We start from the raw sequence: 114,520 nt of genomic DNA, 5'->3' as shown, positions 1-114,520 counted from the left end.
ACACCAACCTGGCGCTGTACTCGTACTACGCCTCCTCCTGCTCCACCTCCGGCGCGGGCACCGAGGTGCGCCGGATCACCGGCACCTGGGACTCCCCGACCATCACCTGGGGGGCGCAGCCGGCCACCACGGCCACCGGCGCGGTGGTCAACAAGGCGGCCCTGGGCTACGACTCCACCTGCCCCGGCGGCACGATGAACTTCGACGTCGACGCCATCGTGGCCGCCTGGGCATCCGGCTCGGCCAACTACGGCCTGCGTATCGCCGGCGCTGATGAGCACGACCCGCTGACCTGGCGGCGCTTCCGCTCGACGAACTACATCGCCGGAGACGACTCCGTCGAGCCGCACCTGACGGTGACCTACAACTCCTACCCGAGCGTGCCCACCGCCCAGGCGGTCTCGCCGTCGGCGGTCAACGCCTACAACGGCAAGCGGTATGTCACCTCGCTGACTCCGACGCTCTCCGCCAAGGTGACCGACGCGGACGGCGGGACCGCCAAGGCCCAGTTCGAGGTCACTCCGGACCCGGCCTACGCGGACACCACGTACACCTACACCGCGACCTCGGCGGCCGTGGCCTCGGGTGGGACCGCGCAACTGGTCATCCCGTCCGCCAGCGCCTTCCCGGCAGGCGTGCATCTGCGCTACCGCGTGCGGGGTTACGACAACGCGGACTACGGCACGTGGAGCGGATACTCCGCGTTCGTTCTCAACACGGCGCTGCCCGTCGCGCCCACCGTCTCCTGCGCCACCTACCCGGCGAACACCTGGACCGCCAAGGCGGCCGGGGCGGTGACCTGCACTCTGGACACCACCTCCGCCGACGGCCAGGGCTACCTGTGGGGGCTGGACGACCCGAAGACCCCCAAGCGCGTCGATGACACCACCGACGGCAACGGCGGAGACCCCCTCACCGTGTCGATCACACCGGGCGACGGCTGGCACAGCCTGTACGCCAAGACGATCGACTCAGGCGCCAACGTGTCCACCGCGACCACCAAGTACTCCTTCGGCGTCGGCGCCGACGGCTCCGCGCTCCTGTCGCCCGCCGACGGCGACCGGCCCGCGCGCCGCGTGGCCCTGGCCGCCACCGGCAAGACCTCGTACACCGGTGTGACGTACCAGTACCGCCGAGGCGAGACCGATGCCTGGCAGAACGTGCCGGTGGGAGACGTCACCAAGAACTCCGACGGAACCCCCGTCGCCGCGTGGCCAGTCGCGGCCCCCAGCGGCAACCCTCCCGCGCTGACCTGGAACCTGACCACCACCCTCACCGAGGACGGCCCGGTCGACGTACGGGCCTCCTTCACCGACGGCACCACGACCGGCTACTCGCCGGTCAACACAGTCATCGTCGACCGCGACGCGGGCACCGCCCCGGCCGAGCAGGTGGGCCCCGGCCAGGTGAACCACCTCACGGGCGACTACCTGCTCTCGGCCACCGACGCATCGGCGTTCGGGCTGAGCGTCGGACGGTTCGCGTCATCGCGCCGGCCCACGGCGGGCGCGGACGCCGAAGGACAGGCTCCGATCTTCGGACCGCAGTGGACCTCCGGCACCGCGGCAGAGGCCTCCGAATCGATATGGACCTTCGTCCGCAAGACATCGGCCACCTCGGTCGAGGTCATCGACGCACACGGTGGACTGACCGGCTTCACCGCCACCACCGCGGGAGGCTGGCAGCCCCAGCCCGGAGCCGAGAACCTCACGCTCACCGGCGCCTTCACGGGCTCGTTCACGCTGAAGGAGACCGACGGCACGACCACGACCTTCGCGAAGGTCGACACTGCCGCCACCACCTGGCAGGCGGCCACCACCTACCGTGCGTCCAGCAACACCACGACCACGGTGGTCTCCGAGAAGGTCGTCTCCGGCAGCACCACACTGGCGCGTCCAAAGCTGGTGATCGCGCCGACGTCGGCGGTGTCCGCGGCCACCTGCGCCTCGACCCCGACGACCAAGGGATGCCGGGTCCTGCAGTTCGTCTACGCCACCGCCACCACGGCCACCGCGAGCACCTTCGGCGACTACACAGGCCAGGTGAGCTCGATCCGGCTGTACTCGACCGAGCCCGGTGCGTCCACGGCGTCGTACAAGACGGTCCAGAGCTACACCTACGACACGTCCGGGCGCCTGCGCGAAGCGTGGAACCCGGGGATCTCCCCCGCGCTCAAGACCCAGTACACGTACGACAGCGCGGGCCGGATCACCCAGCTCACCGCGCCCGGCGAGCTGCCGTGGACGTTCGTCTACGGCAAGGCCGGCAACGCGGCCACGGCAGGTGACGGGATGCTGCTCAGCGCCTCCCGGCCCACTCTGACCCCCGGGAGCCGGACGCAGACCAACGGGACCGCGGTTACGACCATCGTCTACGACGTGCCCCTCTCGGGTATCAAGGCGCCGTATGCGATGGCGAGCAGCGATGTGGCGGCCTGGGGGCAGGCGGACATCCCCACGGATGCCACCGCCGTCTTCCCGCCGGACGCCGTTCCCTCGGCCAACGACGGTGCCGCACTGACCGCCGGCAGCTATGCGCGGGCCGGCATCTCGTACGTCGACGCATCGGGCCGACAGGTCAACACCGCTGTGCCCGGCGGGCACATCGGTGTCGCCGAGTTCGACAACCTCGGCAACCTGGTGCGTGAGCTCACCGCGAGCAACCGTGAGCTGGCTCTGGCCACCTCCGGGACGCAGCTCGCCGATCTCACCCGTCTCGGCATCGACGCCCTGCCGTCGGCCGATCGGGCCCAGAAGCTGTCCACCGCGACGGTCTACTCGGCCGACGGGCAGCGGAAACTGGAGGAGTTCGGCCCCCTGCACCTGGTGACCCTCAACCAGGACCTGGCGGCCGGCGCCGGCGGAACCCCGCTCGTCGCAGGCACCGAGGTCCCGGCGCGTGAGCACACGGCCAACACCTTCGACGAGGGCCGTCCCACGGACGGGAGTGCCACCGTCTCCGACCAGATCACCACCAGCCGCGTCGGCGCCTATGTCGCGGGCTACCCCGCGGACGGCGACGCGCTCACCACCGCAACGACCTACGACTGGGCCAAGGGCCTGGAGACCTCGGAGATCCAGGACCCCAGCGGACTGAACATCGCCAAGCGCACCGTCTACGATGCCTCCGGCCGGGTCAGCAAGACGATGACGCCCATGTCCAGCGGTACGGACGCCCGGACCATGGTGACCACCTACTGGTCCGCCACCGGTACGGGCGCGTGCAACGGACGACCGGAGTGGGCCGACCTCGTCTGCTCCGTCGGACCGGCCGCGGCCGTCACCGGCAGCGGCAGCAACCCGCCCCAGCTGCCCACCGACACCACCGAGTACGACTGGTGGGGCAACGCGGCCAAGGTCACCCACACCGCCAACGGGACGACGCGCACCACGACATCGACCTTCGACGATGCGCAGCGCGTGGTGCTGGTGACGGTCTCCGGCGGCGGCGACAGCGTCCCTGACACGACCACCACGTACGACGGACAGACCGGCAAGGTGGCCTCGGTCGGCGCCGGCGGCCACACGGTGACCCACACCTACGACGTCCTCGGGCGCGAGGCCGGGTACGACGACGGCGCGGGGAACACCACCAGCCGCCAGTACGACGCGCTGGACCGGCTCACGCAGCTGTCCGACTCGGCGCCGTCCACCACCACCTACACCTACGACACCACGGCGGAGCCCCGAGGACTCCTCACCCGGATCGACGACTCGGACGTCGGTACGTTCTCCGGCTCCTACGACGCGGAGGGCAACCTCGCCACCGAGAACCTCCCCGGTGGGTATCAGCTCACCACCACCCGGGACACGACCGGAGCCGACACTGCCCGGACGTACACCAACACCGCTGACCAGTCCGTGCCGTTGGCGGACAACGTCGCCTACACCGTGCACGGAAGCATCCGCGAGCACACTGACTCCAGCGGCGTGAGCACCACGTCCACCGTCCTGTTCGACGCGGCAGGCCGCGCCGCCCAGGTCGACGAGGTGACCGACCTGGACTGCACGCGCGCGGTGAACACGTACAACAACGACGGGAGCACGACCCAGCAGACGAAGTCCGAAGCGGATTGCGCGAGCATCGACACGGCTGCCGGCACCACCACGTCGTACACCTACGACAGTGCCGACCGCCCGGTCGACAGCGGCTACGCCTACGACACCCTCGGACGGCTGATCAGCAGTCCGGACGGCACGAGCACCACGTACTTCGCGAATGACGTGACCAGCCAGGAGACGGCGGCCGGACAGCGCAAGACCTGGACACCCGATGCCGAGGGACGGCTTGCCACCCGGGTCATCGAGACCCAGAACCCGGACACCACGTGGACCACGACGTCCACCTCCACCTCGCACTACGGGCAGGAAGGCGGCGAGCCCGCGTGGGCCACGCTCGACGAGTCGGGCTCCACGTCGAAGGTGCGGAACATCCTGGACCTCACGGACCAGGCCACCGTCACCAGCAGCGGCGGCACCATGGCACTGCAGCTGTCGGATCTCTCCGGTGACACCTCCGTCCAGATCCCGATCCAGCGGACCCGGAGCGGGTCGGGCAGTTCGTCACTCTGGACGATCTCCTACGACCTCCACGGCAGCAGCATCCCGATTCCCGCGGGCTGCTACCTCGAGCACTGGATCGTCGGCCACGGGCGGTACATCAACTACGAACTGGCCGATGTGTCCTGCTCCGTCGCGGGGTACATGTTCGCGGTCTTCTGCAACACCCGTATCGACTTCTCCTACTACACCACCACCAACCGGAAGTACCGGCTGAGCAGAGGGGCGACGCACTACACCTGCTATCGGGGCCATGTGCCGAGGCGATACGCCCCCGGCAGCCAGTGGCTGCCGTACCAGGGCAAGGTCTGCGCCCAGTTCTTCGTGAACAGCTACAAGCGCGCGTACCAATGCCTGTACATCCACAACTAGTTCACTGACGTCAGCTCGCTGACGTGGTTCAAGTCGCCTTGCGGCGTCGGGGGTCCGGGGCGACCCGGACCCCCGGATCCGTGTGAGACCAGGAGTAACAGTGCGCAAGTCAACGTTGCTGCTTCTCGTGCCGGCTCTGCTGCTGGCCGCCTGCAGCAGTACGAAACCCACCGCTCATTCCGTGGACGGCTACCACCGGCCGCTCCCCGCGCCCTCTGTCGCCTCCGTCCGTCAGGACATCCCCGAGGCGCAGGCCACGGACACGGTTCTGCCCACCGCCACCGGCCCGTTCGGCGCCCGAGCCGTCATCTCCGTCCCCAAGGCCGCGCCTACGGGCAAGTTCGTGGTCAAGCCCCTGCACACAGGGCACGGCCGCGCGGCACACAACGGTGATGTGGCCATAGCCGCGTACTCGGCGGTGGTGTGGAAGTCCGGCAAGCGGCTGGCCGATTCCTACAAGAAGGACGCCCGGCCACGCGTCTTCCCGGTCGGGCGGGGCGCGATGCTGACCGCACTGGACCGCGCGGTGCAGGGGCAGCGCGCCGGGAGCCGGGTGCTCGTGGTCGCTCCGCCCGCGGCCGCTTACGGTGCCGGCGGCAACGCCGAGTTGGGCGTATCCGGCAAGGACACGCTCGTGTTCGTGGTCGACGTGATACGGGTCATCGCCGCCCGGGCCACCGTCCCCGGCAGCCAGGCCACGGTCGCTGACACCCTGCCCCGGGTACGGATGGACCACGCGCAGGGCACGGCGGCCATCACGGTGCCCGACCGCGACGCGCCCGCGAAGCTCATCGTCGAACCCCTGGTGACCGGGGCGGGGCCGGTGGTGAAGTCCGGCCGGACAGTGGTGCTCCAGCACTCGTCGACGACGTGGAAATCCGGGAGGGGCGAGCTGTTCATGAGCTCGCGCGCCGCCGGCCAACCGCTGATCACGGCCATCGGCCGCGGCAACGTGCTCAGGGGCTGGGACAAGGCCCTGGTCGGCCAACGGGTGGGCAGCCGGGTACTGGTCGTCATCCCCGCAAGCCTGGCCTACGGCGCGCACCCCCCGAAGGGGATACCGGCGAACTCGACCGTGGTCTCCGTACTGGACGTACTGGCCGCTGTCTAGCCCGGTGCGGGCGCCGGGTACCCGTGAAGCGCCCCGTACGCGCCTCTGACCTGCGCGAAGTTACGAGGGCCGCCCGCCCCTACGCGCCGGAGGCGTCCCCGCCCTCGTACGGCAGCAGTTCCGGGCGAGGGCGGATGTGACTGGGGTGGAGTCGGTCGGGGTGGCCGCGCTCGTGGCGGGCGCATCAGCGGGGAGAGCCTGCTGCGTCCTGAGCCTGCAGCGGGCGGCGTCGAGCAGTTGCCTCAGCCCTGAGTCCAGGGCGTCCGGCCGAACACCTCCTTGACCAGCGGGGTGAAGGTGTCCAGGGAGAAGCTCTGGTAGTTCGCGTCGAAGCAGTTCTCGTCGTACCTCTCGCAGAACTCGACGGTGTCGTCGAACCATTGGTGGCCGCGGTACCGCTCCCGGGCGTCGGGATCCCCTCCCGTGTGGGCGGCGTAGTAGTGCATCTGGAAGACGGGGTGGTGGTCCACGATCCAGCTCACTCGCTCCGAGACGTACGGGCGCAACACGGCTGCCGCCAGTGAGCCGTGGCTCAGCGGCGCGAGGGTGTCGCCGATGTCGTGGACGAGTGCCGCGACCACGTACTCGGTCTCCCGGCCGTCGCGCAGGGCCCGGCTTGCTGACTGCAGGGAATGCTCGTAGCGGCTGATCGGGTAGCCGCCGAGCCCGCCCGCCGCGAGTGCTTCCACGGCGCCGAGCACGCGCTCGGGCAGCCCCCGTACGAACTCCGCCTCGGCTCGCTCGATGATCTCGTAGTCCTCGCGGGTGCCGTCCTGCATGCGGGTGAAGGTGGCTTGGTCCTTCATGTGTCCTCCTTGGCCGGCCGGAACCAGGTGCATGGAGCTGTGGAACGCCAGGGATACGTACCCACCGCTTCCGCGGGGATGCGTGTGGGGCCCAAATATGGAATTCGGTCGCTGATCTGCGGGTTCGTAGTGGCGTCAACTGGCGGTTTGGCAGTCGTTGATGAGTCCGCCGAGAACCGCTGTGCGGTGGACTCGGTGCTCGGCGAGGTGGATGGGGGCGGGCGGTTCGCGCGGTGAGGCCGGTGCCCGTTGGGTGCTCCAGGTATCTGGTGAGGGTTCGGCGCGGCCGTACGGAATCTGCCTTGACCAGCCACGACGAGTCTTTGAGCATAGGTATCCGAGGGAGTTGCACGATTAGGGGAGTGGCCCGGAATTCCTGATGGGGTGTCTGCCTCGCCAGGGGAGGGCGTCGGTGTTACCTGCTGTCGCACCCGTCGATCAGTGGCTCGGCGGCCCCGCGCCACCGCGCTCCCGCTGAGTGGGAATCGTGATACGCCACCGTCAGTGGCGTGACCTGCGGTTCAAGCCGTCGGCCACGGACTCCTCGATATCTGCACAACGGGCGTTCTTGCGCCGTTCAACCGTCGCTGGCTGACTGCGATGCATGCGTAATGCATCGTGTGCGAACCAATTCAGAGAGCGGAGCGTCGACCGCCGTACGCTCATCAAGGGGGCGACCGCGGCCGCCGCGGCCGTCAGCGCCCCCGCACTGTGGCAGCAGCCGGCCCAGGCCGGGACCGCTGGACCCGAGCAGTTGCACCTCCAGTTCGGGGCGGACGCGGCCTCTCAGATGGCCGTCTCCTGGACCACCCCCGCCTCGGTCTCCAACCCGCAACTCAGGCTGGGCACACCGACACATGGGTACGGCTCCACGGTGCAGGCCGTCACTCGCACCTACGTGGACCACTCCACCGGCATCGAGGTCTACACCCACCATGTGCCGCTGGACCACCTCCTGCCCTCCCAGGACTACGTCTACGAGGTGTTCCACGACGGGGCCTCGCCGGTGACCGGATCCTTCACCACCGGGCCGCGCGGCCGAGCGCCGTTCCGCTTCACCAGTTTCGGCGACCAGGGGACCGGGGATCCGGCCTACGCCGTCTCCAGCCCGTTCGGCGCCTATGTGGTGGACCAGGTGGAGGCCAAGCAGCCGCTGCTGCACCTGCTCAACGGGGACCTGGCCTACAGCGACGTCCAGCGCAACCCGGCGGCGGCGTGGAACGCCTTCTTCAACAACAACATGCGCTCCGCCCGCAACCGCCCCTGGATGCCCGCGGCGGGCAACCACGAGAACGAGACGGGCAACGGTCCCCAGGGCTTCGCCTCGTACCTCACCCGCTTCTGGCTGCCGGGCAACGGATCCACCGACTTCGCCGGCAACTGGTATGCGTTCACGGTCGGTTCGGTGCGCTTCGTCATCCTCCAGAACGACGACGTGTGCTACCAGGACGCCGGAAACTTCTATGTCCGCGGTTACAGCGGCGGCGCGCAGCGGCAGTGGTTGCAGCAGACGCTGGCCCGGGCCCGCTCGGACAAGTCCATCGACTGGGTCGTGGTCTGCATGCACCAACTGCTGATGTCGTCCGCCACGGGCAACGGCAGCGACCTCGGCATCCGGCAGGAGTTCGGCCCGCTGTTCGACCAGTACGGCGTGGACCTGGTGCTGGCAGGCCATGACCACGATTACGAGCGGACCCACCCGGTGCGCGGCATCGACCGGGACAGCGCCACCCTGCGCCCGCATGTCGTGGCCACCGCCACGGATGTCGTCGACACCAGCAAGGGCACGGTCCACCTGGTCCTCGGCGGTGGCGGCACGGACGCCCCCACCAACGCCTACGCGGGAGGAACCGATGGCGCACCCCCGGTGGCCAAGGTGATCACCGGCCGCTCCGCCACATCCTTCGCCACCGAGACGGCGACCTGGTCGGCGGTACGCGACCCCGCCTGGCCCTACGGCTTCGCGATGGTCGACGTCGACCCCGGCACCGTTCCCGGAGGACCGACCAACCTGAAGGTCACCTACTACCACACCGCGGCGGGCTCGAGCCTGGCGCCGCAGCCCTTCGAGTCCTTCACCCTCACCCGGCCGCGCAGCGACAGCTGACGCGGTCCTTGCCCCTCGGGAGGTTTCCTCTGTGATCCGCAGACCCGTCCGACTCTCCGTCATCGGCAGCCTCGCCCTGCTGGCCGCGGTGCTCGTCGCCTCCATGTCCGGCAGCACGGCCAAGGCGGGCGCCGCTTCGGCCCAGCCATCGATCGGCCACGTCTTCGTCATCAACCTGGAGAACAAGGGCTACGACGAAACATGGGGCGCGGCCTCGAAGGCCCCGTACCTCAGCCAGACGCTGCGCTCGCAGGGCGTCCTGCTCTCGCAGTACCACGGGACCGGGCACTTCAGCCTCGACAACTACATCTCGCAGCTGTCCGGACAGGGCCCCAACGCCGACACCCAGTCCGACTGCCAGACCTTCACGCCCTTCGTCCGGACCGGAACCGCCGCCCCCGGGCAGGCAGTTGGCCAGGGTTGCGTCTACCCCTCCTCGGTGCCGACCCTCGCCGGCCAGCTCACGGCGGCCGGGCGCTCCTGGAAGGGGTACATGGAGGACATGGGCACCCCGTGCCGCCACCCCGAGCTGGGCGCGGTCGACGACACGCAGCGGGCCAAGGTGGGCGACCAGTACGCCGCCCGGCACAACCCGTTCGTCTACTTCTCGTCGATCATCGACTCGCCCGACTGCGCCAAGCAGGTCGTGGACTTCTCGGCCCTCCCCACCGACCTGCAGAAGATCGACACCACCTCGAACCTCACGTACATCACGCCCAACCTCTGCCACGACGGGCACGACTCCCCGTGTGTCGACGGCGAGCCGGGTGGTCTGGTCTCGGCCGACGCATGGCTGAAACGGTGGGTGCCGGTCGTCACGGGGTCTCCGGCGTTCAAGAAGGACGGCGTCCTCGTCATCACCTTCGACGAGTCCGACGGGCCGCAGCAGGACGCGAGTGCGTGCTGCGGCGAGGGCCCCGGGCCCAACGCCGCGCTGCCGGGCATGACCGGTCTCGGCGGCGGCCGGGTCGGCGCCCTGGTGCTCTCCCCGTATGTGCAACCCGGCACCACGAGCGACACCCCGTACAACCACTACTCGCTGCTGGCCAGCATGGAGGATGCGTTCGGGCTGTCCCACCTGGGTTACGCGGCGCTGCCGGGGCTGACCCGGTTCGGGAGCGACGTGTACAACAACGCCAGCCGGTAACGGGTGGGTGGGTCTACCGGGGCGGCTGGCGCTGGTGCTGGCGCTGGTCACGGTGCTGCAGAAGGCGGCGAACCTGACCGACCGGCAGGGCGCGGACTTGAGCGTGTCTGACAAATAATCACATGGTCGGCTCGCAGGGCCAGAGGATGAGGGACGCACAGGACGACTCCGGCGCGGCAGCGGTCAGCGAGTTTGTCGAACTGTGTGGCAGCCGCGCGGAACCGCTTCAGGCGGGCGAAGCATCGCTCGACCACGTTGCGGTCGCGGTAGATCTCCTTGTCGAAGGCGAGTGGTCGGCCGCCGAGGCGCTCGCGGCGTCGGCGGTCAGCCTCCTGGTCGCGGCGCTCGGGGATCGTGGCGGCGATGCCCCGGCGCCGCAGCAGGTGGCGGATCGCCCGGCTCGCATACGCCTTGTCGCCCAGTACTCGATCCGGCGTTGTGCGCGGGCGACCCGCGGCGGCCCGAGGGACGCGGATCCCGTCGAGAACGTCCCCGAAGGCGGTGGCGTCGTTGACGTTGCCGGGCGTGAGCACGATGGACAGCGGCAGGCCCCGGCCGTCCACGGCGAGGTGGATCTTGGTGGTCAGCCCGCCCCGGGACCGGCCGAGGGCTTGGCGCGCCTGCTAGCGGCCCGGATCCAAGTCGCGGCACTCCGGCGCACGATCACGAAGCTCGGGCTCCACGGCAAGGCCACGCGAGAGTAGCTCCTGGGCCTTGCCCCGCAGGCCCGTCAGAGCCGGTTCGAACCGGTGGGCCGGGGCGCGGCCTCGGCGACCTGGGCTGCCATCCGGTCGACGTTCGCCGTGTGGCCGGTGAACAGTTCGAAAGCGAGCGCCGCCTGGTGCACGCACATGTGGATGCCGGACAAGGTGCGCAGCCCGCGCGCCCTGGACGCGACGAGCAGCTCCGTGTCCACCGGCATATAGACGACATCGCTGACCCACAGCGGTGGCCGGAGCAGTTCGACGCTCACCGGAGTGCCCGGGAGATGAGCCATGCCGACGGGGCTGGCGTTGACCAGCCCATCGGCCTCGGCGACGGTGGCGTGCACGTCCGTGACCACGTGGGCGCGTCCGGCGCCGTGGACCTCGCGCAGGTCCGCGACCAGAGCCTCGGCACGGCCGTGATCCACGTCGTACACGCCGATGCGGCCCACCCCGGCGTCCAACTGTGCATGCGCGACGGCCGATCCGGCCCCGCCGGCGCCCGTCTGCACGACCGAGCGCATGGGCACACCGGCGAGGTGGCGGCGGAAGGCGGCGGCGTAACCGGGAGCGTCCGTGTTGTGTCCGACTGCTCCCCGGTCCGTGAAGAGCACGGTGTTCACGGCACCCAACCGCTGCGCCGCCGGGGCCACCTCGTCGAGGAGGTCGATGACCTCTCGCTTGTGCGGGTGAGTGATGTTCGCCCCCGCGTAACCGTGTTCCTTCAGGTCGTCGAGTCGGCGGCTCAGTGGGCGGCCGTCGTCGCGAGTGTCCATCAGTTCGTAACGCAGGGTCAGGCCTTGAGCCGACGCCTCGGATTCGTGCAGGCGGGGCGAGAGCGAAGAGCTGATCCCGTGGCCGAACAGGGCGACGCGGAGCGGAGCGGCGCGGTCGTTCATGGTCATCCCTTTTCAGCCGCCCTGCGCAGGGCGTCAAAGCCATGTGCGTAGCCGTGTATTCCGGCGCCGATGAAGACAGCTTCCGCGATGTCCGAGAAGTAGGAGTGATGGCGGAAGGGCTCCCGCTTGTGCACATTGCTGACATGGACCTCGGCGAGCCGGGTCTGGGTTCCGAGGAAGGCATCACGAAGTGCGACGGCCACATGAGTGAGGCCGCCGGGGTTGATGACGACCCCATCGGTCCGGCCCCGCTCGTCGTGGAGCCGGTCGATCAAGGCACCCTCGTGGTTGGTCTGGAAGAAGTCGACCTGATAGCCGACCTCGTCGGCCCGGGCGCGTACCAGCTTCTCCACGTCGGCGAGGGACTCCGTGCCGTACAGCTCGGGTTCGCGCGTACCGAGGAGATTCAGGTTGGGGCCGTTGAGGACCACAATGCGCCGGTGCGGCTCTGTCATGTGGGAAGTCTCCTGTCGAGGGTCAGTGGTCACGCATGCCTGCACGAGGGGTCGGTGGAACCGCTCAGCCGGGGAGCGGCGCGGTCTGTGCGTCGGATGTCCGCGCGCTCTCGGGGTTGCCGAGCGATTCCAGTGGGATGTGGGCGGTCTCGCGCCCCGCGAAGGCAGCCACCGCCGAGAGCAGGCACAGGCAGGCGATGAGGGCGGCGAGCGGCACCCATCCTGTGGTGCCGGTGCCCATCAGGGCTGCGGCGATGGTGGGGGTGAACCCGAGAGCAAGGTTGGCGAACTGGGTCGACACGGCCATGCCGGTATAGCGGACCCGGGCGTCGAACATCTCCGCGTACATCGTCGGGGCGATGCCGTTGGGGGCGGAGTAGACGACACCGGACATGAGGACCGTGGCCGCGCCGATGAGCCAGATGTTCTGCGTCACGATGGCCGCGAAGAAGCCGGAGACGGTGAGGGCGCAGCCGACGGCTCCGATGGCGAACACCGGGCGGCGGCCGACGCGGTCGGCGAGCCGGGCCCACATCGGGATGGCCGCCACCGCCACCACGTTGGCGACAGCGATCACGATCAGTATCCGGGACTTCGGCACCGACCAGGTCTCCGTCGCGTAGGACAGTCCGAAGACCGTGACCGCCGTCGAGATGACGGCGAACAAGTGGCAGACGACGATGCGCAGGAACGCGCGCCAGTAGTTGCGGACGAACAGGACGACGGGCAGCTTCACCAGCTCTTCGTCCTGCTGCAGTTTTGCGAACTCGGGCGGTTCCGTCAGTCGACTGCGTACCCAGTACGCGCAGGCCACCACGATGGCACTCGCCCAGAACGGCACCCGCCAGCCCCACGTGTACATGGCCTGCTCGTCGAGCGCCGCGACCGGCAGAAACGCCAGCGTGGCCACGACAAGGCCGGCCTGGGTGCCGGCGAGCGTGAAGCTGGTCCAGAAGGCCCGGTGCCCCTCCGGGGAGTGTTCGAGGGTCATGGAGCTGGCACCGCTCTGCTCCCCGGCGGCGGACAGCCCTTGGGCGATCCTGCACACGACAAGGAGTACGGGGGCGGCCACGCCCGCGGTGCCGTAGCTGGGCAGGCAGCCGATGGCGAAGGTGGACATGCCCATCAGCGTGAGGCAGAAGACCAGGACGCGTTTGCGGCCGATGCGGTCGCCGAAGTGTCCGACGAAGAAGGCGCCTATCGGGCGGGCGATGTAGGCGACGGCGAACGTCGCCAATGACGCGAGGGTGGCGGTGGCGGGGTCGGTGTCGGGGAAGAACACGTGGCTGAAGACCAGTGCCGACGCGGAGCCGTAGATGAAGAAGTCGTAGTACTCGACCATGCTGCCGAGGAACGCCGCGAGTGCGGCACGGCGTGGGGTGCGCTCTTCGGACACGGACCGGTCCGGGGTTCTGGACATGGGGATCTCCTTGCGGCTCGGATCCGAGCGGGCTCGGATCGGGTCCTGCGCTTCATCGGGCGAGACCCCAAGACTCTGTGATGCAGGTCATGCCGGAGCCAAAGGATGTGATCCGGTCACCGGATCAGGGAGTGGGTCTGCCGGGACCGATCCGGTCAGCGGGCCATCGTCGTTGGCCGGCACCGGACCGGCGGGGAGGATGGCCTGACGAAGCGAGAGGGGGCCGAATGGCCGGGAACAGTTCGACGTCACCGATCGACGGCGTGGAGACGATAGCGAGCCATGTGACGTTGACCGGGGCGGGGTTCGGGCATCGTCCCCGCCATGACTTCGCCGCTCGCTGCGCCGCGGCGGGAGCGGCCGGGTTCGACGGAGTGGGCTTGCACGCGGCCGACCCGGTCTTCGACGACGGCGACGCGGAAGGCCTGCGTCGCATACGCCAGGCACTCGACACGTCCGGGGTCCGGCTGATGGAGATCGAGTTCCTGATCGGGTGGACCGGCGGGACGCTCGAAGCGGACCATGCCTCCATACGCCGCCTGCTCGCGCTGGCCGAGGCGTTCTCACCCCATCATGTGACGGCCGGGACGCTCGATCCGGGCCCGGTCGACATCGAAGGAGCATCCCGGTCTCTGAGTGAACTCGGCTTCAGATTCGGTGAGTTCGGGACCCGTGTCGCCGTGGAGGGATTCGCCTGGTCCGGGCTCGGCGATCCGCGACGCTGGCGAGAGGTGGTGCACCGCTGTCCCTCGCCGTGGGTGGGCTTCATGATCGACACGTGGCACTTCCGCAACGGTGACGGCGCCGAAGACGGTGCGCTCGATCTGCTGGCCGATCGCATCGCGGCGGTGCAGCTCAACGACGGCCGGGTCGTGGCGTCCGACCACATGCGCCATGCACGGGAGGAGCGTCACCTGCCGGGTGAAGGCGTGCTCCGGCCGCGATCCCTCGCTCACGCGCTCCGTGAGCGTGGTTACGACGGGCCGTGGGCGGTGGAGAGTTGCGATGCATGGCTGCAGAACGCCCCGGTCGAGGAGGCGGCATCGGCCGCGTTCGACGCCCTCACAGCCGCTGTCGGGTAGTCACCGGGCAGGACGGGATCGGTGTGCAGGTGCCGGGGCTTCGGGTTACGCATCGGAAGGACGGTACTCAGGTTCCACAGGCCGGCTCAGCCGCAGGGTGAGTGCGTCGGCGGTGCTGGCCACGAGCGGGCCGATCCGCCCCATCCGCTGACTGATCCTCTCGCGGGGTCCCCAGACCGACACCGCCGCGACCGGTTGCCTCTCGGGGTCGAACACGACGGCGGCACATGACCCGATCGACGGGCTCAGTTCGCCGTCGTCCACCGCCCAGCCCCTGCGCCGAGTCGCCGCCAGCTCGCGTTCGAGCTCCGGCACCGTGGTGATCGTGCTCGGAGTGTACGCACGTAGCCGCAACTCTTCGAGCTTGGCGGCCAGTTGGGGCCCCGGTAGCCCGGACAGCCAGGCCTTCCCGACAGCGGTGCAGTGCAGCGGACGCGCCGTACCCACCTGGGTCATCGCGGGCCTTGCCATCGTCCCGAGCTCACGGTGGACGAAGACCATCACGTCGTGCAGCGGAATGGCCACGCCGCTGGTCTCACGGGTCAGTTCCATGAGGTGCCGGACCAGTTCGGGTGCCACCTGGGCCACCTGCGACCTGCTGAGTACGGACAGGCCGAGCCGGAGCGCCTCCGGTCCGAGCAGCCATCGGCCCGGCTCGTCGGCACGTGCGAGGAAACCCCAGGCGGTGAGGCGCTCGGCCAGACGGTAGGCGGTGCTGCGGCTGGTCCCCGCGGCCTCCGCGATCTCGACAGCGGTCGCATCGTGGGCACCGGCCATGTGCCGAAGCACGGCAAGGGCACGGTCCAGTGGCCCGGTGACGGCGGGAGGTCGGGTGGCGGCGTCGCTCATGGCGCTCAGCCTGCCATGGCCGCCGGACCTCCGGTGCCGGGGACCTGGGCGGTCCGCGCGCCCTGGTGACGTTGCAGCCGCCGGGACACCCGAGGTCCGCACGTCGCAGCGAGCGCGAAGATTCCGTCATGCCCTGGGACGGGCCGCACGGCGGGGCTAGCGTCATGGCCGGACATCGCGGTCCGCATCCGAGGAAGGCCCATTCCCATGTCAGCAGCGATCCTTGCCGAAACCCGCCGGGGCACGGCCGACCCCTCCGTGCCCGACAACGCCGTGGCCCGTATCTCGGCGATCCTCGACTGCTTCGCGGGCCGCACCGGACACCTCGGCGTCTCGGAGCTCTCCCGCCGGTCCGGCCTGCCCAAGTCGACCACTTCACGCCTGGTCGCGGACATGGTCGGGCACGGGTTGCTCGAACGAGAGGGCACAGCACTGCGCCTCGGCTGCCGGATCTTCGAGTTGGGACAGCATGTGCCGCCGCGCCGGGCGCTCCGCGACGTTGCCCTCCCGCTGATGTCCGACCTGCGCGCGACGACCCGGCTGAGTGTCCATCTGGCGGTGCTCGACGGCAGCGACGCCGTCTATGTCGAGATCCTTCGCGGAGACAGCGTGCCGGACATGCCGTCCCGTCCCGGGGGCCGGATCCCGGCCCACGCGGCTGCGGTCGGCAAGGCGATGCTGGCGTTCGCACCGCGTCGTACGTTCGACGAGGTCGTGGCCTGTGGCCTGCGCCGTGTCGGCCCGCGCACGCTCACCACACCCCGGTCCCTGGCCCGGGAACTGGAGCGGATACGCCGGGACGGACTCGCCTTCGAGCACGAGGAGTCGGGACCTGGAATCGCGTGCGTCGCCGGTCCGATTCTCGACCAGGACCGCAGGCCGGTCGCCGCGCTCTCGGTCTCGGGCTGGAGCGCACGCCTCCAACCGAACCGGGTGGCATCCGACGTACGCACCGCCGCGCTCGCGGCGAGCCGGATGCTGAGCTCCACCGCTTGACCAGGCATGACGGTGAGCACGTGTCCCGCTGACCCGAACAGCCCGATGGACCCCAGGAGATGGAGTCCGTGATCGTGGATCCCATCCGCCGAAGAAATCAGAAGAAGTCCGAAGCGATCCGAAGAGATCCGAAGAAAGCAGGGCACCACTATGTGGGACATCGACCGAGTCGCGGATGAACTCACGCACCGCGCCGCCCAGCGCCGCGCCGGGGGACGGATCACGACCGAATGGCCCGACCTCGACCTCGCTCGCGCCTACGCCGCGCAGGACCGCCTCGTCCGACGCCGGGTCGAGGAGCAGGCGGATCACGTCCTCGGTGTGAAGCTGGGCCTCACCTCTGAGGCCAAGCAACGCCGCATGGGCATCTCGGCTCCCCTCACCGCATGGGTGACCCGCGGGATGCAGCTCGCCCCCGGAGCGCCGCTGGAGATCGCCTCCCTGATTCATCCGCGGGTCGAACCGGAAATCGTCTTCGAGATGGGCGAGGACCTGGCAGGACCGGGGGTCACGCTCGAGTCGGCGATGAGCGCGGTCAAGTCCGTCCGGGCCGGCCTGGAGGTGATCGACTCACGCTTCACCGACTTCAGCTTCGCCCTCCCGGATGTCGTCGCCGACAACGCGTCCGCCGCGGCCTACGTGCTGGGCGACGTGGTGGTCCCACCGGACTCGATCGACCTCGTCGCCGAGCCGTGCACGCTGGCAGTCGACGACGAGCCGGTCGCGAAGGCCACCGGTGCCGCCGTACAGGGACACCCCGGCGAGGCACTCGCCCTCGCCGCCAACGCGCTGGGCGAGCGCGGCCACCGCATCAAAAAGGGGAGCCTGGTGCTCACCGGCGGACTGACGGACGCGGTGTTCCTCACCCAGGGCTCCACGGTGACCGCCTCCTTCGGCCATCTCGGCTCGGTGTCCCTCACCGGAATCTGAACCTCACCGACGCCGCTTCCAGGAACCGTAAAGCGAAAAGAAAGAGGACAGCACACCATGTCTGACCGGCCGAGCACACCAGAGGAGTTCCTCGCGTCCTACGAGGAACTGGTCGGCTTCGTACCACCGCGGGTGAAGGCCAGGTTCGCCCGTGCCGCGGCCGAGGGCCCCGACCGCGAAGAGGTTCTGCTGGCCCAGGAGCGGCTGCGCAACCTCGTCATGTACCCCGACTGCCTCGACCAGCGCACGGTCCAGCTCGTCCTGACGGGAATTCTGCACAGCAAGCTCAGCGATGCCGCCGCGCTGCACGGCGTTGCCGCACGCCGCGCCGGCGCCACCGACGAGCAGCTCCAGGCCGTCATCGATCTCGCTTACCTGTTCACGGGCATGTCCGCGGCCAACCGCGGCCCTGCTCTTCTGGAAGCCATCGACGAGCTGGAGGCGAAGGCCCGATGAGCACGACTCACTCGGAGGAACCCGTCTACGACCTCGCCCAACTCGGACACGCCGAGCTGCTCACCCCGGTGTACGAGGACAGCCTGCGCTTCTTCGTGGACGTGTACGGCCTCGACCTGGTCGCTGAGGAAGGCGGCAGCGCCTACTTGCGCGGATGGGGCGACACCGAACTGACCACGCTCAAACTCACGCCCGCGGCCCGGGCCGGTCTTGGGCACGTCGGCTGGCGTGCCGTCAGTGCGCAGGCACTCGACCGCCGCGTCGCGGCACTGCGCGAGGCAGGTCTCGACGGCGACTGGATCGACGGAGATGTCGGGCACGGCAAGGCCTTCCGGTTCCGTGCGCCGAGCGGACAGCTCATGGAGATCTACTACGAGAGCGAGAAGTACCGGCCGACGGGTGAGAAGCGTCCCTATCTCCCCAACCAGCCGCAGGCGGAGATCCACCGAGGAGTCGGCGCCCAGCGCATCGACCACCTCAACATCCTGGCGCCGGACGTCCCGGAAACCCGGGATGTGATGGCCCGCGCACTCGGGTTCAAGCTGCGCGAGTACCTGGTCCCGCCGGGACAGGGCGAGGTGGGCGCGTGGATGAGCCTGATGAACAAGGCCCACGATCTCGCGATCACCCGGGAGAGCGCACCGACCTCGGGCCGGCTGCACCACCTGGCGTACGCCGTGGAGAACCGCGAGGACGTCCTGCGGGCTGCCGACACCTTCAGCCAGCTCGGCCGGCCGATCGAGTTCGGCCCGGCCAAGCATTCGCGCACCCAGGGGTTCTTCCTCTACGTCATCGAGCCGGGCGGCAACCGTATCGAGGTGTTCTCCGGCGGCATCCACATCTACGCCCCGGACTGGGAGGCGGTCCGCTGGACCACCGAGGCCGGCGGCCGTTCCACGGCCTGGGGCCTGGACGTCCCGCCCAGCTTCCACGCACACGCCACGCCAGTGCTCGATTGACGGGCAGGAAGACACCGGCCATGAGCCTGGCGGGCACGCTGCCTTGAGCAGCGGCGCGCCGGGCGGCGTCCTGACCAAGGCCTACATCGTGCTGCAGGCCTCCACCGTGGAGGACACCGCCGTGTGTGTCGCGGCCGCCGCGCGGCACTGCGCACGCACTGACACTGCGAGCACCGAGCGGGAAGCGGCGCCGGGTGACAAGCTGGCAGCCCCACGGCGGCCATGCGTCGGCGCTGGCAGGTCGCCTCAGGCGGGAAGGATTTCCTCCAGTGCCTCTACGACTTCGTAGGAGTCCGGGGTGGTCTGGGGGGAGAAGCGGGCGGCGACGGTGCCGTCGGGGGTGATGAGGAACTTCTCGAAGTTCCAGCGGATGTCGCCCTTGTACCCGTCGAGGTCCGCGGTGCGTACGAGCTTCGCGTACAGGGGGTGCCGCCGGGGGCCGTTCACCTCGACCTTCTTGGTCAGCGGGAAGGTGACGCCGTACGTGGACGAGCAGAACTCGGCGATCTCCTCGGGGGTTCCGGGCTCCTCCTCCGCGAACTGGTTGCAGGGGACGCCGAGGACGGTGAATCCCCGTGCCGCGTACTTCTTCTGGAGCTGCTCCAGCTCGGTGTACTGCCGGGTGAGGCCGCACTTGGAGGCGACGTTGACGACGAGGAGCGCCTTGCCGCGGTACTGGGAGAGGTTCGCGGGGCCGCCTTGGAGAGCGTCGATCCGGACTTCGTAGATGGACATGTCGGAGATGCTAAGCGTCGCCCGGATTCCCCGGCTCACCGCACCCGGTGGGTCGCCAGTGGTGCCGCCCGCTCCGGCCATCAGGCCGAGGAGGTTGACGTCGGCGGGGCGCAGCAGGCGGCGTCGCCGCCTCTTCGGCCCGGCTATCCGGTCCTGCTGTGAGGGGTTCCCGATCAGCGGGCGGCGAGGGGCGCCGTCACGACCCGGGGTGTGACGTGATCCCGAAGGGGGAGTGGTCTGGCAGTCGTACCGCCAGCAGATGTTTCGGTGGCCGGCGGCCCTGGCGTAGACCCGTGAGCAGCCAGTCGGCCAGCTCTTCGGTCTGCGACGGTTCAGTGAGCGGGCCGAAGGCCACGACGCTGCCGAGGGGCCTGCGATCCCTTGTGCAGGGCTGAACGACAAGGCGTATTCCCGGCCGTGGTACCCGGTTTCCCGCGTGGTGCGGGCAGTGCAGGGTCCGTGCCAGGCAGCCCCCGCGGATCAACAGGCCGTAGGTGGACCCCCTCACCGCAGTGCGAAGAGGGTCGACGACAGCGTCGTCGGCCAGGCCGCAGCCGTGCTCCGCATGGCAGAGCACGACCGTGAATCCTTCGAGTGCCGGCTGCTTTCCGAGGCGCTGCCTCTTGCTCATACGAAGGCCGTTCCTGTCAGAAGCCGGACGTCGAGATCGGTCACGGAAGCGTCGACGAGCGCTTGCCCGTGATGCCTTGGTGCGGGGTGTGGCCTGGGGTGCTACTTGCTGCCGGTCGTGTAGGGCAGTAGGGCCATCTCGCGGGCGTTCTTGATGGCGTGGGCCAGCCGGCGTTGTTGCTGGGCGCTCACGCGGGTCACACGTCGGCTTCGGATCTTGCCGCGATCCGAGATGAACTTCCGTAGCAGATCGGTGTCCTTGTAGTCGATGTAGGTGATGCCTGCCTGGTCCAGGGGGTTGGGGCGGGGCTTGAGGTGCTTGCTGCGGGTGGTGTCGCGGCGGGGGGACATGGGAGTCAGACCTCCAGGAGGGTGTCGAAAGCGGAGTGCAGGTGTTTCCAGGTGGCGCGTCCTGCCGCGTACTCGTGGTCGTTCAACAGGCAGGAGTCCAGGGTGTGCCGGAGTCCGTCGCGGTCGAGCCCTGGTGAGGTGAAGACCAGGTGCTGGCAGCGGTCGCCGTGTTCGGGGTGCCAGTCGAGTGCGGCGGCGGCCCGGCGTACAGGTGGGACGAGGTCCCAGGCGGCGTCGGGCAGTGAGGCGAGCCAGGGCCCTGCGCTCTCCACGCACAGGGCGCCGCCCGCGGCGTCCCAGGCGAGCAGGGAGTCGGGCCGGTCGGCGAGCCAGAAGCGGCCGCGGCTGCGGGCGGCGGCGCAGGCGAGGTCTTCCAGGGCGGCGTAGAGACGCTGCGGGTGGAAGGGGCGGTGCGCGTGCCACACGTATGTGGTCACGCCGGCCTCGTCCGCCTCCTGGGGCAGCAGCGCGCAGGCCGGGTGCTGGGCGGCGGCTGCTGCTTCGACGTCGAATCCGGAGAGAGCCGCCTCCGTCAAGCTGCCATCGGCCAGGCGCACTTGGCGGGCCGTGGGGTGCAGCTGAGTGAGCAGGGCCCGGTCTTCGTCGTCGGCCTCAGGGTTGTCGGCGATGGCGAGGACGGAGGCGTACTCCAGCTGGCGCGCGAAGGTGTCGGCGATCGTGCGCTGGTCGGCCGGGGCTGCGGCGAGTCCGGCGTCGGCCAGGTCGTCACCGTTTCCCAGGCAGGGCAGCAGCAGGGCCGGGTCGACGGCGGTGATGACGCCGCTGACGTCGAATCCACCGCCCGCAACGACTTCGGCCATGGCCTTGGGTTCGACGGAGTCCCACAGCTCCACGATCGCGAGGCGGGTCAGGCCCGCGTCGGCCAGGCGCTCAAGGTCGGGGAGCAGGTCCTCGCGCAGGGCACAGCAGGCACAGCCGTTGACCAGTGGCGTCTCGCCGGAGCTGAGCACGCCGGTGATGTCGCGCAGGGTGCGAATAACCGTGCCCTGCACGGCAGTGGAGAGGTCGTGATGGAGGGCGACGCTGTCGGGTGTGGTGGCGAGGAGTTGTTCCACGGTGGCGCGGCGGGCCTCGGAGTGCAGGCCCGCGACGAGCGCGATGCGCAGGCCCATCAGCGTGCTCCGGGTCGGCCGTAGCGCCGCTCGAAGCGCTCCACGCGGCCGGCGGTGTCCAGGACGCGGGCGGTGCCTGTGTAGAAGGGGTGGCTCGCGCTGGAGATCTCGACGTCGACCACGGGGTAGGTGTGTCCGTCCTCCCACTCGATCGTCTTGTCGCTGGTGGCAGTCGATCGGGTGAGGAAGGCGTGGTTCGCGGCGCGGTCGCGGAAGACGACAGGGCCGTAGGAGGGATGGATGCCCTGCTTCATCGCTCAGCGTTCCTCTCGGAAGTCGACGTGCCGACCGGCCACCGGGTCGTACTTGCGCAAGGTCAGCCGGTCCGGGTCGTTGCGGCGGTTCTTGCGGGTCACGTACGTGTAGCCGGTTCCCGCGGTGGAGCGGAGTTTGATGACGGGGCGTAGTTCGTTGCGTGCCATGTGCGCTACGCTATATGAAAATGATTCCCATCTTCAAGATGGGGGTTCGGCGCATTCACAGAGAGGCACGTCACCTTGTCCGCGCACTGCATGCTGACCGGGCGTGAACCCGGCTTCGGCAAGAACATCTCCCACTCCCACCGGCGCACTTCGCGCCGCTTCGACCCGAACATCCAGCGCAAGCGCTACTGGCTGCCCAGCGAGGGCCGCCATGTCCGCCTCACGCTCAGCGCCTCAGCGATCAAGACCATCGACTCCATCGGCGTCGAGGCCGCCGTGGCCCGCATCCGGGCGCGTGGGGTGAAGGTCTGATGGCGAAGAAGAGCAAGATCGCTGCGAATGAGCGGCGCCGTGTGGTGGTCGCGCGGTATGCGTCCCGCCGTGCGGAGCTGAAGGAGATCATCCGCCGTCCCTCGTCGAGCGAGGCCGAACGCCTTGCCGCACGCGAGGAGTTGGCGCGTCAGCCGCGCGACGCCTCGGCGACCCGGGTGCGCAACCGTGACAGCGTGGACGGTCGCCCGCGGGGTTACGTGGGTGTCTTCGGTCTGTCACGGGTGAACCTGCGGGCGCAGGCGCACGCCGGGTTCCTGCCGGGAGTACGCAAGTCCTCGTGGTAGTCGCGAATGAAGTAGTCGTCCACGCGCCTCGCACGGATGTGAGGCGCGTGGACGACGCGCGTGCGCTCAGGGCAGGCGGACGAGGTTGAGGCGGTACTCCTCGACCTGAGGCAGCTGCTGGGCCGCCAGTCCGTCCAGCAACTGCCGGTGAGCGACGGGCAGTTCCTCGTACATCTTGGTGGGTGGGGTGCTGAGGGTGTGCGAGGCGAGCACGTCGATGCCGGGAAACCACTGGGCGAGCTGGTCCGGGCCGGCGCAGGCCCAGCGCATACGGGCATCGACCTTGCTGAGCGCGTCGTGGTGGTCCTGGCCGGCGATGAAGGCGGGCCCGGCAGTGTCCAGGGCCAGCAAGGCACCGGGGAAACGGTCGGAGAGCAGGCCGATGGCGTGCCGGGCGCCCGCCTCGTCGAGGAACGGCAGGACGGCTTCGGCGGCGAGGAAGTACGGGCCCGCACTCCGCGCGGTCACGATGTCGGGCCAGGCCGCCTCCGTGACCGACGCGGCGATCGCCGTACGGCGCGGGGTGTCGGGGACGAAGGTGCGGCGCAGGGCGGTGACGTCGGGCAGGTCCAGGTCGAACCAGTGGGCGGTGCCGTTGTCGAGGCGCTCGTAGCGGGTGTTGAGCCCGGCGCCGAGTTCCACGAGGGTTCCGGCCGGGTGGGCGGTGAGGAAGCCGCTGACCCAGTGGTCGAACAGGGCGGTGCGCAGGACCGCGCCGGTGAGGCTGGGCAGGTCGTCGAAGCGCGTGAAGTCGTAGTCGAGCGAGGCGACGAGCTCCGCGGCGCGCGTGTCGCCCAGGACGCTGTCCTTGCGGCGGGCGTCCACGGCGCGGCCATAGAGGGGAATGAGCAGGGTTTCCTGGACGCTGCCCAGCTGTATGCCGGTGCCGTGCTGTGCCGCTGTCATCTCTGCCTCCCGTGCAGGGGTCCGGACCGGGCCGGGCGGCGCCGTGGCTGCCGGATGTTCGCCGCCCGGCCCGGAGTCTTCAGAGGGTTGCCAGGGGTTCGGAGTGCTCGTGTACGCAGGTGTCGTCGATGCCGTAGGTGTCCCAGGCGGGGAACGGGTCGACGGGGGAGGGGCTCTCACCCGGCGCCATGAGACAGGAACCCAGGGCCGCATGCAGGGCGTCCCGGTTCAAGTCCGTTCCGATGAAGACCAGTTCCTGGGCTTCGATGCCCTCGGTGTCGCGGGCGGCGGACGGCTCGAAGCGGGCGACGGAGCCGGCCTGCGACCACAGGCCCGTCACGTGCGGCCGGCTGGCCAGTGTGAAGAACCCCTTGGAACGCAGGACCTGGCCGAACGCGCCGCTGTCGAGCTGCTCCGTGACGAAGCTCCACAACCTCCCCGGGTGGAAGGGGAGCGGGGAACGGAAGAGAGTCGAGGAGATGCCGTACTCCTCCGTCTCCGGGACGTGGTCGCCATTGAGTTCGCGGACCCAGCCGGGCGCCTGCTGGGCGCGGTCGAGATCGAAGAGGCGGGTGCCGAGGACGTCGGCTGTGCGCACCTTGCCGTGAACGGCGGGGACGATGCGGGCGGAGGGGTTGAGGCGGGAGAGGGTGGCCCGGAGCCGGTCGGCCGTGTGTTCGTCGACGAGGTCGAGCTTGTTGACGACGATGACGTCCGCGAACTCGATCTGGTCCATCAACAGGTCACTGACGGTGCGCTCGTCGTCCTCGTACGGGGCGAGGTCGCGCTCGACGAGCTCGTCGCCGCTCGTCAGCTCCGGCAGGAAGTTCGCCGCGTCGACGACCGTGACCATCGTGTCCAGGCGGGCGACGTCGCCGAGGGTGGCTCCGTCGTCGCGGTCGAAGGCGAACGTGGCCGCCACCGGCATGGGTTCGGAGATGCCGGACGACTCGATGAGGAGATAGTCGAAGCGGCCCTCGCGGGCCAGCCGGTCGACCTCGTCGAGCAGGTCGTCGCGCAGGGTGCAGCAGATGCAGCCGTTGGTCATCTCGACCAGGCGTTCCTCGGTGCGCGACAGGGCCGCGTCGCCGCCGCGGACCAGGGCGGCGTCGATGTTGACCTCGCTCATGTCGTTGACGATGACCGCGACGCGCAGGCCCTCTCGGTTGCTGAGGACGTGGTTGAGAAGGGTCGTCTTGCCCGCGCCGAGGAAGCCGGACAGGACGGTGACGGGCAGGCGGTCGAGGGACATTCGCGGTCAGCCCTCGGGGTGCAGCAGCCCGCGCTCGTACGCCTTCACGAGCCGCTGGGGGACCAGGTAGGAGACGCCGTCGACGGTGATCGGGGCGAGCCGGGGCGTGGTCGCCTTCCACTGGGCGCGGCGGTGGCGGGTGTTGCTGCGGGACATCTTCCGCTTGGGGACGGCCATCAGGGGCTCCTGTATCGGTGGTGGGGACGGGGAGTGTCGGGGAAAAGGCTATATGAAAATGGATCCCATTACCAAGTCGCTTGCGTGAGGGATCGCATGAGGGATCGCATGAGGGATCGCCCTGCTCGGCTTCAGGCGGGTTGCGCAGTCACTGTTCTGGCTCCCCAGTGCCGGGCGCGGAAGGTGCCGGCGAGGCGGCAGATCGCGTAGATGCCGAACGAGATGGTCGTCACGTACGGGCTGATCGGGACGGAGCTGCCGAGCGCCAGCAGGATGCCGCCCTCGATCGAGGCAACCGCGAACACCACGCTGAGCAACGGCAGCAGGACTGGTGAGGCGGTGACGCGGCCGGCGGCCGCGGCGGGGGTGACGACGAGCGTGAGGACCAGCAGCGCGCCGACGACCTGTACCGACAGGGCCACCGCGAGCCCGAGCACGATCATGAAGGCGAACGAGAGACCGCGTACCGGCACGCCCCGGGCCGCGGCGACGTCCGGGTCGGCGCTGGCGAAGGTCAACGGTCGCCACAGCACCACCAGAGCGGCGAGCACCAGGGCGGACGTGCCGAGCAGCCACGCCGTCTGCGGGGTGTCGACGGCGACGATCTGGCCGGTGAGCAGGCCGAACTTGTTCGCCGCGCGCCCCTTGTAGAGGGCGAGGAAGAGGACGCCGAGGCCCAGGCCGAACGGCATGAGGATGCCGATGGCGGAGTTGCGGTCGCGGGCCCGCGTGCCCAGGGCGCCGATCGCGCCCGCCGCGAGGAGCGAGCCCACGATCGAGCCCGCCACGATGTTCGTCCCGAGCAGCAGGGCGGCCGAGGCGCCGGCGAAGGAGAGTTCACTGATGCCGTGCACCGCGAAGGGCAGGTCGCGCAGGATGACGAAGACCCCGGCCAGGCCGCCGACCAGGCCGAGCGCGGCGCCGGCGATGAGCGAGTTGCGGACCAGAGCGAGGAGTTCGCCGTAGTGGTCGAAGGCGAAGACCTGGTGCCAGATCCCGTCGGCGAGGATCAAGGGCGTGCTCCTTCCTGGTCGGGGGCGTGGTGGGGTGGGGTCGCCGGTTCGTCGGGTACGCCGACGACCACGATGCGTCCGCGTACGCGGACGACGTCGACCTGGGTGCCATACAGCCGGGACAGCGACTCGGAGGTGAGCACCTCGTCCGGAGTGCCGACGCGGTGGCCGCCCGGGGCCAGGTACAGGACGCGGTCGACGAGGTCGAGGACGGGGTTGATCTCGTGGGTGACGAAGACCACCGCCGTGTCGTGGGAGCGGCGGCGGGCGTCGATCAGTTCGGTGACCGCCCGCTGGTGGTGCAGGTCGAGGGAGACCAGGGGCTCGTCGCAGAGCAGGATGCGCGGGTCGGTGGCCAGCGCCTGGCCGATGCGCACGCGTTGACGTTCGCCGCCGGACAGCATGCCGAGGGGGACGTCGGCGTAGGCGGAGGCGCCGACTGCCTCCAGGATCTCGTCCACCCGGCGGCGGGCGGCTCCCGAGCGTAGCCGGGGTCCGAAGCGGTGCCCGTCGATGCCGAAGCGGACCAGGTCGCGGGCGCGCAGCAGCGCCTGTGCGGATACCTCCGCCTGCTGTGGGACGTAGCCGATGTGCCGGGCGGCCTCGCGCGGGGTGCGGCCGAGGACGGTCAGGGTTCCGGCGGAGAGCGGCTGTCGGCCCAGCAGGGCTCGCACCAGGCTGCTCTTGCCCGAGCCGTTCGGCCCGAGCACTGCCACGAACTCGCCCGGATGTACGTCGAGTTGGAGGTCCTGCCACACCGTGTGCGCCCCGTAGGACAGGGCTGCGCCGCGCAGGCCGATCAATGCGGTCCCGGCTCCGCCCCGGCGGGCCCGGGGCGCCAAGGTCGCGGTCTGCTGTCTCACTTGTCCAGCGCGCTCGCGAGCGCGTCCACGTTGGAGGTCATCCAGCCCAGGTAGTCCTTGCCCTTGGGCAGGGTCTCGGTGACCGGGACGACGGGGATGTGCGCGTTCTTGGCGGCGTTCACGACCTTCTCGGACTGCGGCCCCGAGGTCTGCGCGTTGTAGACCAGGGCCTTGACCTGCTTGCCGCTGTACAGCGCCAGGGTCTCCTGCAGGACCTTGGGGGAGACGTCGTGGCCCTCCTCGACGGCCTCGCTGAACTCCTTGGGCGTCTTGTTCACCAGGCCGCTCGCCCCGGTCAGGTACAGCGGCACGGGTTCGGTGATGCCGATGGCCTCGCCGTCGTGCTTCTTCTTGATGTCCGCTTCCTTCGCCTCAAGGCCGGCGAGCTTGCCCTTGAAGGTGGCGGCGTTCTTGGTGAAGGTCGCGGCGTGTGCGGGGTCGGCCTTGCCCAGGGCGGCGGCGATCCGGTCGGCGATCTTGGCGACGGAGGGGAAGTCGTACCAGACGTGCTCGTTGAGCTCGCTGCCCGGGGCGGTGCGGCCGGAGACCTTGACCGCGTTGATCAGCTGGGCGGAGGAGTTGTTGCCGCTCCCCAGCATGCGGTCGATGAAGTCGTCGTAGCCGCCGCCGTTCTCGATGACGACCTTCGCCTTGGACAGGGTCAACTGGTTCTGGGTGTTGGCCTCGTAGGAGTGCGGGTCCTGGGAGGGGTCGTTGATGACCGAGGTGACCTCGACCTGGTCGCCGCCTATCTGGTGCGCGATGTCGCCGTACACGTTCGTGGAGGCGGTCACCGCGATCTTGTGGGAGGAGCCGTGTGACGTACTCGGCTCGTTCTTGGCATCCGACGATGCGCCGCAGCCTGCGAGGAGGGTGATACCGGCGCCGGCTATCAGGGTCAGGCGCAGGGCAGAAGGTGGCGTGGGCATGGGTCCTCCAGGGGAAGGGGGCTGTCCTCGGGGACCGAGAGTCCGGTGCCGAGGCGGGCGGGCACCAGGCTAGATGAAAATGATTGTCGTTACGACGCGAGAGTGAGGGTAGATGGAAATCATTGCCAAGTGTTGACGCGACGATGGCGGCTGGTCGGCAGTCGCGGAACCCCGGCGACTCACCTCTGTTGACCGGGACATGCGCACCTGCCCGCAGACCACCAGCGGCAGCTGTAGGCGGCGGTGAGCGTGAGGAAGGCGGGTGCGTGGAGCAACGTTCCCCAGCGGTCGCGGAGTCGGGTGACGCCGGCTGGCGCGCTCGCCGGGCGGCCCGGCATCAGTCGTGCGTGCGCGACGAGTACGCCGAGGAACACCGCGGCCCCACGCAGGCAGGCCCACCGGAACGCGTCGGCCCCGCCCACCACGAACATCCCCTGCTGGCTGAACGTACGCAGCCCAAGGACGAGCCCGACCAGCCACCCGGCGAGCCCCAATCCGGCGAGGTGATCGGCCAGGTAGGGGAGTACGGCGAAGAAACCGATGTTGAAGGTGTACTGCGAAGCCACCAGGAGCCTGGGCAGTGCGGGCGGCGCCCGGTAGTTGCGCAGGGCGGCACCGGGGCGTGTGCGTCTGATGGTCGAGGTCATGCGAACTCGCATGCCGCAGTGAGGAGTGCACGGGTGTACGGGTGGCATTCCCCGGGTGCCGCCAGTGCCTCCGCCGGCAGGGTCTCCACGATCTTCCCGTCCTTGAGGACGGCGACCCGGTGGGCGAATGAGGTCACCACGTCCATGTCGTGGCAGATGAACAGGTAGCCGAGCCCCAGCTTCCGCTGCAGTGACTCCAGCAGGTCGAGAACGCCGGCCCGCACGGTCGGATCGAGCCCGGAGACCGGTTCGTCGAGGATCAGCACCTCGGGCTCGGAGGCGAGCGCTCGTGCGATGCCGATGCGCTGGCACTGGCCGCCGGAGAGTTCATGGGGGCGGCGGGTGCCGAGGGCGGGGTCGAGGCCGACTTGGCGGAGCAGTTCGTCGACCCGGTCCGGACCGTTCGTGTCGTTCCAACGCCCTTGTACGCGCAGGGGTTCCGCGATCGCGTCGCGAATGCGTTGGCGCGGGCTGAGTGATCCGTACGGATCCTGGAACACCGGCTGGATGTGCGGCCGAAGCGCCCGCATCTGCGTGTCGTCGAGTTCGAGGAGGTCCCGTCCGGCGAAGCGGACCGATCCGGAGGTGGCGGGGCGCAGCCGCAGGACGGCCTCGGCGGTGGAGGACTTGCCGGAGCCGGAGGCGCCGATCAGGGCGAGGGTCTCGCCGCGTGCCACGTCGAAGGAGACCTTGTCGACCGCTGTCACAGGGGCCTCGCCGCGGCGTCGCCCCGGGTAGCTGACCGTCAAGTCACGTACAGACAGCAGAGGTTCGTCGGTTCCCTCTGGCGGAGGGCGGTGTCCGTGTCGGGTCGCGTCGAGGAGCCTGCGGGTGTACGCCGCCTTCGGCTCGGTCAGGACCCGGGGCACCGGTCCGGTCTCCTGTACCGCTCCGCCGTGCAGCACGGTGATCCGGTCCGCCCACCGACTGACGAGCGGCAGGTCGTGCGTGATCAGCAGGAGAGCTGCTTCGGACGCGGCCCGTTGCTCGGCGAGCAGGTGGAGGATCTGGTCCTGGACGAGGGGGTCGAGAGCGGTGGTGGGCTCGTCGGCGACGAGCAGCCGGGGGCGGTGCAGGGTTGCCAGGGCGATGACGGCGCGCTGACGCATGCCGCCGGAGAACTCGTGCGGATACGCGCGGGCGCGTCGCGGGGCGTCCGGGATGCCGACGCGGTCGAGGGCGGCGACGGCGCAGGCTCGCGCCTGCCTCCTGCTGAGGCTGCCCAACGACCGCAAGGATGCGGTCAGTTGATCGCCCACGGGGTGCACGGGGGAGAGGACCGACAAAGCGTCCTGCGGCACGTATCCGATCGCGTGCCCCCACAGCCGCCGCTGCCCGCCGGGCTCGATGTCCCGCCCGGCGAACCGCACGGTGCCGCTCAGCTCCGCTCCGTACGGCAGCATCCCGAGCACGGCCCGCGCCGTCAGGGTCTTGCCCGCTCCGGACTCGCCGACGAGCGCATGTGTCTCGCCGACTCCGATGTCCAGGCACACGTCCCTCACGGGCGGGGTGCGGCTCCCGGGCGCAGTGATCGTCAAGCCCCTTACCGAGAGCAGTGGTTCGGGGAGCTCGGGCGGCGACTCGGGTGACACGGACGGGTCCCTTCTTCGTGCGGGGCATGGGCGCGGGGGAGGGTGCGCGACCGGGGACGGCGAGCGGGGCCGCGGCACCCTCCCTGGGGCGGCCGGGTGGCGCGACGCCGTCGGGCGGCGCCGGCCGGCGGTCTCAGGATCCGTGCGCCGACACCGGCTCCGAGGGGAGCGGAGTGCGCCGCTTGCGGGCCGGGGTACCGCCCCATGAGAGGGACGAGACGGAGACCGCGAGACCCGCCAGCGCGGCCAGCGCGACGGCGGGAGCGAGCGCCGCCCACGGGGCCCGTTCCAAGTAGGAGCGGGACTCGTCGAGCAGCAGGCCCCACTCCGGCGCGGGCGCCTGCGCGCCGAGGCCGAGGAAACCGAGCGCGGCGAGGGCGAGCGCGACGCCGGGCAGGCGCAGCACCGCGTGCCGGGCCACGGGTCCGGCGACGGCGGGCAGCACGTGCCGGGTCAGGATCCGGCTGTGCGTCGAACCGAGCGCTTGCTGCGCGACCAGGAACCGGGACGCTCGCACCTCGCCCACCAACGTCGCGGCGTGCGCCGCCAAGGGCGGCCAGGCGGTGAGGGTGACCGCGAGGGCCGCGCCCGAGGCGCCGGGGCCCGTGACGACGGCGACGAGCAGCCCGACGATCACCGGGGGTAGCGCGTTGGCGACATCCGCGAGGCCCGCCGAGAATACCGGCAGGAATCCGAGAGCGAGTCCGGCGAGTGCGCTCACCGCGGTGACGGCGGCGGCCGTGCCCACCGTGGACGCGGCGCCGTGCCCGAGCCGGGCGAGCACGTCCCGGCCGAGACCGTCCGTGCCCAGGGGATGAGCGAGCGAGGGAGGGGCGAGCCGCGCCGCGGTCTCCACTGTGTACGGGTCGCGCAGCAGTCCCGCGACGGTGACGGCAAGCAGCGCAACTCCGAGCAGCACGGGGACGGCGACGCGCGACCGAGTGACAGTCGCCGACTGCGGTGCAGGCAGGGCGAGTTGGGCATCCCGCAGGCCGGGGCCCAGCAGGCGCAGACGGGCAAGGTGAGCCAGGACTCCGGCCGCGAGTCCCAGCGCGAGCAGCGCCAGGACGCATCCCTGAAGCAGAGGCACGTCCTGTGACTTCGCCGCCCCGAGGGCGGTGCGCCCGATCCCGGGAATCGCGAAGACGGTCTCGACCGCGACGGCGCCCCCGGTCAACCCCACGGCAACGAGACCGAACTGGGACACTACGGCCGGAACCGCCCGCCGCAGCCCGGCCTGCGCGATCCGCCACGAGGAGACCCCCGAGGCCCGCCACAGCTCGGCCCACCGTTCCCCGTACGCGCCGGGCAGGGCGTCCGCGACCAGCCGCCCGAGCAGCCCGCCCGCCGGAACGCCCATGGCGAGCGCGGGCAGCACCATGTCCACGGGGCCGCTCCACCCGGACGTGGGCAGCCACCCGAGCCAGACCCCGATCAGCAGCAACCCCACGGTGGCGAGCAGGAATTCGGGCACCGAGGCGAGCATCGCCGCCCCGGCCCCCGTACTCGTCCGCCCGGCCGGCGTCCCGCGAGCCCCGCGCACCACGGTCCGCACGCACAGCCCGGCCGCGAGCAGCAGCGCCACGCCCAGCGAGACGGCCATCAGGGCCAGCGACACGGTGAGCGCCGCCAGCACACCCGGCCCGACCTCCGCACCCGACACCCAGGACGTACCGAGATCGCCTTGCGACAACCCGCCCAGCCAGTGGCCGAGTTGGGCCAGGGGACCGATGCCCAGCCCGAGGTCGTCCCGGACCGCGGTGAGCGCCTCGGGCGTCGGCTCCTGCTCGGCGGAGCGCGCCCGCAGCACGCTCAGTGCCGGATCCCTGCCCGAGAGCCACGGCAGCAGGCCGACGCAGGCGACCACCAGCACAAGCGCGGCAGTGCGACTGCACAGGGCCGCTCCCAGGGCCGCGCGCCCCCGTACACGCATCACGACGCGCCTACTTCACGTACGTGTCGAGGCCGATGAGTTCCCGCTCCCGCGGGTCCTTCACCGAGCCGGCGACGTTCGTCGCGTCGCCCTGGATCACGCGCTCGTGCAGCATGGGAATCGCGGCGCCGGTCTTCAGGACAGCGGCTTCGGCGGCGATGATTCCGCGGCGCCGCTTGTCTCCGGCCGGCATCTCGCCGGCCTTGTCCAGGGCGGCATCCACCCCCGCGTCGGCGAGCTGCGCGATGTTGAACGAACCGTCGGAGGCGAAGTCGCTGTACAGGTACGCGGCCGGGTCGCCGGAGTCGAGAATCGTGGCGCGCGACAGGATGAAGGCGTCGAACTTTCCTTCCAGGGCGTCGGCCTCGATGTTGGCGTACTCGCGGATCTCGAGCTTGACCTTGAAGCCCGCCTTCTGCAGCTGCTGTTGCAACACGGCGGCCGCTTCGGGGAGTTCGGCCCGGTCGGTGAAGGTGCCGATGGTGATCTCCGCGCCGTCCGGGTCGGCGGTCTTCGCCCGCCCGGTGACCTCGGAGCGCAGCTTCCCGGCCCAGGGCAGCGCGGGCCCGAGCAGCCCGTCGGCGACATCGGCGCGGCCCTCGTACACGCCCTTCACGATCGATCGGGCGTCGATGGCCTCGCGGGCGGCGGCTCGCAATCCGGCCTTACGGAACGGGCCCGACTCCGTATTGAGGTAAAGGGTGTTGGTGCGCGGCATCGGCACCTCGGTGATCTGGTTCTCGGCCAGGAGCGACGCCTGGGCGACAGGGATCGCCTCGACGATGTCGGCCTCGCCGCTGCGCAGCGCGGCGGCGCGCGCGGTGCCGTCGGGGACATACTTCACGTCGATCCCGGCCGCCTTCGCCCTGCCGCCCCAGTAGTGGTCGTACCGGTCGAGGGTGGCGAAGCTCGTGCCGCCGGACCTGGTCAGCGTGAACGGCCCGGTCCCGGTGCCCACGGGGTTCACCGTCTTCTTGCCGTACGCCTTCGCGGCCAGGATCGACAGCTGTGGCGAGGACAGCCGCTGGGGAACGAGCGGGTCCACGTCGGCCGTGGTGACCCGTACGGTGTGGGTGCCGTTGGCGGCGACGTCCATCTCCACGCCGTCGAGGATCCGCGGCTTGGGTGAGGCGTGCGCGGCGCGCCGCAGGGATCGTACGACGTCCGCCGCCGTGAGCTTCGTACCGTCGTGGAACGTGACGCCCTCACGCAGATCGAAGTTCCAAGTGCGGCCGTCCTGACGCCAGTTGGTGGCCAGCATCGGCTGGGCGTCACCCTCGGCGTCGAGCCTTACGAGGGTCTCGGCGGTCGACCATCGGGAGAGCTTGAACGCGTCGTCGCTCAGCGGCGAGAGACCGGAGCGAGGAGGCTGCATCATCGCGACCCGGATGCGCTTGCCGCCCCCGCCCGCGCCGTCGGACGTCGCGGAGGACGCGAAGCAGCCGGAGAGCGCGGGTATGGCGATCGCGGTGGCGGACACGGCGGCCAGCAGGCCGCGCCGGGAGAGGGCGCGGCGGGCGGCAGGGGCAGGCGGGAGCACGGCACATCCAAGCAATAGGGAGGCAATGGAACGGTAAAGCTGCGAGGTGAGGGAACTTAGCAGATGACAATCATTTTCATCAAGCTGCTTCGCTCGCCAGGGCCGGCCGCGTGCGTCGGCGAAGGCGGCTGGGTAGTCCGTGCCGGGGTGCCAGGCACCAGGTCGCGGTGAACAGGAGGGTCAGTACGCACACGATGCAGCCGCCCGCCGCGAGGTCGTAGGCGTAACTGACGTAGAGGCCGGCGAGGGCGCCCGTGCCCCCGATAAGGGAGGCGAGCAGGGTCATGGTCCACAGGCGTTCGGTCAGCATGCGGGCCGCGGCGGCCGGGGTGATGAGCAGGGACAGGACGAGGATGTTGCCGACGGCCTCCAGGGACATCACGATCGTGGCGGTCACCACCGCGTACAAGGTCAGGTCGAGGCGGAGTACCGGCAGGCCGGCGGCGCGGGCCGTCTCCCGGTCGAGGCTGACCGCGACGAGCGGCCTGCTCAGCAACAGGACCACGGCGACGAGCACGGCGCCGAAGCCGGCCGCCGTCCACACGTCCTCCGGTCCGACGGCCAGGACCTGCCCGAACAGGAACGAGGAGAGGTCGGTCGACCAGCCCTCCTGTGTCGAGGCGAGGACGAGGCCGAGGCCGAACGCGCAGGAGAAGAAGACGCCGATGACGGTGTCCTCCTTCAGGCGGCGGTTCTGCGAGACGAGCGCGATGAGCAGGGACGTCGTCAGGCCCGCGAGCGCGCCGCCCAGCAGGAGATTGCCCTGGAAGGCATAGGCGAGGGTGACGCCGGGGAAGGCCGAGTGGGAGACGGCCTCGCCGATGAAGGCCAAGCCGCGCAGGACGACGTACACGCCGACCACCCCGCACACCAGACCCGTGATGGTGGCGACGGCGAACGCCCGCTGCATGAAGGGGAGTTCCCATGGTGCGAGCAGGAAGTCGATCACGCGGCCGCCTCCTGCGCGGCTCGGTCCAGGCCGAAGGCGCGCAGCATCTGCTGCGGGTCGGCGAGGAGTTCGGGTCCGCCGTCGGCGACCACGGTGCGGTTGAGCAGGGTGACGCGGGTGCAGGTGCGGGCGGCTGCCGCCAGGTCGTGGGTGGTCATCAGCAGGGCCTTGTCGTCGGCGGCGAGGCGGATGAACAGGTCGGTGAGCAGCTCCTGGGTGGGTACGTCGACGCCGGTGAACGGTTCGTCCAGGAGGAGGAGCCGGGGGCGGGTCGCCAACGCCCGTGCCACGAGGACGCGTTGACGCTGGCCGCCGGAGAGTTCTCCGACGGGGCGGCGGCGCAGGTCGGCGAGGCCGGCCAGCTCTACGGCCTCGTCGGCGGCGGCCCGCTCCTCGCGGCTCGGGCGCCGCGGGAAACCGGCCCTGCGGGTCAGGCCGGACAGGACGGCTCCGGTGATGTCGATGGGGAAGTCCCAGGCGAATTCGTGGCGTTGGGGTACGTAGCCGATCAGGTGACGAGCGCGGTCCGGAGGGATCCCGTCGACGGTGACCGTGCCGGTGCTGAGCGGGACCAGGCCCAGCACGGCGCGCAGCAGGGTGGTCTTGCCCGCGCCGTTAGGGCCGAGCAGACCTAGCAACTCGCCGTCCCTCAAGGTGAGATCGGCCCCCTCGACGGCCGGTCGGCCGCCGAGCGACACGCTCACGTCCGCCACGTGCAGGAGTGCCGTCACGCGGGGCCGCCCTCGGCCGTACGGGTACGGCGTCGTCGCGCGGTGATCACGGCGACTGTGCCCAGTGTGGCGAGCGCGGCAGCGGCGGCGCCGAGGAGCGCCGCGGGCGGCGCGCCCGTCGAGGCCATGGAGCCCTTCGCGCCCTGTGAGCCATCGGCTCGGGACGAACTCCCCCCGGGGGTGGAGCTGTCGCCGTTGCTGTTGTGCCTGTCCGTGGAGGCGCCGTCCTTCGCGGTGCCCTCCCCGCCCGGCGTCACCTTCGACGGATCCTCGTCGCCGACCACGAACGCCACGGTCTCGGTGTCGCTGACGGCCGTGCCGTCGGCGAGCTTGCCGCTCATCTTGAAGGTCAGCCGGTAGGTGCCCTCCTTGCTGAAGGCCCAGCCGCCGTGCGCGTGGGTGTTGGCGGCGACGTCGAAGGAGTCGGGCACGCCGTCCTTGCTGTTGAACAGCACGTCGGCGCCCGACATCGCGTCGTAGGTGTACAGCGCGTACGCACCCGGCCCCTTGACGGCCGTGAGTGAGAACTTCACGCCGCCCTTGGCCGCCCCCGCCGCGATGTTGTCCGTCGACCAGCCCGGCCACAACAGGCCCTCCTGCTGGACCTGGTCGAGCAGCCACACCGGGTCGCCAGCCTTGCCGAGGAAGGCGAAGTCCTCGCCGGACGGCAGGGTCTTGCGCGCCGCCGACTTGACATGCAGCACCACGGACGACGGTTCTCGCCACGTGGTCCTACCGGAGATCGTGCCGTCCTTGACGTGGATCTGCAGCCTGCGGCCGATGACACGCGCCGCGAAGTCGATGTGGCCCTCGTCGAGGACCTTCTTGTCCGTGGCGACATCGCTGTCGGCGGCCGTCTTCGCGGTCACCTTGGTGGGTGCCTTGGTGGGTGCCTTGTTGGTGCGGGTGAAGGGCGACGCGGCGGCCGTGACAAGGGGGCGGGCGGCGGGCTGCGAGGGCTCCGAGGGCTGTGGCGTCGGGGCCTCGACCTCGAGTTCGGGGGTCTCCCGCGCGTCCTCGACCGCCTCGTCGCCCACCAGCACGGTGTAGTGCGTGTCGGCCGAGAGCCGTCGCCCGTCCAGGGTGGTGGCTCGTGCCGTGAGCGTCGCCGTGTATGTGCCGTCGGCGCTGAACGTCCAGTGGGTGGCGCCCTGTTGGCCCGTCGGAAGCGCGTGGGCGTCGGGCAGCCCGTCCGTACTGTCGAAGACCGGTGTGCTCTCAGGCGCCTCAGCGTCCTCGTACACCCGCAGGTCGCCGGGTCCTTCGAGGTCGGTCAGCGACCAGCGGACCGTGTCCTGATCCACCGAGCCCTCGGGCACACCGGTCGTGTCCCACCCCGGCACGGGGGCGTCGGCGGCGCGGCCGTCGGGTATCTCGATCACCCGCTCCGACGCCGTGCGGTCCGCGTCAAGCACCAACTTCCCATCCGTGTACGTGATCTGGCCGAGGGGATGCTGTTCAGGCAGGGGCTCGTCCGCCGAGGCCGGACCGCTCACCCCCGTCGCCAGTGTTGCGGCGAGGGTCACCGCCGTCGCCGCGCTCAGGGCCGTTCTGCCGGTACGGGCGCCGTTCGTCTGTGCCGGGCTCTTCATCAGGCTTGTCCTCCCAGGCACTTCGCGAGTTCGCGCGCGTTGTGCCGCATCATCGATTCGTAGCTGTCGACGTCCCCGCCGAACGAGTCGCCGTAGATCGTGCAGACCCGCACCCCCTGGTCCTTCGCGACCCGCTTGAGCACGTCGGCGCGTGCGGCGAGGTTCGGTTCCACGAACACCGCGGGGACCTTCTTGTCGCGGATGGTGGCGCCGAGCTTCTCCACTTCGGCGGCGCTCGGCTCGCGGTTGGGCACGGGCACGACGAAGCCGGCCACCTCCATGCCGTACGCCTCGGCGAGATAGCCGAACGCGTCGTGTGTGGTGATGAGTTGGCGGTTCGCCTTGGGGATCGTGGCGAGGGTGCGGGCCACCTTCTGGTCGAGCGCGTCCAGCCGCTTCAGGTAGGCGGTCGCGTTCTTCTCGTACGTCGTCGCGCCCTTCGGGTCGGCCTTGGTGAGCTCGGCCTCGATGCGGCGCACGTACGCTTGCGTGTTGGCGACGTCCTCCCAGGCGTGCGGGTCAAGGTCGCCGTGGACGTGCTTGCCGATGACCGCCTGCGGCAGCACCCACACGTCGTCGCCGGGCCGGCCCAGGAAGGCGTACGGTTTCTCCTTCGGCACCGACTCCTTCGCCCGGCCGGGGACGTTCAGGACCACTTCGTCGGCCGGGTGCCTTTCGCGTTGACCGTTCGCGCCGTCGGCCCGTACGTACACCTTGCCGGTCTCGGCATTGAGGGTGACGTCGGCGTGCCCGCCGTCGAGGACCCTCGCCCCCTTCGGCGGTCTCGTGGCGTCGCCGACGGTGAACGTGAAGGTCCCGCTGCCCAGCGCGCGGCCAGATCCCTCGTCGGGCTCGGTGCGGCCCCCGATGGTCAGCCGGTACGTGCCGGGCTTGCTGAACGCCCAGTTGACGTGCGTGTGCGCGCCGGCCGGCAGCGTGAAGGAGTCCTTGGCATCCAGTCCGTCGGCGGAGTCGACGTACACCTGCGGGCTGCCGAGGGTGTCGGTGAGGTAGACCCGCAGATCGCCGGGGCCTTCCAGCTTCGTGACGGTCGTACGGACCTGCGTGCCGTCCCCGGCGACCTGGCCTTCGACGGCCCAGCCGAGCCACAGCACGTCGAGGCCCAGGTCCTCCTCCAGCTTCATCGCCTTGCCGCCGTACTGTTCGAGGCGCTCGGCGATCTCGATCTTCGGGGCGGACTTGGGGGCGTTGGTGCGGGCCATCTTCATGATGCCGGGCTCTTCGAGCAGCAGGCCGTTGCCGAAGACGACGTCGGCGCGGGCGACCTTGACGGCGTCGCCGGGGCTGGGCTCATAGGAGTGCGGATCGCCGCGCGTCGGCACGATCGAGGAGACGTCGACGCGGTTGCCGCCCACCTCCTGGACCAGGTCGGCGATGATTGCGGTGGTCGTCGACACCGTCAACTCGGCGTCGGATACGCGGGGTTGGGCGCTGCTGCAGCCTGCGGCCACTACGGCGAGCAGGGCGCAGACCGCGCTCGCCGCGAGCCCGGTGGTGGTACGTCTGGGACGGCCCCTCATGGGCCTCCTCCTTGCTGTGGTAGGGGTACGGTCGGGCCGCGTACGGCGTGGGTCAGGTGCATGCCTGCCCCCGCCCGCGCCGCACGCGGAGCTCTCACCGGGAGGTGCGTCGGCGCCGCGCCGCCAGTACCGCGACACCGCCCGTGAGCAGCGCCAGGACGGCCGCACCGCCGACGAGGGCGACGCGCGCGCCGGTGGAGGCGAGGGCGCCGGTGCCGGATGAACCGCCGTTGGATTCAAGGCTGTTGCCCGCACTCGACGCGCTGGACGAACCTACAGAAGCCGTCGGCGCGCCGGAGGCCGAGACCGAAAGACAGGCCGAAGGCGATGCCGAGGCGGTGCCGGACGGGCTCTCGCTCGGCGCCGCTGTCGGCGTTGCGGTGGGCGTGGCCGTCGCCCCGTCCCCCGCGCCCGGCTTCACGGTGCCCGGGTCGATGTCGTCACCCACCACCCACGCCAGGGTCTCGGTGTCACTGACCTTCGTGCCGTCGGCGAGCGTGGCGCTGAGTGTGAACGTGGTGCGGTACACGCCCTCCTTCGTGAACGTCCAGTTCCAGTGACCGTGCCCGTGCGCGTACAGGAGATGGGTGTCGGGCAGCCCGTCGCCGCTGTTGAAGACGGGGGTCGGAGTCCCGCCCAGGGAAGCCGTGTTGAACATGGCCACCGAGCCCGGCCCCTGTACCGCGTCGAGCCGCGCCGTGATCGGCCCGTCCAGGTCGGAGTCGTCGAAGTCGGGCACGCCCCAGCCCGGCCAGAGCAGCCCGGCGATCTGGCTCTGCGGGAGCCACCACACCGCGTCGCCCTGCGTGCCGAGGAAGCCGTAACCCGCCGGGATCTTCCGCCGGGCGCCGGGCTTCACATGAAGGACGAGCCGGCCGGGCTCGTACCACTGGTGTTCCTGGCCGACGGCCTTGCCGACCTGGAACTGGAGTCCGCCGCCCACGGGACGCGGCGCGAAGTCGAGGTGCCCGTCGTCGAGTACGACCGCGTCGCCTTTACGGGGCGGGGCGGTCGGCGACGACGGCGTGTTCGAGGGGGTGACCGGGGGAGGGGTCGTCGGCGCCGTGCCGTCACCGGGCAGCACGTCGGCCGGATCCACGCTGTCCCCGACGACGACCGCCAGCGTCTCGGTGTCCGTGCCGCCCTCGCCGCTCACGGTCAGGGTGAGGCGGTAGACGCCCTGGGCCGTGAACTGCCATATGGGCAAGAGGTGTTGTGCGGTCGCGGGCAGCGTGAAGGACTTCGGTGCGCCGTCCGCGCTGGCGAGGTGGGCGACGGCCGCCTCGTTGCGGTTGTCCATGTCGCGGGTGTACGTGGCGATGCCGAAATCCCCGGGCCCCTCGTACCCGGACAGCTCCACCTGGGCGTCGCCGCCCGCCTCGGTGCCGTTCCAGCCTGGCTCCGGCGCGAAGAACTCCGCGTCCGTCCATACGTTGTTGAGGGCCCAGGCGGTGCCCACCGGCCCCATACCGAGGGCCTCGCCGACCGGGCTTGCGGTGTCCTGCAGTGCGGCCTGCGGTACGTGCAGGACGACCTCGGAAGGCTCCCGTACGACGGTGCCGGTGCCGCCGCGGTCGTCGATCTGCAGCTCCAGTTTTCCGTCGACCTGCCGCGGGGCGAAGTCGATCTCCCCCTCCTCGATGACGACGGCCCCACCCGCGGCACGGGCGGTGCCCCCGCCGCCGGCGACCAGCCCGGCCGCACCGACGAACACGGCGGCCGCCGTCGCTAGTGCCGCGGCCGTGAGGGCCGGGCGTCTGTCCTGTGTGAGCGAACGCATGGTGAAGGTCTGCCTTCTTGAGTGCGGGGCGTGAGCGGCGTCGCCTGTGGTGCGGGCGCCCACACCACCGGCGACGCCGTGCCGAACCTCTGCCCCTAGCTGACGACGACGGTGTACGTCTCGGTGGCGGACTCGACGGTGCCGTTCACGGTGCCTTCGACCTTGAAGGTCAGCTTGTACGTGCCGGCCTCCTCGAAGGCCCAGTTGGCGTGGTTGTGGGTGGCGACGCCGAAGTCCCTTGCCTTGTAGCTGGTGGTGGCCGGGTCGCTGTCGTACCAGCGGGTGCCGCTGCCCGCGTAGATGCTGAAGTCGTCGGTCGAGGCGCCGTTGCGGGTGGCGCCGGTGAGGGTGAACTTCACCTTGTCACCGATGAAGACGCCGGTCGTGAGGTGTTCGGTCGAGATGCCGGGGAACAGCACGCCCCTGGCATTGGCGGTGGCCTCGTCGGCGGGCAGCAGCCACACCTGGCTGCCGGTGCCGAGGAAGCCGTAGCCGGGGTTGGCCACCTTGGCCTTGGCCGGCACGGACAGGGTTACGTCGGCCGGGGCGTACTCGGTGTTGGTCACCTCGTCGTGGACGTGCAGATGCAGGTCGGCGCCGTCCCAATCGGCGTCGACGACATCGACGTGACCTGCGGAAAGAGTCGTGGCGGCGGCGGCCGGAGTGGCGGCGAGGGCCACCGCGGCGAGCGCGGCGGCGGCCGGTCCTGCGATGGAGAAGGTACGCGTGAAGGCGCGCAAAGTGATCCCCCCTGGATCAGAAGGTGTGCGCACTGGAGTACGCACGAACAAGCACACGATAATCATTTTCAACAATGTTGCGCAATGGCCCTGGTGGTCAGGCTGGAAAGCAACTTGCCGTCTGTGCCCGGGTGTTCAGTCCGCGTTTCGGATGTCCAGGCGCAGATGCTCGATGTGGTGGACGGCCTGGTCGAGGAGCGCGGCCACGTGGTCGTCGTAGAGCCGGTAGACGATGCGGCGGCCGTCGCGCCGGCCGGTGACCAGGCCGAGGGCGCGCAATAGGCGCAACTGGTGGGAGACGGCAGACTGTTCCATGCTCACGGCGGCGGCGAGTTCGCCGACCGGATGGGGTTGTCGGCGCAGCGCGGTCAGGATGCGCAGGCGGGACGGGGTGGCCAGGGCCTGGAGTGTGGCGGCGACGGAGGCGGCGGTGGCCTCGTCGAGGCGGGTGGCCGCGAGGACGTCGCGGCCACCCCTCTCGGTGTCATCGGCGTGCACGGGTGCGGGCCTCGCGCGGTGGGCGGATGCGCTGGAGATCCAGTGCGGCGGGTGGTTCGGCGACGCCGGGGCCGCCCGCCGCCGCCCAGGCCACCAGGTCGTCGGTGCAGTCGTCGTCTGTCGCGAAGCCGATCCAGACCGCGCGGGCGCCGGCCCGGCGCCCTGCGCCGGAAGGCTGGACCACGATGACGTTGGCCTGGTCGCAGGGGCCGAGGCAGTCCGTCGTACGCACGTGGAAGCCGTGCTCGGCGGCGCCCGCGCGCAGCCGGTCGAGCTGCCGGGCGTGGTCGGTGCCGGGGTGCTTGCGCGGGTTGCCGCAGCAGCAGCCCCGGCACACGACAAGGGTGCACGGCAGGGGCGCCGCCGCCCGGATCACGGACCGGTTCACACCGTGGTCCGGGACGGTGCGCCGTAGGTCCTGATACGGCCGTCGCGCCAGGCGACCGTGAGCAGGTGCGGCCCAGCCCATGCCAGCGCCGCGACCGGCGCGCCGCCTCCCGCCAACTCGCGTACCGGACGGAGGAGTTGTCGAGGCCGACCGGAAGTGGCGTGCCACAGGGCCACGGTCCCGTCGTCGCCGCCGCTGGCCAGGTGCCCGGCGGCGCCCGGCCGCCAGGCCAGTGCCGTGACGGTCTCGTGGCGGCGCAGCGAGCGCGGCGCGGTGCCCGCCGGGCCCTTGCCGGAGAAGTCCCAGACCGTCACGTCCGGTGCACCGTCGGCGGCGAGCCAGAAGCCGCTGTCGTCGAAGGCGAGCCGGGAGACCTTCTCCGGGTAGCCGGACATGGTCAGCTCGCTGGCGTCGCGGGCGCGCCAGATGTGGATGGAGGCATCCTGGTTGCCGCTGCAGATCCACTTGCCGGTGGGGGCGACGGCGAGCGCGAGGTGCGAGCCCACGTAAGGGTAGGTGGCGACCGGTTTCTCGGTGTGCCGCTCGTGACAGCGCACCGCCCCGTACGCGGCCACGGCCAGCCGCCGTCCCTGGCGCATCCAGGCGAGATCGGTGACGGTGGACGCGGCCGGTTCCGTACGCCACAACTCCTCGCCGTCCGCGTCGAGTACGAGGGCACGTCGGCCGGAGGCGACGGCGAGGCGCTGCCCGTCGGCCCAGGCGGCGGAAGCCGACCAGGCGCTGGTCAACTTCGATGTCCTACGCCCGTCGGAGCGCCGCCACAGCGCGTACCCCATCGGCCCGGTGACCGCCAACGCGCCCGCGTCCGGCGCCAGGTGGACGCTGAGCGCGCCACCGGGCAGATCGACGGCGCCGACCGTGGCGCCCGAGGCGGCATCCAGCACCCGCACACTGCCCTCGGCTCCGGCGACCGCGACCAGGTCACCACGGGCGCTGAGCGCGACGGGTGCGTCGTCGACGGCGATGTTCCAGGCGAGCGGAGTCTCGGGGGACTGGATGGTGGTGCTCACGCGACCGCCCCTGCCGTGGCCAGGCAGTCGGCGAAGCCGCGCTCAAGCGCCGCACGGTCGAGGTTGCGGCCGATGAACACCAGCTTGTTCGAGCGGGGTTCGCCCTCGCGCCACTGCCGCCCGAACTCCCCGTCGAGCAGCATGTGCACGCCCTGGAAGACGTACTGCTGGGGTGCCCCGGCGATGGCGAGGATGCCCTTGGAGCGGAAGATGTCCACGCCCTTGGTGCGCAAGAGGTTCCCCAGCCAGGCGTTGAGCCGGTCCTCGTCGAGTTCGCCGGTCAGCTCGATGCCGACGGAGGTGACCGTGGTGTCGTGCTGGTGCTCGGTCTCGGTGAGGAAGGCCGGGTCGTCGGCGAGCACCCGCTCCAGATCGAACGCCCCTACGTCCAGGACTTGTTGGAGGTCGACGCGGGCGTGCTGAGCGCGCAGGATCTGTACGGGCGCGTTGATGGAGCGGACGCGGGCCTCGACCTCGGCGAGCGTCGCCGCGGCGGCCAGGTCGGTCTTGTTGAGGACGATGCGGTCGGCGAAGGCGATCTGCTCGACGGCCTCGTTCTCGACGCCCTCGGGTTTGACCTCGTCGAGGTGCTGGAGGACGTGCGCGGCGTCGACGAGCGTGACGATGGCGTCGAGGCGCAGCTGGGAGGCGATCTCGTCGTCCATGAAGAAGGTCTGCGCGACGGGGGCGGGGTCGGCGAGCCCGGTGGTCTCGATGAGGATGTGGTCGAACTTCTCGCGGCGGCGCATCAGGGCGCCCAGGATGCGGATGAGATCGCCGCGCACGGTGCAGCAGATGCACCCGTTGTTCATCTCGAAGATCTCCTCCTCGGCGTCGAGGACGAGCGCGTCGTCGATGCCGACCTCGCCGAACTCGTTCTCGATGACGGCGATCTTCATGCCGTGGTTCTCGGTGAGGATGCGGTTGAGGAGGGTGGTCTTGCCGGAGCCGAGGAAGCCGGTCAGGACGGTGACAGGGACCCTCTCGTCGTGCGGTTCGCTGGTTTCGGGGGTGGTCAAGTCGGGCTCCTGTCAGTGGGATTGGTCGGTGATGAGGGCGGCGCGCAGGTCGTCCTCGGTGATCTGGTCGGCGGGCCGGTGCAGTGTCCAGCGCCGGGCGTCGCCGTCCATCGGCAGGACGGCGACGACGGTCTCGACCGGCGGGCAGCCCGGTTCGGTGCAGGTGAGCTGGCGGACCACGACGGCGCTGTCGTCATCGAGGTCCAGCAACTGCCGTACGGTGTCTTTGAGTTGGCGCATCTTCGGGTCCGGCCCGGCTGGTCCGGGGCGCGCTCCCAGCGGCATTTCGGTTCTCCTTCTTCGCCGGATGGCGGCAATCGGCGCAGATGCCGGTGAGTTCGACGGTGTGCTCGACCGCGGCGAAGCCGGTGTCGGCGGCGACCTTGCCCGCCCACTCCTCGACGACCTCGGAGTCGACCGCGCGGCTGCGCCCGCAGTCACGGCACATCAGGTAATGGCGGTGCCCTCCGGCGGGGCGCGGCCGGTACAGCCGTCCGCCCGCGTCGTCGCGTACGACGTCCACGCTGCCGTCCGCCTCGAGGTCACGCAGCGCGCGGTAGACCGTGGTCAGGCCGATCGTGCCGCCGTCCGAGAGGAGCAGGGCGTGCAACGCCTGTGCCGACACGAAGTCCTGGCAGCCGGAGAGCACCCGCAGGACCGCCTTTCGCTGCCGGGTCGTCCGACTGCCCATGGCGTACCACCCCCTGAAACGCTCGTCGAAGCGGTGTTGCCGCCACCGTAGATGAAAATGAAATCCATGTCCATGTGACCTTCAGTCATGCGTCGTCTTCGGCCGCACGCGGCTTCGGATGCGAGGCATGTGCTGTGCGGTGTGTCCTGCCGTGAGGGATGCGGAGATGGCGACGGGCCGTCGCACCTGGGCGGCAGGTGTGACGGCCCGTCGCGTGCGAAGGCTCAGCGGCATGCCTCTTCGCGGGCCCGCGCCCAGGCGGACTCGCGTAACAGGCGCAGGCCGTTGAGGCCGTCGATGATGGTCGAGCCCTCGTGGCCGAGGACGCCGAGGGGGAGCGGCGGGGTGCCGATGAGATCCCGGACGACCAGGCCGGAGATGAACACGGAGGCGATGACGAGGTTCTGGATCACCAGGCGGCGGGCCCGCCGGGAGAGAGGCACCGCGGCGGGCACGGCGGCCCGTTCGTCGCGCACGATCACTGTGTCCGGTCTGGGGTGTCCATGCCATGCATCGTCCAGACTCCGTCTGGATCCTCGGAGGGGAACAGGGCGAACTTCCCCGTCATGCCGGCGCCGGGCGCGTGCTGATGGGCCCGGCAGATCGTGGAGTCGACGTTGACCACCTAGGTGATCAGCGCGGCCGCGTCCGCATCGCGGTTCCCACTCCAGCGTCTACCGGTCAGACGGGATCGGTGAACGAGATCGGCTTGCCGGTGGCGTGGGTATATGCAATCTCCCTGGCTGTGGACTCGCCGATATACCCACCGGGGTTGACGACCAGAACGCGGTCAGCCAGGTCGATCTTGCGCAGGTGGAGGGCGTCCAGCGCGATCTTCTGCTCGTTGGTGATCAACTCGTCTGCTTCGCCCGGCGCGACGACGATGACGCCTGCGAAGGTCAGATCACGGTTTGCCGCACGCATCTCGTCCACGAAACGTGTGGAGCCGCAGATGCAGACAATCTCGGGTCGGTCGGGCACAGCCAGTCCTTCGGTCGAACGCTGAGTTTGCGCCGGAGGCACGCCTGTCACAGGTTCGCACGAGACACTGACAACCCGGCTCCTCGGGAGCTTTCCATGCCTCGCTCATCGCCGATGGTTCAACCTCGCGGTCGCCCTGCCCTGCTCGCTGCCGCGGTGATACGCGGCCTGTCGATCTGTCACTGGAGGACGGCCAATTGGTGGCACAGCGTCAATATCTCGATCTCCTTGTCAACTTCGCTCATCGGAAGCAGCTGCATGAAGGCGAACACGCTCGACACGGCGAGGTAGGTCAGTCGCAGCAGCACGATCCAGCAGCCTGACACGGCCATCCGGCAACGGTCGGCCACGCACAAGAACACGCAGGTCACGGACCATGGATGGGGTATTCGGGCGTGGTGAGCGAAGCGACACCCGAGATCAGTCCCTGGAAGTAGTGCTCCACCCATCGCCACTGGTCATAGAACCAGGCCGAGTTCTGGAACCTGACAGGGCAGATCACCCGCCTCGACATACGCAGGCGTGAACGCCTGGGCGGCATCCTCCACGAGTGCAAACATGCCTCGTTACCTGGGCGGACGAGGTTTCCGGCAAGGGCAACGCGGCACAGCCGCGAGGGAAAGGTCCATCTGGGCCGAACGCCCCCCAGCCAAGGGCATCCCCGAACCTGGTGTGGGAGCACCTTGACAGGTGACCCAGGCGTCAGGCCAGCACCGATCCCCCGAGCCGATGCACGGCCAGAAGCGCGGCGCGGACGTTGAAGGCGTCCTGGCGCATGTGCGTTTCGGCTCCGGGGTGTGCTCCAGGTTCGGCGCCCTTCGAGCCCAGTCCCGTACGGGCCGGCGCCGTCACCCGGTTCGGCACTGACCCCGCTGTGGTGTTACCCGTGCTGCTTGCCGCCGGGCAGCGCTGCGGGGCCGAGGAAGTGGCAGATCTGCAGGGCGAGTGCGATGTCCATGCGGTCGTGCGTGAGGGTGATGCCGGACGGGTCGAACACTTTGCTCACGCGGTACTTGACGGTGTTGCGATGGACGTTGAGCAGCTCGGCGGTCTTGCCGTAGTTCTCGCCCGTGGTGAAGAAGGTGTGGAGCGTGCGGCGAAGTTCGGCGGCACTGTCGTCGTTGCGGGCGAGCGGGCCGAGCACTTCGCGCACCCACTGCCGAGTCGAGTCCATGTCCTTGGCCAGCAGAGAGACCATGGCCACCCCCGGGTCGCCGAAGCTCACCGCGGCGGGAGTGCGGCCTGCGGAGGCGAGGACGACGGCTTTGGCGGACTGCGCCTGTTCGTGGGTGCGCTTGAAGCCCGCCAGGCCGCGGGCGGGCAGGCCGAGGGCGAGCCGGCAGTCCTTGGCGAGGTGGGTGGTGGCGTCACGTACCGCGTCCATGTCGAGCGAGGGTGGCTTGGATCCGAACGGCAACCACGCCCAGGCCATGCTGGGATCGACTGCGGTGACGATCGGCGGGCCGGAGCAGGAGCAGCCGGCGGCGAGTCTGAGGATGAAGCGTTCGAGGTTGCGGGGGTCGTCCGGGCCGGGCGCCGACTCGGTGCTCCAGACGACGGCCCCGACGTGGAACTGGTCGAGGCGGTAGCCGGTCTCGTGCTCGAAGACGGAGGTGCTGAGAGGGTGCCCGGCGATGAGCTTGTGGATCAGGGAGGACCGCAGGTTCCCCCGGGCACTGATCCAGCGCCTCTTCTCCTTCTCATAGGTATCGAAGACGTACAGGGAGACCCAGTCGATGTACTGGTAGACCACGCCGGAGATGTGGCGCAGCACCTCCAGTTTCAGGTCCGGGTGGCAGTCCAGCCGCTGGAGTTCCGCGAAACACGCCTCGATGAAGTCGTTCTGGCCCATGTGATATGCGCGCACCAGGGAGTGCCCGGGGATGTCGCGCTGTGCGAGGCGCAGGGCGTATTCAGTGGCGGCGGTGGTGGGCTGCAGATGTTCGATGGGTATGTCGTTGGCGAGGATGTGGAGGATGGTCTTCACGTTGGCATCGACGCTGGCCTCCAGTAGCTCGACGAGCCGCTGGTCCTCGTCCAGGTGGCTGATCTCGCGGGCCAGCAGTCGGCTCATGGCCAGGGCGATTTCGCGCTGGCGGTCGTTGAGCCGCCGCGCGGTCTCAGCCACCAGCCGCAGGATTTCCTCATCCGTCCCGATGGTCATCGCACCTCCAGGTGCGCAGGTACCGACCCGACGGCGTCGTAGCCGCACATGCCGTGCACCCCGGTGCAGGGCGGAGTCGCCGAGGAGCGCGGATGAACACCGGGTATCCCGGCAGTGTCCGGGTCGGGAGCGAGGCAGGGCCACACCGGCATCCGGCGCATGGTGTTGGCGCCCGCGCTGATGTCGCCCCCCGCGCCTTTGGGGTTGCAGCGCTCCACCTGAGTCACCGAGCGCACGTGGCGGCGGACGACATGTTCCCGGAAACCGGGTGCGAAGCGCTCGATCCGTCCTATGACGGGGTCCGTGGCATCGCCCCGGTAGCCGTGCGGGACGTGTGCGTGAGCACAGACCGGCTGAGTGTTGCTGACCAAGCGTGACGGGCCGGCCAGATCCTGTTGCCCAACCAGGCCGAAAGGCCGCGTGGGCATCCTCCACCCCATGATCTCGTCCTCGTCGGCCGCAGTCTCCTCGAACGTGCCGCCGAGATGGATCGTGCCGACCACCACGGTCGTGCTCATGCCTTCACACTCGCTTCCTCCGCCACGTGCCCGCCCGCCTGGCCCGCCCCCGACCATTCAACAGGGACGGAGCCGGACCGCCCAGCATCCCTGATTGCTGGGCGACCGCACTGCCGCGCGGGTCATTCGGTCATTCCTTTCGGTCTTGCGTGGAGAACTCGGGTCAGGTCGACGGCCGCCTTCGCCGCGGCGTAGTGCCCGGTCAGCGGTGAGCCGGTGGTCGCCGTGACGGAGCCGATCGTGACGATCGAGCCAACGCCGGGGGCGGTGATCGCCGGCGCCCCCTTCCCCGAGCCGGTGACGATGCCTTGCAGATGGTGGGTCTTGTAGGCGGTGCGTCCTCACCGCGAACGGTTCGTCCGACTGAGGTACCGCAGAGCGGCTTCTGCGGCATGCGCGCCGCACATCCCGTGCGCCCCAGGCCCGGGTGGGGTCGCCGCCGAGCAGAGGTAGTAGCCGGGCAGCCCTACGTCGTAGGGGTTCAGGGTCAGGCGGGGCCCGAACACCAGCTGAGGGATGTTCTTGGCTCCGGTCATGATGTTCCCGCCGACGTAGTTCGCGTTGTACTCGGTGAATCCGGAAGTGCTGCGGACGGCTGTGCCGACGATCCGCTCCCGGAAGCCCGGGGCGAATCGCTCGACCTGGGCGGTGATCGCCTCGGTGGCGTCGCCGGCGTAGCCGTTCGGCACGTGCGCGTAGGTCCACACCGGATGGACGTCGCCGACCGAGCGCTGTGGGTCGGCCAGGTACTGCTGTCCCACCAGCACGAACGGCCGCTCCGGCATCCGTCCGGCACTGATCTCCCGCTCCGTGGCCGCCACCTCGGCGAACGTGCCGCCGAGGTGCACCGTCCCGGCCCGACGCGCCGACTTCGCCGTCCAGGGCACGCCGCCCTCGACAGCGAAGTCGACCTTGAACGCGCCCGGCCCGTGACGGAACTTCCGGTAGGCACGGGCGATGCGGGGCGGCAGCCGGTCACCGAGGATGTCGGCCACCGCGGTGGGCGCGATGTCGAACAGCGTGATGTCCGCGGGCGGTAGCTGGTACGCCGACCGCACCCGGACCCCCGTCTCGATCTTGCCGCCGAGGTCGACGAGCAGTGCCGCCAGCGCGTCGGTGATCGACCGCGAACCGCCTGCGGCGACCGCCCAGCCGTGCCGGTGCCCGGCGGTCAGGATCCCCAGGCCGATGCTGGAGCTCAGCGGCAGGTGCAGCGGCTGGAACGCGTGCGCCGCCACACCTCCGAAGAGGGCCCGAGCCTCCTCCGTGGCGAACGCGCGCGCCAGCATCGAGGCCGGGACCAGGGCGGGGATCCCGAACCGGGCCAGCCGCAGCGGGTGGTGCGGGATCCGCAGAAGCGGGCCCATGATGTCCTCGGCCAGTTCGTCGTAGGCCGCAGCGGGCCCGTCGAACAACCGCCGCCACCGCGCGCCGTCCGCGCCGAGCCCGGCTGCCGTCTGGGCGACGGAGCGGTGCAGGACGCCGGCGGTGCCGCCGTCGAGCGGGTGCACGCAGTCGATCTCCGGGAGCCTCCACTCCAGGCCGTAGCGGCCCAGCTCGAGGCTCTGGAGGAAGGCCGATCCCACGGCCATCGGATGGATGGCCGAGCAGTGGTCGTGCACGAGCCCGGGCAGGATCGCCTCGCTGCTACGCGTGCCGCCGCCGATCTCGTCGGCGGCCTCGAGCACGGTGACCTGCACACCCTCCCTCGCCAGGAGGGCGGCGGCAGCCAACCCGTTGGGTCCGCTGCCAACCACCACGGCCGTGCTCATGCAGGCGTCCTCTGACCGGAGCCCGACGCGTCGCGTCGGTCGTGCTCCGACCTTGCGGCTGCCGCGGACCAGGTGACCTGGGTCGGGATCGGTCCGTTGGGCAGCCACGGCTGCTCGCGGACGGCGTCGGAGACCTTCCACGTACCGCGCTCGATGACCCCGAGGGCGGCGTCGATGACCTTGTAGTGCTGGACCTTGCTGTGGATGGCCTGCGACTCGACCCACACGGTGATCCACTCGCCCGGTGCGAAGCCGACCCGGCTCTGCACGGCGCGGATCAGGTCCTCGTTGTGCAGGTGGCCGTCACCGAAGTTGAATCCGATCAGCGAGTTGCACCCGAACTCCGCCTCGCGCACGGTCCACCGGTCGAGATCGGGGATGTGCTTGATCAGCAGCGAGAGCAGGCCGCGGCCCTGGCTGTGCATCGACCGCCAGGCGATCGTCTGCTGCATCGTGATTTCGGCGACCCGGGCGGGATAGCCCATCGCCTGCAGTTGGTCGATCTGGTTCGTCGTCGGCCGGTGCGCGATCGAGTTGAGCTTGGCCTCCGCGCCCGGGGCAAAGGCCCACAGTGCCGACGCCCAGTTGCCGGCGTACTGGCGCATGGAGGGCAGGAACGACACCAGGTCGGGTCGCAGGTTGCCCAGGATCGGGAAGAACACCAGCCCGGCAGTGATTGCCAGGGTCAGCCACGGCGAGGACATGTCCCCGATGCCGTAGCCCGCCCACGCGGGGAAGCCCCAGAACAGGAACACCGAGGCGGATGCGAAGAGGATGTTCCACTCCAGTGGCACCGCGAGCGGGAAGGTCGAGGTGATGAACAGGTGGAACAGCACCATCAGCGCGACCGCGGCGAGGGTCACATAGGGGTCGGTGGAGAACAGCAGCACCAGCGGGGCGGCGAGCTCAACGACGGTGCCGCCGATGTGCGCCATGGCGCCGGCGACCTTCGACGGGCGGATGTCGCGCGGGAAGTCGCGGTAGTGGGCGCGCTTGAACCACTTGGCCGGAATACAGGGGCTGTTGGAGACCATGGGAGGCACGACGTTGGTGAAGTGCAGTCCGAACTTCGACACGCCCGCGCCGACCCACACGATGACGATCAGCAGCTTGAGCGCGATGATCATGTCAACGAACGGCAGGACCGTGAAGAACACCATCGCCGGCAGGTACTGTTCCCCGCGTGCGGCCAGGAAGATCGTCTTGTCACGCAGCCCGCACACGACCAGCAGCACCATCGGTGCGATCAGCAGTGCCGGATTCGCCAGGCCGGTGGTGCTCTCGGGGAGCACCGCCGACAGCGTGGCGCTCGGGACGCCCGGCTGCACGAGCGCGACCAGGAGGGTCGCGAGCAGACCGACGTAGAGCACGACGTCACCCACCGTGCGCCGGTCACCGCCGGTGAACGGCACGCGTCGCCACGGCCGCAGCCTGATGGTGCCGGGGCGGGCCCAGAACAGGACACCGCCGGTCATCGGCTTGAACTTACCCGCGATCGGCCCCCACGAGCCGGCGAGCCCGAGCGCCTCCAGGAACACCGTCCACAGGACCAGCTTCTGATAGACGATCGGCTCGTTCCACCACTGTGAGACGTCCCAGAACGGGCTGACCCCGGATGTCGATGTCGCCAGGGCGGTGCCGCCCAGCAGGTAGAGGACGAGCAGTTTGACGACGTAGGTGGCGTGGATCATCTTGGGCGAGCCGAAGCCGTATTCCACCCAGTGCAGGGCAAGGGTCTTCATCCGCTCGCGCAGCGGCTTGTCCAGGAACGTTTCGACGTCGACGGGTGGGAAGTTACCTTTTGTGAATCCCATGTGCGGCTCCTTCGGTGACAAGGGGGTACCTGCCGGACCGAGTCGGACCTCGGTTCGTGCGATTTCCGTGAGGGTGGTTATCGGAGCTGCAACGCCCTGCGCAGGGACGGCTTGTCGATCTTGCCTACGGGGTTCTTCGGCAACGCGTCGAGCAGATGGATCTCGACTGGAAGCTTGATCTTGGTGAGGCTCTGCCGACAGTGGACCAGCAGCCCGTCGACCGTCACCGATACGTCGGGGTAGGCCACCACATAGGCGATGGGGACTTCGCCGTACACCGGGTGAGGAGCACCGACCACGGCGGCCTCAAGGACCGCCGGATGGCCGTACAGCACGGACTCGATCTCCTTGGGGTAGAGGTTCTCCCCGCCGCGAATGATCATGTCCTTCACCCGGTCGACAAGCACGAGGCAGCCGTCCTCGTCGACCCGCCCGACATCGCCCGTGCGCAGCCATCCGTCGACGATCGTCGCGGCGGTCTCCTCGGGGCGGTTCAGGTAGCCCCGCATGACGTTCGCGCCACGCACGACGACCTCCCCCACCTCGCCCGGTGGGAGGATCTCGCCCTCCGGCGAAATCGTGGCGATCTGCTGCCCGGGTAGCGCCGGCCCGACCGTACCGAGCTTGCGCACGCCCTCGACGGGGTTGCACGTCGAGACGCAGGTGCCCTCGCTGAGTCCGTAACCCTCGACCATCACGAAGCCGAACCGCTCCTCGCACCGCTCGAGCAACTCCCTCGAGACCGGTGCCGCCCCGCAGATGGCGAACCGCAGCGACGAGGTGTCCGGCACGACCTCGGCCGGGAGCTCGGCCAGCCGCGCATAGATGGTCGGCACGGCCGCGAAGTAGGTGGGCCGGTGCCGCTCGACGGCCTCCAAAAAGGACAGTGGCGCAAATCGCTCCAGCACCGTGAGCTGTCCGCCGGCCAGCATCGAAGACAGGAAGCTCACGCAGATGGCATTGACGTGGAACAGCGGCAGGACCAGCAGGCAGTGGTCGGCATCGGTCAGCCCGAGGTGACCGGACACCATGGAGGCCATCGCCAGCAGATTCGCGTGCTCGAGCATGACGCCCTTGGGGCGGCCGGTCGAACCGCTCGTGTAGATCAGCAGCGCCAGCTCCTCCGGGCGCACCCCGCGGTCGGGCAGCACCCCGGCAGGCTCGGTCCGCAAGGCGTCGACGGCGATCGACGGCAGGCCCACCGTCGACGCCTGGGAGCCGCTGTTGACCACAAGCGCGGCACCCGAGTCGCGCAACTGGTACTCCGACTCGTTGGCGGTGAAGACCGGGTTGATCGGTGTCACGGTCGCGCCCAGGCGCCAGGCCGCGAGCATCACCAGCAGCAGCTCGACCCGGTTGGGCAACATGATGGCGACGACGTCGCCCTCGCCGATCCCACGTTCGGACAACTGCTCCGCGATGGCGTCGGCTCGGCGCGCCACCTCCGCGTACGTCAGCTCGTGGCGGGAGTCGCGCAAGCATGGGCGGGACGCGACCCCGTTAGGTCGTCCCCAGGGCAAGTATCCGATGGTCACCAAAGTCACCTCGTTGTTACGGCGATGTGCGGCTTTGTTGCGTGACCTGGAACGGTAGGGAGATCCCGGCTTCCCGCCCATGTTCAGCGTCGACAAAACACCACCGACGCTTGTGCATCATCGACAGACGGGCCTGGGGAGTCGCTCCACGCCTGGCGCCTCAGGTTCAGGCGTCGCGCGCGCTGACCACGGGAAGCGCGCGCCACGTGAACGACAGGATCGGAGTCCGTGGCGCGAGCTGCCCCAATGCCACCGCAGGATCGCGCTGACAGCCCGCACCGTAGTCGGCGCCGATCCCAACCACCCCGCGAACTCCCGTCGGTGCCCCCCGATTCGGGCCCCCGCACATGGTGAGCGTGTCCACGCCACGGCCCCCGGACCCCGCTGACCTCGCGGCACCGACGTCGGGAACGACCACCGGTACCTGCCGACTTCCGAACACCGGTCATCTCTTCAGCGCCAGGCCGGGCCGCCCCAGCCGCGCTGCCACGGCGTGCGCTCAGCCGCTGCGGGTCGCCCTCGGGTGCCCCTTGCTCCGTTTTCGTCGATGGCTGTACCTGGGCAGCACTCAGCCCCGCAAACCCCGGCGGATGTCAGGCCGACCGCGAGACCCTCGGTGGAGAACTCCAGCAGCTGGTCGTCGGCCTGACCTCCGGCGGGGTCGCGACAGCCGTGGTGATGATCAGCCCCTTGATGTGCTCATCGCCGACGTCAGGGTGACTACGTGCTTCAGTTCCAGCCGGGAACCGGTGGGAGTGGCCACCTTGGCGGCGTCGGCAGCGGGAGGTCCGAGTGGAGCTGCAGGTCTGTGCGGCGTCCGGCGAGCCAGGCGAGAAGGGTGTGGCCCGGGCCGGTGACGGTGGGGCCGGTCGCGGAGAGCGTCCAGGATCGGTCGAGGTCCTCGGCCTTGATGCGGGCTACTGGGAAGTGATGGGCCGCCAGCGCGGTCAGCGTGTCGTCGAGCGCCCAGGTGACGTAGTCGGCGGGCCAGTTGGCGGTGGTGTAGTCAAGGTTCAGGTCGGCGTGGTGGGTTTCGAGTTCGCGTCGGCAGCGGCGAAGGGTGAACCAGGCCGGGTGCTGCCAGCCTGCGAGCGCGGTGACCAGGACGGTCCAGCGTTCGGCGGGCATGGACGCCGCCTCGTCGAGCAGTCCGTCCAGGCTGGTGCGCAGGTCTGCGACGAGTTCGGTGCCCTTGCGCCCGGCGCCTGCATGCAGCGCGCGGTCCAGCGTGGCGGTGTCGGCCCGGGGGCCGGGCTCGGTGCCGGTCCGGGCCAGGGTCAGCAGCCAGCGGTAGACGTCCGCGCTACGGGCGAGGTGGGTGAGGACGTGGCCGCGGCTCCAGCCGGGCAGCGCTGACGGTTCTCGGGCCTGGAGGTTGGTCAGCGGGGCGAGAGTGGCGGTGAGGCGTGCGGCGGAGTTGCGGACGCCGTCGAGGACGAGCGCGACCTCGGCCGGGGAGACAGCGATGTTGTCGGGCACGGGCCCGTACTCTACGGTCCGTCTGCGAGCAGGACACCGACGGCTGCGATGCCCTCGGTGATGGCGCGCTCGCTCACGTTGCCGAAGCCGGGGAAGAGTTGCGCGGGTGCAGCGGCTCGCCAGGCGCGGCATGCGCTCACGCCGTACAGGCCGATGGAGTGAGTGAGCCTTTTTGGATGCGGATGTAGCCCCAGGTGGGATTGTCGCGGGCGAGTTGTTGGATCAGGACCACGAGCGTGGCTCCAGTGGCGGCCGTCCCGGCCCTTGTTGCGGGTATGCCCATGTGCGGGAAACCAGCTCGCGGTGCCAGGACAGCAAAGTGGCTGGGGTGACGATCCGGTGCCGGCGCAGCTGCTCGTGGGGGAGCCGCCGGGTTGGAGCGGCGATCACCACCCGGTCCGCCCACGACAGTCTCGGTCGCTACACGGGCGGCTGCCTGTGTGCCGCTACGGCGACGGAGTCGGCCTCCTGCGCCGGGCGAATCGACGCCCGGCTACCCAGAGGTTGATCAGGAACAGCACTGATCCGGCTATGGGCCAGCCCACCGAACCATCGCCGCGGTAGGTCTCGATGCCCACCACCAACAGCATCGAGCCGACCGCCACGCCCATCAGGTCGAGGAGGACGTCTGCCTGCCTCACGATCTTCGAAAGGTTGACCACGGCTTGATGGTGACAGGTGACCCGCTCGCCGCCAAGGCGAGTCTCTGTCGCGACCTGCACGTCTGCCGCGCGATCGGCGGAGCGACTGTGACCGGGAGCTGCTGACACATTGTCAAGATCTGCTGTCAGAGGCCAGGCAAGATCACGATCTACGGCTGGAGCACCAGTGCCGTCCCATCCTCGGAACTCTTCTGCCGGCCCAGCAAGGAAGACGTCAAGACGGTCACCGGCCCAGGTCCTCACCATGACCTCGATCGTCACCGACTCGCCTTGAGCCTTCACCACGAAGTCGAGCATCAAGTCGTCACGCTCTTCCGGGAAGGAGCGTCGTCCTCCGCCATCATGTGCGCAGGCTCCGGGTACGAAACCCGCCGCGACCTGGGGTTTTGCGTTCCTTGATGGACGTCCATCTTCGGCGGCACAGAACACAGTTTCAGCACCGTCATTCCGTTGGCTGTTCATGGACGGATGGCGGCCGCGGGGGTGGCAGAATACGGCGTACAGCCCGACTCGTCTGCCCGCGAGATATCCGCAGGCGCTGCGGGCAGGATGGCGAAGCCATCGCGGAGACTTTAGGTAAAACCTTCGGAAATACTCTGTCAAAGGTGGCATGTTCGTAGGCGCGGGTGCTGACTGTATGTTTGACCGGACCCACCGCAATCCGGTGGGTTCATGATGTTATGGGGAGTCAGCATGGAAATCACCGAACAGCAACGAAAAGAACTCGCCGCCTTCCTTAGAAGCCGACGCGAACGACTCACACCGGACGCCGTCGGCATCAAGAATTCATATGGGCGCCGCCGCACTCCGGGCCTACGGCGGGAAGAGCTCGCCCAGCTCGCTGGGGTGAGCGTGACCTGGTACACGTGGCTCGAACAGGCCCGGAAGATCAGGGTGTCGAGCCAGGTCCTGAACGGTCTCGCGCGTGCCCTGCAACTCGATACGACGGAGACTGGGCATCTGTTCCGCCTTGCCGGCGAGTTAGCTCCGGGGCTACCGGAACCGTGTTCACGGGACGGTATTCCCGAGCAGTATCTGACGTTCCTCGAATTCCAGGATCCACTGCCGGCCTTCATCGTCAACCATCGCTTTGATGTATTGGCCTGGAACCATGGGTTCTGCGCACTGTTCCCCTATTTCGAAACCCTCGAGCAATACCGGCGCAACACCCTCGTGATGATTTTCGACGAGCGGGCCAGGGAAATGCACCCGAACTGGGAACAGGACGCTCTCGAGGCGGCCGCGCTGTTCCGCGCCCAGGCCGCTGACCAACTCGCCCACCCCGCATACGCGAAGTTGATCGACGATCTGCAGGGCGAATACCCGGAATTCCGGGAATTGTGGAAGCGGCTCGACCTCGCGCCGTCCGTCCCTTCCGTGCGGTGCTTCGACCATCCCACCCTGGGGCGGATCGAACTCGGCTACGTGAAGCTGCGGCTCGCCGGCGCGGACGCGACCCTCGTCGTCTACCAGCCCGTCCTGGACAGCCACTTGATCGCGCGTTTCCGCGACCTGGTCGAGGAGCGGATCGGGGTGCGGCTCCGGTCGGCCGGGGGTTCAGTCGGACGCCCGAACCGACAGAGCGTGCCGGAAGACGTCCTGCGGATCCCAGACGGCCTTGACCCGCTGGAGCCGGGCGTAATTCCCTTTGAAGTACAGCGCGTGCCAGGGAACGCCTGAAGTGTTCCAGCGGGGATCGGCCAGATCCACGTCCGGATGGTTGATGTATGAGCCGTCGGTGCGTGCGTCGGAGACGGGCACGCCGCCCGTCTCCGCGTACAACTCTTCGGAACAGCGGCTCGGCCTCCGCGGTGGAGTACGGCCGGCGCAGATGGGCCCGCTTGCTCTTGGAGCGTGTCAGCTCCCCGCGGTTCTCCACGTCCCGCTGGGTGGCCCGAAGCCACGGCATGGCGGCGTGGGTGACCCGGCGCTGAGTGCGCACCCCGGCGCCGACCGCCGTGATGTACTCCTCGAGTCGCCTGCGGGCGCCGGGCTCCGAACCGTCCAGATGGGCGGTGAGCGTGATCCGGCCCACCACACGCTGGTTGAGGTGGAGCGCGCTGTAGAGGCTCGCGTACGCCGGATCGGTTTTGTCCTCCTGGCGGTGCCAGCCGCCATGGTTGCGGACGAGCCGTGCGAAGTCCTGCTCGCCCAGCGACTCCCAGGGCCACTCGGCGGTGGTGAAGAGGACCGTCTCCGGGGGCCTCGGCAGCAGGTCCTGCGGGGCGTCTGCCGCAGCCTGCGGCGAGCGGAACCAATGTCGCGTCACCACACCGAAGTTGCCGGCGCCCGCGCCGATGCCGAAGGCCCGCCGCCCTGGGTCGTACGTGACGTCATTCAGCTCAGACAGGTCTACGAGCGTGCGTACCGCGGGATCATTCACCAGGCCTTCCAGACCGTGGCCGCCGCCGCGCACTGCGAGCCGGGATCCGGCGCGGACAGCAGCGGTGACTGCCCGGCGCACGTCGTCAGCGGAGCGCGGCACGTGAACGCGGTCCGGGCGGCCGGCGAAGCGGGTGTTGCGCGAGCGCGTGGTCAGGGAGAGGCAGCGGGGGTCGGCCCGGTTGATCGGGGCCACGCTCTGCGCGGGGACCGACAGCGTCGCGGGCGCGCCGGGAGTGGACGTGCCGGGAGCGGATATTGGCGGCCCGTCGGCCCACGGGATCACCGCGAGCACGGCGGCCGCTGCGGTCACCAGGGCGGTGAGCAGCCGTCTGCGGTCGACCGCGTCGCCCAGTGACACAAGGGCGAACAGGCCCAGTGCGTAGCCGGCCTGGGTGGCGAAGACGGACGACGTGAGCGAGCCGGGCGCACGGCGCAGGGAGGCCGCGAGCTCGGGCAGGATCGGCTGGAGGTAGCAGAGGTTAGAGGCCAGAGGTTGGCCACACACAGTCCGCAGGCGGCCGCGAGCGGCAGCACGGTGAGCCGGCCGGCCCGCGGCCGCGGCGGCGCGACGGGCCCCGCAAGACCCGTCGCGCCGCCGCGTGCCGCCTCGCTCACAGCGTGCCGCCACCATCGACGTGCAGCACCGCGCCGGTCACGAAGGTGTTCTGCAGCAGGTGGAGCACCGACGCCGCGACATCGTCAGGTTGTCCGACGCGGCCCACCGGCGTGCCCTGCGCGGTCTGCTCGAACAGGCCCGCGCGGGCGTCGTCGGGCAGGAAGGACCACAGCGGGGTGTCGATCAGACCGCCGACGACGACGTTGACGCGCACCGGCGCGAGCTCGACGGCGAGGGAGCGGCCCATGCCGCCGATGCCCGCGTTGGCCGCGGCGGTCGCACTCATGTCGGCGTACGACTTGAAGCCCGCTGCACCGGCGATCAGCACGATCGATCCCTCGCCGGAGATCTTCTTCCCGGCGTGTCGGACGCTCAGGAGCTGGCCGACGATCTTGGTGTCGAGGGCGGCGCGCACGGCGTCGAGGGAAACGTCGTAGACGGAGCCGACGGCCATGTCGCCGGGGCAGACGACGAGGTGGTCGAGGGAGTCGATGTCCGCGAAGAAGGCGCGCACGCTCTCCTCGTCGGTCACGTCCACGACACCGGTGGTGATGCCGTCGATCTCCTTGACGGTCTGCTCCAGCTTGTCCTGGGAGCGGGAGCCGACGACGACCTGGGCGCCGGCTGCCGAGGCCTGGCGAGCCACCGCCTTGCCGATGCCGGATGAGCCGCCGATCACCACGACGCGGGCGCCGGACAGTGAATCGGGCAATGCGGGGGAGTTGGGGGAAACGGGGGAAACGGGGGAAACGGGGGAAACGGGGGAAACGGGGGAAGTGGACAAGGTCGTCTCCTGGTCACGAGCGAATGAGTGCCGTCGGCCGGGACGAAGGTGAAGCTGGCGACCCGGCCGGAAATGACGCTGTCAGCTCGCGCGAAGGGCAGGGAGGCGAGGAATCATGCTAGTTGGAACACCACCTGGTTAGGCGTTCGCGGGCGCGCCACCATGGGTTGTCGTCGGGTGCATCGGCCTGCCCCGGCGTTATGGCAGTCGACAACCCGCGGCGGCTCCTCTCCCGGATCGCCGCGTCCCTCCCCACCCACACGCGCCCGGAGGTGCGGGATGCCGCTTGAGCCCAGGCAAGAACTGGGGGCCGATCTGCTCATCGACGAGGACCAGGTCAAGTGCTGGGTGGAGACCGTTCCCCCCGGCGAGCAGCGGCCCGCGCACACCCACCGCCACCCTTGGGTGACAGTCGTGCTCTCCGGGGCGCACGGTGAATCCCTGGACGAGAACGGTGAGTTGATCAAAACGGTGACGCTGGAGACGGGACAGGTGGGTGCACAACCGCGGCGAGTCCCTGCCCATGCGGCACTGCGGCACTACGTTCGCAACCTCTCCGACCAGACCTTCGTCATGGTCGCCATCGAACTCCGCACGCCCACGGCGCCGGAGGAAGGACCGAGTTCATGAGCCGACACGAGCGTCGAGCAGAGCAGAGCGGCGAAGGACAGCAGCGGCCGGGCGCACCCGCCCTGATCACCGGCGCCACCTCCGGCCTCGGCCGCAGCCTCGCGCGGGCCCTCGCTGCCCGCGGCTGGACCGTTCTGGTGCATGGCAGGGACGAGAGCAGGTGCGCCGCGGTTGTTGAGGAACTGCGCACGGCGGGCGGCACGGCCTCCCCTTACCTCGCCGACCTGTCCTCGCTGGGGGAGGCAGCCGAACTCGGCAGAAGGGTGGCCGCCGAGCATTCCTCGTTGGGGCTGCTCGTGAACAACGCGGGCGTGGGCGCGGGCCGCGACGCGCGCCGCCGCGCGGTGAGTCGCGACGGTTACGAACTGCGGTTCGCCGTCAACTACTTGGCACCGGTCGTCCTTACCCACGCACTGCGTACCCCGCTGCGCGCTGCCGGCTCGGCCCAGGTGCTCAACATCGGGTCGATCGGGCAGAGCCCCGTGGACCCGGACGACGTCCAGTTCACCCGGCGCTACGACGGCATGGAGGCGTACACGCGCAGCAAGTTCGCGCTCGCCGCCTTCACGTTCACCATCGCCGAGGAGTACGCGTGCGACGGCATCCGGGTCAACTGCGTGCACCCCGCGAGCTACATGGACACCACGATGGTCACCGAAGCGGGGGTGCGCCCCTGGTCCTCCGTGGAGGAAGGGACCAAGGCCGTGTTGCACGCCATTGACGAGGGCGTGCGGGGCTCGAGCGGCCAGTACTACAACGCGAGTCGCCGGGCGAAGGCGCACCGCCTCGCCTACGCCGCCGAGACCCAGCGCCGGCTCACCTCGCTCACCGACCAGCTCATCGCTCCCACACAGGACGCAGGCGGCACGGTCTGGTGAGCGGCGGACACCGAACAGCAGCACGCCACGATCCACCGGATCGGGGCGTGCTGCTGTTCGGTCTGCACGCCACGGGCGTGCTCAACAGCTGATCGCGCGGGATGTGAAGCCGGTTTTCAGGCTCGTGTTTTTCTCTTCCCGCTTCTTGACAGCGCCCTCTCGCTACCCGCAGGATCACTCCCGTGAACCTGTCAGACAGCCAGACAGGTGGGGGGACACTGCGGCGCGTCAGCGCCATGGAAGCGGTGCTGACCCACCTCCGCGGCGCCATCGAGCGCGGCGAGTACGCCATCGGCGACAAGCTTCCTTCCGAGGCGGAGCTGTGCCGCAGCCTGGAGATCAGCCGGCCTGTGCTGCGGGAGGCCCTGCGGGCCCTGCAGACCATGGGCCTGACTGTCTCCAAGACCGGCAAGGGCACCTTCGTCGTCGCCAACACCGTCGAGGACCCCACCTTCGGCGACTACGCGGCCAGCGACCTGCTCGAAGTGCGCCGCCATGTCGAGATCCCCGTAGCCGGGTACGCAGCCACACGCCGCAGCCCGGAGGACCTCGACCACCTGGCCCATCTCCTGGACCGGATGGAGCGGGAGACCGATACCACCGCGTGGGTTGCGATGGACACGCTCTTCCACCTCGCGGTCGCCGAGGCGTCCCAGAATCCGGTCTTCCGCCGGGTCATCGAGGGGATCCGGGACGCACTGGCCCGCCAGTCGGCCTTCCTGAACGAACTCGGCGGCAGGCGCGAGCAGTCCAACCGCGAGCACCGGGCGATCGTCGAGGCGCTGATCGACGGCAGCGAACACGACGCGGTCGAGGCGATGTCCCATCATCTCGACCGCGTGGAGACCACCCTCACCGACATCGTGCGCCCCGCGCGCACGGACACCCCCACGGAAGGCGGACCCGAGGCGTGAGCGAGCAGTCCCTCCAACAGGAGGCCACATCCACCGCGAAACCGGCCGCGCACGTCGACGCCGGAGACGCCGGCTACAGCAAGTCGCTGAAGTCCCGCCACGTCAACATGATCGCCATCGGCGGGGCCATCGGCACCGGCCTCTTCCTCGGTGCCGGAGGTCGCCTCGCCGACGCCGGCCCCTCGCTGTTCGTCGCCTACGCGGTCTGCGGCCTCTTCGCGTTCCTGGTCGTCCGAGCGCTGGGCGAACTCGTCCTGTACCGGCCGTCGTCCGGCGCCTTCGTTTCGTACGCCCGTGAGTTCCTCGGCGAGAAGGGCGCGTACGTCGCGGGCTGGATGTACTTCCTCAACTGGGCCACCACCGGCATCGCCGACATCACCGCTGTGGCCGTCTACACCCACTACTGGGGCATGTTCTCCGACATCCCGCAGTGGGTGATCGCGCTTCTCGCGCTCGCCGTCGTCCTCACCGTGAACCTGATATCGGTGAAGATGTTCGGCGAGCTGGAGTTCTGGTTCGCGATCATCAAGGTGAGCGCGCTCGTCGTCTTCATGCTCATCGGCATCTTCCTGCTGGTCACCCAGCACCCGGTTGACGGTCACGCCCCCGGTCCGTCCCTGATCACCGACAACGGCGGCATCTTCCCCAACGGTCTGCTGCCGATGCTGCTGATCATCCAGGGCGTCGTCTTCGCCTACGCCTCCGTCGAGCTGGTCGGCGTCGCCGCGGGCGAGACCGAGAACCCCGAGAAGATCATGCCGAAGGCCATCAACTCCATCATGTGGCGCGTCGGTCTCTTCTATGTCGGCTCCGTCGTCCTCCTGTCGATGCTGCTGCCGTGGAGCAAGTACAGCGCGGCCCAGAGCCCATTCGTCACCGTGCTGTCGAACATCGGCATCCCGGCGGCGGGCGGCGTGATGAACCTCGTCGTCCTCACCGCGGCCATGTCGTCGCTCAACTCCGGCCTGTACTCCACCGGCCGCATCCTGCGCTCCATGGCGGTGTCCGGCTCGGCACCGAGGTTCACCGGCGTGATGAGCCGCAGTCAGGTCCCGTACGGCGGCATCCTCCTCACCAGCGGCATCTGCGTTCTCGGCGTCGGCCTCAACTTCGTCGTCCCCGCCGAGGCGTTCGAGATCGTGCTGAACTTCGCCGCGATCGGCATCCTCGCCACGTGGGGCATGATCATGCTCTGTCACGTGATGTTCTGGCGGAAGACACAGAACGGCGAGCTGTCCAGGCCGAGTTACCGTCTGCCGGGTTCGCCGTGGACCGAGATCGTGACCATCGGCTTCCTCGTCTCCGTGCTCGGGCTGATGTACGCCGACGGGGGAGCGGGCCGGACGACCGTGCTGTGTCTGCCGCTGATCGCGGCGGCGCTCGTGGCGGGATGGTACGGAGTGCGTCGCCGGGTTGCAGGGATACGCGACGGGGCGGACACGTGAACGAGGCAGTGATGTGCGGCAGTGCGCCGCCTGCCTCGGCCCCCGTGGTCCGAGAGCCCCTCCACGCCCCGGTCGCCCATCTCGTACGTGGCGGTGTCATCGAAGGCATCCACTACGGGTCGGTGGTCGTCCTGGCCGCTGACGGAAGGGTGGCACTGCAGATCGGTGACATCGAGGCCGCCTTCTATCCGCGCTCGGCGCTCAAGCCCGTACAGGCCGTGGCGATGCTGCGGGCCGGGCTCCCTCTCGACGGCGAGCTGCTCTCACTCACCGCGGCCAGCCACTCCGGCGAGGAACGGCACCTCGCCGGCACCCGGCGCATCCTCGAACTGGCAGGTGTCACCGACGACCACCTGCGCAATGTGCCCGACCTGCCGTTCGACCCGGTCGTCCGCGATGCCTGGGTGCGCGAGGGGCGCCTGCCCTCCCGGTTGGCCCAGAACTGCTCCGGCAAGCACGCGGCCATGCTCTACACAGCCAAGCTCAACGGCTGGTCCCTCGACGACTATCTCGACCCCGGGCACCCGCTCCAGCAGGCGATCGCGGAGACCGTCGAGGACCTCACCGGACAGCGTATTTCCCAGGTGACCGTCGACGGCTGCGGCGCACCCCTGTTCTCCGTCGCCCTGCACGGCCTCGCCCGTGCCGCCGCCCGCATCACCACCGCCGCGCCCGGCACCCCCGAGGCGCGCGTGGCGGACGCGATGCGCGAGCACGCCGAGATGGCTTCAGGTTCCGGCCGCGACGTAGCCGCGCTGATGCGGGCCGTGCCCGGGCTGCTCACCAAGGACGGCTTCGAGGGCGTGCAGGTCGCCGCGCTGCCGGACGGCCGGGCCGCCGCCGTGAAGATCGCTGACGGCGCCAACCGCGCGCGCATCCCCGTGGCCGCGGCCGCCCTCGCCCGGGCCGGGGTCGACCCGGCGGCGCTCGCCGAGTTCGCGGGGGAGCCGCTGCTCGGCGGTGGCAAGGCGGTCGGCAGCGTCCGGCCGGTCCGCGCGCTCGCCCCGCTCACTCCGCTCACCCCGTAACCCACGTACACCCTCGTCCGAAAGAGGATCCGCACAGCCATGACCGCCGCAGCCACCACCCGCAGCGAGCACGACCTGCTCGGCGACCGCGACGTCCCCGCCGAGGCGTACTGGGGTATCCACACCCTGCGCGCCACGGAGAACTTCCCCATCACCGGAACGCCGATCTCCGCCTACCCGCACCTGATCGACGCCCTCGCCGCCGTCAAGGAGGCCGCCGCCCTCGCCAACGAGGAACTCGGCCTGCTGGAGCCCAGGAAGGCCGCCGCCATCGTCGAGGCCTGCCGCGAGATCCGCGAGGGCAAGCTGCACGAGCAGTTCGTCGTCGACGTCATCCAGGGCGGTGCCGGTACCTCGACCAACATGAACGCCAACGAGGTCGTCGCCAACCGGGCGTTGGAGCTGCTGGGCCATGAGAAGGGCCAGTACGAGCACCTGCACCCCAACGAGAACGTCAACCTCGGCCAGTCGACCAACGACGTCTACCCGACCGCCGTCAAGATTGCGACGGTGTTCGCGGTGCACGGCCTGCTCGAGGTCATGGCCGTGCTGCAGGACGCCTTCGCCCGCAAGGCCGTCGAGTTCCGGGACGTCCTGAAGATGGGCCGTACGCAGCTCCAGGACGCGGTGCCGATGACGCTCGGGCAGGAGTTCTCGGCATACGCCGTCATGCTCGACGAGGACCGCAGCCGCCTCGCGGAAGCCGTCGAGCTGATCCACGAGATAAATCTGGGTGCCACGGCGATCGGCACCGGCCTCAACGCCCCCGCCGGATACGCCGAGTCGGCCCGCCGCCACCTCGCTGAGGTCACGGGGCTGCCGCTCGTGACGGCCGCGAACCTCGTAGAAGCCACCCAGGACTGCGGTGCCTTCGTCCAGATGTCCGGCGTGCTCAAGCGCATCGCCGTCAAGCTCTCCAAGAGCTGCAACGACCTGCGCCTGCTGTCCTCCGGGCCGCGCGCCGGCCTCGGCGAGATCAACCTGCCGCCGGTACAGGCCGGTTCGAGCATCATGCCCGGCAAGGTCAACCCGGTGATCCCCGAGGTCGTCAACCAGGTCGCCTTCGAGGTGATCGGCAACGACGTCACCATCACCATGGCCGCCGAGGCCGGACAGCTCCAGCTCAACGCCTTCGAGCCGATCATCCTGCACTCCCTCTCCGAGAGCATCACCCACCTGCGGGCCGCCTGCCTCACGCTCGCCCAGCGGTGCGTGTCCGGCATCACCGCCAACACCGAGATGCTCCGCGCGACCGTGGAGAACTCCATCGGGCTCGTTACCGCCCTCAACCCGCACATCGGCTACACCGCGGCCACCAGCATCGCGAAGGAGGCCCTCGCCACCGGTCGGGGTGTGGCCGAACTCGTCCTGGAGAAGGGCATGTTGCCACCCGAGAAGCTCGCCGACCTGCTGCGGCCCGAGGTCGTGGCGGGCAACGGCCCAGCCCTCGCCTGACCTGCGGACGCGCCCCAGGACCGGCCCGGCGGCACCATAGTGATCACGTGATCACGACGTCGTCACTGACCTTCCAGCCGGTCATGGAGCGCATCTCCTAGGGGGATCACGCGGCTCCCGGCCGGTGACCGTCTGGCCGATGAGGATGAGGGTCTGCGCTGCCCACATTGGATTTTTGTAGGCCTTGATCGATGCCGCTGACGGGCGTGGCACCGGCAGGAGATGCTACGAGTCTGTCAGTCCGTTGACGACACTGTGCTTGGTGACGGTCGATCGGTCGAGGTGACCGCCGACGCAGCGGTGGTGGCCGTGCGCACACCCAGGCGGGGCCGGCCGACTGTCCCGGCTGCGGGCGGCCTTCGTCGTGGGAGCACAGCCGCTACGTGCGGCACCCTGTGCCGTTCGGAAACTCATCGCCCCTGGGGAGACTGCGTATCTGTACAGCGTTGGTCGCCGCTGGCCCGTCTCGATCAGCCAGGCCAACAGGCTCGCCGCTGCCTCGTCGGGCGTCGGATCTGCGGACGTGGCCGGCATCTGCGGTGCCAGGCCCGGCCACTGCTCGAAGGGGGGACCGGGATCGTGTGGCCACGGCTCCACGCCTCCAGACACCGGAGCCGGTGTCGGATCCATCCAGAAGGGCAGCCTCCTGCGCCGGTACTCGGCGAAATCCGTGGCCAGCACGTCCTCCAGGCTGACGGCATCCACATCGGACAGGCCGACCGGTCTTCCCATGGCATCGGGCCGGCACATGAGCGGGACCAGGCCGCAGGTTGTCGGCTCGCTCAGCAGGCGATGCCACAGACGCTCGATGTCGTGCGGGAATTCGTCCGAGACCCACACGCGTGCGAGACCGGAAGACAGGAACCGGCCGGGAGGCAGACCATCGGGCAGGGCAAACGACATGGTCGCACCGTAGACGGTGGTGCTGACAGTGCGGCTGTTTGTGCCTCCAGGGATGCCTCCGCAACCAGTGATCCAAAAGAAGCGCCCTGGTTGGTCAGGCCATCGCTCGTTCGCCATTTAGGACAGAACCTGGCCCATATGGCGCCTAGCGTGTGCTTCAGGACGTACGGACAAGCACATGAGTCGGAGGGAATCGTCATGATCCTCGTGATCGGCGCGACCGCGCACTTCGGGCGGCAGACCGTGGAGACGCTGGCGGACGCCGGGAGGCAGGTGCGGGCTTTGTCTCGCGATCCGGAGCGGGCCGGGCTGCCGGAGGGCGTAGAGGTGGCGCGTGGGGACCTGACCGATCCGTCGACTCTGGGGCCCGCGTTGCACGGCGTAACCGAGCTTCTCCTGGTGCTGCCCTATGGCTTGGACGCGCGGCCGCTGCTGGAGCGAGCGCGTCAGGCGGGGGTGCGGCACGTAGTGTTCCTGTCCTCCGGGGCCGTCGTCGACAGCGCAGATCGGCAGCCGGACGTGATCGCCGCCTACCACGCACAGGTGGAGCGGGAGATTCGGGCGACGGGCCTTGGGTGGACGTTCCTGCGACTGTTCTTCCCGGCGATCAACTCGCTTGCCTGGGCGATGCAGTTGCGGGGCGGCAATGTGGTCAGCGGCCCGTACGCGTCGGCGGCCGCCTCGGTGGTGCACGAGCGCGATGTCGCGGAGGCGGCCGCCGCGGTACTCGGCTCCCCCGAACATGCTGGGCGCGTCTACGAGCTGACGGGCCCGCAGTCACTCACCCAGATCGAGCAGGTGGAGGCACTCGGCCTCGCCCTGGGCCGGGAGCTGCGCTTCGAGGAGGTGGCGGACCAGGCTGTACGGCAGCAGCTCAGTCAGTTCATGGACGCCGACTTCGTGCGGGCCCTGCTGGATCTGATGGCGGCCACGGTTGGCAAGCCGGCGGCGTTGAACGACAGCATCGAGCGGTTGACCGGCCACCCGGCACGCCCCTACGCGCAGTGGGCCGAGGATCACCTTGCGGACTTCCGCTGACCATGGCTTGCTGGCGATGTCAGCCTGTGAGTAGCCGATCGCCCCGCTGTCTACGTGAAGACAGCGGGGCGATCGGCGGGCACAGCCAGAGACCGGCGATCAAGGTCGTCACCTGGGCGGATGATTTCTCGGCACCCGCAGAGCTCATCGGTGCAGGGCGGGGTGGTCGGCGTTACTGCTTGTGACTACGCCGCCGGCCCCGCCAGAGCGCCGGATCGGGCGACGCGGCAACCGCCGCGCAGTCACATGTCCTGTGGAACGCGTCCGATGTCGCCTCCAGCTTCATTGCCGACAGCGAGACGGCGCCGCGGCCACGGGAGGCAAGCCGGGCGGTCGTCGTGATGTGCACGTTCGTGACTCGTGGGTACCGGGAATCCGGGCCGCTCAGCCCCGAGGAGATCGCCTGGCGCTACGGGCGCATGGCTCTCTCCCTCCTGGGGGCGTCGCGGGCACCGCAGTTCGAGTCACCCACCTATCAAGGGGCTTGATCGGTACGGGTGGACCGGCCCGTTGCCGAGCCGATCCGCTCTCCGCAGCGAAGCCGCCCGTCACACCGGTGCGGGCGCAGAGTCTGTCACCGCCCGGTGAAGCGCGGCACACGCTTCTCCATGAACGCCAGTGCCGCCTCCCTCCCGTCCTCGGACTCCACGCATTCGGTATGCCGTTGTGCCTCGAGGTCGAGTGCGCGTCCGAAGTCCACGGTCGCGCTGTCGGCGAGGTTCTGCTTGATACGTGAGACCGCGAGGGGCGCGGAGGCGGCGATCCGGCGGGCGATGGCCTCCACCTCGGGCAGCAGGTCCGGGCCGGCGAACACGCGTGAGACGAGTCCGATCCGTTCCGCCTCGGTGGCGTCGAACGGTTCGGACACCAGGTACTTCTCCCGGGCCCGGCCGGCGCCGATGATGCGTGGCAGCGTCCATGTTCCGCCGAAGTCGCCTGAGAGGCCTGCGTTGAGGAAGGCCGCGTTGAACTTCGCCGTCGCCGAGGCGTAGCGGAGGTCGCAGGCGCACGCCCACGACAACCCGGCGCCGGCGCACGCCCCGTTGACGGCGGCGATGGTCACGGCCGGCATCTCGTGCAGCAGCCTCGACGTCTCCATGAACTGCCGCAGCAGCTTGGCTCGCGACGCGGGGCCGACGCCCGCGGTGACCGCTCCGCCGGCGCCCTGGGAGAGGTCGCCGCCGGCGCAGAAGGCGCGGCCTGCTCCCGTGAGCACCAGCACACGAATCGCGGGATCGCTGGCGACAGTCTCGAACGTGCTCGTCGCCAGGTGGAGCAGTTCCGCGGTCATGGAGTTGAGCCGGTCCGGCCGATTCAGCGTCACCGTCGCGATGCCGGCCTCCACCCGCAGGTCCACCGGTTTGGTGTCACTCATCATGAGTTACCTCCGCCAATCGTCAGTTCTAAGCGATCGTTTAGATCTATACCCCTGTGACCGCCGAGGCTAGCCATGCTGCACAACTCTTGTCTAAGTGAGTGTTTAGTTTTAACGTCACCAACTACGCCGCGATCGATCACGCGGTGGAACGGCCGTGCCCTGGAAGGAGGGATTCGTGCCAACGCCCCACCATGGCCAGGTCATTGACGGTGCATGCCGACCGTCACCGGCCGGCGAAGCGCGTATCGAGGTGGAGAATCCGGCGACGCGGCGCGTCATCGCGACCGTTGCCGACGCTCATCGGTGTCTCCGCAACACCCGATCTCGTCTTCGGCGCCGTCGGAATGCAGGCGACTGTTCAGCACGGGCAGCAGGATGAACCTGACCGATGTCGAACACCTCGAACTCGCCGGATCGGGTTCGGCTCGCAGAGCGGCAACATCGCGCTCACCCGTAGTTGCAGGCCAATTGGCTGCGCCAAGCGAACGCCAGTCGCGCCGAGCCTGGCCTCACTGACAATCCGATCTCCGCCCAGGTGATCAAGCGATGAGAAATCGGATCCTCGGTGGACCTCGTCAGACCCGCCGCCGGCCGCGGCCTCACACCAGCACACCGTCCACACCGTCACATCTCAACCACGTGCGCGACCAAAGGAGTTCACGCATGCTGTTCAAGACCCAGGACACCCCACCCGTTCACCCGGCCAGGCTGCGAGCCGCCGTCGTCGGCGCCGCCGGGATCGCCGTCGCACTCACGCTGAGCGCCTGCGGCTCCAGCGCCGACGCCACCAGCAGCCCCTCCGCCTCCGGCGCCGCCCCGGGTGGTTCCACCGCCGGCGCCTCCGCCAAGGGCAACATCTCACCCGCCGATCCCTCCAAGGCCGGCAAGGCCGCCGAGTTGCTCCCGCAGAAGTACAAGGACAAGGGCAAGTTGGTGATCGGCCTGGACGCCTCCACCCCTCCCGGCGAGTACATCGACAAGGACGGCAAGACGATCCTGGGCTACCAGGCGGACCTCATCAAGGGGATCGGCCAGAAGCTCGGCATCACCCTGGAACTGGAGAACGCCGGCTTCGACACCATCATCCCCGGCCTCGCCTCCGGCCGGATCGACGTGGGCCAGGCCGGCATGTACGCCAAGAAGGAACGCCTGGAGAAGGCCGACTTCGTCTCCTACGCCAAGATCGGCTCCACCCTCTTCACCAGCAACAAGTCCTCCAAGAGCTACGACGGCCTTGACAGCCTCTGCGGTGCAGGCGTCGCCGTCCAGCTCGGCACCACTCTGCAGACCATGCTGGAGGACCAGTCCAAGAAGTGCACAGCCGACGGCAAACCCGCCGTCAAGGTCCTCACCTTCGGCAACGGCAGCGAAGAGACCCTCGCCGTCAGCAGCGGCCGCGCCGACGTCGGCTTCGACAGCCAGGAGACCATCAACTACCTGATCAAGCAGACCAATGGCCAGTTCAAACTCACCGGCTCCACCATCGCCGCCGACATCCCCAGCAGCATCGCCGTTCCGAAGGGCTCCGGCCTGGACAAGGCCATCCAGAAGGCCCTGGAGGAGATGGTGGCCGACGGCTCCTACGCCAAGATCTTCGACGACTGGGGCGTCTCGCCCATCATGATCAAGCAGCCGGCCATCAACGACACGGGATCCGCCGGCTGATCCGGGCCCGACGCAGCCGACTCACGCTGACTGAACAGGAGTTGAAGATGCCGGAAGGAGCCGGGACCATGACGGATCCCCAGGAGAAGACCAGGCCTGTCGCCGGGCCCACATTCATCGATGAGAAGCCGGTCCCGGTTCCCCGCCCCGGGCGGTGGGTGGCGGTGGTGGTGCTCACCCTCATCGCCGCCTGGGGCGTGTACACGCTGGGATTCGAGAAGATCCAGCGCGGCCATCTGATGCAGACCCGCCTCGGCTGGGAGGTGGTGGGCCAGTACTTCCTGTCCCCGAACATCTTCAACGGCCTGCTCATGACCCTGGAGCTCACCGTGGCCGCCATGGCCATCGGCATCATCGGCGGTGTCGTCCTCGCCGTCATGCGCCTCTCCAGTAACGCGATGCTCTCCGGCGCCAGCGCCCTCTACATCTGGTTCTTCCGCGGAACCCCCGTGCTGGTCCAGCTCCTGTTCTGGTTCAACCTCAGCTACATGTTCCCGCGGATCGACATCGGTATCCCGTTCGGCCCGGTCTTCGTCTCCCTGGACGCCAACACCTTCATCACCCCGTTCCTGGCGGCCCTGCTCGGCCTGGGCCTCCACGAGGCCGCGTACATGTGCGAGATCGTCCGGGCCGGCATCCTCTCCGTGGACGAAGGCCAGGAGGAAGCCGCCCAGTCCCTGGGCATGACGCGCCGTCGCGCCATGTTCCGCATCATCCTGCCCCAGGCCATGAAGGTCATCATCCCGCCCACCGGCAGCCAGACCATCGGCATGCTCAAGATGTCCTCCCTGGCAAGCGTCATCACTGTCGTCGAACTCCTGCACTCCGTCCAGCTGATCTACGCCTCCACCTACGACACCGTCCCCCTGCTGATCGTCGCGAGCCTCTGGTATCTGGTGGTCACGTCCATCCTGACCGTGGGTCAGTACTACGTGGAACGCCGCTACTCGCGCGGCTCTGTGCGGAATCAACCCCTCACCCCGCTCCAGCGGCTCCGCCGGATGCTCGACGACTTCCACCCCGGCATGCGCCAACTCCCGCCGAATGCCTGAGAGGTGACCCGCATGATGTTCCGCAGGCGCGCAGCCACAGCCCCCTCCACAGAGCGCCACGACGGCCCCATGGTCAAAGCCGCCGGCGTCTACAAGCGGTACGGCCCCCTGGAGATCATCCGCGGCGTCGATTTCGAAGTGCAGCGCGGCGAGGTCTCCGTGATCATCGGACCCTCCGGCTCCGGCAAGACCACCTTCCTGCGCTGTATCAACCACCTGGAGAAGATCGACGCCGGCCGCATCCATGTGGATGGCAAGACCGTCGGCTACCGGGAGGTGGACGGGCGCCTCCACGAACTCCGCGACGCCGAGGTCTGCCGCAATCGCGAGCAGATCGGCATGGTGTTCCAGAACTTCAACCTGTTCCCGCACAAGAACGTCCTGGAGAACATCATCGAAGCGCCCCGCGGCGTCCGGAAAATCCCGGCGGCGCAGGCGAAGGCCCGCGCCTACGAGCTGCTGGAACGGGTGGGCCTCAGCGACAAGGTGCGGGCGTACCCGGCCCAGCTCTCCGGCGGCCAGAAGCAGCGCATCGCCATCGCCCGGGCCCTCGCCATGGACCCCAAGCTGATGCTCTTCGACGAGCCCACCTCCGCCCTGGACCCTGAACTGGTGGGCGAGGTCCTCTCCGTCATGAAACAGCTGGCCCGGGACGGCATGACCATGGTGGTGGTCACCCATGAGATGGGCTTCGCCCAGGACGTCGCGGACACGGTGACGTTCATGAGCGACGGGAAAGTCGTGGAACAGGGGCCGGCGCCCGAGGTCCTGTCCAACCCCGAGGAAGAGCGCACCAGGGCGTTCCTGGCCCGCGCTATGAGTGAGAGAAGGGCATCAGCGTGAAACTCGGCGCAGCCGTGGCGAAGGCCTTCGCCGACCACGGCGTGGACACGATCTTCGGGCTGATGGGGGAGGGGAACCTCCTGATCATCGACCACTTCGTCCACGAACTCGGCCTGAACTACGTGGCCGCGGCGAACGAATTCGGAGCCGTCACCATGGCGAACGGCTACGCCCAGGCGGGCGGGGAAGTCGGCGTCGCCACCGTCACCCAGGGCCCAGGTCTGACCAACACCATCACCGCCCTCCGCGACGCCGTCAGCGCCGGGACACCCCTGGTCCTCCTCGCCGGCGACACCCGGGACACGGAGAACAAGCAGTACATCGAACAGGCGGAGTACATCGCGCCCACCGGCGCCGGCTTCATCGCCGTCGAATCCCGCCACTCCGTGCTCCACGACGTCGCGAACGCGTTCCATCGTGCGCGCCGTGAGCGACGCCCCATCGTCCTCAACGTCCCGGTGGAGATCCAGCACGACGACGTCCTGTACCGCACACCGGAAGGCGCGGCCGAGGTGCCACCCGCCGTCCTCGACAAGGACGAGATGGACGCGGCACTCGGCATCATCAGCGTCGCGCGCCGACCGCTCGTCCTGGCCGGCCACGGCGCGGTGCTCAGCGGCGCCGGGGACAGCATCCTCGCGCTAGCGGACCGCATCGGCGCACCCGTCGCGACCACCCTCCGCGCCAAGGAACTGTTCCGCGGGGACCCCCGCTCCATCGGCATCTGCGGCAGCCTCGCCGGCCCCGAAGGCTCCACGGTCATCGACCGCGCGGACTGCATCATCGCCCTCGGCGCGAGCCTGTCCAAGCTCACCACCGAGCGCGGCGCGCTCTTCCGCGGCAAGGCCGTCATCGAATGCGACGCCGACCCGGCCCGCCTCGGCGCGAACCTGGACGTCGACGCCGTGATCGCCGGTGACGCCGCGGACGTGGCACAGGCGATCGTGGGCTTCCTCGACCTCGCCGGGATCGCCCCCACCCGCTTCCACGAAGAGGCCGCCGGCCTCCTTGCCGGACTCCGCGACGACGGATACCGCGACAGCAGTGGCGACGGCGTCGTCGACCTCCGCACCGCCCTGTCCGTCATCGACGAAGTGGTGCCTGTGGACCGCACCCTCGCCGTGGACGTGGGACGGTTCATGGAGGAGACCGTCCGTCGGGTCCACGCGCCCGACGCCCGCTCCTACATCTACGGCGCCAGCTACGGTGCGGTGGGCATCGGCATGGGCACCGCCATCGGTGCGAGCTTCGCCCGTCCCGCGCGGCCCACGCTGCTCATCTGCGGCGACGGTGGCTTCATGATGACCGGGCTCACCGAGTTCAACACGGCCGTCCGCTACGGCAGGGACCTGATCTGCGTGGTCCTCAACGACGGCTGCTACGGCGCGGAGGAGGTCCAGTTCCGGGACCTGGGGAAGAACCCGGACCTGACCCTCTTCGACTGGCCCGGCTTCGAAGGCGTGGCGACGGCGCTCGGCGGCACCGGCGTCACCGTCACCACCCTGCACGAGCTGCACGCCATCAAGAACGCCATCGCCGCACGGAGCGGGCCGCTGCTCATCGACATCCGCATCAGCCCGGACGGGATGATCTGAATGTGGGCGATGCGCTTGATGGCGCCGCAACGCTTCGCGCCGTACGACGCACCGGAGCCCGACCAGGCGGATCTCGGGCCCGGTGACGTGCTGCTCCGGACTCTTGTGGGCGGGATCTGCGGGAGCGATCTTCAGTTCTTCCGAGGCATGCGGCAGATCGACGCCCCACAGCACACGCATCTCCCCGGCCCGGCGGGATTCCCCGGGCACGAGGTGGTGGGAGTGGTGGTCGCCTCCGAACACCAGGACGTGCGCCCTGGCGAGACCGTGGTCGGCTGGGCGACCAACTACGACGCGATCGCCGAGTACGTCGTCACCCGCGGCGAGGGCCTGACAGGTTTCGACGGGAGCCTGGCGGCCGAGGAGGCCATCATGCTGCAGCCCCTCGCGTGCGTGCTCGCCGCGGTGGACCGGCTGGGCGCCGTCACGGGCCGCACCGTCGCAGTCATGGGCCAGGGGCCGATCGGGGTCCTGTTCAGCCACGTGCTCAAGACCGCCGGAGCGGCGCGGGTCATCGGCGTGGACCGGGTGGACCGCCGGGACGCAGCCGCCGACTTCGGGGTCGACGAGATGGTGTGGGCGTCCGCCGACCGGTGGGCCCGCGCCCTCGCCGAGGACGAGCGCCCCGACATCGTGGTCGAGGCGATCGGGCACCAGACCGCCACCCTCAACGACGCCGTCGAGGCGGTGGCTCACGGCGGGCAGATCTACTACTTCGGCATCCCCGACGAGCCGATCTACCCGCTCGACATGGACCGCTTCCTCGCCAAGGACCTCACCCTGCGCTCCGGCCTCACGCGAGACCGCCGCCGCTGGCTCGCCGAAGCCGGCGAATACCTCGCCCGGCACCCGCGGCTGGCCTCCGCCTACGTCACCGACGTCGTCGGGCCGGACGACATCAACGGCGCCTACGAACGAGCCGCCGCCCCGAGGCCCGGCCAGCTCAAGATCGTCTTCACCGCGCCGACACCCGCGCCGGCCGCCTGAACACCACCGAACCAGTCCTGAACACCACCGAATCAGCAAGGAGAACCCACGTGCGTGTCATCGACCTCGAAACCGTGCTCCCCGGTGGAGACGGGGAGCACCCGGGAACCGGGCAGAGGGGCCCCGCCGGACCGGACCGCCTGCCGAACCCGCAGGGGTACGGCTGGTCCAACTACGACACCGTCTTCACTCGCTCGGACACCCCGGACGCACCGGCCGTGAACGCCGTGACTGACACCCGCCCGCCGGCCGAACGGGCCGCTGAGCTGGTGAAACTCATGGACCAGGCCGGCGTGGTCAAGAGCGTGGTGGCGGCGGCGTCCAACGCGGTCACCGCCGAAGTGGTCCAGGCGTTCCCGGACCGGTTCATCGGCTTCGCCCACCTGAGCCCCTATGACGGCATGCGGGCAGTCCGCGAGCTCGAGCGGCTGGTCCGCGAGGAGGGCATAGGCGGCCTCTCCGTGGCGGCCCTGTACGACGTCGTCTCGCCGAGCGACCGCCGGTACTACCCCCTGTATGCGAAGGCCGTGGAACTAGGGATCCCGGTGCGCATCTACACCTCCATGCCCTACGCCAACGACCGGCCCTACGACCTGGCCCACCCCCGTCACCTCGACACGATCGCCATGGACTTCCCCGAGCTGACCATCATCGCGGGCCTCAGCGGCTGGCCGTGGATCAACGACATGGTGGGCCTGCTGCGTCGCCACCCGAACCTGTTCTGCGACACCGCCGCGCACCGGCCCAAGTACCTCGGCCGGCCCGGGTCCGGCTGGGAGCAGTTCATGCAATTCGGCAACACCCTGATCCAGGACAAGGTCATGGTGGGGCTCTCCTGGGGCCTGCTCGGCATGTCCATGGAGGACATCATCGACGAGTACCTGGCGCTGCCCCTCAAGGAGTCGGTCAAAGAGAAGTGGCTGTACAGCAACGCCTGCCGGGTGCTGGGGATCGAGTGACCGCCACCGTGGATTTCGAGAAGGACGCCGCTGCGAAGATCACCCGGGGCATCACCGGGCTGCTGCGGCCGAAGACCATCGCCGTGATCGGCGCTTCGCCGGAGCGTCACACCCTGGGCAACCAGGTGCTGCGGAACCTCCGCACCTTCGGCTTCGCGGGCATGGTCGTCCCCGTGCATCCGCGCGCCGACGTGCTCGAGGGGTATCCGGCGGTGCCGGCTGTCGCGAAGCTGCCCGACGACGTCGACGTCGCGGTGGTCAGCGTGCGCGCCTCCCGCGCCGCGGGGGTGCTCCGCGAGCTCGCGGCCCGCGGCTGTCCCGCCGCCGTGCTGCCGGCCGCCGGGTTCTCCGAGGAGGAGCTCGCCGCGCTGCGGTCGGTCCTGGAGGAGCTGCAGATCGTGGTCAACGGCCCCAACTGCCTCGGCACGCTGAGCGCCGCCGACGCCGCCCCCCTGTGGACCGCCCACATCCGGGGCGACTTCCACACCGGGAACGTCGCCCTCGTGACACAGTCCGGATCCGCTGCGATCTCGGTGACCACCACCTCGGACCTCGGGTTCTCCCGCGTGATCTCCAGCGGGAACGAGCTCTCCCTGTCCGCCGCCGACTACCTCTCCTGGCTGGCGGACGACGACGAGACGGCGGCCGTGGGCTTGGTGCTCGAGTCGCTGAAGGAGCCGGAGAAGTTCCGGGCGGCGGTGCGGCGGGTGCAGGCCGCGGGCAAGCGGATCGTGGCCGTCAAGGTCGGGCGCACGTCGGCCGGCGGCCGGGCGACCCAGGCGCACACCGGCGCCCTGGTCACCGGGTACGACGCGTACCGGGCCCTCTTCCGGCAGCTGGGTGTGCCGCTGGTCCGCGACTACGACGAACTGGTGACCACCCTCCAGCTGTACTCGGGCCTCGGCTCGCGGCCCGTGGGCGGCAACCGGCTCGCGGTCATGTCCATCTCGGGCGGGCAGAGCGCGCTCGCGTGCGACATCGCCACGGAGGTGGGCGCGACGATCGCCGACTTCGCCCCGGCCACCGTGGAGCGCGTCAGAGCCGCGCTTCCGGGGACCACCGGGGAGAACCCCGTCGACATCGGCGCCAGCATCGACAAGGAGGCCCGCCGGACGGCGCCGGCGGTCGAAGCGGTCGGTGAGGACCCTGCCGTCGACGCCGTCGTCGTCGTGCAGGACGCCCAGGAGAAGCTGCCGCTCACCCCACGGCACGACTATCTGGAGCACATACGGCAGATCGTGGACGGTGCGAGGCCGTCCGCGAAGCCCGTGGTGCTGGTGTCCAGCACGGCGTCCCCGGTCCATCCGCTCCTCGCGGAACTGACCGCCGGCACGAACGTGACTATCCTGCGTGGCCTGGAACCCGCCCTGGCCGCACTGAACACGCTGGGTACGGTTCCGCGGTCCGCGGCTGAGGGCACCGGACCAACGGTTCCCGCCGCTCTGCTCGCGGAGCTTCGGGAGGAGATCGCCGTGCATCACGGGCCGCTCCCGCACGCGCTCGTCCAGCGGATCGTCTCCGCCTACGGCCTGCCGTACGTCCGGTCCCGGTTGGCGCGGGACGAGGACGAGGCGGTCACGTTCGCGCATGACCTCGGGTTCCCGGTGGTGGTGAAGATCGCGTCGAAGGACGTCCCGCACCGCGTGGACGTCGGCGGCGTGGTGGTCGGCATCGAGGATGAAGACGCGCTGCGTGCGGCGGTCCGCGGGATCCGCGAACGCATGCGGGCGCTCCCGCATGCCGAGGTGGACGGATACGAGGTCCAGGCGGCCGTCACCGGCAGCATCGAAGGGATCCTCGGATTCACGCGGGAGGAGCCGCTGGGCTCCCTGGTCGTCGCCGGATCCGGCGGGTCCCTGGCGGAGCTGGTGGGCGACCGGGCCGTGGACCTGGCGCCCGTGTCGCCGCAGGGTGCCCTCGACATGATCGCCCGGACCCACCTCGGCCGGCTGCTGTCCGGGTACCGCGGGCTCGCCCGGCCGACCGACGCCGGGCCGCTGGCCGAAGTGATCGTGCGCTTCGGCGCGCTGGCCGCGGAGCTGGGCGACCTCATCGTCGAAGCCGACCTCAACCCGGCCTTCATCAGGGAAGGGACCGGCGAGGTCACCCTTGTCGACGCCCTCTTCATCGCCCGCTGACAAGGAAGGATCCTGACCGGATGCCGGACTACCCGCGGCTGGACCGCCGCATTCCACGGCCGGGTGACCTCAGGCCGTTCCTGGCACTGCGGGGCGGCAAGGGTCTCGATCGTGTGCAGCGGCGGCTGTCCGCCGCGCACACGATCGAGGACCTGCGCCGCATCGCGAAGGTGCGCACCCCGTCCGGGCCGTTCCATTACGTGGACGGCGGGGCCGAGGAGGAGATCAGCATGGACCGGGCGCGGGAGGCGTTCCGCGAGCTGGAATTCCGGCCCGGCATCCTCTGCGATGTGCACGCCGTGGACATGACCACCACCGTGCTGGGCGGTCCCAGCGCGCTGCCGTTCGGCTTCGGCCCGACGGGCGGCACCCGCATGATGCACGCCGCGGGGGAGCGTGCGGTGCTGCGGGCGGCGTCGCGCGCAGGCATCCCGTACGCGCTCTCGTCCGTGGGCACCACCTCCATCGCGGATCTGGCGGCGGCGGAGCCGGGCGCACGGCGCTGGTTCCAGACATACCTGCTGAAGGACCGCGAACTCTCACTCCGGATGATCGCCGAGGCGAAGGCGCACGGCTACGACGCGCTGATCGTCACGGTGGACGTGCCGGTCTCCGGCAATCGCCTGCGGGACCTGCGGACCGGGATGTCCTATCCACCGCAGCTCACCCTCAAGACATTCCTCGACGCGTCCTACCGGGTCGAGTGGTGGATGAATCTCCTCACCACAGAGCCGTACACCTTCACGTTCGAAGAACCGGGCCGGCCCCGGTCCGAGCTGCAGGTGTCCGGGTTCAACGACAACACGACGACGTTCGAGGACCTCGCCCGGGTGCGTGCGGCGTGGGACGGGCCCCTGGTGATCAAGGGGATCCAGACGCCGTCCGACGCCCGCCGCGCCGTCGATGCGGGGGCCGACGGGATCGTGCTGTCCAACCACGGGGGCCGTCAGCTGGACCGTACGGCTCCGCCGCTGCATCTGCTTCCGTGCGTGGTCCGCGACGTCGGGGCGGACACGGAAGTGATGATCGACTCCGGTGTGCGTACCGGGGCGGATGTCGTCGCGGCGATCGCCTCGGGCGCTCGCTTCGTCCTCCTCGGACGGGCCTATCTCTACGGCCTCATGGCCGGTGGCGAGGCCGGCGTGGACCGGGCGGCCCACATCCTCCGCACCGAAGTGGAACGGACCATGCAGCTCCTCGGAGTGACGTCCATCGCCGAACTCGGACCGGAGCACGTGCGGCTCTTCAGCCGCCGGGCGCCATTGCCGTTCGACTGACGGTACGTCCCACCAGACCCCTACGAACCAGACCCCTACGAACTCTCCGACCAGGTGCCCGCCCGCCGCCTACCTCAATTGAGGTAGGCGGCCTTCGTTCGATCGCAGGTCCTCAACTTCGCTCGCGCGTACGGTGATTGAGACCCGGTGTCCTTCCTACAGTCGGTGGAGCGGTTGGAAACCCGCCGCTGTCTCAGCCCCCACCCCGGAAGGACCTCTTGGTGTCTCGCCCCGCCCCCCGCATGGCCCGTGTGCTCGACCGGCTGAACCGTGGCGGCCGCCGCAGGCTTGCGGTCGCGACGGTGGCCGGTGTCGTGGCCGGCGCTGTCGCCATCCCCGTCGCCGTCTCCGCCGTTGGCTCTTCGCTCGGCTCGGCTGCGGCGGCCACCGCGCCGCAGATCTCCAAGCCGGCCGCCTCCAAGACCGGCCCCGCCCCGACCGTGCAGGTCAACCAGGTCGGCTACCAGACCAAGAGCCCCAAGCAGGGCACGTTCGTGACCAAGTCCGAGTCGCCGCTGGCCTGGACCCTGAAGGACGCGGACGGCAAGGAGGTCGCGAGCGGGAAGACCAAGCCCGCGGGAGTGGACAAGTCCTCCGGTGAGAACGTCCACACCTTCGACTTCAGCAAGGTCGCCGAGAGCGGTAAGGGCTACACCGTCACCGTCGGCGGCAAGACGAGCGAGCCGTTCAGCATCGGGGACAACACCTACTCGCAGCTGCGCACCGACTCGCTGGCGTACTTCTACCACAACCGCAGCGGTATCAACATCGACGCCAATCTGGTCGGCAAGAACTACGCCCGCCCGGCCGGCCACATCGACGGCGCCGCGTCGAGTGACGAGAAGGTGCCCTGCCAGCCGAAGGTGTGCGACTACACCCTCAACGTCAGCAAGGGCTGGTACGACGCGGGTGACTACGGCAAGTACGTGGTCAACGGCGGTATCTCCGTGGCGCAGCTGATGTCGAGCTACGAGCGGACCCTGCACACCAAGGGTGCCGACAGCAAGGCGCTGGGTGACGGCCGCCTGCTCGTGCCCGAGCACGGCAACCACGTCCCGGACATCCTGGACGAGGCCCGCTGGGAGATGGACTTCCTGCTGAGCATGCAGGTGCCCAAGGGCGAGAAGCTGGCCGGCATGGCCCACCACAAGGTCCACGACAGCACCTGGTCCGGCCTGCCGCTGCGGGCCGACAAGAGCACCAACAAGCGCGAGCTGCACGCACCGTCCACCGCCGCCACCCTCAACCTGGCCGCCACCGCCGCCCAGGCCGCCCGGCTGTTCGAGCCGTATGACAAGGAGTTCTCGGCCAAGGCCCTGAAGGCCGCACGCGCCGCCTTCGACGCGGCGAAGGCCAACCCGAAGATGTTCGCCGACCCGGGCGACGCCACGGGTGGTGGCGCGTACAGCGACTACGACGTCAAGGACGAGTTCTACTGGGCCGCGTCCGAGCTGTTCATCACCACCGGTGACAAGGAGTACCGCCAGGAGGTGGAGAAGTCCTCGCTGCACAACGACAGTGAGGCGCTCTTCCCGGACGGCGGCATCTCCTGGCAGTCGGTCGGCGGGCTTGGCGCCCTGGACCTGGCCACCGTGCCGAACAAGCTGGGCGACGCCGGGGTCAAGGCCGCCCAGAAGGCGGTCACCGAGGCCGCCGACCGCTACGCCGCCGCCGCCGGCAAGGGCGGCTACGGCGTCCCGTACGCCCCCGGCGGCAGCTACGCGTGGGGATCCAACGGCCAGATCCTGAACAACATGGTCGTCCTCGCCACCGCCCACGACATCACCGGCAAGAACAAGTACCGCGACGCCGTCACCAGCGGCATGGACTACATCCTGGGCCGTAACCCGATGGGCATGTCGTATGTCACCGGCTACGGCGCTCGGTACGCGCACAACCAGCACCACCGCTTCTGGGCCCACGAGAAGGACGCCAAGCTGCCGCAGCCGGCCCCCGGTGCGGTGGCGGGCGGTCCGAACTCGTCGGTCGACGACCCGGTCGCCCAGACCAGGCTCAAGGGCTGCGCCCCGGCGAAGTGCTACGTGGACGACATCGAGTCCTGGTCCACCAACGAGATCACCATCAACTGGAACGCCCCGCTGGCGTGGGTCGCCTCCTACCTGGACGACCAGGCCTGACGCCGACACCGCGGCCTTGACGCGCCCCCTGTCACAGGGTTCTGGAATGCACAGAGCCTGACAGGGGGCTGGTGCGCCCGGGCATGCGGCTGAGGACGCCTGCCGCTCTGCGCGCTGATCTCCCCCACCGCGCCGCGGGCGACTGAGCGGAGACAGCAGTGACCGGCCGGGGGCCTCTCGCGTGGCGGAATGCCACGGAGGACGGCCACCGGCCGGTGTCTGTGCTCGGAACTGCCGGAACTACACCATCGGGTCGATGTCCGGCTTGCCCGTGCCGCCTGCCTGCTCGCTCTGCTCCTTGAGCTGGCGGGCCTTGTCCTTCAGACGCTGACGCTCCTGCGGGTCAGTGGCACGTTCCGCGGCCTGTTCCAGGTCCTGAGCCTTGGCACGCATCTGCTGGGCACGACCGGATTCGCCTGCAGCGCTCATGATCACTCCTTGGGTGATGAGGAAGAGCGGGCCCCATCAGAGAAACAGGCCTCGTCACTGTCTGCATCTCGATCAATCACCCACTGTTATCTATGCAGTTGGGGAGGGCCAACCGCCGCGCACGGGGGGGGTGAGCGGCATTGGGGCACTGCCGCAATGCCGGTCGGCGTGTCCCCGGGTGTCTCTCACTCGGTGCCGTACGTTCTGATTGGCCGCCGGCTCCCGCCCGTCGCCTCTTCTCCGGGAGCCGGTGGCCACCACCAACGCCAGTCGGGGAGATGCGTGACGGGCTGCTTCGTGGACATCATGGAGGCGGCGAAGGACCAGGGTCTCGGGGTCCAGGACGGCGCCCGGAGGCACCTGGGGTGACGGCTGCAAAAGGGGATGGCCTGGATGAACACATCCGAATCCTTTCGGGCCGGAGGCGATGTCCCCAGGACCTTCCAGCGCCGCGGGCTGCTGAATGAGCTGTCCGGGACGCTGGTCTCGCAGTCCCCGGTCGGGCTGGCTGTCATGGACACAGATCTGCGGTACCTGGCCGTCAACCCGGCGCTGGAGCGCATCAATGGCCTGTCGAACGAGGAGCATGTCGGCCGCACCGTCTCTGAGATCCTGCCGGGTGTGGACACCGGGGCCATCGAGTCCGCGCAGTGGCGGGTGCTGGAGACGGGAGTCCCGCTGCTGGATCAGAACGTCGTCGGCCGTACCTGGGCCGATGCGGGGCAGGATCATGCATGGTCGGTTTCCCTCTACCAGCTGCACGACTCTGTCGGCCGGGTGTGGGGAGTGGCCGCCTCGATCGCGGACGTCACCGAGCGGCACCGCCTGGCGACCGAAGCAGCCCGGGCCCGACGGCGCCTGGCCCTGATCGCCGATGCCTCGGCTCGCATCGGCACCGTGCTCGACGTGGACCAGACCGCACGCGAGCTGGCTGAGGTCACCGTGCCCGAGCTCGCCGACCTCGCGACGGTGGACGTCCTCGACACGATCCTGGCCTTCCACCGCGCTGCCGGGCCGGGCAGCGGACCGGAACTCTTCCGCGCCCTCGCCCTGGCCGCCGCCTACCCCTCCGAGGCCACCCGCGCCGCTGACCAGGTGGGCGACCTGGCCGCCTATGCCGCCGACCGCCTGGTCACCCAGTGCGTCCGCACCGGCAAACCGGTCCTGATACCCGATGTGAGCAACCGCGACCTGCCCCGTATAGCGCGCGATTCCGAGGCCGTGACGCTCCTGGCCCGCGCCGGCGTCCACTCCTACCTGGCTGTGCCGCTCACCGCCCGCGGCACAGTGCTAGGCGCCCTGGACCTCAAACGCGCACGTAACCCCCTGCCCTTCAACCATGACGACGCCGTGCTGGCCGGCGAGCTGGCCAACCGTGCCGCGGTGAGCATCGACAACGCCCGCTGGTACCAGAGCGTGCGCAACACCGCGGTGACCCTCCAGCGCAGCCTGCTGCCGGAGCACCCCTCGCACCTGGTCGGCCTGGAGACCGCCTCCCGCTACCAGCCCGCCCAGGCCACCACCGAAGTCGGCGGAGACTGGTTCGACATCATCCCCCTGAGCGGCGACAAGACCGCCCTGGTCGTGGGGGACGTGATGGGCAGCGGCATCGACGCCGCCGCCACCATGGGCCGACTGCGCACCGCCACCTGCACCCTGGCCGAACTCGACTTCGACCCCGCCCAGGTGCTCCAGCACCTGGACAGGATCACCAGCGGCCTGGAGCACTACATCGCCACCTGCCTCTACGCCGTCTACGACCCCCACCACGCCGAGTGCCGCATCGCGAACGCGGGCCACCTGCCCCCCGTCCTGGTCCACACCGGCCGACCCGCCGAGCTGCTCGACCTGTGCCCCGGCGCGCCGCTGGGTGTCGGCGGTGTCACCTTCCACAGCAGCACGGTCGATCTCGGTCCCGGCGACGATCTGGTCCTCTACACCGACGGCCTGGTCGAAACGCGCCACCATTCCATCGACGACCGCCTCGATACCCTCCTCCGCCTGCTGGACGGCTCCGAGCACCGCGCCGTGGAAGAAACCTGTGACCTGCTCCTGCACGCCCTGCGGAACCCCGGCGACCACGACGACGTCGCCCTGCTCATCGCCCGGGTCCGCCCCGCCCAGCCCTGACTAGTGAGCGGCAGCCTTCGACAGGCGCCGGGCCGCCAGCTCCGCGTACACCGCGGCGCCGTCCGGCAGCACCGCGTCGTCGAAGACCGCGAGCGGCGAGTGGTTGTTGGGGGAGCGTTCGGGGTCGGCGCCCGGCGGCGGCGAGCCCAGCGTCAGCATGACGCCCGGCACCTCAGCGATCACCCGCGAGAAGTCCTCCGAGCCGTGCAGAGGCTGCTTCATCGGCGCGTAGAACTCCTCACCCAGCGCCTCCCGCACCGCGTTCGCAGCGAAGTCCGCCTCCGCGTGGTCGTTGACCGTCACCGGGTACTGCTCGACGAACTCCGCGTCCACGGTGACCCCGAAGGCGTGTGCGATGCCGCGGCAGACCTCGACCGTGCCGTCCTTCACCGTGGCCTGCGCGGCAGGCGAGAAGCTGCGCACGGTTGCGTGGAACACCGCGTTGTCCGGTATGACGTTCTGCGCGGTGCCGGCGTGGAAGGTGCCCACCGTCAGTACCACCGGGTCGAAGATGTCGAAGGTCCGGGTGATCCAGGCCTGGAGCGCGGTGACCATGGCGCAGGCCGCCTGCACCGGGTCCTTGGCGCGGTGCGGCATCGAACCGTGCCCCCCGGCGCCTTTGACCGTCACCCGCAGCACGTTGGAGGCGGCGAGCGCCGGACCGCCGCGCGTGCCGAAGACGCCGCTGTCCAGGCCGGCCGACATCACATGGATCGCGTACGCCGCGTCCGGCTTCCGGCCGGACGCGTCCAGCACGCCCTCCGCCAGCATCTGCCCGGCGCCGTCGTACCCCTCCTCGCCGGGCTGGAACATGAACACCACATCGCCGGCGAGCTGATCGCGGTGCGCGGAGAGCAGCTTCGCGGCGCCGGTGAGCATCGTGGTGTGCAGGTCGTGGCCGCAGGCGTGCATCCGTCCGGTGTCGGAGGCGAAGTCCAGACCGGTCCGTTCGGCGACCGGCAGACCGTCCATGTCGCCGCGCAGCAGCACTGTCGGGCCGGGGCGGGAACCGCGCAGCACCGCCGTCACCGAGCTGAGGCCGCTGCCCGTGCTGATCTCCAGTGGCAGCCCGTCAAGCGCCGCCAGGACCGTCTCCTGGGTGCGCGGCAGGTTCAGGCCGACCTCGGGAATGCGGTGCAGCGTGCGCCGGAGCTGTACCAGGTCGCCGGAGAGGGCACGGGCGTCGTCCCGCAGATTCATCGGTACTCCTTCGTGAAATGGGGCAGGTGGTGGGGGTGCTTCGGCCGTACGTCAGCAGTCCGCCGCGGGCGGGACACGACGTACGGCCAGATCTGTCGGACGTCAGGAGTCCGTGCGCTGCGGCAGCCGGACGAGAAATGTCGCGAGGAAGGCGATCGTGGCGGCCGCAGCGGCCCACCACGGCACCGCCGCGAGGTGCCCGGTCTTGCCCAGCCACTCCGCCAGCAGCGGGAACGTACCGCCGAAGAGGCCGACGCCCACCGTGAACGGCACGCCCATCGCGACGGTGCGCACCGCCACCGGGAACAGCTGGGCGAAGAGCACGTTGGTCACGCCGAGCGGTGTCGCGACCAGCAGCAGATAGACCGTGGTCACCAGCCACATCGGCATCGTCCCGTGTGCCAGAGCCAGCATCAGCGGAACGGTGCCGAGCGCCAGTAGACCGAGCCCCACGCGGATGGCCTTCAGCTCGCCCACCCGGTCGGCGGTCCGCCCGGCAAAGACCATCGCGCCGATCAGCACGACCAGCGGCAGCAGCATCGCGGCGGCCGAATCTGCGCCGGAGGCCGCGCCGACCTTCTCGGCGTACTGCGGGAGGTAGGTGGTGCCGTAGTAGTACCCGACGGTGATGCCCAGCGTGAGGAGGAAGACCGCAAGCATGTTGCGGGCGTTCGCCTTGTACAGCGCGAAGCGCTCGGCGCGCGTGGTGGTCGACTTCTGCTCGGCGAACGCCTCGCTCTCCTCGGCGCTGCGCCGGATCCACAGCGCGAGCAGGCCCAGCGCCGCCGCCACCAGGAAGCCGATCCGCCAGCCGCCGCCGGCCACGCCGTCTTTGCCGAGGGTGGCCAGCAGCACGGCCAGCACGCCGAAGGACAGGATGTTGCCGACGATCACGCCGGAGTAGGAGATCGCGCTGTAGAGGAAGCGCAGTCGGCCGGGCGCGGTCTCGGTGACATACGCGGCCGCCGCCGGATTCTCGCCGCCCATCGACAGGCCCTGCACCAGGCGGAGCAGCAGGAGCAGCACCGGCGCCCCGACACCGATCATGGCGGCCGTCGGCAGGGCCGCGATCAGCACGCTCGCGCCGGAGATGATCGCCATGCTGAGCGTCAGCCCGAAACGGCGGCCGCGGGTGTCGCTGAGCCGCCCCATCACGTACGAGCCGAAGGGCCGTACGACGAAACCGACCGCGAAGCCCAGATAGGCCGCCATCAACTTGGTCACCGGATCGTCGCCCGGGAACAGCTGTGAGGCGAAATACGGCGCCAGTACGGCGTAGATCGCCCAGTCGAAGGACTCGACCACGCCGCCGACGGTGGCGGCGAGCAACGCCTTGCGCCCGTTGTCGGTCCCGCCGCGGACCGATCGGACGGCCGGTGCCGCCACTGTTGATGTCATCGCCAACCTCTTCCCGTAGGCCAGGGTCCGAGCCCGGTTTCCGGCGTTGCCTGGATGGGACGCAACTCTGGACATCGGTCGGTCATCGGCACATTGATTACCCTTATCGGGTAGGAAAGCTTCACCGGGACGGGTTGATATGCAGGAAAGTGCTTCTTCAAGGGGTGCCAAAGTCGCCAACGGTCTGAGCGACCTCAGCGACCTCAGCGACCTCGACGCTCAGCTGATCCACGCGCTGCAGATCGCGCCGCGCGCCTCATGGCAGACCGTCGCGCCCGTCCTCGGCATTGACCCGGTCACCGCCGCGCGCCGCTGGAGCCGGCTGCAACGCTCCGGGCTCGCCTGGGTCACCGGCTATCCGGGACGCCGGCTGCTGGAGCGGATGTGCGTCGCGTTCGTCGAGGTCGACTGCATGGCCGGCAGCGTCGACACGGTGACCGAAACCCTCGTACGCATGCCGCAGGTCGCCACCGTCGAGCACATGGCCGGCGGCCGGGACCTCGTCGTCACCGTCTTCGTACCCAGCCTCGGCGACCTCTCCGCGCTGCTGCTGCGCCGCATCGCCGACCTGCCCGGCGTCACCGCCACCCGCGCCGCCATCGCCACCCGGGTCTACGGCGAGGGCAGCCGCTGGCGGCTGCGCGCACTGGACGCCCGGCAGAGCGAGGCACTGCGTACCGCGGAGGCGCCGCAGTCGGCCGGTGCGCCGCTGGACGCCCAGGACCGCGCGCTGGTCACCGCGGTCTCCTCCGACGGGCGGGGGAGTGCGGTGGAGATCGGGCGTACGGTCGGACTGAGCGCGCCCACGGTGCGCCGCCGCCTCGGCCGGCTCATCGCCGACCATGATGTCGCGCTGCGCTGCGAAGTGGCGCGTGAGCTCACCGAGTGGCCGGTCTCCTCGACCCTGTGGGCGAGCGTGCCCGCCACACACCACGCCGATACCGTGCGCGTCCTGCTCACCCTCCCCGAGGTGCGGCTGTGCGCCGCGGTGACCGGCCCGCAGAACCTTCTCTTCACGCTGTGGCTGCACTCCATCCAGGACGTCCAGCGTCTGGAGACCCAACTCGGCGAACGCCTCCCGCAACTCCGCCTGCACGACCGCGCGATCGTCCTGAAGCAGTCCAAGCTGATGGGCCGCGTACTCGACGACCGCGGCCGCGCGATCGATGTCGTACCGGTGGATCCTTGGGCAGGCTGACGACAGATTCAGGTCCTGCGTGGTGTCCCGGCTGAGATTGATGCTTGGTTCGCCGAGGTTCTCCTCCAGATCCAGATGCGCGAGCAACCCCATCCCGGGCGTGGAGCGGTACGGCGAGCGGCGCGGCGGCCAGGCCGGCGCGATCTGGCGACCGGTCTGGCCTGCGGGTGCCGATTAATCATCCGGCCTGGTCAAGCGGTAGGTCGGTACTCGTGGAGGGTTCCGCCGAGCCGGTCTCGTCGACGAACTTCCAGGTGTCTGACGTGTGTGTGCTGGCACGTTGATCGGTTCGGGTGGTGGGCGAAGCGGCGCGGCTTGCTTCAGGGTTCGGTGCGGCCGGTGCCCGTTATAGAACGTCGCGAACTCGCGCAGCGCGTGGAGGAGGGGGCGCTGGTTCCAGATCAGGGTGCGGCCCAGAAGCTCGCGCCGGCAGGTCTGTATCCACTGCTCAATGATCGAGTTCATGCGGGGATCGAGTTCATGCGGGGCACGTGGATGCCACACTTGATGACCGCCAGTCCGGCACCGATCAGGACCGCGTCGAAGACTGCGGTGAACTTGAAATCTCGGTCGCGGATCAGGAAGTTGACCCTGCTGCCCACATCCTCCAAGTCCATGATGAGGTTGCGCCCGCGCTGCGTGACCCAGGCGGCGGTGGGGTGGGCGGTGGCAACAAGCCAGCATTCACGCCGGGCGACCGGTTCCTGCTCGCCGGGCTGCTCCACCACCTGCCGATGGACAAGCTTCGACGGCCTCACGACAGACAAAGAAACGCTGCGTCGGGCTGAGCAGGCGATCACCGAGACCGCTCGCATCCATAAGGCGCAACAGCGGACCGAGTTCGAAGACCGTGGAGTCGTGGCCGAGCAGGCCCTGGAGCAGTTCCTTGCGTACGGCGGCAGGCTCAACCCGCGTGCCTGGATGAAGCGTTGGGCTCGGCGGCTCAGGTTTCCGGCGCTCGCGGTGTGGGTGCGGCATGCATGGCCACGTAGGGACGCTACGTGCGGAGAGGCACTTGGCGGAAGCGGGTGCCTGTGTCTGAACCTCGCGCGGCTGATAGCGATTTACTTCTCCTGCGCATCACGCCGCGTAAGCCTGGGATCGTAGAATCGGTGGCCATCGTGAAGTGAGGGGGCGGATGTGAGTGGGACTTCTATGGCTTCGGACGACATGTTCTCGTCGGTCAGAGAGCACTTGCGGGACCCCTCGTACGACTTCGATGTGGGGCCTGGCTGGCGGCCGTTGGTGCTGGAGTGCCATCAGGCAGTAGTCGCAGAGTTCCCTGAGTATGAGCTTCTGGCTGTGAAGCAGAAGTGGGGGGCTTTGTCTTTCCAGGCGTTTCCGCGGCCTTGGCAGCCCGGAGGCAACTGGACCAATGACGAGTCCGCACGGCTTCACTCTGTGACGGGTGCCTTCGCCGATCGCAGCGAGGTTGTCTGTGAACGGTGCGGTGCGGATGGTGCCCTGCGAGAGGGCAGGCGGATCCACCTGGTGCTATGTGAGACATGCGAGACGATCGTTCCGGAGCATGGCCGCCTCTGAGCGGCGCGGAGTGCTTGCCGGCGCGCGAACCAGAGAAAGCCGTACTCCTGACCAGTGGGGATACACGCTGACCGCTTGATCACTGGGCTGTCTTACGAACAGACTGCACCGGTGAGCTCCGACCTGCCTGCCTTCCGCTACCACTCCGATCCACTCGCCAGCGGGTCCATCCGTGAGAGCGTCGAGACCTGCGCGTGCTGTAGCCGTGCCACGGGATGGATCTACACCGCGACCTTCTACACCGCCCAAGAGGTCAGCGGACGCTTCTGCCCCTGGTGCATCGCCGACGGCAGCGCGGCCGAACGGTTCGCCGGCGAGTTCATGGACTCCTACGGACTCGACGGTGTCAGCGAGGAGATCCTGCACGAGGTCACCCGCCGCACCCCCGGCTTCGACTCCTGGCAGGATCCGCACTGGCTTGTCCACTGCCACGACGCAGCCGCCTTCATCGGAGAGGTCGGCTACAGCGAACTGGCAGCCCAGCCCGAGGCTCTCGACCAACTCAGGCACGACCTGCGCATCGGCGGATGGCACAACGCAGCCCAACTCGAGCAGTTCCTCAGCCACCTCGGCCAAGGCGCCACCGCGATGCTCTTCCGCTGCACCGCCTGCGGCACCCACCTCGCCTACGTCGACTCCTCATAACGGCCATTGCGCTAGGGGTCAGTCCCACCAGAAGTGCCAGCTGTTCATGCCGACAATGCGTTCTGCATAGGCGGCGAGGGTGTAGGGGTTGGAGCCTTGCCAGATGTTGTCCGGGCAGAAGGCGAAGTGTTCGGCGGCGACCTGGAGGGCGCCCTGCGCGCTCGTCGGCGGTGCCGCGATGCTGAGGTGAAGGGTGTCGAAGCCGACGGCTACGACGCGCGCGCCGAAGCGACGTTCCCAGTCGCGCACGACAGCGGAGAACTTGGCCGTGTCATTGTCGTAGTTGACGGGGCCGTCCCAGCCGACGGCCGTCAACGCGTCCGCGCCGCAGGCAGCGACCTCGTGCGGGCCTTGATCGCGAGGGTCAGTCTGTCCCCCTGCTCCTTGGGGAAGTGCTTCTCCATCAACTGCTGCGCCTTGGCCGACTGTGAGTCTCCTCCGGAGAAGTCGTTGTCGGGGGCGGCACCGTAGCCGAAGCCGGCGAACGCCACGGCGATCACACCGACGATCCAGATCAGCAGGACCAGGCGGCGGCGCCGGAAACAGAAGCGGCCAAGGCCCGCCAGTGTCCCGCCCGTGGGGGCGGGTTCGGTTGCCGTCATCGTTTCCGCGGGTCCCTGTCCCGCTCTCACGCGGACGCGCGGAGGTGGGCGGGGCGGTCAGCCGGTGCGGCGGGAGCGGGCCAGGGCCAGCCGGCCGAGGACCACGGCGGTCAGCCCCAGTACCAGCGCCACCGCGCCACCGATCACTCCGTTGCCGGTGCCGGGACCGCCGTCGGCGAGGGCCAGGTTCACCACGCCGACGGCCATGCCGATCAGCCCCGCCCCCAAGGCCACGACGGCCCCCCTTTTCCCGTTGCCGTTGCCGATCCGGCCGGCCGAGCGGGACAGGGCCAGCCCGCCGATGACCACGCCGGCCAGCGCCACCAGCGCGGCTGCGGTGCCCACGAGCCGCCCGGCGGTCAGGTCATAGGCATCGACGGCGAGCGGCTGGACCGCGGAGTGCGCGGCCGCGGGTGCGGCAAGCACGTGACGGACGGACATGTGGTGCTCCTTCTCCTCGTACGACTCCTGCTCCTGGATGTCGCCCGATCCTGTCCGCCGGACCTGCCTCCGGTCGTCCCGCACACGGACGCACTTCGCGCTGCCGCCAGTGGCGTACGCGGCTACCGCGGACGCGGCAGGAGCCGCGCGGGTACCGCCGACGCGGTAGCCGGTCGGTCGTCCACGAGCCGGACTCGCCCGCGGCGACGTCTGGCTAGGGTGCGCGCATGGGCAAACGACGGTTCGGTCTACCGGCTGCTGTCGCGGACGGGTTGATCGCTGTAGGCGTGGCGGCGCTGATGCTGGGCGACGGGTGGTCCGGGGAGCACCCTGGCACGGGGCCCGGCCTGCTCGGCTACGCGCTGCTCGCGGTCGGCGGCCTGGCGCTGGCGGCGCGCCGCAGGGCTCCGGTCGCCGTCCTGGCTGTCACCGGGTTGTGCGCGGTGGGCTACGAGGCGGCCGGGTTCGACGTGCTCACCGTCGCGTACCTGGTCGCGGTGTACGGCGCGGTGCGGGCCGGGCACCGCGTCCTGGCGGTGACGGCGTCCGCGACCCTGCTGGTGGCTCTGCAGCTCACGGCCCTGGTCTTCCGCGACGGGCCCGTGGGCGAGGTGTCGGTGCAGGCCCGCGGCACCCTGGAACTCGCCTGGCTCATCGCCTCCTTCGCCGCTGGGGAGGCGGTACGGCAGGCGGAGCAGCGGGCGGAGGAGGCCGAGCGCACCCGCGAGGAGACCGCGCGGCGCCGTGCCGACGAGGAACGGCTGCGCATCGCCCGGGAACTGCACGACTCACTCACCCACCAGATCTCCGTCATCAAGGTGCAGTCCGAAGTCGCCGTCCACGTGGCCCGCAGACGCGGCGAGAAGGTGCCCGAGGCGCTGCTGGCGATCCAGGAGGCCGGACGGGAGGCGAGCCGGGAGCTGCGCGCGACCCTGGAGGCGCTGCGCAACGACGACACGGCCCCGCCGCGCGGGCTCGCCGACGTACCGGAACTGGTGGAGTGGGTCGGCAGGACCGGTCTGGAGGCGACGCTGACGATCGAGGGGCAGCGGCACGACGTGCCGGCCGCGGTGGGCCGGACCGCCTACCGGATCGTCCAGGAGTCGTTGACCAACATCGTCCGGCACGCCGCCGCCACCACGGCATCGGTCCGGATCGACTACCGGCCCGACGCCCTCGCGCTCCGCATCGACGACGACGGCAAGGCCACGCCGGGCACCACCCCCGTGCCCGGCGTCGGGCTGCTCGGCATGCGCGAACGCGTCACCGCCCTCGGCGGCCTCCTGCGCGCCGAACCGCGCGGCGAGGGCGGCTTCACCGTCCGGGCCGAACTCCCCGTGGAGCGAACGTCGTGATCCGTGTCCTGCTGGTCGACGACCAGCCGCTCATCCGCAGCGGATTCCGCGCACTCCTCGACCTCGAGGACGACATCGAGGTGGTGGCCGAGGCCGCCGACGGCAAGGAGGGCCTGGAGCTCGCCGGGGAACACCTGCCCGACGTCGCGCTCATCGACATCCAGATGCCGGTCGTCGACGGCATCGAGGCGACCCGGCGCATCGCCGCGGACCCGGCCCTGGCCGGGGTGCACGTCGTCATCCTGACCAACTACGGCATGGACGAGTACGTCTTCGACGCGCTGCGCGCCGGCGCCGCGGGATTCCTCGTCAAGGACATCGTCCCGGACGACTTCCTGCACGCCGTCCGCGTGGCCGCACGCGGCGACGCCCTGCTCGCCCCCTCGATCACCCGCAAGCTGATCGACAGGTACGTGTCCCAGCCGCTCGACACCGGCGCCGGGGCGGGGCTCGAAGAGCTGACCGGCCGCGAACGCGAGGCCGTCGCCCTCGTCGCGCGGGGCCTGTCCAACGACGAGATCGCCGGCCGGATGGTGATCAGCCCGATGACCGTGAAAACCCACATCAACCGGGCGATGACGAAACTCCACGCCCGCGACCGAGCACAACTCGTGGTCCTCGCCTATGAATCCGGCCTGGTCACCCCACGCACATCCTGACACTCACGGGCCGCCCGCTTCGCTGCGGATCTGACGGACGTGCTCAGCCTCCGGTGCCGGCATCCTCGTCGAGGCCGGGGGCGCGCCCGGGTACGTCGAGGTTGCGGTGCTTGAGCGGGCAGAGCCGGGTGATGTCCTCGGCCGGGTTCGGTTCGGCCCTCTCCGTGCCACAACATGCCCGTAGGTGCTGTAAACAGCGGTCAGCAGGGGGCGGAGCACTCGCGAGAAAACCCTCCGGGTGAACCACTCCAGGTGGCAGCGGACGTCGAGAAAAATGAAGCCCGGCGGCACGATCTCCCGTTTGCCCGCGCGGGACTTGGGATCACCAATCATCCGGCGGCCGTGTTCGACTCCGGAGCGGCCTGCCGTACCCGTACCCGTACCGAGCCGGTGTCAGGTCGATGTCCGCTCGGCGCAGCTCGGCCAGTTCCTCCGGGCGCATGGAGGCGAAGACACCGAGGAGGACAATCAGCCGCACTCACAGCGTGGTCGTCCGACAGCGAGTACTGAATTGTCAGTGCCGTATCGCACTATCACCTCCATGACCACAGTGCATGGAGTCTCACGAGCACACCTCACTCCAGGCCGTCTACCGCCCGGTCCGCGCCCGCCTCGAAGGCCTCAACGACGGTGAGGTACTTCCGTACCCCGCCGCCGATCGCGCGGCGCGCATCGCCGAGAGGCGCGCGCGAGGCCGTCGTTTGGACGACGCCCGCCACGACCCGCGCGCCCTGGGCTACGCCCGCCGCGTGCTGTCGGGCAACCCGTGCGTTCTGCCTGGTGCTGGTCTCGCGCGGCCCGGCCTGTTCTTGCAGCGATACCTACGTGGTCGTGACGCGCAGGTGCCGCTGCGTGGTCAGAGGGTCTCCAAAGCCTGGAGGGACTCGACGAGAGCGCGGGCTTCGGTGCACAGCGGTTCGAGCTGGTCGATAAGACTCTGCCGGACCTGGTTCTCCGGATTCGTGATGCGCTCGCTGACGCGATCGCGGGACTGTTCGAGCTGCTCCCGGTATTGCGCCAGATTATCCATCAGATGATCGACGGCATCGGTTCCCTGAACACTCGTTGCCAGTGTGAACTGCTCCTTGACTGCATCGACTTCAGCGTCGATCGCGCTGATCCACTCGTCCTGGAGGACTTGCAGGGAACTGATCCGGCTCTTCCGGCGCTGAACTCCCAGGAAGACCAGAGCGGCGACCCCTGCGACAAGACCGGCGGGCGGGAAGAGTGTGCCGGCCGCGGCCAGGCCGTAGAGCCAGCCCCCGCTGGCTGCGACGGGTGTGACGATGCCGACCAGCGCCGCCGCCCGCTGTACCACGTCGTGCCGGGTGGTCGAACGCCGACTCTGCTGGGGAACCGCGAGGCTGTTCACGTCAAGGGTGAAGTCCGGAAGCCGTCCCGCGAGATCCTTGTCGCCGAAAACCTGGTCCACTGCCTGGACCAGGTCCTTCTTGAATCCCTCGAACTCCTCGGTCCACAGCGTCGCCGGACCGGCAGGCCCTTCGATCCAGGTACGGAGCGCCTGGGCCTTCGACACCTGAATCTGGTTCGCCTTGGTAGGCCTGTTGAGGTCCGTGGCCCTGATGACCTCGTCCAGCTCGGCATGCAGATGGGCGGACAAGCGGGTGAAGGGGCGAACGGTCCGCGCGATGCGGTTGTGGAGTTTGCGCTCAAGGTCCTCGCGCATGCGCGGCAATCCAGTGTCGAGGAGCTCCAGCCGCTGCTGCTCACTCTTCAGCAATTCCTTGAGCTCATCGATCTCAAGGCGTTCGTTGCGCAGCCGCACGGCCAGCGCCTGGTGCCGCGGGGCCACGAGGATCCGGGCCTCCGTCGCCACCGCGGCGATGTGCCGGGCACCGGTTCCAGTACTGATCAGGTCCTCGATCGCCTGGCGCAGTGTCTCCATACGACTTTCGGCGCGCTGTCGCTGTGCTGCGACCTCCGCTTCCTCTGCGCTGAGTTTGTCCGCACGTGCTTCCAGAGCGGGGGAGACAGGCAGGAAGCCTTCACCGATGAAGCCGAGATCCGGCCGGTCGTTCGGCAGCGTGAAATTGTCCCGCAGGTAAGTGTTGTTGCGGGCGATCGTCGCCCTCCACTCCGGGATGTTCCGGAGGTCGAGATTGGCTGCCGCGTCGATGGCGGTGACCACCCACACCACCCTCTTCCCCGACAACAGGTAGTGGTCGTACAGGAAGCGGATCAGGTCAAGGTCACGCTCTGAGAGGGTGCGGCTGGCATGCGACACGTACATGAAACAGTCCGCGTCGGCCATCGCGGCCCGAACGATCATGTCGTGAACCGGATTCGGGGACCCATAACCAGGCAGGTCGTAGAGCTTGGCCGGAAGCTTGGCGCCGGCGAGCAAGATCTCGAGTTCGGCCACCTCACGTCCGCGGTGAGGCCTGAGCCGATCGGTCACATCCGCATCCTGCATCGCATACGCCGCAACCACAGAGGGGGCCGGGGAGTTCCCCACCTCCTCCCACCTGTCCTCGCCGGAATCGGTGAAGCGCACCCGCAGATGGCCACTGCCCGAAGCATCGAAGCTGGACTGGTCGTCCACCGGAACCACACTGGCGGGGCACGCGGTGGTGGGAACGGGGGATGAAGGCAGAAGGCCCACGAACTTGTCCGCCGTGTGACCGTCGGCGGTCGGTACCTCGACCAGCTCAAGCCCGCCCTGCAGGCCACTGAGAAGGAAGCTCTTGCCGGACGAGAAGGCACCCAGCAACGCCACGTTGATCAGGGTCGAGGCCGCACGTGTCCTCAGCCGTCTCATCGTGCCCGCATCACCGAGGACCTCCTCCGGCCATTCCGCCGGAGTCTCAGGAGCCGCTGACGCGGCGCGAAGCCACGCCTCGCACCGATCAAGAACAGCGCGCAGCTCGTTACGTACTTCGTCCACGTCCCTTGGCACAGTCACGGCACAGGTATAGCCCAGGTTGGCGAGGTGGCGTGAGCAGTCACGAAACTCCGCAGGTGGAGGCGAGGCCAGCGGGTGGTGCGTGATTGCGGAACACTCGTCAATTCCGCTGTTCCGGGGCATCTGTTCGGGGGCATCGACACTGCGAGGTGGGCGGTCTGTCCGGGACGAGATCAGCGCGATCGTGGTCGGCCATCGAGTATCCGGTGATCTCGCGAGTGGCCAGGTCCAGCCACGAGGCGAGGCAGAGCCAGCAGCCAGCCACTGGGCGTAGGGATGTAAGTGATGTCCCCAATGTACTTCGTTCCGGGGCTGGCGGTGGCGAAGTCCCGGCCGATCAGGTCCGGCGACGGGGCAGCCAGGGTGTGCATCACAGTCACCGGGTGATTCCGGCTGTGGCGTGCTCAGCTGACGGCAGGGAGTTGGCGGGCGAAGCGGCGGACGGCGTCGGTGAAGGCATCGGGGTCGTCGAAGTTCGCGAGGTGCCGTGCCCGCGGGATCAATTCGACGCGAGCGTGCGGATGCGCGCGGGCGAAGTCCGCCTCCTCGGCTCGGAAGACGGCGTCCTTCTCGCCGTTCAGGATGAGGACCGGAGCCTTCACACGACGCATCGCACCCGCGTCGAAGCGTCCGAGTACCTCGTCCCAGGCTGCCGGCAGGGTATGGAAGGCGTAGCCGGAACGGATGGTCGCCTCCACCACTTTCCGCGGGTAGAGCCGCCGCAGCAACCGGTCGTTCCACCGGGCCAGGCGATCCGCAGGTATACGAGGGACCAGCCTGGCGACCCACCGATAGGGCGCTGCCCGGAGGCCGCGGGTGGAGGCACTGGCTCCCGCGAGGATCAGCCCACGCAGTTGTTCCGGACAGCGCCGCGCGAATTCCAGCGAGGCATATCCGCCGAGCGAGTGCCCGACGACCAGAGCCGGCCCACGGTCGAGCGAGTCCACGGCGGAGGCGATGATCTCCGTCGCAGTGCTCAGGCTCCAGGGCTGAGTCGAGCGCTCCCCGTGGCCGGGAAGGTCGACGGCTACTACCGGGAACTCGTCCCGGAGTGCGGCAAGCTGCATGCTCCACTGTCCCGCGCTGAAGCGCGTCCCGTGAACGAAGACTATGGGCACTGCATCCGCTGCCGTCATCAGTCCCCCCCCAGGTGACACCGTCCTCAAGCCGACTCTACCGGCGGGACCTTCCTCGCGATCAAGGGAGATGCCAGAAGGGCCAACTGTGTGGCGCTCAGTCACATGTCTGCGGAGAGGCCACAACAGACGACCTGCTGAAGGAGCACCCGGACCTGGCGCCGTGGCGACCGGCCGTGGCGACCGGCCGTGGGAATCACGCCGCAGCTCACCGACGCCGAGCTGGTCACCCTCGCAATGATGCAGGCCATGCTCGGAACTGGCCCTGCAGGGCACTCAGTTGCTACGGCCGACCCGCAAGGGCGAACGGCAGCGGCCCGGCGGATCCCTCACCTCGTTGCTGGACACGGCGATGAGGCCCAGGGCTTCGGGCAGGTCGAGGCCGTTGATGTACTCGCCGGTGATGAACCTGTGGACCCTCGTGCCCTTGAGGCCGGCCCGGACGAAGTCCCGGGCGGGGTCCGAGGCCGCGTCCCGGGCGCGTTCGTCCAGAACCGGGCGTCCGGGCCGTAGCGGTCCAGCAGGAACCATGCGTCGGCCGGCAGGACGCCGCGCTCCGGCCGGCTCCGCACGGGCCGGTCGTCACACCACTACTCCGCCATGACGGCGAGGGCGGCGGTGCAGCGGCGTCAGGCAGTCGATATGCCGGTCAGGTCTCGATCACGGCATCGCAGTCGGGGCAGATCACAGATGCGTACTCCGCGGGGTACCAGGGCTCCCCAGGGCGCTCGGTGGGCTTCCAGCGGGCCGTCGCCATGGCGAAGGTGTCCTTGCCGCAGAGGGTCCGTGGTCCCGAGACGGCGGGCACCCCAGGGGCGGCGGGGGCCGCGTGCACCCTGTGGACGGGCCGCTCTTCACTACCCGGTACACCCGGGGAGGAAGGCGTGGCCACCGCCTTGTCGAGCTCGTACACGACGACGATGCCGCTCATGCTTCAAGCGTAGTAGGTGGTCGCGTGGCCGAACCAACCGCAGCCTCGAGCCGGATGGCTGTGATCGGCGTGAGAGTACGGCGGGAGCAAGGAGACGGCGTTACCGCGGTGGCCATCGGATGCTCCTGTCAGGCCTCCCCGGCATAGCGCAGCGACCGCGTATCGGGCCCGATGATCCGCGCCCGATCCGCGCCCTGTGTTTTCTGATCCTCAGCACCACCGAACGGTCGGCGATGCGTGAGTTCGGCAGGGCCGATCCGAGCGCGGTGCGGACCGTCTCGGGTCCGGGCCGCGTCGCAGAGGAACACGTCGTGGGCCGGGCCCGGCCCTCCCACGCGGCGTGCAGAAGCGCTTCGAGCTCGGGCTGGGTAACCGGTCGAGGGGCGGAGTAGGGGTGGGCCGGCGCCTCGTCGGCGACGTGGGCAGGTCGGCCTTGCCGACCTCCGGGTCGCGCAGGCCGGTCGGCACGCCGAGTCGGGTGCCGGCCTCCAGGGCCTCCTGGCCATCGGCGGAATACCCGGCAAACCGGCACTCCTCACACGACTCACACGCAAACCAGCTCCTGCATCTGGCTGATTTCGATCGATCACTCGCCGGCTCTTGACGCCCACGTTTCGGCAGAGCAACATCCTCCCGCACTTAGTGAGAGAACTTATCAGAGAATGAGAAGGAGATGGGATGCGGGTAGGCATTTTGGGCTTGGGTGAAGCGGGTGCGCTGTATGCGACCGGGTTCGCGGAACACGGCTGGGAGGTGATCGGGTTCGACCCGGGGGACGTACCCACCCCGGCCGGTGCCGAGCGCGCGGACACGGCCGGCGAAGCGGTCCAGGACTGCGACCTGGTGCTGAGCCTCACGGGGGCGAAGGCGGCGGAGGCCGTCGCGCGGGAGGTCGCCGGGCAGCTGAAGGCGACGGCGGTGTACGCGGACATGAACGCGGGCGCGCCCGAACTGAAGCGGCAGATCGCCACGACCGTCGCCCGTACCTCGCAGGCAGTCTTCGCGGACGTCGCGGTCATCGGATCCGTACCGAAGTACCGCCATCGCACCGCTCTGGTGGCGAGCGGATCCGGAGCCTCCGCCATCGCCGACCATTTCGGGACACTGGGCGCCCAAGTGGAGAACCTCGGGGCCGAGCCCGGCGCGGCGTCCTTGCGCAAGCTGCTGCGCAGTCTGTTCATGAAGGGCCTCGGCGCCGTCATCGTCGAGGCCGTCGACGCGGGCCGGGCGGCCGGCGACGAAGTGTGGGTGCGCGAACAGATCGCCAAGGAACTCGTCGACGGGGAGAGCGCGCTGGAGCGCCTGTACGAGGGGACGTTCAAGCACGCCGACCGGCGCGGCCGAGAGGTCGCCGCAGCCGCCCAACTGGTGGCGGAACTCGGCCTCGACGCAGGCCTTGCTCGCGAGATCAGCCAGTTGCACTTCCTGGCCGGACGCACGGAGGGCCTGCGCGACACCAGCCGGGTTACGCCTGAGCTCGTGACTGCGTACCAGGGCCTGCCCACGGCGAACATTGGCGACGCCACCGAGCGGCTCGGACTGCTCGACTCCGGGATCAGCGCGCTGTGGCCGGGTGCCCGGGCGGTGGGCCGCGCATTGACGGTGTGGACGCGGGCCGGTGACAATCAGGCCCTCCACCAGGCCATCAAGCGCGCCGAACCCGGCGACGTCCTGGTCGTCAACGGTGAGGGCGACGTGTCCCGCGCACTCATCGGCGAGCTGATCGCCGAGCGCGCCCGGGCCGCCGGCGTGGTCGGCATCGTGCTGGACGGCGCCGCCCGCGACGTCGAGACCCTCGCCGAGATGGGCTTCCCGGTGTGGGCCCGCGCCGTCACCCCGGCCGGCCCCTACAAGTTCGGCCCCGGCAGGGTCGGGGTCCCGGTGGCCGTCGGCGGAGTCGTCTGCCGGACCGGCGACCTGGTCGCCGCGGACGGGGACGGGGTCGCGATCGTCCCCGCCGACCGCGCGGCGGTCGTACTCGCCGCCGCCCGCGAGGTGGAGGCCGAGGAAGCACGGCGGCGCGCCGACATCCGCGCCGCGGCCACCACCGTCATGCCAGGAGGAGCATCGTGACCGCCGTCTGGGCGCTGGGCTGCTACATAGCGGCCATCATCGTGTGGAACGCCGTGCTCAAGCGCAACATCGGCGAGGCTCTGATCGTCGGCTTCCTGGTCACCGGTCTGTTCGCCGGCGGCGGCATCGGGCACGCCATGTGGGCCGGATTCGCCGAGGCCATGCAGGAGGAGGTCACGTTCGCGGCTCTCGCGTTCGTGTTCATGAGCTACCTCCTCGCCCGCACCCCTGTCCTCGACCACCTGCTGAGCATCCTCAACTCCCTGCTCGGGAGGTTGCGCGGTGGTCCCGTCTACACCTCCACGCTCGCGGCCGGGATCTTCGGCGCGATCGCGCACGTCGGCGCGGCCGTGACCGCGGCGGTCGGCTCTGTGACGATCCCGTGGATGAAGCGCTCGAAGGTCAGCGGCGAACTCGCCGCCACCGTGGCTGCCGGCGGTGCGGGCATGGGCGTGACGTTCCCCTTCAGCTCCACCATGTTCATCCTCATGGGCACGGCCGGAATGGCGTCGCTGGCCACCACCGACGACATCGTGCTGCCGCTGTTCCTGGGCGGTCTGTGGTGCCTGGGCTACCGGATGGTCGCGGCGTTCGTCATGGTGCGCCGTCACCGGATCCAGTCGATGGACGCTGCGGATCTGATGCCTCTGCGCACCAGTCTGAGTGCGGGCTGGACCAGCCTGTTCCTGTTCGGGGCGATCGCCGTGCCGCTTCTCCTCACCCGCGGGCCCACCGGAGGCGCGCTGGGCGAGTGGGTCGGCACGAAGATGTCGGACGCCATCAGCCTGATCACCTGGATCCCGGTGCTGCTGATCGCGACGGTGCTCGTGCTCGGCCGGCGTCATCTGCCGCGCTCCCCGCGTCAGTGGCGGCAGGTCCTGGACGGCGCCGCCCCTCAGTTCGGAGTCATCGGCGTCACCATCGTGGCCGCCTTCTCCGCTTCCAACGTGCTCGGTGAGCTGGGGCTGCCGCAGCAGCTGACCGATCTGCTGGCCGGAATCGACGCCCCGCTGTGGGCCATGGCCCTGATCGTCGGCGTCCTGGTGGTCGGCGTCGCCATCCCGCTCACCGCCAGCGCCACCATGGCCGCCATCGGCCCTGTGGCGGTGACTTCCCTGGTCGGTGCCGGGGTGCCGCCCGCCACCGCGTGCGTCGCCGTCCTCATCTTCGCCTCGACCGAGGGCGCCTCGCCCCCGTCCGGAGCGCCGATCTACGTCGCCAGCGGCATCGCCGGCGTGGATCCGTCCCGTACCTTCCTGCCCCTGGTCGCCTACTACTGCCTGCCCATCCTGCTGATCGGCGCCGGGGTGGCCACCGGCCTTCTGCCCGTATGAACGCCCCGCGAGTGAACGCCCCACGAGTCAACGCCCCACGAGAGAAAGGCACTGCCATGGCTTCCCGCCTGCTGCAGCCCCTCTTCCGGCTCAGCATCGTCGTCTTCCTGCTCGGCGGCACGCTGATCGTCCTCGGCCAGGCTGTCGGCGTCGCACTCGGCGACGCCCACTGGGTGGCCCAGACAGCCGCCGTCCTTCAGCCGACGACCTGCATCGCCGCGAGCATCAGCGGCATCCTCTCGTTCGCCCTGTCCTACGGGCCGGCCGGGGGGTCGGCTGCGGCGGGCTCCCCGGTGTCCGAGCACACGGCCGCCACGGGCCCCGTCCAGTAACCCCGCTCCCGCTGACCCGGCGCCTCCTGGATGGATCTCATGTGCGATCCACTTCTTGCTCGCAGGATGATAAGTCTTATCGAGACACGTCCTGCCGAGCAGACCATCCAGGAGCTCCCATGGCCACCGCCCCCGCCGCCCCCGCCTCCGCCATGCGGTCCCTCGACCGGGCCTTCGACGTCCTGGGCGTCCTGGAGGACACCCGGCAGCCGCTCCGTCTGAGCGAGGTCGCACGCCGCGCGGACCTGCACGTCGCCACCACCCAGCGCATCCTGAACGTGCTCATCGACCGGGGTTACGCGGCCAAGGACGAGACCGGCTACGTCGCCGGACCGGCGGCCGTGGCCACCGCACACGCCTTCCTCGTCAACAACCGCCTCAGCCAGGTCGCGCTCCCCGTACTCCAGGAACTCGCCGCCACCGTCGGCCAGGCTGCCAGCCTCTACGTCCGCGTCGGCCTCTCCCGTGTCCTCATCGCCCGTGTCCAGAGCCGCAACCCCTTGCGCTACCAGCTCCCCATCGGCGAGAAGCTGCCCCTGCACCTCGGAGCCGGCAAGGCGCTGGCCGCCTGGCTGCCGGAGTCCGAACTGGCCGCCCTCGTCGACCAGGTCACCCCCTTCACCCGGATCTCGGGCGAACACGTCACCGCCGAGGACCTGACGGCCGATCTGCGCCGGGTCCGGCAGGACGGGTACGCCCTGTCGGTCAGCGAACGCGTCCTCGACGTCACCGCCGTCAGCGCCCCCGTCCGCCGTGGCGACGACGTGCTCGGCGCCCTCAGCATCACGGGTACCGGCAGCGAACTCACCAAAGCCGACCACACACGCCTCATCGGCGAGGTCCGCAGGGCAGCCGACGAGATCGCCGCCCGCTGCCCCTGACAGAAAGCAGCCCCACCACTCATGCCTCTGCCCACCTACGAACAGCTTGCCCGGCGCACCGACGCGCCCGCGGGATCGAGCTGGTACCTCTTCGCGGACCACCCCGAACGCGGCATGGCGAACTTCGCCGGCCCGCATCAACTACGCCGCGCCGCCGACAGCGTGACCCAGGGCCTTGCCTTCAACCTGGACTACTCGCTGGACGCCTTCGACCCGCCCATGTCCAAGGCCCGTGGTGTCCCCCGGCACCACATCACCGCCAAACACGACCAGGCCCGCGACGACCACCTGGACAACTTCCACCTCCAGGCAAGCACCCAGATCGACGGACTCCGCCACCGACGCGCCTCCGGCCACGGCTTCTACAACGGCGTACCCGACGACGAGATCGCACCCCGCAGTCCTCGCCTCGGCGTCCAGCTGTGGGCCGAACTACCGCTGGCCGGCCGCGGCTTGCTCATCGACATCGACGGACTGCTCCGCGACCGCGGCACCCCGCTCTCCCACGCCGACGCCCCCGCCCTCACCACCGACCATCTCGACGACGCCCTGGCCGCCCAGGGCTGCCGGCTCGAACCGGGCGACCTGATCATGGTTCACACCGGCTGGGCCGACTGGTACCTGAACGCGACCCCCGACCAGCGAGCCGAGACCCGCGCCCGGCGCCGTGCGACCGGATTCGCACAGAGCCGCGCGTTCGCCGCCTGGTGCTGGGACCACCGCATCGCTCTGATGGCCACCGACACCTTCGCGGTCGAGGTCCTGCCCGTCGTCCCCGCGGGCGACTTCCACGACAGCGCACCCGAGGACGGCGGCATGATGCACCAGGAACTGATCGCGAAACTCGGCCTCCCACTCGGCGAACTGTGGAACCTCACCGCACTCGCCCAGGACTGCCGCGCCACCGGCCGTTGGGACAGCCTCGTCACGGTGAAGCCCCTCAACCTGACCGGCGGAGTCGGATCCCCCGCCAACGCCACCGCCCTGCGCTGACCACCGCCCCGACTGTCGCGGCCCCCGGCACGTCAACATCGCAGGGCCCCGGACATGCCCGGACATGCCCCGTTCAGAAGGCGACCGCGCCCACATCGCCATCGTTCGGAACTCTTCCGGATAAGGCTTGGGCGCAGCGGAGTCTTCTTGGGCACGGTGCCCGTCCTCCCCGCCAACTCACAACGGAGCGGCAGAGAAGTCGGAACGGTTCAACTCGTGCGGAGCACGTCACGTGTGGCGTGGCGGAGTGCGGCGACGTAGGGGTGTTCGCGTTTCGACAGCAAAACCACGCCTGAGACGTGGCTGGTGCAAGAGGCCATCGCCCAGCAGCCCGGCACCTCCAGCGGAAGCGTGCAAAGCGCCTACCAGCTGTTCAACGGGCTGGTGGACGAGCTCAAGGCGTGCAAGAACACCCCCGGCGCGGCTTTCGAGATCACCAAGGAAACCGCGACCACAGCGGCCGCCACCGTCACCTTCCACGACCAGATCCCCGGCACCGCGAAACTCGTCCTGAACGAGTACCTCGCCGTGGAGAAGAACAGCGTTGTGGAACTCGCCGTGTGGAAGGCAACAGACCCGGACGGCAACACCAACCACGTCGACTGGACCGCACCGGACGGCGACGCCGTCCTGGACGGAATGACCGCACCCATCCGCTGACCACCAGATCGCCGCAACACCCAAGGGCCCCCGCCGGACCAATGGTCTGGCGGGGGCCTCCTCGTGCATGATGCGCTTCCCTGCCGCTCCCCGGCGTCCAAGGACATCGATCAACGAGTACGAGGGAGCGGCGCCCGACCGGCGCCTGCTCGACACAACTGGCTGCCGTCCGGGCCCCATAGGAAGGGATTGAAGGCAGTACTCGAGCGGACGAACGACAAGCTGGAGAAGCGGGACGCCCGGTTCCGTTCAGGCGGCGCGGCGGGTCTTGTGGCGGCGTACTGCGACGGCGGTGCCGCCACCAGCGATGATCAGCGCGGCGGCTGCACCAGTGATCGCCGCGGTGTTGATGCTGATCGACGCCCCCATCGCCGCGGACAACGTCCTCGGCGTGGTCGAATCCGACGGAGACGCCTCACCGGCGCGCTTGACGCACGTCTGATTCTTCGTCGGCAGTTTGCCGGTAGCCAGGTACCTGTTGACCTCGGCGTCCACGCAGGCGTTGCCGTAACGGCCGAAGAGGGCGTGCCGGTTGGCGCCCTTGAGGGTGAGCAGCTTGGAGCCGGGCAGTTGCTCGTGCAGGGTCACGCTGCTCTTGTAGGTGGTGCGGGGGTCGCCGGTGGCTGCCACGATCAGTACCGGGGCGTCGCGGCGGACCCGGGTGGGTTCCTCGCGGGGGCGGTCCCAGAAGGCGCAGGGGCCGATGTTGTTGGTCATGGGTCCGAACACCGGGTGCGCGGCCCGGCTGCGTTCGATGTCGCGCCAGTAGACCTCGGGGTCGCGCGGGGCGGCCACGTCCCCACAGAGGATCGCGGCCTGGACTCCGGACGGTTCGGCCGAGCCGCGCAGTAGGTACCGGAGTGTCGCTGCGAACTCCGGTGAGAGCGGCGTCGGCGCCGAGCCCCGTGCGGCCCTGCTCAGCACGGCCAGCTGCTCGGCGAGGAACGTCCGGGTCGGGTCGGTGTCGTCCCCGATGCTGGAGTAGAGGAGAACCGGCACCTGGGTGTCGTCGATCCGGAAGGTGTCCGAGCCGGTGCCGACGGTCAGCGGGCCGCCGGCGGACGCCTTGAGGACGTGGTCGACGGTGGTGAGCACTTGGGCGCGGGTGCGGCCGAGGCCGTATTCGGCGTCGCGGTCCGCCACCCACGCGGCCCAGGCGGACAGCGCCTTCTCGCTCGCGCGCTCGGTGCCCCTCGTCAGGCGGGGGCCGTAGTCGGCGGGGGCGACCGCGCCGTCAAGTACGAAGCGGTCGTAGCGGCCAGGGAACATCTGGGTGTAAACCGTGCCCAGGTAGGTGCCGTACGAGTAGCCGAGGTAGGAGATCTTCCGCTCGCCGAGCGCGCTGCGGACGACATCCATGTCACGGGCCGTGTTGCGGGTGCTGATGTACGGCAGCAATGAGGCGTCGTGGGTGCGGCACTTCTTGGCCAGGCTCTTCTGCAGGGCGACCTGGCGGTCGAAGCCTGCCCGGCTGCTGCCGGCCGAGAACCAGGACGTGCCGACGGGCCAGCGGCAGTCCAGTGGAGTGCTGCGGCCGACGAAGCGTGGGTCGAAGCCGACGATGTCGTAGCGCGCGCCGACGTCCTTCATCGCCTTGCGGGCGTCCGGCGGAGACTGGACCGAAGGTCCGCCCGGCCCGCCGTTGTTCAGCAGGATTGATCCGATGCGGTGGCGGGTGTCAGTGGCCTTGAGCCGGGATATCGCGACGGTGATCGTGCGCCCCGCGGGGTGGGCGTAGTCGAGCGGCACGGTGACGTCCGCGCACTGCACACCGGCCTTGTCCAGATCGCGGCCCGTCGTGTCGGCGGGGCCCGTGACGCAGCTGCCCCAGCCGAGGTGTTGCCGGTGGTACTGGTCGAGCCCGGCTCCGGTGTCGTTCTTGGCGGGGACCTCAGAAGCTGAGGCCAGGGCGGGGGAGGTGATGAAGCAGGCGGCGAGGGTGAGACTCACGGCGGAGGCGCGCCGCGCGGTGGGGCTGAGGATGGTCATGGGTTTCCTTGGTTCTGGTGGGCCGGTGGCGCGGAACGCGGTGTTCCAACCGCTTCGCCCCTACCTGCCGATCGGGGGGGCAGAACTGCCTGAGCCGTTCGGTCAGTCCGCCATCACGACCTGGTCGGGTTCCGGGGCAGGTGCGTTCGCACGGTGCTGCGGGTGGCCGCCCTTGATGGGCCGTGGGCGGACCGGCCACCAGATGCTCCGTCCGAGGAGTGCGGCAAGGGCGGGGACCAGCACCAGCGAGAGGACGAGCGCGGAGAGCAGGATTCCGAGCGTCACCGCGAAGGCGATCTGCTCGTTCCCCGGGGTTGTGGCGAGGGTGGCGAAGGAGCCGGCGAGGACCAGGCCCGCGGTCGCGATGGCCGGTGACGTGTGCTGCACCGCGCGCGCCACGGCGTGGCGTGCCGGGCCCGGCCGCTGCATCTCCTCCCGGATCCGGTCGGCGATCAGGATGTTGTAGTCGGTACCCAGGGCCACGACGAACAGGAACAGCACCAGCGGGAGGGTGAAGTCGACCCCCGGATTGCCGAGGCCGTGCTGGAACAGCAGCGTGGCGGCGCCGAGGGTGGCGGCGAAGCCGAGCCCGACGGAGAGCATCAGGACCAAGGGTGCGAGCAGGCTCCGCAGGAGGAGCAGGAGGATGAGCGCGATGAGTGCGGCCGCGACCGGGAACACGGTCCTCAGGTCGCGGTCGACGGCGGTGGAGATGTCGGCGTAGATCGCCGCTGTTCCGCCCACGTGTGCCGTCGTTCCGGCGGGTGTGTGCCGGGCGACCGCTGCCCGTACGGGTCCGGAGGCCAGGTCGCGAGCCTGCCGGCTCTGCGGGTCCGCGGTCGGGTAGAGGTCGATCCGGGCGGCGCGGTGGTCCTTGTTCAGGACGGTCCGTGCGACCTGGCCCACGCCCTTGACCCGGGTGAGAGCACGGGAGAGGCCGTCGAGCCGGCCTGCGGTGAGGGTGCCGCCGTCACTGGCGGTGACGAAGACGCTCGTCGGGTCCGACACTCCGGCCGGCAGCGCACGGGATATCTCGGTCGCGGTGGCCGTCGCAGGGGTCTTGGCAGCGGCGTTGCCCTGGCCGTAGTCCATGCGGATCCCGATCAGCCCGGCGGCCAGCGCGGCAAGCAGGGCGACACAGGCGAACGTCATCGTCATCGGTCGTCGTGCGACCCGCACCCCGAAGCGGGCGGCACGGCCCTCGCCGGGCTCGTGTCCAAGGGCCTTGGAGGGCCAGAACATCTTGCGCCCGGCGGCCGCGAGCAGCGCCGGCAGCAGGGTGAGGCTGCCGAGCAGCATCACCAGGACCGCGACGGCGACGGCGGGGCCCAGCGAGCGGAACTGGCCGAAGGTCGCCACGCCCAGCGTGGCGAACCCGGCCACGATGGTCAGCGCCGCCGAGGTGATCGCGGTGCCTACCCGTCCCGAGACCTGCCCGGCTGCCTCGCGGGCGGACTGCTCCGGCCGGGCGCGCAGTTGCTCGCGAAAGCGGAACAGCAGGAACAGCAGGTAGTCGATGCCGATGCCGAGCAGGACCACGCCGATCAGATCAGGGGTGCCCGCGTCGAGCTTGCGCCCGGTGAGTAGCGCGGCACCCGCGACGGCTCCCCCCGCCACGCCGCTGATCATGGCGACCGCGACCAGCGGCAGCAGGGCCGCCAGCACGCTGCGGAACACCAGCACGTTGATCAGCAGGATGAGCCCCATGAGGAGGGCGCCCCCGACCTTCGCGGCGGTCGCGTGCGAATCGGTGGTGTCGACGGTGTCGGCGAGACTTCCGGTGAAGCCGGTGCGCATCCCCGCCTCGGAGAACTGCGTCCGGGCGGCGTCCCGGAAGGCCCGGTAGACGCCCTGGACCCCCTTGTCCGTACGGTTCCCGATCAGCTCGACGGAGAGCAGTTCGAAACTCCGGTCGGGTGCCATCATCGCCGGGGCGATCCGGGGTGTCTGGGAGCGGTCCGGGACCAGGAAATTGGGCCTGTCGTCCTCCCTGGGCATGATCACCCGGCGCTGCGCCAGCTTCGCCGCCTCGGCCTCGACCCGCTTCTGGTCGCCGGCGCCGAGAGGCTTGCCGTCGGACCGGGCGACCAGCATCGTCACGGTGGTGGCGTCGGGGTTCACCCCGAACTGTTCCTCGGCGATCTCCAGGGCGGCGGCCGAGTCGTAACTCCTGGGCAGGAAATCCCCGGTCCGGTTCTGGGTGACGCGGCCGATCAGTGTCGGGGCCAGGGCGCTCAGCACGACACTCAGCACCGCCCAGAGGGCGATGACTTTCCACGGGTGTCTGGTGGAGTATCCGGTCAGGGCGCGGATCACGATGTCCTCCGGCGGACGGACTTGCATGCGGACGTCTGCCGGGGGCTCCCGGCCGGTATCCAGACCATCACCCCGAGGGGCCGGGAAGCGTCCTGGCAGCGGATGATCCGGGCCCGGGCCCTGGGTCCTGCCCCGGCCAGGGACCAGGACCGAGGTCCCGGGGTCCCCGTCCCGGTCGCGGGCCGCGAGCTGCCGCCGACGGTGCTGCCGCCCGTGCTGCCGCTGCAGCTGTGCAACTCTGACTCTGTACCGGAGGCCGTAAGGCCGGACACAGGGAGAACAGACATGCGCAGGCGCCGACACATCGGGCTCGGCGATGCGCGGGAGCCGCTGCCCGTCGACAGCGCGGGGTCGCCATGGTCCCGCAACGACGCACTCGTGACCGGCGGGGCCTGTGCGATGAACCTGCTCAGCTACGTGTTCTTCGACGACCCCGACGGCCGATACGCCGTGAGCGTGGCCGGGTTCCTCCTCGTCGCGCTGGCAGCCCTGCCGCTGCTCGTCCGGCGCAGCCACCCGGTGCCGGCGCTCGCTGCCGTACTGGCACTCGATACGACAGCCACCCTGATCGCGCCGCTGCCCCGACACTTCGGTGCCGTCCTGCTGGTCGCCCTGTACTCGGTCGCCAGGGCCTGCACCGGCCGGGTGACAGCGGTCGCGGCCGTCGCGACGGTGTCGTTGACGTTGCTGAGCCAGAGTCACGGCCGGATTCCGCCCTGGCAGGACGCCGTTGTCACGCCCCTCTCCGCCCTGATCGTCGTCGGCACCGCCATGGCGGTCAACCGCTGGCAGCGGGAGGTGACGGCCAACCGCAGACTTCTCGCCGACCGAGCCGTGGCCGACGAACGCCGCCGCATCGCACGGGAGTTGCACGACATCGTGGCCCACCACATCACCACCATGCAGCTGATGGCCGGCGGAGCCCGGGGCAACCTCGCCCGCCCGGAGGTGGTCAGGGACGCCCTGGTCACCCTGGAATCCTCCGGGCGGCTCGCCCTGCGCGAGATGCGCCAGCTCCTCGATGTGCTGCGGGCCGGTGAAGAGCCGGAGTCCGCGCCGTCGCAGCCCCAGCCGGGCATCGACGACCTCGACCGTCTGGTGGCCGAATCCCGCCTTGCCGGACTGCCGACCGAGTTCAGCGTCCACGGGCCGCAGCGCCCGCTGCCGCCGATCGTCGGCCTCACGGTGTTCAGGATCACCCAGGAAGCGCTCACCAACTCCCGCAAGTACGCGGGGCCCGCCAGCGCCTCCGTAAGGCTGACATATCGTCAGGACGGGGTCACCGTCGAAGTGCGGGACGACGGTGGGAGCACACCGCCGCGGGAGGGCGCGTCGTCGGTGGGCTCGGGCGGTTACGGCCTGATCGGCATGCGCGAGCGCGTCGCCCTGCACGGCGGCAGCCTCACCGTCGGCCCACAGACCGACGGCGGGTTCGCAGTGGTGGCCGACCTGCCGCTGACCACGGACGAGGCGGCCGAAGCAGCCGTCCAGCACGAGGGGGCACACCGATGACCGGGACCCGGCCGGACACACCGAGGATCAGAGTGCTGATCGCGGACGACCAGCCGCTGGTCCGGCGCGGCCTGTCGCTGATCCTCTCTCCCGACCCGTCCTTCGAGGTCGTGGGAGAGGCCGAGGACGGCGCGCAGGCCGTCGCCCTCGCCCGCCGGCTGCGCGCCGATGTCGTGGTGATGGACATCCGGATGCCCGTCCTCGACGGTGTCGGCGCGACCGGGGAACTGGCTGCCACCTTGCCCGGCTGCCGGGTCCTGGCCCTCAGCACCTTCGACATGGACGAGTACGTCGTGGGTGCTCTGCGCGCCGGAGCCTGCGGGTTCCTGCCCAAGGACAGCTCGCCGGAGGACCTGAGCGCGGCGATCCGCACCGTCCACGCAGGCGAGGCCGTCGTCGCGCCGCGTCTGCTCACCCGGCTGATCTCCACCTACGTACGGGCCCCCCACGGTGCGTCGCAGCCACTCCCCACCGACCTGGGTGAACTCACACCCCGGGAGGTCGAGGTCTGGCGTCTGATGGCCACCGGTCTCGGCAACGCCGAGATCGCCCACGACCTGCACATCAGCGTCTCCACGGTCAAGAACTACATCACCAGCATCTTCGGCAAGCTCGACGTCCGTGACCGCGCCCAGGCGGTCATCGCGGCTTACGAATCGGGGCTGGTCACCGCCCGCCCGGCAACCGGCAACCCGCGCGGCGACGCAAACACCGCGTAGCCGGGTCGACGACACACAACTCCGGCGCGGGAATCCGGCGATGACGCGGCGGACGCGGTGACGGCAGCGCCCGCCTCGGTGGCGGCGCCCGGTCCCGGGGGGTAGCCCTACCTGGAGCCCGCCGGGTAGCGGGATCGTCCCGGGCGATCGCATCCGGAAATAGTGGTTCCGGCACATACCGCTGTTTCCCATTGTTTGCAGAGGAGTTGGCTCGTGCGCGAGCAGGCATGGCAGAGGGTTCGTTCTTCCGGGCAGCGGCGGGGCCGCCGGCGCGGAGCCGCGGCCGCAATGGTCGTGGGCGTCATGACAGTGGGTGTACCGGCATCGCCCGCGGCGTCCGCCGCCCCCGGGCCGGACACCGTCAAGCAGGGCCTGAACGCACTGCTGCACTCCGACGGCCTGCCCGCCGCGCTGGCGAGCGTCACGGACCGTGCGGGGCATACCGGTACCTACACCGCAGGAGTCGGCGATCTGGCCACCGGCTCGAAGGTGCCCAGGGACGGGCAGGTGCGGATCGGCAGCAACACCAAGACGTTCACCGCGGTGGTCGTGCTGCAACTGGTCGGCGAAGGGAAGATCCGCCTCGACGCACCGGTCGACACCTATCTGCCGGGGCTGGTACGCGGGGAGGGCATCGACGGACGCCGCATCACTGTCCGTCAGCTCCTCCAGCACACCAGCGGACTCCCCAATTACAGCAACTACCTCGGCGACGACGTCCGGTATTTCGCCCCTCGCGAGCTTCTCGGCATCGCTCTCCGGCACAAGGCCGACTTCGCCCCCGGGGAGGGCTGGAAGTACAGCAACACGAACTACGTGCTGGCCGGGCTGATCGTCGAGAAGGTCACCCGCCACACTCTCGCCAGTGAGATGGACCGGCGCATCATCAAGCGCATCGGTCTGCACCACACCTACTTCCCGGCCCCGGGCGATGCCACTATCCGTGAGGCGCATCCCAAGGGCTACTACCGGGTTTCGGCCGACGCGCCGTTGGTCGATGTCACGGAGATCGACCCTTCCTGGGGTTGGGCCGCAGGCCAGTTGGTCTCCACCGACTCCGATCTCAACCGGTTCTTCACCGCGCTCCTGTCCGGCGACCTCCTCCAGGAAGCCCAGCTCACCCAGATGCGCACCGGCACCGAACCCGCCGACGCCACGTTCGGCCCCGGCGCACGTTACGGACTGGGGCTCGTGAGCAAGCCACTGCCCTGCGGCGGCCTCTACTGGGGCCATGGCGGCAGCTTCCCGGGTTACGAGACCAGAGGAGGCGCCACCGACGACGGCCGTGCCGCCAACGTCGCAGTGACCATGCAGCTGTCCGACGAGGCGGCCAGGAAGCGGGTCGACCATGTCGTGAACAGGGCCCTGTGCCGCTGAGCCACGCCTGACAGCGCTCCGCCCGCACGGGCCGGCAGCGCTCCCCGGCATCTCCAGGAACCACTTCAGCACCAGGTCCGGGGTGTTCAGGACACCTTCGGCGTCGCGCGCACGCCGTGATGCATGTACGCCTCGCCTGTCGACAACGTGTAGAAGGTGACCGGCATCCAGGTCCGCGCCCCCGGCTCCCGGCAGACGAAGAGCGAGTCGGTCACCGGGACCAGATCGAACTCCATCGTCTTCTCCGGCATGAGCTCGGCAAGTGGTCCCGTGGCGGTCTGCCGGAGCCGGAGCCCGTCCCCTTCGGACAGGACCTCCATCAGCACACCGGCCCGCTCGTAGACACCGACGTGCTTCGAACCGTCGACGGAGACCGGGGTCGCGGGTGGCTCCAGCGGCCGCGGCATCGCGACATCGGCGAGTTCGGCGAAGATCTCCCGGTACAGCTCCTGGAACAGGTCACGGGTGTTGCCGCCGTTGGTGAGCAGGGTGACGGCAAGCCCCTGTTCGGGCAGCAGCCGCAGGAACGCGGACTGTCCGATCGTGTTGCCGTCATGGCCGATGACTCGGCGTCCGCTCCAGTCGTCGCGGATCCAGCCGAGGCCCCAGGAGTCACCGAGCGAGTGCTTGTCGGGGATGTCGGTCTGCTTCTCGGCCATCGCGGTGACGGACGCCGTGGTCAGGATCCGTTCACCGGACGGAGTGAGGCCGCCGGTCAGGTGCAGCCGCGCGAACCCGAGCACGTCCTTGGTCGTGGCGGTGATCAGGCCGGCCGGCCCCATGTTCCGAGGCAGTCCCCAGAGCGGCGCGGGCCGCGGTTCTTCGTCCGCGCCGGCGACGTGCCCGACGGCGGCGCGGAACATCAGCGCTTCCTCGGGCAGGGTCACGGTGTGTGTGAGGCCGAGCGGGGCGAACAACTTCTCCCGCATCGCGGCGTCCCAGGTCTGCCCGGTGAGCTTCTCGATCACCCGGCCCATGAGCGCGAAACCCGAGTTGCAGTAGGAGAACGTCTCCCCGAGCGGATGGTTCTGCGCGGCCCGGTCGAGGATCTCCACGTAGCGCTCGAGGGTGTCGTCGCCGCGCCCGGTGTCGGTGAAGACGTCGCCGTCGATCCCGCTGGTGTGTGTCAGCAGATGCCGCATGGTCACCTGCTTGGCCACGTACGGATCGGCCAGCCGCAGTTCGGGGACGACGTCGGCGACCGGAGCGTCCAGATCGAGGAGTCCTTCGTCGACCAGTTGCATCACCACGGTCGAGGTCCACACCTTGGAGACCGAGCCGATCTGGAACACCGAATCTTCGGTGACCTCGACACCGGTCGCCGTGTTGAGGACGCCGTAGGAAGCGTGGACCTCCGCGTCATCCCCGACCCGCACGATGCCCAGTGCCGCACCGGGGACGCCGTACTTGCGCGCCAGTTCGGCCAGGCGCCGCCGCCAGTGCGCCGCCTCGATCGGCACCCGCGACACCCCGTCCGCCGGAGCCGCGTACTCCTCGACCCAGTCAAGGACACGCCGGTTGAAGTCGAGCCGGTGCGAGGGCGGGCCGTCGAGGATGAACAGATGCGAGGCGCCCGGGTACAGCACCAGCCGGGACGGGACGCCCCGCGCGCGCAGGGCGCCGAACCACTGCTCGGCCTGGCCGACGGGGCTCCGCTCGTCTTCCGCTCCTTGCATGACGAGTGTCGGCGTCCGCACCTGCGCGACCTGGGCGAACGGCGAGAAACGCCCGTAGTCCTCGCCGCCGAGTTCACGGACGGCCAGGTAGCGCCCGGCGTCGGAGGTGCCCTCCGCACTGGCCGGATCGCTGACGACACCACCGGCGACAGCGGCGGCGAAGCGCTTGTCGCGGCTGGTCAGGTAGCAGGTCATGAACCCGCCGTAGCTGTACCCCGCCACGGCGAGCCGGTCCGCGTCGGCGATCCCTTCGGCGACCAGATGATCCAACGGTTCGAGGAAGTCGGCGGCGTCGGCGACGCCCCAGCCGCCGACCGCGCCCTTGTAGAAATCTTCGCCGTAGCCGTCGCTGCCGCGCGGGTTGAGCAGCAGCACCGCCCAGCCTCGTGCGACGAGCGCCTGGTGATAGAGGTGGATCGAATCGGCCGCGCCGTTCCAGGCGTTGTGCGGGCCGCCGTGGATGTCGAGCAGCAGCGGCGCGGCC

The 114,520-nt window shown here is 69.7% G+C and carries 102 protein-coding genes and 8 pseudogenes (2 of these 110 running past the window's edge); 45 read left to right on the top strand and 65 right to left on the bottom strand.

Translation table 11 applies throughout. The features are described from left to right. Positions 1–4,931, top strand: the 3' portion of a protein-coding gene (locus tag EOT10_RS19750; RefSeq protein WP_127829528.1) for a DNRLRE domain-containing protein. The gene continues 1,120 nt to the left of window position 1, outside the view; the window shows 4,931 of its 6,051 coding nt (coding positions 1,121–6,051); its start codon lies beyond the left edge, outside the window; the stop codon is at positions 4,929–4,931. 100 nt (positions 4,932–5,031) lie between these two features. Beyond that, positions 5,032–6,042: an FKBP-type peptidyl-prolyl cis-trans isomerase gene (locus EOT10_RS19745; protein WP_127829527.1), complete on the top strand. Its 1,011-nt coding sequence runs from the start codon at positions 5,032–5,034 to the stop codon at positions 6,040–6,042. 242 nt (positions 6,043–6,284) lie between these two features. Here EOT10_RS19745 and EOT10_RS19740 read toward each other — a convergent pair whose 3' ends face one another. Further along, positions 6,285–6,848 (bottom strand): HD domain-containing protein, encoded by a 564-nt coding sequence (locus tag EOT10_RS19740; protein WP_127829526.1) that lies wholly within the window; start codon positions 6,846–6,848, stop codon positions 6,285–6,287. A 604-nt stretch (positions 6,849–7,452) separates the two neighbouring features. Here EOT10_RS19740 and EOT10_RS19735 point away from each other — a divergent pair. After that, positions 7,453–8,955 carry a purple acid phosphatase family protein gene (locus EOT10_RS19735; protein WP_127829525.1) on the top strand — a complete coding sequence of 501 codons (1,503 nt, stop codon included), beginning with the start codon at positions 7,453–7,455 and terminating at the stop codon, positions 8,953–8,955. Between the two features lie 31 nt (positions 8,956–8,986). Next, positions 8,987–10,102: an alkaline phosphatase family protein gene (locus EOT10_RS19730; protein WP_223281094.1), complete on the top strand. Its 1,116-nt coding sequence runs from the start codon at positions 8,987–8,989 to the stop codon at positions 10,100–10,102. 118 nt (positions 10,103–10,220) lie between these two features. Here EOT10_RS19730 and EOT10_RS19725 read toward each other — a convergent pair. The 4 genes and pseudogenes from EOT10_RS19725 to EOT10_RS19710 form a co-directional block, all read right to left on the bottom strand. Continuing rightward, positions 10,221–10,722, bottom strand: a pseudogene (locus EOT10_RS19725) (IS5 family transposase); the annotation flags it as partial. 110 nt (positions 10,723–10,832) lie between these two features. Continuing rightward, positions 10,833–11,705, bottom strand: coding sequence for a shikimate dehydrogenase (locus EOT10_RS19720; RefSeq protein WP_189491801.1), 873 nt, complete (start codon positions 11,703–11,705; stop codon positions 10,833–10,835). 2 nt (positions 11,706–11,707) lie between these two features. Continuing rightward, positions 11,708–12,160 carry a type II 3-dehydroquinate dehydratase gene (locus tag EOT10_RS19715; RefSeq protein WP_127829523.1) on the bottom strand — a complete coding sequence of 151 codons (453 nt, stop codon included), beginning with the start codon at positions 12,158–12,160 and terminating at the stop codon, positions 11,708–11,710. A gap of 64 nt (positions 12,161–12,224) precedes the next feature. Further along, entirely contained in the window at positions 12,225–13,580 is a 1,356-nt protein-coding gene (locus EOT10_RS19710) for an MFS transporter (RefSeq protein WP_127829522.1), read from the bottom strand. Between the two features lie 80 nt (positions 13,581–13,660). Here EOT10_RS19710 and EOT10_RS19705 point away from each other — a divergent pair, with 80 nt between their 5' ends. Further along, positions 13,661–14,662 carry a sugar phosphate isomerase/epimerase family protein gene (locus EOT10_RS19705; protein ID WP_127829521.1) on the top strand — a complete coding sequence of 334 codons (1,002 nt, stop codon included), beginning with the start codon at positions 13,661–13,663 and terminating at the stop codon, positions 14,660–14,662. A 45-nt stretch (positions 14,663–14,707) separates the two neighbouring features. On the opposite strand, the gene EOT10_RS19700 is transcribed toward EOT10_RS19705, so the two are convergent. Beyond that, complete coding sequence (locus tag EOT10_RS19700) at positions 14,708–15,511, bottom strand: IclR family transcriptional regulator (protein WP_127829520.1); 804 nt, start codon at positions 15,509–15,511, stop codon at positions 14,708–14,710. A 207-nt stretch (positions 15,512–15,718) separates the two neighbouring features. Between EOT10_RS19700 and EOT10_RS19695 the strand changes: the two genes are divergently transcribed. The 4 genes from EOT10_RS19695 to EOT10_RS19680 all read left to right on the top strand — a co-directional run bounded on the left by EOT10_RS19695 (position 15,719) and on the right by EOT10_RS19680 (position 18,852). Beyond that, the gene (locus EOT10_RS19695; RefSeq protein WP_127829519.1) at positions 15,719–16,507 is read left to right on the top strand and encodes an IclR family transcriptional regulator; all 789 of its coding nucleotides are present in this window, start codon (positions 15,719–15,721) and stop codon (positions 16,505–16,507) included. 150 nt (positions 16,508–16,657) lie between these two features. Beyond that, entirely contained in the window at positions 16,658–17,437 is a 780-nt protein-coding gene (locus tag EOT10_RS19690; RefSeq protein ID WP_127829518.1) for a 2-keto-4-pentenoate hydratase, read from the top strand. A 57-nt stretch (positions 17,438–17,494) separates the two neighbouring features. After that, the gene (locus EOT10_RS19685; RefSeq protein ID WP_127829517.1) at positions 17,495–17,893 is read left to right on the top strand and encodes a carboxymuconolactone decarboxylase family protein; all 399 of its coding nucleotides are present in this window, start codon (positions 17,495–17,497) and stop codon (positions 17,891–17,893) included. Next, positions 17,890–18,852: a VOC family protein gene (locus tag EOT10_RS19680; RefSeq protein ID WP_127829516.1), complete on the top strand. Its 963-nt coding sequence runs from the start codon at positions 17,890–17,892 to the stop codon at positions 18,850–18,852. Before EOT10_RS19685 ends, EOT10_RS19680 begins: the two co-directional genes overlap by 4 nt. Before the next feature lie 246 nt (positions 18,853–19,098). Here EOT10_RS19680 and EOT10_RS19675 read toward each other — a convergent pair whose 3' ends face one another. From EOT10_RS19675 to rpmG, 5 genes are all read right to left on the bottom strand, one after another. Then, positions 19,099–19,587, bottom strand: coding sequence for a glutathione peroxidase (locus EOT10_RS19675; protein WP_127829515.1), 489 nt, complete (start codon positions 19,585–19,587; stop codon positions 19,099–19,101). 732 nt (positions 19,588–20,319) lie between these two features. Continuing rightward, on the bottom strand, positions 20,320–20,568 hold the full coding sequence (rpsR, locus tag EOT10_RS19670; RefSeq protein WP_127829514.1) for a 30S ribosomal protein S18: 249 nt from the start codon (positions 20,566–20,568) through the stop codon (positions 20,320–20,322). A 5-nt stretch (positions 20,569–20,573) separates the two neighbouring features. Beyond that, complete coding sequence (locus EOT10_RS19665) at positions 20,574–21,701, bottom strand: CobW family GTP-binding protein (RefSeq protein ID WP_189491795.1); 1,128 nt, start codon at positions 21,699–21,701, stop codon at positions 20,574–20,576. Beyond that, on the bottom strand, positions 21,701–21,955 hold the full coding sequence (locus tag EOT10_RS19660; RefSeq protein ID WP_127829513.1) for a type B 50S ribosomal protein L31: 255 nt from the start codon (positions 21,953–21,955) through the stop codon (positions 21,701–21,703). The genes EOT10_RS19665 and EOT10_RS19660 overlap by 1 nt, the downstream gene beginning before the upstream one ends. A gap of 3 nt (positions 21,956–21,958) precedes the next feature. Continuing rightward, positions 21,959–22,123: a 50S ribosomal protein L33 gene (gene rpmG / locus EOT10_RS19655; RefSeq protein WP_030361075.1), complete on the bottom strand. Its 165-nt coding sequence runs from the start codon at positions 22,121–22,123 to the stop codon at positions 21,959–21,961. Positions 22,124–22,198: 75 nt separating this feature from the next. Between rpmG and rpmB the strand changes: the two genes are divergently transcribed. Beyond that, positions 22,199–22,435 (top strand): 50S ribosomal protein L28, encoded by a 237-nt coding sequence (gene rpmB / locus EOT10_RS19650; RefSeq protein WP_127829512.1) that lies wholly within the window; start codon positions 22,199–22,201, stop codon positions 22,433–22,435. Continuing rightward, on the top strand, positions 22,435–22,740 hold the full coding sequence (gene rpsN, locus EOT10_RS19645; protein ID WP_127829511.1) for a 30S ribosomal protein S14: 306 nt from the start codon (positions 22,435–22,437) through the stop codon (positions 22,738–22,740). Before rpmB ends, rpsN begins: the two co-directional genes overlap by 1 nt. A gap of 66 nt (positions 22,741–22,806) precedes the next feature. Here rpsN and EOT10_RS19640 read toward each other — a convergent pair whose 3' ends face one another. The 34 genes and pseudogenes from EOT10_RS19640 to EOT10_RS42050 all read right to left on the bottom strand — a co-directional run bounded on the left by EOT10_RS19640 (position 22,807) and on the right by EOT10_RS42050 (position 55,939). Further along, positions 22,807–23,646: a class I SAM-dependent methyltransferase gene (locus tag EOT10_RS19640; protein WP_223281093.1), complete on the bottom strand. Its 840-nt coding sequence runs from the start codon at positions 23,644–23,646 to the stop codon at positions 22,807–22,809. A gap of 79 nt (positions 23,647–23,725) precedes the next feature. Then, a complete protein-coding gene (locus EOT10_RS19635; RefSeq protein ID WP_127829510.1) occupies positions 23,726–24,898 on the bottom strand; it encodes a GTP-binding protein in 1,173 nt (390 codons plus the stop codon). A gap of 6 nt (positions 24,899–24,904) precedes the next feature. Further along, complete coding sequence (gene rpmF, locus EOT10_RS19630; protein WP_127829509.1) at positions 24,905–25,075, bottom strand: 50S ribosomal protein L32; 171 nt, start codon at positions 25,073–25,075, stop codon at positions 24,905–24,907. 131 nt (positions 25,076–25,206) lie between these two features. Beyond that, positions 25,207–26,088: a metal ABC transporter permease gene (locus EOT10_RS19625; RefSeq protein WP_127829508.1), complete on the bottom strand. Its 882-nt coding sequence runs from the start codon at positions 26,086–26,088 to the stop codon at positions 25,207–25,209. Beyond that, on the bottom strand, positions 26,085–26,951 hold the full coding sequence (locus tag EOT10_RS19620) for a metal ABC transporter ATP-binding protein (RefSeq protein ID WP_431313304.1): 867 nt from the start codon (positions 26,949–26,951) through the stop codon (positions 26,085–26,087). Before EOT10_RS19620 ends, EOT10_RS19625 begins: the two co-directional genes overlap by 4 nt. Beyond that, positions 26,948–27,880, bottom strand: coding sequence for a metal ABC transporter solute-binding protein, Zn/Mn family (locus EOT10_RS19615; protein WP_127829507.1), 933 nt, complete (start codon positions 27,878–27,880; stop codon positions 26,948–26,950). The genes EOT10_RS19620 and EOT10_RS19615 overlap by 4 nt, the downstream gene beginning before the upstream one ends. Before the next feature lie 410 nt (positions 27,881–28,290). Continuing rightward, positions 28,291–28,527: pseudogene (locus EOT10_RS19610) on the bottom strand (MFS transporter); the annotation flags it as partial. After that, positions 28,524–30,065: an ATP-binding cassette domain-containing protein gene (locus EOT10_RS19605; RefSeq protein ID WP_189491792.1), complete on the bottom strand. Its 1,542-nt coding sequence runs from the start codon at positions 30,063–30,065 to the stop codon at positions 28,524–28,526. The gene EOT10_RS19605 and the pseudogene EOT10_RS19610, both read right to left, overlap by 4 nt. Positions 30,066–30,252: 187 nt before the next feature. After that, positions 30,253–32,052 (bottom strand): ABC transporter permease subunit, encoded by a 1,800-nt coding sequence (locus EOT10_RS19600; protein WP_127829574.1) that lies wholly within the window; start codon positions 32,050–32,052, stop codon positions 30,253–30,255. Between the two features lie 10 nt (positions 32,053–32,062). Next, positions 32,063–33,544, bottom strand: coding sequence for an ABC transporter substrate-binding protein (locus EOT10_RS19595; protein ID WP_431313306.1), 1,482 nt, complete (start codon positions 33,542–33,544; stop codon positions 32,063–32,065). Positions 33,545–33,671: 127 nt separating this feature from the next. Beyond that, positions 33,672–34,541 carry an anchored repeat-type ABC transporter permease subunit gene (locus EOT10_RS19590; protein ID WP_127829505.1) on the bottom strand — a complete coding sequence of 290 codons (870 nt, stop codon included), beginning with the start codon at positions 34,539–34,541 and terminating at the stop codon, positions 33,672–33,674. Next, a complete protein-coding gene (locus EOT10_RS19585) occupies positions 34,538–35,272 on the bottom strand; it encodes an anchored repeat-type ABC transporter ATP-binding subunit (protein ID WP_223281092.1) in 735 nt (244 codons plus the stop codon). The genes EOT10_RS19590 and EOT10_RS19585 overlap by 4 nt, the downstream gene beginning before the upstream one ends. Beyond that, on the bottom strand, positions 35,269–36,864 hold the full coding sequence (locus tag EOT10_RS19580) for a TIGR03773 family transporter-associated surface protein (RefSeq protein ID WP_127829504.1): 1,596 nt from the start codon (positions 36,862–36,864) through the stop codon (positions 35,269–35,271). The genes EOT10_RS19585 and EOT10_RS19580 overlap by 4 nt, the downstream gene beginning before the upstream one ends. Further along, entirely contained in the window at positions 36,864–38,405 is a 1,542-nt protein-coding gene (locus EOT10_RS19575; protein WP_127829503.1) for an anchored repeat ABC transporter, substrate-binding protein, read from the bottom strand. Before EOT10_RS19575 ends, EOT10_RS19580 begins: the two co-directional genes overlap by 1 nt. A gap of 94 nt (positions 38,406–38,499) precedes the next feature. After that, positions 38,500–40,185, bottom strand: coding sequence for a choice-of-anchor M domain-containing protein (locus tag EOT10_RS41350; RefSeq protein ID WP_189491790.1), 1,686 nt, complete (start codon positions 40,183–40,185; stop codon positions 38,500–38,502). A gap of 95 nt (positions 40,186–40,280) precedes the next feature. Continuing rightward, positions 40,281–40,925: a choice-of-anchor M domain-containing protein gene (locus EOT10_RS19560; protein ID WP_127829502.1), complete on the bottom strand. Its 645-nt coding sequence runs from the start codon at positions 40,923–40,925 to the stop codon at positions 40,281–40,283. A gap of 135 nt (positions 40,926–41,060) precedes the next feature. Continuing rightward, positions 41,061–41,423 (bottom strand): ArsR/SmtB family transcription factor, encoded by a 363-nt coding sequence (locus EOT10_RS19555; RefSeq protein WP_127829501.1) that lies wholly within the window; start codon positions 41,421–41,423, stop codon positions 41,061–41,063. Next, positions 41,410–41,862, bottom strand: coding sequence for a (2Fe-2S) ferredoxin domain-containing protein (locus tag EOT10_RS19550; RefSeq protein ID WP_431313305.1), 453 nt, complete (start codon positions 41,860–41,862; stop codon positions 41,410–41,412). The genes EOT10_RS19555 and EOT10_RS19550 overlap by 14 nt, the downstream gene beginning before the upstream one ends. Continuing rightward, a complete protein-coding gene (locus EOT10_RS19545) occupies positions 41,808–42,842 on the bottom strand; it encodes a WD40 repeat domain-containing protein (protein ID WP_223281091.1) in 1,035 nt (344 codons plus the stop codon). The genes EOT10_RS19550 and EOT10_RS19545 overlap by 55 nt, the downstream gene beginning before the upstream one ends. Continuing rightward, on the bottom strand, positions 42,839–43,861 hold the full coding sequence (locus EOT10_RS19540; RefSeq protein ID WP_127829499.1) for a CobW family GTP-binding protein: 1,023 nt from the start codon (positions 43,859–43,861) through the stop codon (positions 42,839–42,841). Before EOT10_RS19540 ends, EOT10_RS19545 begins: the two co-directional genes overlap by 4 nt. Before the next feature lie 12 nt (positions 43,862–43,873). Then, a complete protein-coding gene (locus EOT10_RS42055; RefSeq protein WP_223281090.1) occupies positions 43,874–44,071 on the bottom strand; it encodes a hypothetical protein in 198 nt (65 codons plus the stop codon). After that, positions 44,055–44,552 carry a Fur family transcriptional regulator gene (locus EOT10_RS19535; RefSeq protein ID WP_223281089.1) on the bottom strand — a complete coding sequence of 166 codons (498 nt, stop codon included), beginning with the start codon at positions 44,550–44,552 and terminating at the stop codon, positions 44,055–44,057. Before EOT10_RS19535 ends, EOT10_RS42055 begins: the two co-directional genes overlap by 17 nt. A 224-nt stretch (positions 44,553–44,776) precedes the next feature. Next, positions 44,777–45,040: pseudogene (locus EOT10_RS19530) on the bottom strand (heavy metal translocating P-type ATPase); the annotation flags it as partial. 193 nt (positions 45,041–45,233) lie between these two features. Further along, positions 45,234–45,533: a hypothetical protein gene (locus EOT10_RS19520; protein ID WP_127829498.1), complete on the bottom strand. Its 300-nt coding sequence runs from the start codon at positions 45,531–45,533 to the stop codon at positions 45,234–45,236. Positions 45,534–45,712: 179 nt separating this feature from the next. Then, the gene (locus EOT10_RS19515) at positions 45,713–45,904 is read right to left on the bottom strand and encodes a hypothetical protein (protein ID WP_127829497.1); all 192 of its coding nucleotides are present in this window, start codon (positions 45,902–45,904) and stop codon (positions 45,713–45,715) included. Between the two features lie 509 nt (positions 45,905–46,413). Further along, on the bottom strand, positions 46,414–47,661 hold the full coding sequence (locus EOT10_RS19505) for a PucR family transcriptional regulator (protein ID WP_223281088.1): 1,248 nt from the start codon (positions 47,659–47,661) through the stop codon (positions 46,414–46,416). 32 nt (positions 47,662–47,693) lie between these two features. Beyond that, positions 47,694–48,215, bottom strand: a complete 522-nt coding sequence (locus EOT10_RS19500; protein WP_127829495.1) for a phytoene desaturase family protein — start codon at positions 48,213–48,215, stop codon at positions 47,694–47,696. Between the two features lie 122 nt (positions 48,216–48,337). Further along, positions 48,338–48,520: an SDR family NAD(P)-dependent oxidoreductase gene (locus EOT10_RS19495; protein ID WP_223281103.1), complete on the bottom strand. Its 183-nt coding sequence runs from the start codon at positions 48,518–48,520 to the stop codon at positions 48,338–48,340. Between the two features lie 36 nt (positions 48,521–48,556). Continuing rightward, a complete protein-coding gene (locus tag EOT10_RS19490; protein ID WP_127829494.1) occupies positions 48,557–49,987 on the bottom strand; it encodes a phytoene desaturase family protein in 1,431 nt (476 codons plus the stop codon). After that, positions 49,984–51,801 (bottom strand): DUF3556 domain-containing protein, encoded by a 1,818-nt coding sequence (locus EOT10_RS19485; protein WP_127829493.1) that lies wholly within the window; start codon positions 51,799–51,801, stop codon positions 49,984–49,986. The genes EOT10_RS19490 and EOT10_RS19485 overlap by 4 nt, the downstream gene beginning before the upstream one ends. 77 nt (positions 51,802–51,878) lie before the next feature. Beyond that, positions 51,879–53,432: a class I adenylate-forming enzyme family protein gene (locus EOT10_RS19480; protein WP_223281087.1), complete on the bottom strand. Its 1,554-nt coding sequence runs from the start codon at positions 53,430–53,432 to the stop codon at positions 51,879–51,881. Positions 53,433–54,065: 633 nt separating this feature from the next. Continuing rightward, positions 54,066–54,815, bottom strand: coding sequence for a maleylpyruvate isomerase family mycothiol-dependent enzyme (locus EOT10_RS19475; RefSeq protein WP_223281086.1), 750 nt, complete (start codon positions 54,813–54,815; stop codon positions 54,066–54,068). A gap of 11 nt (positions 54,816–54,826) precedes the next feature. Continuing rightward, entirely contained in the window at positions 54,827–54,955 is a 129-nt protein-coding gene (locus tag EOT10_RS42630) for a hypothetical protein (protein ID WP_262985424.1), read from the bottom strand. A gap of 306 nt (positions 54,956–55,261) precedes the next feature. Continuing rightward, positions 55,262–55,939 (bottom strand): DUF6228 family protein, encoded by a 678-nt coding sequence (locus tag EOT10_RS42050; RefSeq protein ID WP_223281085.1) that lies wholly within the window; start codon positions 55,937–55,939, stop codon positions 55,262–55,264. Positions 55,940–56,149: 210 nt separating this feature from the next. On the opposite strand from EOT10_RS42050, the pseudogene EOT10_RS19465 reads away from it, so the two are divergent. Next, positions 56,150–56,941: pseudogene (locus EOT10_RS19465) on the top strand (helix-turn-helix transcriptional regulator); the annotation flags it as partial. A gap of 93 nt (positions 56,942–57,034) precedes the next feature. Here the strand turns inward: EOT10_RS19465 and EOT10_RS42045 are convergent. The 3 genes and pseudogenes from EOT10_RS42045 to EOT10_RS19455 all read right to left on the bottom strand — a co-directional run. Next, a pseudogene (locus EOT10_RS42045) lies at positions 57,035–57,262 on the bottom strand (BBE domain-containing protein); the annotation flags it as partial. Between the two features lie 508 nt (positions 57,263–57,770). Further along, a pseudogene (locus tag EOT10_RS42040) lies at positions 57,771–58,493 on the bottom strand (FAD-binding protein); the annotation flags it as partial. Then, on the bottom strand, positions 58,474–59,190 hold the full coding sequence (locus tag EOT10_RS19455; protein ID WP_189491784.1) for an SDR family oxidoreductase: 717 nt from the start codon (positions 59,188–59,190) through the stop codon (positions 58,474–58,476). The gene EOT10_RS19455 and the pseudogene EOT10_RS42040, both read right to left, overlap by 20 nt. Positions 59,191–59,541: 351 nt before the next feature. Between EOT10_RS19455 and EOT10_RS19445 the strand changes: the two genes are divergently transcribed. The 6 genes from EOT10_RS19445 to aspA all read left to right on the top strand — a co-directional run bounded on the left by EOT10_RS19445 (position 59,542) and on the right by aspA (position 65,612). Further along, positions 59,542–59,892: a cupin domain-containing protein gene (locus EOT10_RS19445; RefSeq protein ID WP_127829490.1), complete on the top strand. Its 351-nt coding sequence runs from the start codon at positions 59,542–59,544 to the stop codon at positions 59,890–59,892. Further along, positions 59,889–60,770 (top strand): SDR family NAD(P)-dependent oxidoreductase, encoded by an 882-nt coding sequence (locus EOT10_RS19440; protein ID WP_127829489.1) that lies wholly within the window; start codon positions 59,889–59,891, stop codon positions 60,768–60,770. The genes EOT10_RS19445 and EOT10_RS19440 overlap by 4 nt, the downstream gene beginning before the upstream one ends. Before the next feature lie 236 nt (positions 60,771–61,006). Then, entirely contained in the window at positions 61,007–61,684 is a 678-nt protein-coding gene (locus tag EOT10_RS19435) for a FadR/GntR family transcriptional regulator (RefSeq protein WP_127829566.1), read from the top strand. Continuing rightward, a complete protein-coding gene (locus EOT10_RS19430) occupies positions 61,681–63,129 on the top strand; it encodes an amino acid permease (RefSeq protein ID WP_127829488.1) in 1,449 nt (482 codons plus the stop codon). Before EOT10_RS19435 ends, EOT10_RS19430 begins: the two co-directional genes overlap by 4 nt. Positions 63,130–63,140: 11 nt before the next feature. Next, positions 63,141–64,157, top strand: coding sequence for an asparaginase (locus EOT10_RS19425; protein WP_127829565.1), 1,017 nt, complete (start codon positions 63,141–63,143; stop codon positions 64,155–64,157). A gap of 39 nt (positions 64,158–64,196) precedes the next feature. After that, positions 64,197–65,612, top strand: a complete 1,416-nt coding sequence (gene aspA, locus EOT10_RS19420) for an aspartate ammonia-lyase (RefSeq protein ID WP_127829487.1) — start codon at positions 64,197–64,199, stop codon at positions 65,610–65,612. A 225-nt stretch (positions 65,613–65,837) separates the two neighbouring features. Here aspA and EOT10_RS42035 read toward each other — a convergent pair whose 3' ends face one another. After that, positions 65,838–66,515, bottom strand: a complete 678-nt coding sequence (locus EOT10_RS42035) for a hypothetical protein (RefSeq protein WP_223281083.1) — start codon at positions 66,513–66,515, stop codon at positions 65,838–65,840. 198 nt (positions 66,516–66,713) lie between these two features. On the opposite strand from EOT10_RS42035, the gene EOT10_RS19410 reads away from it, so the two are divergent. Both EOT10_RS19410 and EOT10_RS43165 read left to right on the top strand, forming a co-directional pair. Beyond that, positions 66,714–67,553 carry an NmrA family NAD(P)-binding protein gene (locus tag EOT10_RS19410; RefSeq protein WP_127829486.1) on the top strand — a complete coding sequence of 280 codons (840 nt, stop codon included), beginning with the start codon at positions 66,714–66,716 and terminating at the stop codon, positions 67,551–67,553. Positions 67,554–67,804: 251 nt separating this feature from the next. Continuing rightward, the gene (locus tag EOT10_RS43165; protein WP_189491818.1) at positions 67,805–68,041 is read left to right on the top strand and encodes a TetR-type transcription factor C-terminal domain-containing protein; all 237 of its coding nucleotides are present in this window, start codon (positions 67,805–67,807) and stop codon (positions 68,039–68,041) included. A gap of 86 nt (positions 68,042–68,127) precedes the next feature. Here the strand turns inward: EOT10_RS43165 and EOT10_RS19405 are convergent, their stop codons facing one another. Next, entirely contained in the window at positions 68,128–68,928 is an 801-nt protein-coding gene (locus EOT10_RS19405) for an enoyl-CoA hydratase-related protein (RefSeq protein ID WP_127829485.1), read from the bottom strand. Positions 68,929–69,594: 666 nt separating this feature from the next. On the opposite strand from EOT10_RS19405, the gene EOT10_RS19400 reads away from it, so the two are divergent. From EOT10_RS19400 to EOT10_RS19360, 9 genes are all read left to right on the top strand, one after another. After that, entirely contained in the window at positions 69,595–70,596 is a 1,002-nt protein-coding gene (locus EOT10_RS19400) for an ABC transporter substrate-binding protein (protein WP_127829484.1), read from the top strand. A gap of 68 nt (positions 70,597–70,664) precedes the next feature. Next, positions 70,665–71,648 (top strand): amino acid ABC transporter permease, encoded by a 984-nt coding sequence (locus tag EOT10_RS19395; RefSeq protein WP_127829483.1) that lies wholly within the window; start codon positions 70,665–70,667, stop codon positions 71,646–71,648. Positions 71,649–71,717: 69 nt separating this feature from the next. Further along, positions 71,718–72,491 (top strand): amino acid ABC transporter ATP-binding protein, encoded by a 774-nt coding sequence (locus tag EOT10_RS19390; RefSeq protein WP_148671506.1) that lies wholly within the window; start codon positions 71,718–71,720, stop codon positions 72,489–72,491. Beyond that, a complete protein-coding gene (locus EOT10_RS19385) occupies positions 72,488–74,086 on the top strand; it encodes a thiamine pyrophosphate-binding protein (protein WP_127829482.1) in 1,599 nt (532 codons plus the stop codon). The genes EOT10_RS19390 and EOT10_RS19385 overlap by 4 nt, the downstream gene beginning before the upstream one ends. An 18-nt stretch (positions 74,087–74,104) precedes the next feature. Continuing rightward, entirely contained in the window at positions 74,105–75,073 is a 969-nt protein-coding gene (locus tag EOT10_RS19380) for a zinc-dependent alcohol dehydrogenase (protein WP_223281082.1), read from the top strand. Between the two features lie 50 nt (positions 75,074–75,123). Then, a complete protein-coding gene (locus EOT10_RS19375) occupies positions 75,124–76,032 on the top strand; it encodes an amidohydrolase family protein (RefSeq protein WP_127829480.1) in 909 nt (302 codons plus the stop codon). Then, positions 76,029–78,170, top strand: a complete 2,142-nt coding sequence (locus EOT10_RS19370) for an acetate--CoA ligase family protein (RefSeq protein ID WP_189491781.1) — start codon at positions 76,029–76,031, stop codon at positions 78,168–78,170. The genes EOT10_RS19375 and EOT10_RS19370 overlap by 4 nt, the downstream gene beginning before the upstream one ends. Before the next feature lie 20 nt (positions 78,171–78,190). Next, the gene (locus EOT10_RS19365) at positions 78,191–79,447 is read left to right on the top strand and encodes an alpha-hydroxy acid oxidase (RefSeq protein WP_127829478.1); all 1,257 of its coding nucleotides are present in this window, start codon (positions 78,191–78,193) and stop codon (positions 79,445–79,447) included. Positions 79,448–79,689: 242 nt separating this feature from the next. Further along, positions 79,690–81,585, top strand: a complete 1,896-nt coding sequence (locus EOT10_RS19360; RefSeq protein ID WP_127829563.1) for a glycoside hydrolase family 9 protein — start codon at positions 79,690–79,692, stop codon at positions 81,583–81,585. A 240-nt stretch (positions 81,586–81,825) separates the two neighbouring features. Here the strand turns inward: EOT10_RS19360 and EOT10_RS19355 are convergent, their stop codons facing one another. Continuing rightward, positions 81,826–82,014, bottom strand: coding sequence for a DUF6381 family protein (locus EOT10_RS19355; RefSeq protein ID WP_127829477.1), 189 nt, complete (start codon positions 82,012–82,014; stop codon positions 81,826–81,828). A 393-nt stretch (positions 82,015–82,407) separates the two neighbouring features. Here EOT10_RS19355 and EOT10_RS19350 point away from each other — a divergent pair, with 393 nt between their 5' ends. Then, positions 82,408–84,144 carry a SpoIIE family protein phosphatase gene (locus EOT10_RS19350; RefSeq protein WP_223281081.1) on the top strand — a complete coding sequence of 579 codons (1,737 nt, stop codon included), beginning with the start codon at positions 82,408–82,410 and terminating at the stop codon, positions 84,142–84,144. Here EOT10_RS19350 and EOT10_RS19345 read toward each other — a convergent pair whose 3' ends face one another. Both EOT10_RS19345 and EOT10_RS19340 read right to left on the bottom strand, forming a co-directional pair. Further along, a complete protein-coding gene (locus EOT10_RS19345) occupies positions 84,145–85,344 on the bottom strand; it encodes a M20 metallopeptidase family protein (RefSeq protein ID WP_127829475.1) in 1,200 nt (399 codons plus the stop codon). A gap of 102 nt (positions 85,345–85,446) precedes the next feature. Then, entirely contained in the window at positions 85,447–86,742 is a 1,296-nt protein-coding gene (locus tag EOT10_RS19340; protein WP_127829474.1) for an MFS transporter, read from the bottom strand. A gap of 139 nt (positions 86,743–86,881) precedes the next feature. On the opposite strand from EOT10_RS19340, the gene EOT10_RS19335 reads away from it, so the two are divergent. Beyond that, a complete protein-coding gene (locus EOT10_RS19335) occupies positions 86,882–87,940 on the top strand; it encodes an Lrp/AsnC family transcriptional regulator (protein WP_127829473.1) in 1,059 nt (352 codons plus the stop codon). Positions 87,941–88,114: 174 nt separating this feature from the next. On the opposite strand, the gene EOT10_RS42030 is transcribed toward EOT10_RS19335, so the two are convergent. Together EOT10_RS42030 and EOT10_RS42025 are read right to left on the bottom strand one after the other, a co-directional pair. Beyond that, positions 88,115–88,405, bottom strand: coding sequence for an integrase core domain-containing protein (locus EOT10_RS42030; RefSeq protein ID WP_223281080.1), 291 nt, complete (start codon positions 88,403–88,405; stop codon positions 88,115–88,117). Next, positions 88,402–88,668 carry a hypothetical protein gene (locus EOT10_RS42025; protein WP_223281079.1) on the bottom strand — a complete coding sequence of 89 codons (267 nt, stop codon included), beginning with the start codon at positions 88,666–88,668 and terminating at the stop codon, positions 88,402–88,404. The genes EOT10_RS42030 and EOT10_RS42025 overlap by 4 nt, the downstream gene beginning before the upstream one ends. On the opposite strand from EOT10_RS42025, the gene EOT10_RS43370 reads away from it, so the two are divergent. Then, on the top strand, positions 88,556–89,047 hold the full coding sequence (locus tag EOT10_RS43370; RefSeq protein ID WP_488803550.1) for a hypothetical protein: 492 nt from the start codon (positions 88,556–88,558) through the stop codon (positions 89,045–89,047). The two genes, EOT10_RS42025 and EOT10_RS43370, sit on opposite strands and share 113 nt — an antisense overlap. A 546-nt stretch (positions 89,048–89,593) precedes the next feature. Continuing rightward, positions 89,594–90,127 (top strand): CbrC family protein, encoded by a 534-nt coding sequence (locus EOT10_RS19325; RefSeq protein ID WP_127829472.1) that lies wholly within the window; start codon positions 89,594–89,596, stop codon positions 90,125–90,127. Between the two features lie 18 nt (positions 90,128–90,145). Here EOT10_RS19325 and EOT10_RS19320 read toward each other — a convergent pair. The 3 genes and pseudogenes from EOT10_RS19320 to EOT10_RS19310 form a co-directional block, all read right to left on the bottom strand. After that, positions 90,146–90,463, bottom strand: a pseudogene (locus tag EOT10_RS19320) (DUF4253 domain-containing protein); the annotation flags it as partial. Further along, entirely contained in the window at positions 90,439–90,729 is a 291-nt protein-coding gene (locus EOT10_RS19315; RefSeq protein ID WP_223281078.1) for a hypothetical protein, read from the bottom strand. The gene EOT10_RS19315 and the pseudogene EOT10_RS19320, both read right to left, overlap by 25 nt. A gap of 57 nt (positions 90,730–90,786) precedes the next feature. Then, on the bottom strand, positions 90,787–91,170 hold the full coding sequence (locus EOT10_RS19310) for a DUF6223 family protein (RefSeq protein ID WP_127829471.1): 384 nt from the start codon (positions 91,168–91,170) through the stop codon (positions 90,787–90,789). A 227-nt stretch (positions 91,171–91,397) separates the two neighbouring features. Between EOT10_RS19310 and EOT10_RS19305 the strand changes: the two genes are divergently transcribed. Together EOT10_RS19305 and EOT10_RS19300 are read left to right on the top strand one after the other, a co-directional pair. Beyond that, positions 91,398–92,525, top strand: coding sequence for a sensor histidine kinase (locus tag EOT10_RS19305; RefSeq protein ID WP_127829470.1), 1,128 nt, complete (start codon positions 91,398–91,400; stop codon positions 92,523–92,525). Continuing rightward, complete coding sequence (locus EOT10_RS19300; RefSeq protein WP_127829469.1) at positions 92,522–93,184, top strand: response regulator; 663 nt, start codon at positions 92,522–92,524, stop codon at positions 93,182–93,184. The genes EOT10_RS19305 and EOT10_RS19300 overlap by 4 nt, the downstream gene beginning before the upstream one ends. An 856-nt stretch (positions 93,185–94,040) precedes the next feature. Here the strand turns inward: EOT10_RS19300 and EOT10_RS19290 are convergent. Continuing rightward, complete coding sequence (locus EOT10_RS19290) at positions 94,041–96,089, bottom strand: dynamin family protein (RefSeq protein ID WP_189491778.1); 2,049 nt, start codon at positions 96,087–96,089, stop codon at positions 94,041–94,043. Positions 96,090–96,511: 422 nt separating this feature from the next. Further along, positions 96,512–97,243, bottom strand: a complete 732-nt coding sequence (locus EOT10_RS19285) for an alpha/beta fold hydrolase (RefSeq protein WP_127829467.1) — start codon at positions 97,241–97,243, stop codon at positions 96,512–96,514. Between the two features lie 134 nt (positions 97,244–97,377). Here EOT10_RS19285 and EOT10_RS42875 point away from each other — a divergent pair. After that, positions 97,378–97,501 (top strand): annotated as a pseudogene (locus tag EOT10_RS42875) (IS982 family transposase); the annotation flags it as partial. Positions 97,502–97,519: 18 nt separating this feature from the next. Here the strand turns inward: EOT10_RS42875 and EOT10_RS41340 are convergent. Both EOT10_RS41340 and EOT10_RS19280 read right to left on the bottom strand, forming a co-directional pair. Next, on the bottom strand, positions 97,520–97,774 hold the full coding sequence (locus EOT10_RS41340) for a hypothetical protein (RefSeq protein ID WP_189491775.1): 255 nt from the start codon (positions 97,772–97,774) through the stop codon (positions 97,520–97,522). Positions 97,775–97,892: 118 nt separating this feature from the next. Continuing rightward, on the bottom strand, positions 97,893–98,174 hold the full coding sequence (locus EOT10_RS19280; RefSeq protein WP_127829466.1) for a hypothetical protein: 282 nt from the start codon (positions 98,172–98,174) through the stop codon (positions 97,893–97,895). Positions 98,175–98,852: 678 nt separating this feature from the next. Between EOT10_RS19280 and EOT10_RS19275 the strand changes: the two genes are divergently transcribed. The 6 genes from EOT10_RS19275 to EOT10_RS19250 all read left to right on the top strand — a co-directional run bounded on the left by EOT10_RS19275 (position 98,853) and on the right by EOT10_RS19250 (position 104,447). Then, the gene (locus EOT10_RS19275; protein WP_127829465.1) at positions 98,853–100,247 is read left to right on the top strand and encodes an RraA family protein; all 1,395 of its coding nucleotides are present in this window, start codon (positions 98,853–98,855) and stop codon (positions 100,245–100,247) included. Beyond that, positions 100,244–101,581: a TRAP transporter large permease subunit gene (locus tag EOT10_RS19270; protein ID WP_127829464.1), complete on the top strand. Its 1,338-nt coding sequence runs from the start codon at positions 100,244–100,246 to the stop codon at positions 101,579–101,581. The genes EOT10_RS19275 and EOT10_RS19270 overlap by 4 nt, the downstream gene beginning before the upstream one ends. 56 nt (positions 101,582–101,637) lie before the next feature. Beyond that, the gene (locus tag EOT10_RS19265) at positions 101,638–101,913 is read left to right on the top strand and encodes a hypothetical protein (RefSeq protein ID WP_189491772.1); all 276 of its coding nucleotides are present in this window, start codon (positions 101,638–101,640) and stop codon (positions 101,911–101,913) included. Positions 101,914–102,032: 119 nt separating this feature from the next. Then, complete coding sequence (locus EOT10_RS19260) at positions 102,033–102,794, top strand: IclR family transcriptional regulator (RefSeq protein WP_127829463.1); 762 nt, start codon at positions 102,033–102,035, stop codon at positions 102,792–102,794. 21 nt (positions 102,795–102,815) lie between these two features. Next, positions 102,816–103,787 carry a cyclase family protein gene (locus tag EOT10_RS19255; RefSeq protein ID WP_189491769.1) on the top strand — a complete coding sequence of 324 codons (972 nt, stop codon included), beginning with the start codon at positions 102,816–102,818 and terminating at the stop codon, positions 103,785–103,787. Positions 103,788–104,093: 306 nt separating this feature from the next. Then, entirely contained in the window at positions 104,094–104,447 is a 354-nt protein-coding gene (locus tag EOT10_RS19250; protein WP_127829462.1) for a hypothetical protein, read from the top strand. 249 nt (positions 104,448–104,696) lie between these two features. Here EOT10_RS19250 and EOT10_RS19245 read toward each other — a convergent pair whose 3' ends face one another. After that, complete coding sequence (locus EOT10_RS19245) at positions 104,697–106,436, bottom strand: alpha/beta hydrolase (protein ID WP_127829461.1); 1,740 nt, start codon at positions 106,434–106,436, stop codon at positions 104,697–104,699. Positions 106,437–106,538: 102 nt separating this feature from the next. Next, a complete protein-coding gene (locus EOT10_RS19240; RefSeq protein ID WP_223281077.1) occupies positions 106,539–108,779 on the bottom strand; it encodes an MMPL family transporter in 2,241 nt (746 codons plus the stop codon). 258 nt (positions 108,780–109,037) lie between these two features. On the opposite strand from EOT10_RS19240, the gene EOT10_RS19235 reads away from it, so the two are divergent. From EOT10_RS19235 to EOT10_RS19225, 3 genes are all read left to right on the top strand, one after another. Further along, positions 109,038–110,264 (top strand): sensor histidine kinase, encoded by a 1,227-nt coding sequence (locus EOT10_RS19235; RefSeq protein ID WP_127829460.1) that lies wholly within the window; start codon positions 109,038–109,040, stop codon positions 110,262–110,264. Further along, entirely contained in the window at positions 110,261–110,983 is a 723-nt protein-coding gene (locus EOT10_RS19230) for a response regulator transcription factor (protein ID WP_127829459.1), read from the top strand. Before EOT10_RS19235 ends, EOT10_RS19230 begins: the two co-directional genes overlap by 4 nt. 213 nt (positions 110,984–111,196) lie before the next feature. After that, complete coding sequence (locus EOT10_RS19225; protein ID WP_431313303.1) at positions 111,197–112,360, top strand: serine hydrolase domain-containing protein; 1,164 nt, start codon at positions 111,197–111,199, stop codon at positions 112,358–112,360. A gap of 86 nt (positions 112,361–112,446) precedes the next feature. Here EOT10_RS19225 and EOT10_RS19220 read toward each other — a convergent pair whose 3' ends face one another. Beyond that, positions 112,447–114,520: the 3' portion of a serine hydrolase gene (locus tag EOT10_RS19220; RefSeq protein ID WP_127829458.1), read on the bottom strand. Its footprint extends 1,235 nt past the window's final position; the window shows 2,074 of its 3,309 coding nt (coding positions 1,236–3,309); its start codon lies beyond the right edge, outside the window; it ends in the stop codon at positions 112,447–112,449.

This window comes from Streptomyces antnestii, assembly GCF_004005495.1.
Classification (GTDB): domain Bacteria; phylum Actinomycetota; class Actinomycetes; order Streptomycetales; family Streptomycetaceae; genus Streptomyces; species Streptomyces antnestii.
The sequence above is the reverse complement of the archived record's forward strand: the minus strand, read 5'-3'. Positions and strand labels throughout refer to the sequence as shown.

What these genes read in the sequence shown, in the direction of transcription:
- EOT10_RS19695 (WP_127829519.1), top strand. Translation starts at nt 15,719, where the DNA reads ATGTCAGCAGCGATCCTTGCCGAAACCCGCCGGGGCACGGCCGACCCC.
- EOT10_RS19445 (WP_127829490.1), top strand. Translation starts at nt 59,542, where the DNA reads ATGCCGCTTGAGCCCAGGCAAGAACTGGGGGCCGATCTGCTCATCGAC.
- EOT10_RS19350 (WP_223281081.1), top strand. Translation starts at nt 82,408, where the DNA reads ATGAACACATCCGAATCCTTTCGGGCCGGAGGCGATGTCCCCAGGACC.
- EOT10_RS19260 (WP_127829463.1), top strand. Translation starts at nt 102,033, where the DNA reads ATGGCCACCGCCCCCGCCGCCCCCGCCTCCGCCATGCGGTCCCTCGAC.
- EOT10_RS42035 (WP_223281083.1), bottom strand. Translation starts at nt 66,515, where the DNA reads ATGTCGTTTGCCCTGCCCGATGGTCTGCCTCCCGGCCGGTTCCTGTCT.
- EOT10_RS19345 (WP_127829475.1), bottom strand. Translation starts at nt 85,344, where the DNA reads ATGAATCTGCGGGACGACGCCCGTGCCCTCTCCGGCGACCTGGTACAG.
- EOT10_RS19715 (WP_127829523.1), bottom strand. Translation starts at nt 12,160, where the DNA reads ATGACAGAGCCGCACCGGCGCATTGTGGTCCTCAACGGCCCCAACCTG.
- EOT10_RS19280 (WP_127829466.1), bottom strand. Translation starts at nt 98,174, where the DNA reads ATGAGCGGCATCGTCGTCGTGTACGAGCTCGACAAGGCGGTGGCCACG.
- EOT10_RS19285 (WP_127829467.1), bottom strand. Translation starts at nt 97,243, where the DNA reads ATGACGGCAGCGGATGCAGTGCCCATAGTCTTCGTTCACGGGACGCGC.
- EOT10_RS42050 (WP_223281085.1), bottom strand. Translation starts at nt 55,939, where the DNA reads ATGAACAGCCAACGGAATGACGGTGCTGAAACTGTGTTCTGTGCCGCC.
- EOT10_RS19360 (WP_127829563.1), top strand. Translation starts at nt 79,690, where the DNA reads ATGGCCCGTGTGCTCGACCGGCTGAACCGTGGCGGCCGCCGCAGGCTT.
- EOT10_RS19580 (WP_127829504.1), bottom strand. Translation starts at nt 36,864, where the DNA reads ATGAAGAGCCCGGCACAGACGAACGGCGCCCGTACCGGCAGAACGGCC.
- EOT10_RS19435 (WP_127829566.1), top strand. Translation starts at nt 61,007, where the DNA reads ATGGAAGCGGTGCTGACCCACCTCCGCGGCGCCATCGAGCGCGGCGAG.
- EOT10_RS19365 (WP_127829478.1), top strand. Translation starts at nt 78,191, where the DNA reads ATGCCGGACTACCCGCGGCTGGACCGCCGCATTCCACGGCCGGGTGAC.
- EOT10_RS19700 (WP_127829520.1), bottom strand. Translation starts at nt 15,511, where the DNA reads ATGAGCGACGCCGCCACCCGACCTCCCGCCGTCACCGGGCCACTGGAC.
- EOT10_RS19500 (WP_127829495.1), bottom strand. Translation starts at nt 48,215, where the DNA reads ATGAGCACGACCGTGGTGGTCGGCACGATCCATCTCGGCGGCACGTTC.
- EOT10_RS19710 (WP_127829522.1), bottom strand. Translation starts at nt 13,580, where the DNA reads ATGTCCAGAACCCCGGACCGGTCCGTGTCCGAAGAGCGCACCCCACGC.
- EOT10_RS19615 (WP_127829507.1), bottom strand. Translation starts at nt 27,880, where the DNA reads ATGCCCACGCCACCTTCTGCCCTGCGCCTGACCCTGATAGCCGGCGCC.
- EOT10_RS19340 (WP_127829474.1), bottom strand. Translation starts at nt 86,742, where the DNA reads ATGACATCAACAGTGGCGGCACCGGCCGTCCGATCGGTCCGCGGCGGG.
- aspA (WP_127829487.1), top strand. Translation starts at nt 64,197, where the DNA reads ATGACCGCCGCAGCCACCACCCGCAGCGAGCACGACCTGCTCGGCGAC.
- rpmG (WP_030361075.1), bottom strand. Translation starts at nt 22,123, where the DNA reads ATGGCACGCAACGAACTACGCCCCGTCATCAAACTCCGCTCCACCGCG.
- EOT10_RS19535 (WP_223281089.1), bottom strand. Translation starts at nt 44,552, where the DNA reads ATGGGCAGTCGGACGACCCGGCAGCGAAAGGCGGTCCTGCGGGTGCTC.
- EOT10_RS19255 (WP_189491769.1), top strand. Translation starts at nt 102,816, where the DNA reads ATGCCTCTGCCCACCTACGAACAGCTTGCCCGGCGCACCGACGCGCCC.
- EOT10_RS19720 (WP_189491801.1), bottom strand. Translation starts at nt 11,705, where the DNA reads ATGAACGACCGCGCCGCTCCGCTCCGCGTCGCCCTGTTCGGCCACGGG.
- EOT10_RS19675 (WP_127829515.1), bottom strand. Translation starts at nt 19,587, where the DNA reads ATGTCCATCTACGAAGTCCGGATCGACGCTCTCCAAGGCGGCCCCGCG.
- EOT10_RS19310 (WP_127829471.1), bottom strand. Translation starts at nt 91,170, where the DNA reads ATGTCCGTCCGTCACGTGCTTGCCGCACCCGCGGCCGCGCACTCCGCG.
- EOT10_RS19685 (WP_127829517.1), top strand. Translation starts at nt 17,495, where the DNA reads ATGTCTGACCGGCCGAGCACACCAGAGGAGTTCCTCGCGTCCTACGAG.
- EOT10_RS19490 (WP_127829494.1), bottom strand. Translation starts at nt 49,987, where the DNA reads ATGAGCACGGCCGTGGTGGTTGGCAGCGGACCCAACGGGTTGGCTGCC.
- EOT10_RS19240 (WP_223281077.1), bottom strand. Translation starts at nt 108,779, where the DNA reads ATGCAAGTCCGTCCGCCGGAGGACATCGTGATCCGCGCCCTGACCGGA.
- EOT10_RS19690 (WP_127829518.1), top strand. Translation starts at nt 16,658, where the DNA reads ATGTGGGACATCGACCGAGTCGCGGATGAACTCACGCACCGCGCCGCC.
- EOT10_RS19315 (WP_223281078.1), bottom strand. Translation starts at nt 90,729, where the DNA reads ATGACGGCAACCGAACCCGCCCCCACGGGCGGGACACTGGCGGGCCTT.
- EOT10_RS19245 (WP_127829461.1), bottom strand. Translation starts at nt 106,436, where the DNA reads ATGACCATCCTCAGCCCCACCGCGCGGCGCGCCTCCGCCGTGAGTCTC.
- EOT10_RS19405 (WP_127829485.1), bottom strand. Translation starts at nt 68,928, where the DNA reads ATGAGTGACACCAAACCGGTGGACCTGCGGGTGGAGGCCGGCATCGCG.
- EOT10_RS19265 (WP_189491772.1), top strand. Translation starts at nt 101,638, where the DNA reads ATGGCTTCCCGCCTGCTGCAGCCCCTCTTCCGGCTCAGCATCGTCGTC.
- EOT10_RS41340 (WP_189491775.1), bottom strand. Translation starts at nt 97,774, where the DNA reads ATGGTTCCTGCTGGACCGCTACGGCCCGGACGCCCGGTTCTGGACGAA.
- EOT10_RS19395 (WP_127829483.1), top strand. Translation starts at nt 70,665, where the DNA reads ATGACGGATCCCCAGGAGAAGACCAGGCCTGTCGCCGGGCCCACATTC.
- rpmF (WP_127829509.1), bottom strand. Translation starts at nt 25,075, where the DNA reads ATGGCCGTCCCCAAGCGGAAGATGTCCCGCAGCAACACCCGCCACCGC.
- EOT10_RS19740 (WP_127829526.1), bottom strand. Translation starts at nt 6,848, where the DNA reads ATGAAGGACCAAGCCACCTTCACCCGCATGCAGGACGGCACCCGCGAG.
- EOT10_RS19305 (WP_127829470.1), top strand. Translation starts at nt 91,398, where the DNA reads ATGGGCAAACGACGGTTCGGTCTACCGGCTGCTGTCGCGGACGGGTTG.
- EOT10_RS43370 (WP_488803550.1), top strand. Translation starts at nt 88,556, where the DNA reads ATGATGAGGTTGCGCCCGCGCTGCGTGACCCAGGCGGCGGTGGGGTGG.
- rpsN (WP_127829511.1), top strand. Translation starts at nt 22,435, where the DNA reads ATGGCGAAGAAGAGCAAGATCGCTGCGAATGAGCGGCGCCGTGTGGTG.
- EOT10_RS19735 (WP_127829525.1), top strand. Translation starts at nt 7,453, where the DNA reads ATGCGTAATGCATCGTGTGCGAACCAATTCAGAGAGCGGAGCGTCGAC.
- EOT10_RS19705 (WP_127829521.1), top strand. Translation starts at nt 13,661, where the DNA reads ATGCAGGTCATGCCGGAGCCAAAGGATGTGATCCGGTCACCGGATCAG.
- EOT10_RS19680 (WP_127829516.1), top strand. Translation starts at nt 17,890, where the DNA reads ATGAGCACGACTCACTCGGAGGAACCCGTCTACGACCTCGCCCAACTC.
- EOT10_RS19425 (WP_127829565.1), top strand. Translation starts at nt 63,141, where the DNA reads ATGTGCGGCAGTGCGCCGCCTGCCTCGGCCCCCGTGGTCCGAGAGCCC.
- EOT10_RS19640 (WP_223281093.1), bottom strand. Translation starts at nt 23,646, where the DNA reads ATGACAGCGGCACAGCACGGCACCGGCATACAGCTGGGCAGCGTCCAG.
- EOT10_RS19635 (WP_127829510.1), bottom strand. Translation starts at nt 24,898, where the DNA reads ATGTCCCTCGACCGCCTGCCCGTCACCGTCCTGTCCGGCTTCCTCGGC.
- EOT10_RS19380 (WP_223281082.1), top strand. Translation starts at nt 74,105, where the DNA reads ATGGCGCCGCAACGCTTCGCGCCGTACGACGCACCGGAGCCCGACCAG.
- EOT10_RS19485 (WP_127829493.1), bottom strand. Translation starts at nt 51,801, where the DNA reads ATGGGATTCACAAAAGGTAACTTCCCACCCGTCGACGTCGAAACGTTC.
- EOT10_RS19230 (WP_127829459.1), top strand. Translation starts at nt 110,261, where the DNA reads ATGACCGGGACCCGGCCGGACACACCGAGGATCAGAGTGCTGATCGCG.
- EOT10_RS41350 (WP_189491790.1), bottom strand. Translation starts at nt 40,185, where the DNA reads ATGCGTTCGCTCACACAGGACAGACGCCCGGCCCTCACGGCCGCGGCA.
- EOT10_RS19390 (WP_148671506.1), top strand. Translation starts at nt 71,718, where the DNA reads ATGGTCAAAGCCGCCGGCGTCTACAAGCGGTACGGCCCCCTGGAGATC.
- rpsR (WP_127829514.1), bottom strand. Translation starts at nt 20,568, where the DNA reads ATGTCCCCCCGCCGCGACACCACCCGCAGCAAGCACCTCAAGCCCCGC.
- EOT10_RS42030 (WP_223281080.1), bottom strand. Translation starts at nt 88,405, where the DNA reads ATGAACTCGATCATTGAGCAGTGGATACAGACCTGCCGGCGCGAGCTT.
- EOT10_RS19575 (WP_127829503.1), bottom strand. Translation starts at nt 38,405, where the DNA reads ATGAGGGGCCGTCCCAGACGTACCACCACCGGGCTCGCGGCGAGCGCG.
- EOT10_RS19235 (WP_127829460.1), top strand. Translation starts at nt 109,038, where the DNA reads ATGCGCAGGCGCCGACACATCGGGCTCGGCGATGCGCGGGAGCCGCTG.
- EOT10_RS19440 (WP_127829489.1), top strand. Translation starts at nt 59,889, where the DNA reads ATGAGCCGACACGAGCGTCGAGCAGAGCAGAGCGGCGAAGGACAGCAG.
- EOT10_RS19410 (WP_127829486.1), top strand. Translation starts at nt 66,714, where the DNA reads ATGATCCTCGTGATCGGCGCGACCGCGCACTTCGGGCGGCAGACCGTG.
- EOT10_RS19355 (WP_127829477.1), bottom strand. Translation starts at nt 82,014, where the DNA reads ATGAGCGCTGCAGGCGAATCCGGTCGTGCCCAGCAGATGCGTGCCAAG.
- EOT10_RS19660 (WP_127829513.1), bottom strand. Translation starts at nt 21,955, where the DNA reads ATGAAGCAGGGCATCCATCCCTCCTACGGCCCTGTCGTCTTCCGCGAC.
- EOT10_RS19275 (WP_127829465.1), top strand. Translation starts at nt 98,853, where the DNA reads ATGCGGGTAGGCATTTTGGGCTTGGGTGAAGCGGGTGCGCTGTATGCG.
- EOT10_RS19600 (WP_127829574.1), bottom strand. Translation starts at nt 32,052, where the DNA reads ATGCGTGTACGGGGGCGCGCGGCCCTGGGAGCGGCCCTGTGCAGTCGC.
- EOT10_RS19335 (WP_127829473.1), top strand. Translation starts at nt 86,882, where the DNA reads ATGCAGGAAAGTGCTTCTTCAAGGGGTGCCAAAGTCGCCAACGGTCTG.
- EOT10_RS19400 (WP_127829484.1), top strand. Translation starts at nt 69,595, where the DNA reads ATGCTGTTCAAGACCCAGGACACCCCACCCGTTCACCCGGCCAGGCTG.
- EOT10_RS19665 (WP_189491795.1), bottom strand. Translation starts at nt 21,701, where the DNA reads ATGGGCCTGCGCATCGCGCTCGTCGCGGGCCTGCACTCCGAGGCCCGC.